General features: G+C 37.3%; 106 protein-coding genes and 1 other annotated feature (1 of these 107 cut by a window edge). Of the genes, 100 read left to right on the top strand and 6 right to left on the bottom strand.

The window, feature by feature from the left end; all coding sequences use genetic code 11:
• The first annotated feature begins 34 nt into the window (after nucleotides 1–34).
• From bshC to pyrE, 38 genes are all read left to right on the top strand, one after another.
• A complete protein-coding gene (bshC, locus tag K5S59_RS10680; protein WP_000403056.1) occupies nucleotides 35–1,651 on the top strand; it encodes a bacillithiol biosynthesis cysteine-adding enzyme BshC in 1,617 nt (538 codons plus the stop codon).
• 368 nt (nucleotides 1,652–2,019) lie between these two features.
• Complete coding sequence (gene rsmH / locus K5S59_RS10675; protein ID WP_000472511.1) at nucleotides 2,020–2,952, top strand: 16S rRNA (cytosine(1402)-N(4))-methyltransferase RsmH; 933 nt, start codon at nucleotides 2,020–2,022, stop codon at nucleotides 2,950–2,952.
• 15 nt (nucleotides 2,953–2,967) lie between these two features.
• On the top strand, nucleotides 2,968–3,330 hold the full coding sequence (gene ftsL, locus K5S59_RS10670; RefSeq protein WP_000067081.1) for a cell division protein FtsL: 363 nt from the start codon (nucleotides 2,968–2,970) through the stop codon (nucleotides 3,328–3,330).
• Between the two features lie 21 nt (nucleotides 3,331–3,351).
• Nucleotides 3,352–5,502 (top strand): penicillin-binding protein, encoded by a 2,151-nt coding sequence (locus K5S59_RS10665; RefSeq protein WP_438800614.1) that lies wholly within the window; start codon nucleotides 3,352–3,354, stop codon nucleotides 5,500–5,502.
• Nucleotides 5,503–5,583: 81 nt separating this feature from the next.
• Nucleotides 5,584–7,500 (top strand): stage V sporulation protein D, encoded by a 1,917-nt coding sequence (locus tag K5S59_RS10660; RefSeq protein WP_001266243.1) that lies wholly within the window; start codon nucleotides 5,584–5,586, stop codon nucleotides 7,498–7,500.
• Nucleotides 7,501–7,707: 207 nt separating this feature from the next.
• Nucleotides 7,708–9,183: a UDP-N-acetylmuramoyl-L-alanyl-D-glutamate--2,6-diaminopimelate ligase gene (murE, locus tag K5S59_RS10655; protein WP_000766284.1), complete on the top strand. Its 1,476-nt coding sequence runs from the start codon at nucleotides 7,708–7,710 to the stop codon at nucleotides 9,181–9,183.
• A gap of 22 nt (nucleotides 9,184–9,205) precedes the next feature.
• On the top strand, nucleotides 9,206–10,180 hold the full coding sequence (gene mraY / locus K5S59_RS10650; RefSeq protein WP_000893058.1) for a phospho-N-acetylmuramoyl-pentapeptide-transferase: 975 nt from the start codon (nucleotides 9,206–9,208) through the stop codon (nucleotides 10,178–10,180).
• A complete protein-coding gene (murD, locus tag K5S59_RS10645; RefSeq protein ID WP_000860095.1) occupies nucleotides 10,181–11,533 on the top strand; it encodes a UDP-N-acetylmuramoyl-L-alanine--D-glutamate ligase in 1,353 nt (450 codons plus the stop codon).
• A gap of 90 nt (nucleotides 11,534–11,623) precedes the next feature.
• A complete protein-coding gene (gene spoVE, locus K5S59_RS10640; RefSeq protein WP_000753515.1) occupies nucleotides 11,624–12,715 on the top strand; it encodes a stage V sporulation protein E in 1,092 nt (363 codons plus the stop codon).
• 104 nt (nucleotides 12,716–12,819) lie between these two features.
• Complete coding sequence (murG, locus tag K5S59_RS10635) at nucleotides 12,820–13,914, top strand: undecaprenyldiphospho-muramoylpentapeptide beta-N-acetylglucosaminyltransferase (protein WP_001265423.1); 1,095 nt, start codon at nucleotides 12,820–12,822, stop codon at nucleotides 13,912–13,914.
• Between the two features lie 61 nt (nucleotides 13,915–13,975).
• Nucleotides 13,976–14,881 carry a UDP-N-acetylmuramate dehydrogenase gene (murB, locus tag K5S59_RS10630; RefSeq protein WP_000437035.1) on the top strand — a complete coding sequence of 302 codons (906 nt, stop codon included), beginning with the start codon at nucleotides 13,976–13,978 and terminating at the stop codon, nucleotides 14,879–14,881.
• Nucleotides 14,882–14,979: 98 nt separating this feature from the next.
• Nucleotides 14,980–15,750: a cell division protein DivIB gene (gene divIB, locus K5S59_RS10625; RefSeq protein WP_000798231.1), complete on the top strand. Its 771-nt coding sequence runs from the start codon at nucleotides 14,980–14,982 to the stop codon at nucleotides 15,748–15,750.
• A 400-nt stretch (nucleotides 15,751–16,150) separates the two neighbouring features.
• On the top strand, nucleotides 16,151–17,458 hold the full coding sequence (ftsA, locus tag K5S59_RS10620; RefSeq protein WP_001087544.1) for a cell division protein FtsA: 1,308 nt from the start codon (nucleotides 16,151–16,153) through the stop codon (nucleotides 17,456–17,458).
• Nucleotides 17,459–17,497: 39 nt separating this feature from the next.
• Nucleotides 17,498–18,652 (top strand): cell division protein FtsZ, encoded by a 1,155-nt coding sequence (gene ftsZ / locus K5S59_RS10615; RefSeq protein WP_000888981.1) that lies wholly within the window; start codon nucleotides 17,498–17,500, stop codon nucleotides 18,650–18,652.
• 314 nt (nucleotides 18,653–18,966) lie between these two features.
• A complete protein-coding gene (spoIIGA, locus tag K5S59_RS10610) occupies nucleotides 18,967–19,884 on the top strand; it encodes a sigma-E processing peptidase SpoIIGA (RefSeq protein WP_000261977.1) in 918 nt (305 codons plus the stop codon).
• A 19-nt stretch (nucleotides 19,885–19,903) separates the two neighbouring features.
• Nucleotides 19,904–20,623, top strand: coding sequence for an RNA polymerase sporulation sigma factor SigE (gene sigE / locus K5S59_RS10605; protein WP_000976947.1), 720 nt, complete (start codon nucleotides 19,904–19,906; stop codon nucleotides 20,621–20,623).
• 157 nt (nucleotides 20,624–20,780) lie between these two features.
• The gene (sigG, locus tag K5S59_RS10600; RefSeq protein ID WP_000197753.1) at nucleotides 20,781–21,560 is read left to right on the top strand and encodes an RNA polymerase sporulation sigma factor SigG; all 780 of its coding nucleotides are present in this window, start codon (nucleotides 20,781–20,783) and stop codon (nucleotides 21,558–21,560) included.
• A 172-nt stretch (nucleotides 21,561–21,732) separates the two neighbouring features.
• Complete coding sequence (locus tag K5S59_RS10595; RefSeq protein ID WP_000619412.1) at nucleotides 21,733–22,011, top strand: YlmC/YmxH family sporulation protein; 279 nt, start codon at nucleotides 21,733–21,735, stop codon at nucleotides 22,009–22,011.
• A 120-nt stretch (nucleotides 22,012–22,131) separates the two neighbouring features.
• Nucleotides 22,132–22,950 (top strand): peptidoglycan editing factor PgeF, encoded by an 819-nt coding sequence (gene pgeF / locus K5S59_RS10590; protein WP_033656388.1) that lies wholly within the window; start codon nucleotides 22,132–22,134, stop codon nucleotides 22,948–22,950.
• The gene (locus tag K5S59_RS10585; RefSeq protein ID WP_000218032.1) at nucleotides 22,947–23,621 is read left to right on the top strand and encodes a YggS family pyridoxal phosphate-dependent enzyme; all 675 of its coding nucleotides are present in this window, start codon (nucleotides 22,947–22,949) and stop codon (nucleotides 23,619–23,621) included. The genes pgeF and K5S59_RS10585 overlap by 4 nt, the downstream gene beginning before the upstream one ends.
• A gap of 19 nt (nucleotides 23,622–23,640) precedes the next feature.
• A complete protein-coding gene (locus tag K5S59_RS10580) occupies nucleotides 23,641–24,111 on the top strand; it encodes a cell division protein SepF (protein ID WP_000119136.1) in 471 nt (156 codons plus the stop codon).
• Nucleotides 24,112–24,117: 6 nt separating this feature from the next.
• Entirely contained in the window at nucleotides 24,118–24,381 is a 264-nt protein-coding gene (locus tag K5S59_RS10575) for a YggT family protein (RefSeq protein ID WP_000633797.1), read from the top strand.
• A gap of 15 nt (nucleotides 24,382–24,396) precedes the next feature.
• Nucleotides 24,397–25,164, top strand: a complete 768-nt coding sequence (locus K5S59_RS10570; RefSeq protein ID WP_000029716.1) for a YlmH family RNA-binding protein — start codon at nucleotides 24,397–24,399, stop codon at nucleotides 25,162–25,164.
• 89 nt (nucleotides 25,165–25,253) lie between these two features.
• Entirely contained in the window at nucleotides 25,254–25,760 is a 507-nt protein-coding gene (divIVA, locus tag K5S59_RS10565) for a septum site-determining protein DivIVA (protein ID WP_001131611.1), read from the top strand.
• Between the two features lie 51 nt (nucleotides 25,761–25,811).
• Nucleotides 25,812–26,036: a binding site (T-box leader), on the top strand.
• Nucleotides 26,037–26,107: 71 nt separating this feature from the next.
• Nucleotides 26,108–28,873 carry an isoleucine--tRNA ligase gene (ileS2, locus tag K5S59_RS10560; RefSeq protein ID WP_000455967.1) on the top strand — a complete coding sequence of 922 codons (2,766 nt, stop codon included), beginning with the start codon at nucleotides 26,108–26,110 and terminating at the stop codon, nucleotides 28,871–28,873.
• A 156-nt stretch (nucleotides 28,874–29,029) separates the two neighbouring features.
• The gene (locus K5S59_RS10555; protein ID WP_001004659.1) at nucleotides 29,030–29,359 is read left to right on the top strand and encodes a TraR/DksA C4-type zinc finger protein; all 330 of its coding nucleotides are present in this window, start codon (nucleotides 29,030–29,032) and stop codon (nucleotides 29,357–29,359) included.
• Nucleotides 29,360–29,483: 124 nt separating this feature from the next.
• The gene (lspA, locus tag K5S59_RS10550; RefSeq protein WP_000642179.1) at nucleotides 29,484–29,942 is read left to right on the top strand and encodes a lipoprotein signal peptidase LspA; all 459 of its coding nucleotides are present in this window, start codon (nucleotides 29,484–29,486) and stop codon (nucleotides 29,940–29,942) included.
• 4 nt (nucleotides 29,943–29,946) lie between these two features.
• On the top strand, nucleotides 29,947–30,855 hold the full coding sequence (locus tag K5S59_RS10545; RefSeq protein ID WP_000005851.1) for an RluA family pseudouridine synthase: 909 nt from the start codon (nucleotides 29,947–29,949) through the stop codon (nucleotides 30,853–30,855).
• Between the two features lie 204 nt (nucleotides 30,856–31,059).
• Entirely contained in the window at nucleotides 31,060–31,602 is a 543-nt protein-coding gene (pyrR, locus tag K5S59_RS10540; RefSeq protein ID WP_001156490.1) for a bifunctional pyrimidine operon transcriptional regulator/uracil phosphoribosyltransferase, read from the top strand.
• A gap of 146 nt (nucleotides 31,603–31,748) precedes the next feature.
• Nucleotides 31,749–33,032 carry a uracil permease gene (gene uraA / locus K5S59_RS10535; RefSeq protein WP_000435930.1) on the top strand — a complete coding sequence of 428 codons (1,284 nt, stop codon included), beginning with the start codon at nucleotides 31,749–31,751 and terminating at the stop codon, nucleotides 33,030–33,032.
• Between the two features lie 148 nt (nucleotides 33,033–33,180).
• Nucleotides 33,181–34,095, top strand: coding sequence for an aspartate carbamoyltransferase (gene pyrB, locus K5S59_RS10530; protein WP_000018864.1), 915 nt, complete (start codon nucleotides 33,181–33,183; stop codon nucleotides 34,093–34,095).
• Entirely contained in the window at nucleotides 34,079–35,365 is a 1,287-nt protein-coding gene (gene pyrC / locus K5S59_RS10525; protein ID WP_001108379.1) for a dihydroorotase, read from the top strand. Before pyrB ends, pyrC begins: the two co-directional genes overlap by 17 nt.
• Complete coding sequence (locus K5S59_RS10520) at nucleotides 35,362–36,459, top strand: carbamoyl phosphate synthase small subunit (RefSeq protein WP_000828667.1); 1,098 nt, start codon at nucleotides 35,362–35,364, stop codon at nucleotides 36,457–36,459. The genes pyrC and K5S59_RS10520 overlap by 4 nt, the downstream gene beginning before the upstream one ends.
• Nucleotides 36,444–39,662 (top strand): carbamoyl-phosphate synthase large subunit, encoded by a 3,219-nt coding sequence (gene carB, locus K5S59_RS10515; protein WP_001126137.1) that lies wholly within the window; start codon nucleotides 36,444–36,446, stop codon nucleotides 39,660–39,662. Before K5S59_RS10520 ends, carB begins: the two co-directional genes overlap by 16 nt.
• The gene (gene pyrK / locus K5S59_RS10510; RefSeq protein WP_000983351.1) at nucleotides 39,659–40,438 is read left to right on the top strand and encodes a dihydroorotate oxidase B electron transfer subunit; all 780 of its coding nucleotides are present in this window, start codon (nucleotides 39,659–39,661) and stop codon (nucleotides 40,436–40,438) included. Before carB ends, pyrK begins: the two co-directional genes overlap by 4 nt.
• On the top strand, nucleotides 40,435–41,364 hold the full coding sequence (pyrD, locus tag K5S59_RS10505; RefSeq protein ID WP_001081057.1) for a dihydroorotate oxidase B catalytic subunit: 930 nt from the start codon (nucleotides 40,435–40,437) through the stop codon (nucleotides 41,362–41,364). The genes pyrK and pyrD overlap by 4 nt, the downstream gene beginning before the upstream one ends.
• The gene (gene pyrF, locus K5S59_RS10500) at nucleotides 41,349–42,065 is read left to right on the top strand and encodes an orotidine-5'-phosphate decarboxylase (RefSeq protein ID WP_000083508.1); all 717 of its coding nucleotides are present in this window, start codon (nucleotides 41,349–41,351) and stop codon (nucleotides 42,063–42,065) included. Before pyrD ends, pyrF begins: the two co-directional genes overlap by 16 nt.
• Nucleotides 42,062–42,694, top strand: coding sequence for an orotate phosphoribosyltransferase (gene pyrE / locus K5S59_RS10495; RefSeq protein ID WP_000711458.1), 633 nt, complete (start codon nucleotides 42,062–42,064; stop codon nucleotides 42,692–42,694). The genes pyrF and pyrE overlap by 4 nt, the downstream gene beginning before the upstream one ends.
• Before the next feature lie 114 nt (nucleotides 42,695–42,808).
• Here pyrE and K5S59_RS10490 read toward each other — a convergent pair whose 3' ends face one another.
• Nucleotides 42,809–43,063 (bottom strand): YbeF family protein, encoded by a 255-nt coding sequence (locus K5S59_RS10490; RefSeq protein ID WP_001003939.1) that lies wholly within the window; start codon nucleotides 43,061–43,063, stop codon nucleotides 42,809–42,811.
• 165 nt (nucleotides 43,064–43,228) lie between these two features.
• Nucleotides 43,229–44,614, bottom strand: coding sequence for a hypothetical protein (locus K5S59_RS10485; protein WP_000537893.1), 1,386 nt, complete (start codon nucleotides 44,612–44,614; stop codon nucleotides 43,229–43,231).
• A 166-nt stretch (nucleotides 44,615–44,780) separates the two neighbouring features.
• Between K5S59_RS10485 and K5S59_RS10480 the strand changes: the two genes are divergently transcribed.
• A complete protein-coding gene (locus K5S59_RS10480) occupies nucleotides 44,781–45,146 on the top strand; it encodes a YoqO family protein (protein ID WP_001227564.1) in 366 nt (121 codons plus the stop codon).
• A 15-nt stretch (nucleotides 45,147–45,161) separates the two neighbouring features.
• Nucleotides 45,162–45,530, top strand: a complete 369-nt coding sequence (locus K5S59_RS10475; protein ID WP_001208275.1) for a YoqO family protein — start codon at nucleotides 45,162–45,164, stop codon at nucleotides 45,528–45,530.
• Between the two features lie 36 nt (nucleotides 45,531–45,566).
• Here the strand turns inward: K5S59_RS10475 and K5S59_RS10470 are convergent, their stop codons facing one another.
• Together K5S59_RS10470 and K5S59_RS10465 are read right to left on the bottom strand one after the other, a co-directional pair.
• Nucleotides 45,567–46,091, bottom strand: a complete 525-nt coding sequence (locus K5S59_RS10470) for a DinB family protein (protein ID WP_001012041.1) — start codon at nucleotides 46,089–46,091, stop codon at nucleotides 45,567–45,569.
• Between the two features lie 84 nt (nucleotides 46,092–46,175).
• Nucleotides 46,176–47,246 (bottom strand): M24 family metallopeptidase, encoded by a 1,071-nt coding sequence (locus K5S59_RS10465; protein ID WP_098257923.1) that lies wholly within the window; start codon nucleotides 47,244–47,246, stop codon nucleotides 46,176–46,178.
• Nucleotides 47,247–47,687: 441 nt separating this feature from the next.
• Between K5S59_RS10465 and K5S59_RS10460 the strand changes: the two genes are divergently transcribed.
• A complete protein-coding gene (locus tag K5S59_RS10460) occupies nucleotides 47,688–48,851 on the top strand; it encodes a lysozyme inhibitor LprI family protein (RefSeq protein WP_212981805.1) in 1,164 nt (387 codons plus the stop codon).
• 49 nt (nucleotides 48,852–48,900) lie between these two features.
• Here K5S59_RS10460 and K5S59_RS10455 read toward each other — a convergent pair whose 3' ends face one another.
• On the bottom strand, nucleotides 48,901–50,610 hold the full coding sequence (locus K5S59_RS10455) for an Rqc2 family fibronectin-binding protein (RefSeq protein WP_120450827.1): 1,710 nt from the start codon (nucleotides 50,608–50,610) through the stop codon (nucleotides 48,901–48,903).
• A 104-nt stretch (nucleotides 50,611–50,714) separates the two neighbouring features.
• Between K5S59_RS10455 and K5S59_RS10450 the strand changes: the two genes are divergently transcribed.
• From K5S59_RS10450 to spoVM, 17 genes are all read left to right on the top strand, one after another.
• Entirely contained in the window at nucleotides 50,715–53,438 is a 2,724-nt protein-coding gene (locus K5S59_RS10450; RefSeq protein WP_001104752.1) for a calcium-translocating P-type ATPase, SERCA-type, read from the top strand.
• 99 nt (nucleotides 53,439–53,537) lie between these two features.
• On the top strand, nucleotides 53,538–54,413 hold the full coding sequence (locus K5S59_RS10445; RefSeq protein ID WP_000564116.1) for a YicC/YloC family endoribonuclease: 876 nt from the start codon (nucleotides 53,538–53,540) through the stop codon (nucleotides 54,411–54,413).
• A gap of 67 nt (nucleotides 54,414–54,480) precedes the next feature.
• Nucleotides 54,481–54,744 (top strand): extracellular matrix/biofilm regulator RemA, encoded by a 264-nt coding sequence (remA, locus tag K5S59_RS10440; protein WP_001251456.1) that lies wholly within the window; start codon nucleotides 54,481–54,483, stop codon nucleotides 54,742–54,744.
• A gap of 13 nt (nucleotides 54,745–54,757) precedes the next feature.
• The gene (gene gmk / locus K5S59_RS10435) at nucleotides 54,758–55,375 is read left to right on the top strand and encodes a guanylate kinase (RefSeq protein WP_001257740.1); all 618 of its coding nucleotides are present in this window, start codon (nucleotides 54,758–54,760) and stop codon (nucleotides 55,373–55,375) included.
• A 2-nt stretch (nucleotides 55,376–55,377) separates the two neighbouring features.
• Nucleotides 55,378–55,590 (top strand): DNA-directed RNA polymerase subunit omega, encoded by a 213-nt coding sequence (gene rpoZ / locus K5S59_RS10430; protein WP_000933965.1) that lies wholly within the window; start codon nucleotides 55,378–55,380, stop codon nucleotides 55,588–55,590.
• Between the two features lie 172 nt (nucleotides 55,591–55,762).
• Nucleotides 55,763–56,968 (top strand): bifunctional phosphopantothenoylcysteine decarboxylase/phosphopantothenate--cysteine ligase CoaBC, encoded by a 1,206-nt coding sequence (coaBC, locus tag K5S59_RS10425; protein ID WP_000911720.1) that lies wholly within the window; start codon nucleotides 55,763–55,765, stop codon nucleotides 56,966–56,968.
• Nucleotides 56,965–59,370: a primosomal protein N' gene (gene priA, locus K5S59_RS10420; RefSeq protein WP_098237922.1), complete on the top strand. Its 2,406-nt coding sequence runs from the start codon at nucleotides 56,965–56,967 to the stop codon at nucleotides 59,368–59,370. Before coaBC ends, priA begins: the two co-directional genes overlap by 4 nt.
• Nucleotides 59,371–59,381: 11 nt before the next feature.
• Complete coding sequence (gene def, locus K5S59_RS10415; RefSeq protein ID WP_061678221.1) at nucleotides 59,382–59,852, top strand: peptide deformylase; 471 nt, start codon at nucleotides 59,382–59,384, stop codon at nucleotides 59,850–59,852.
• A gap of 23 nt (nucleotides 59,853–59,875) precedes the next feature.
• Complete coding sequence (fmt, locus tag K5S59_RS10410; protein WP_000598786.1) at nucleotides 59,876–60,820, top strand: methionyl-tRNA formyltransferase; 945 nt, start codon at nucleotides 59,876–59,878, stop codon at nucleotides 60,818–60,820.
• On the top strand, nucleotides 60,817–62,151 hold the full coding sequence (gene rsmB / locus K5S59_RS10405) for a 16S rRNA (cytosine(967)-C(5))-methyltransferase RsmB (protein WP_001249654.1): 1,335 nt from the start codon (nucleotides 60,817–60,819) through the stop codon (nucleotides 62,149–62,151). Before fmt ends, rsmB begins: the two co-directional genes overlap by 4 nt.
• A gap of 4 nt (nucleotides 62,152–62,155) precedes the next feature.
• Nucleotides 62,156–63,244 (top strand): dual-specificity RNA methyltransferase RlmN, encoded by a 1,089-nt coding sequence (rlmN, locus tag K5S59_RS10400; RefSeq protein ID WP_000450538.1) that lies wholly within the window; start codon nucleotides 62,156–62,158, stop codon nucleotides 63,242–63,244.
• A 4-nt stretch (nucleotides 63,245–63,248) separates the two neighbouring features.
• On the top strand, nucleotides 63,249–64,001 hold the full coding sequence (locus tag K5S59_RS10395; protein WP_000648710.1) for a Stp1/IreP family PP2C-type Ser/Thr phosphatase: 753 nt from the start codon (nucleotides 63,249–63,251) through the stop codon (nucleotides 63,999–64,001).
• A gap of 8 nt (nucleotides 64,002–64,009) precedes the next feature.
• A complete protein-coding gene (gene prkC, locus K5S59_RS10390) occupies nucleotides 64,010–65,983 on the top strand; it encodes a serine/threonine protein kinase PrkC (RefSeq protein ID WP_000904762.1) in 1,974 nt (657 codons plus the stop codon).
• A 268-nt stretch (nucleotides 65,984–66,251) separates the two neighbouring features.
• Entirely contained in the window at nucleotides 66,252–67,133 is an 882-nt protein-coding gene (gene rsgA / locus K5S59_RS10385; RefSeq protein ID WP_001113938.1) for a ribosome small subunit-dependent GTPase A, read from the top strand.
• A gap of 2 nt (nucleotides 67,134–67,135) precedes the next feature.
• On the top strand, nucleotides 67,136–67,780 hold the full coding sequence (gene rpe / locus K5S59_RS10380) for a ribulose-phosphate 3-epimerase (protein ID WP_000589961.1): 645 nt from the start codon (nucleotides 67,136–67,138) through the stop codon (nucleotides 67,778–67,780).
• A gap of 99 nt (nucleotides 67,781–67,879) precedes the next feature.
• Nucleotides 67,880–68,560: a thiamine diphosphokinase gene (locus tag K5S59_RS10375; protein ID WP_002072839.1), complete on the top strand. Its 681-nt coding sequence runs from the start codon at nucleotides 67,880–67,882 to the stop codon at nucleotides 68,558–68,560.
• A 66-nt stretch (nucleotides 68,561–68,626) separates the two neighbouring features.
• A complete protein-coding gene (spoVM, locus tag K5S59_RS10370) occupies nucleotides 68,627–68,707 on the top strand; it encodes a stage V sporulation protein SpoVM (RefSeq protein ID WP_001213599.1) in 81 nt (26 codons plus the stop codon).
• Between the two features lie 73 nt (nucleotides 68,708–68,780).
• Here spoVM and rpmB read toward each other — a convergent pair whose 3' ends face one another.
• Entirely contained in the window at nucleotides 68,781–68,969 is a 189-nt protein-coding gene (gene rpmB / locus K5S59_RS10365; RefSeq protein ID WP_000124776.1) for a 50S ribosomal protein L28, read from the bottom strand.
• Nucleotides 68,970–69,344: 375 nt separating this feature from the next.
• Here rpmB and K5S59_RS10360 point away from each other — a divergent pair, with 375 nt between their 5' ends.
• From K5S59_RS10360 to nusA, 42 genes are all read left to right on the top strand, one after another.
• Nucleotides 69,345–69,707 carry an Asp23/Gls24 family envelope stress response protein gene (locus tag K5S59_RS10360; RefSeq protein ID WP_000021109.1) on the top strand — a complete coding sequence of 121 codons (363 nt, stop codon included), beginning with the start codon at nucleotides 69,345–69,347 and terminating at the stop codon, nucleotides 69,705–69,707.
• Nucleotides 69,708–69,729: 22 nt separating this feature from the next.
• Nucleotides 69,730–71,406, top strand: a complete 1,677-nt coding sequence (locus K5S59_RS10355; protein ID WP_000027124.1) for a DAK2 domain-containing protein — start codon at nucleotides 69,730–69,732, stop codon at nucleotides 71,404–71,406.
• Between the two features lie 288 nt (nucleotides 71,407–71,694).
• Nucleotides 71,695–73,743, top strand: a complete 2,049-nt coding sequence (gene recG, locus K5S59_RS10350) for an ATP-dependent DNA helicase RecG (protein ID WP_001006877.1) — start codon at nucleotides 71,695–71,697, stop codon at nucleotides 73,741–73,743.
• Between the two features lie 89 nt (nucleotides 73,744–73,832).
• Nucleotides 73,833–74,426: a transcription factor FapR gene (gene fapR, locus K5S59_RS10345; RefSeq protein WP_000747352.1), complete on the top strand. Its 594-nt coding sequence runs from the start codon at nucleotides 73,833–73,835 to the stop codon at nucleotides 74,424–74,426.
• Nucleotides 74,423–75,415, top strand: coding sequence for a phosphate acyltransferase PlsX (plsX, locus tag K5S59_RS10340; RefSeq protein WP_000684108.1), 993 nt, complete (start codon nucleotides 74,423–74,425; stop codon nucleotides 75,413–75,415). The genes fapR and plsX overlap by 4 nt, the downstream gene beginning before the upstream one ends.
• A 14-nt stretch (nucleotides 75,416–75,429) precedes the next feature.
• Nucleotides 75,430–76,374: an ACP S-malonyltransferase gene (gene fabD, locus K5S59_RS10335; protein WP_000516945.1), complete on the top strand. Its 945-nt coding sequence runs from the start codon at nucleotides 75,430–75,432 to the stop codon at nucleotides 76,372–76,374.
• The gene (gene fabG / locus K5S59_RS10330) at nucleotides 76,374–77,114 is read left to right on the top strand and encodes a 3-oxoacyl-[acyl-carrier-protein] reductase (RefSeq protein WP_000911781.1); all 741 of its coding nucleotides are present in this window, start codon (nucleotides 76,374–76,376) and stop codon (nucleotides 77,112–77,114) included. Before fabD ends, fabG begins: the two co-directional genes overlap by 1 nt.
• 69 nt (nucleotides 77,115–77,183) lie before the next feature.
• Nucleotides 77,184–77,417 (top strand): acyl carrier protein, encoded by a 234-nt coding sequence (acpP, locus tag K5S59_RS10325; protein WP_000786062.1) that lies wholly within the window; start codon nucleotides 77,184–77,186, stop codon nucleotides 77,415–77,417.
• Between the two features lie 58 nt (nucleotides 77,418–77,475).
• A complete protein-coding gene (gene rncS / locus K5S59_RS10320) occupies nucleotides 77,476–78,213 on the top strand; it encodes a ribonuclease III (RefSeq protein WP_001146868.1) in 738 nt (245 codons plus the stop codon).
• A gap of 147 nt (nucleotides 78,214–78,360) precedes the next feature.
• Nucleotides 78,361–81,930 carry a chromosome segregation protein SMC gene (gene smc, locus K5S59_RS10315; RefSeq protein WP_000478999.1) on the top strand — a complete coding sequence of 1,190 codons (3,570 nt, stop codon included), beginning with the start codon at nucleotides 78,361–78,363 and terminating at the stop codon, nucleotides 81,928–81,930.
• Between the two features lie 15 nt (nucleotides 81,931–81,945).
• Nucleotides 81,946–82,935: a signal recognition particle-docking protein FtsY gene (gene ftsY / locus K5S59_RS10310; RefSeq protein WP_000007660.1), complete on the top strand. Its 990-nt coding sequence runs from the start codon at nucleotides 81,946–81,948 to the stop codon at nucleotides 82,933–82,935.
• A 133-nt stretch (nucleotides 82,936–83,068) separates the two neighbouring features.
• Complete coding sequence (locus K5S59_RS10305) at nucleotides 83,069–83,401, top strand: putative DNA-binding protein (RefSeq protein ID WP_000891061.1); 333 nt, start codon at nucleotides 83,069–83,071, stop codon at nucleotides 83,399–83,401.
• Between the two features lie 12 nt (nucleotides 83,402–83,413).
• Nucleotides 83,414–84,763, top strand: coding sequence for a signal recognition particle protein (gene ffh, locus K5S59_RS10300; protein ID WP_000863466.1), 1,350 nt, complete (start codon nucleotides 83,414–83,416; stop codon nucleotides 84,761–84,763).
• 100 nt (nucleotides 84,764–84,863) lie between these two features.
• A complete protein-coding gene (rpsP, locus tag K5S59_RS10295) occupies nucleotides 84,864–85,136 on the top strand; it encodes a 30S ribosomal protein S16 (protein WP_000268750.1) in 273 nt (90 codons plus the stop codon).
• Between the two features lie 14 nt (nucleotides 85,137–85,150).
• Nucleotides 85,151–85,378: a KH domain-containing protein gene (locus tag K5S59_RS10290; RefSeq protein ID WP_000737399.1), complete on the top strand. Its 228-nt coding sequence runs from the start codon at nucleotides 85,151–85,153 to the stop codon at nucleotides 85,376–85,378.
• 121 nt (nucleotides 85,379–85,499) lie between these two features.
• Nucleotides 85,500–86,015, top strand: coding sequence for a ribosome maturation factor RimM (gene rimM / locus K5S59_RS10285; RefSeq protein ID WP_000170281.1), 516 nt, complete (start codon nucleotides 85,500–85,502; stop codon nucleotides 86,013–86,015).
• Nucleotides 86,015–86,749, top strand: coding sequence for a tRNA (guanosine(37)-N1)-methyltransferase TrmD (trmD, locus tag K5S59_RS10280; protein ID WP_000686890.1), 735 nt, complete (start codon nucleotides 86,015–86,017; stop codon nucleotides 86,747–86,749). Before rimM ends, trmD begins: the two co-directional genes overlap by 1 nt.
• Before the next feature lie 146 nt (nucleotides 86,750–86,895).
• Entirely contained in the window at nucleotides 86,896–87,240 is a 345-nt protein-coding gene (gene rplS, locus K5S59_RS10275; RefSeq protein WP_001186518.1) for a 50S ribosomal protein L19, read from the top strand.
• A 101-nt stretch (nucleotides 87,241–87,341) separates the two neighbouring features.
• A complete protein-coding gene (gene lepB, locus K5S59_RS10270) occupies nucleotides 87,342–87,893 on the top strand; it encodes a signal peptidase I (protein ID WP_000711857.1) in 552 nt (183 codons plus the stop codon).
• A 20-nt stretch (nucleotides 87,894–87,913) separates the two neighbouring features.
• The gene (gene ylqF, locus K5S59_RS10265) at nucleotides 87,914–88,804 is read left to right on the top strand and encodes a ribosome biogenesis GTPase YlqF (protein WP_000236692.1); all 891 of its coding nucleotides are present in this window, start codon (nucleotides 87,914–87,916) and stop codon (nucleotides 88,802–88,804) included.
• A 51-nt stretch (nucleotides 88,805–88,855) separates the two neighbouring features.
• Nucleotides 88,856–89,629 (top strand): ribonuclease HII, encoded by a 774-nt coding sequence (locus K5S59_RS10260; protein WP_088097494.1) that lies wholly within the window; start codon nucleotides 88,856–88,858, stop codon nucleotides 89,627–89,629.
• A gap of 194 nt (nucleotides 89,630–89,823) precedes the next feature.
• Nucleotides 89,824–90,984 carry an ADP-forming succinate--CoA ligase subunit beta gene (gene sucC, locus K5S59_RS10255; protein ID WP_001020792.1) on the top strand — a complete coding sequence of 387 codons (1,161 nt, stop codon included), beginning with the start codon at nucleotides 89,824–89,826 and terminating at the stop codon, nucleotides 90,982–90,984.
• Nucleotides 90,985–91,003: 19 nt separating this feature from the next.
• The gene (gene sucD, locus K5S59_RS10250) at nucleotides 91,004–91,906 is read left to right on the top strand and encodes a succinate--CoA ligase subunit alpha (protein WP_000115178.1); all 903 of its coding nucleotides are present in this window, start codon (nucleotides 91,004–91,006) and stop codon (nucleotides 91,904–91,906) included.
• 87 nt (nucleotides 91,907–91,993) lie between these two features.
• Entirely contained in the window at nucleotides 91,994–92,863 is an 870-nt protein-coding gene (gene dprA, locus K5S59_RS10245; RefSeq protein ID WP_000818021.1) for a DNA-processing protein DprA, read from the top strand.
• A 144-nt stretch (nucleotides 92,864–93,007) separates the two neighbouring features.
• Complete coding sequence (gene topA, locus K5S59_RS10240) at nucleotides 93,008–95,086, top strand: type I DNA topoisomerase (protein WP_001286954.1); 2,079 nt, start codon at nucleotides 93,008–93,010, stop codon at nucleotides 95,084–95,086.
• Between the two features lie 48 nt (nucleotides 95,087–95,134).
• On the top strand, nucleotides 95,135–96,439 hold the full coding sequence (gene trmFO / locus K5S59_RS10235) for an FADH(2)-oxidizing methylenetetrahydrofolate--tRNA-(uracil(54)-C(5))-methyltransferase TrmFO (protein WP_000211998.1): 1,305 nt from the start codon (nucleotides 95,135–95,137) through the stop codon (nucleotides 96,437–96,439).
• 65 nt (nucleotides 96,440–96,504) lie between these two features.
• Entirely contained in the window at nucleotides 96,505–97,404 is a 900-nt protein-coding gene (xerC, locus tag K5S59_RS10230; protein ID WP_001101238.1) for a tyrosine recombinase XerC, read from the top strand.
• A 42-nt stretch (nucleotides 97,405–97,446) separates the two neighbouring features.
• Entirely contained in the window at nucleotides 97,447–97,989 is a 543-nt protein-coding gene (gene hslV / locus K5S59_RS10225) for an ATP-dependent protease proteolytic subunit HslV (protein WP_000526271.1), read from the top strand.
• Nucleotides 97,990–98,011: 22 nt separating this feature from the next.
• Nucleotides 98,012–99,403, top strand: coding sequence for an ATP-dependent protease ATPase subunit HslU (hslU, locus tag K5S59_RS10220; RefSeq protein ID WP_000550070.1), 1,392 nt, complete (start codon nucleotides 98,012–98,014; stop codon nucleotides 99,401–99,403).
• Nucleotides 99,404–99,480: 77 nt separating this feature from the next.
• Nucleotides 99,481–100,260, top strand: a complete 780-nt coding sequence (gene codY, locus K5S59_RS10215) for a GTP-sensing pleiotropic transcriptional regulator CodY (RefSeq protein WP_000421290.1) — start codon at nucleotides 99,481–99,483, stop codon at nucleotides 100,258–100,260.
• A 350-nt stretch (nucleotides 100,261–100,610) separates the two neighbouring features.
• Complete coding sequence (rpsB, locus tag K5S59_RS10210) at nucleotides 100,611–101,312, top strand: 30S ribosomal protein S2 (protein ID WP_000111485.1); 702 nt, start codon at nucleotides 100,611–100,613, stop codon at nucleotides 101,310–101,312.
• Between the two features lie 103 nt (nucleotides 101,313–101,415).
• On the top strand, nucleotides 101,416–102,303 hold the full coding sequence (gene tsf, locus K5S59_RS10205; RefSeq protein ID WP_001018583.1) for a translation elongation factor Ts: 888 nt from the start codon (nucleotides 101,416–101,418) through the stop codon (nucleotides 102,301–102,303).
• A 66-nt stretch (nucleotides 102,304–102,369) separates the two neighbouring features.
• Nucleotides 102,370–103,092, top strand: a complete 723-nt coding sequence (pyrH, locus tag K5S59_RS10200; protein ID WP_000042667.1) for a UMP kinase — start codon at nucleotides 102,370–102,372, stop codon at nucleotides 103,090–103,092.
• Between the two features lie 2 nt (nucleotides 103,093–103,094).
• Nucleotides 103,095–103,652 (top strand): ribosome recycling factor, encoded by a 558-nt coding sequence (frr, locus tag K5S59_RS10195; protein ID WP_000531505.1) that lies wholly within the window; start codon nucleotides 103,095–103,097, stop codon nucleotides 103,650–103,652.
• Between the two features lie 85 nt (nucleotides 103,653–103,737).
• The gene (gene uppS, locus K5S59_RS10190; RefSeq protein WP_000971309.1) at nucleotides 103,738–104,514 is read left to right on the top strand and encodes an undecaprenyl pyrophosphate synthase; all 777 of its coding nucleotides are present in this window, start codon (nucleotides 103,738–103,740) and stop codon (nucleotides 104,512–104,514) included.
• A gap of 17 nt (nucleotides 104,515–104,531) precedes the next feature.
• Complete coding sequence (gene cdsA, locus K5S59_RS10185; RefSeq protein ID WP_000813582.1) at nucleotides 104,532–105,323, top strand: phosphatidate cytidylyltransferase; 792 nt, start codon at nucleotides 104,532–104,534, stop codon at nucleotides 105,321–105,323.
• Between the two features lie 23 nt (nucleotides 105,324–105,346).
• Nucleotides 105,347–106,489, top strand: coding sequence for a 1-deoxy-D-xylulose-5-phosphate reductoisomerase (dxr, locus tag K5S59_RS10180; RefSeq protein ID WP_000790371.1), 1,143 nt, complete (start codon nucleotides 105,347–105,349; stop codon nucleotides 106,487–106,489).
• 17 nt (nucleotides 106,490–106,506) lie between these two features.
• Nucleotides 106,507–107,763: an RIP metalloprotease RseP gene (gene rseP, locus K5S59_RS10175; protein WP_001090236.1), complete on the top strand. Its 1,257-nt coding sequence runs from the start codon at nucleotides 106,507–106,509 to the stop codon at nucleotides 107,761–107,763.
• 109 nt (nucleotides 107,764–107,872) lie between these two features.
• On the top strand, nucleotides 107,873–109,573 hold the full coding sequence (locus K5S59_RS10170; protein ID WP_000814321.1) for a proline--tRNA ligase: 1,701 nt from the start codon (nucleotides 107,873–107,875) through the stop codon (nucleotides 109,571–109,573).
• Nucleotides 109,574–109,697: 124 nt separating this feature from the next.
• On the top strand, nucleotides 109,698–113,999 hold the full coding sequence (locus K5S59_RS10165) for a PolC-type DNA polymerase III (RefSeq protein ID WP_120450826.1): 4,302 nt from the start codon (nucleotides 109,698–109,700) through the stop codon (nucleotides 113,997–113,999).
• Nucleotides 114,000–114,331: 332 nt separating this feature from the next.
• Complete coding sequence (rimP, locus tag K5S59_RS10160) at nucleotides 114,332–114,802, top strand: ribosome maturation factor RimP (RefSeq protein WP_000359099.1); 471 nt, start codon at nucleotides 114,332–114,334, stop codon at nucleotides 114,800–114,802.
• Nucleotides 114,803–114,819: 17 nt separating this feature from the next.
• Nucleotides 114,820–115,343 carry the start of a transcription termination factor NusA gene (gene nusA / locus K5S59_RS10155; protein WP_000102596.1) on the top strand. Its footprint extends 583 nt past the window's final position, so 524 of the gene's 1,107 nt are visible here — the first part of the coding sequence; it begins with the start codon at nucleotides 114,820–114,822; the stop codon falls past the right edge of the window.

Raw genomic sequence — 115,343 nt, 5'->3', positions numbered from 1 at the left:
TGGTGAGAGAACAGGATACGAAAGGAAGAATTATATGGAGATAAAAGAAATCTCTGTTCCGCAACAAGGTGTTGTAGCGGACTATATGAACGGTAAAAAAGAGATACAGTCGTGTTTTGATTATATGTTAACAGAAGATGCTTTTAAACAGCGTGTACAAGATTTGCGTGAGAGGGAGTTTTTCCGCCAAGATTTAGTAGCGCATTTATTAGAATATAATACAAAATTACAAGCGGGCGAAGCTACGATTCAAAATGTAAAAGCGCTTGGAGATGAAAATACATATGTTGTTATAGCTGGACAACAAGCTGGGTTATTAACTGGGCCACTTTATACAATTCATAAAATCATTTCAGTTTTACAGCTTGCGAGGGAAAAGGAAGAAAGTTTAGGTGTTAAAGTTGTTCCTGTTTTCTGGATTGCTGGTGAAGACCATGATATGGATGAAATTAATCATACTTTTGTAACGAAGAATAAAAAAATAAAAAAGACTATTTTTCATGATCGTAATCCGAAAAGGGCGAGTGCTTCAGAGTCTGAGCTTTCTTTGGAAGACTGTAGAAAGTGGGTTGAAGAAATTTTCAAAACATACCCTGAAACGAATTTTACAAAGGATGTACTACAATTTATTGATGATTCTTTGGGGAAATCGAATACGTATGTAGATTTCTTTGGCCATCTTATTATGAAAATGTTCGTGAATTCTGGTTTAATTCTTGTTGATTCGCATCATCCTGAATTAAGAAAATTAGAAGTGCCGTTTTTCAAGCAAATTATAGGTAAGTATAAAGAAGTGCAAGAGGGGCTTCATAATCAACAGGAAGTAATTAAAGAATTAGGATATAAACCGATTATTGAAACAAAGTATAATGCAGTACATATATTCATGGAAATTGATAACGAGCGAGTATTACTTGAAGATGATCAAGGAAAGTTTGTTGGGAAGGATGGCGCGTATTCCTTTTCGTATGAGGAATTGATGGAAGAGATGGAGAGAAGCCCGGAACGCTTTAGTAATAATGTTGTAACGCGCCCTCTTATGCAAGAGTATGTATTTCCTACACTGGCGTTTATTGGAGGACCAGGGGAATTAGCTTACTGGAGTGAATTGCAACAAGTCTTCCATACTATCGGTTTCCGAATGCCGCCTGTCGTTCCGCGTATTACAATCACTTATATAGAGAGGGATATAGCGACAGATTTACGCGATTTACAATTGCAAGAGAGTGACCCGTTTTTAAATAACGTAGATACGCTGCGTGAAAACTGGTTATCTAATCAAATAGAGGAACCGATAGATGATCGATTTGTAGAGGCGAAAAAAGAAATAATTGATATTCATACGTCATTACAACAATTTGTGAAGAAAATAGATCCAGGATTAAGTGCGTTTGCAGGGAAAAATGAATTCAAAATTAATGAACAAATTGAACTGTTGGAAAGAATGTTGAAAAGAAATGTTGAGAAAAAACATGAAGTACAGCTAAATAAATTCCGTCGCATACAATTTGCGCTTCGTCCATTAGGGGCGCCGCAAGAGCGTGTGTGGAATGTTTGTTACTATTTAAATCAGTTCGGTTTGGATTTCGTTGATCGTGTAATGGAAAACCCGTTTTCTTGGGACGGAAAACATCATGTTATAAAACTATAGAATCTTGCTCTTAGGAGCAGGATTTTATTTTTGTCCCGTTGAATTTACTGTGAAGTGAAATTTTTCTGAATTATTAATTTTAAAATAATGGATATCGTAATTATGCAGGATACTTAAATATATGACAAAATAGCACAAAATGTAAACGTATTATTATCTTTTTCGACAGTTTTTTATTTAAATTCCCGCAAAAGATGATAAAATTTAGTATATAATAAAAGAAAATAGCGATTTGTATAGTATGCTGCCTTTGTAGGCAAGTTAAATGAGTCGTTCTTTCATAGTATTTCGTTCTCTAATCGTGAAATGTACGATTAGGGGAGGAGATGCATTCAACATAATTAATTGGAAAAAGAGTAGGTGCAACAATGTTTAAACACGTAACAGTGCTTTTAAAGGAAACAGTAGACGGCTTAGATATAAAGCCAGGTGGTACATATGTAGATTGTACACTGGGGGGAGGAGGACATAGTTCTTATTTATTGTCCCAATTAACTGAAGGTGGAAAGTTAATCGCGTTTGATCAAGATGAGATAGCGATTCAAAATGCGAAAGAAAAATTCTCTTCATACGGTGAGCAGTTCATAACAGTAAAAAGTAATTTCCGTTATTTATCTGAAAAACTACAGGAATTAGGCATAACAGAAGTAGACGGTATTTTATTTGATTTAGGTGTTTCATCCCCGCAATTAGATACACCAGAGCGTGGCTTTAGTTATCATCATGATGCACCGTTAGATATGCGGATGGATCAAGACGCCCCTTTAACAGCATATGATGTTGTGAATAGCTGGTCATATGAACAACTTGTAAGGATTTTCTTCCAGTATGGTGAAGAGAAATTTTCAAAACAAATAGCTAGGAAAATTGAAGCGTATCGTGAGAATAAAGCTATTGAAACGACAGCAGAATTAGTAGAACTAATTAAAGAGGGTATTCCAGCTCCTGCTCGTAGAACGGGTGGACATCCTGCGAAGCGAGTGTTCCAAGCAATCCGTATTGCCGTAAATGATGAATTGAAAGTATTTGAAGAAGCGTTGGAATCTGCAATTGAGATGGTCAAGCCAGGCGGAAGAGTTAGTGTTATAACATTTCATTCTTTAGAAGACCGTATTTGTAAAACGACGTTTAAGCGAAATAGTACAACGCCACAATTGCCGCAAGGATTACCAATTATTCCTGATGAATTTAAGCCGAAATTAAAGCTTATTACAAGAAAACCGATTTTACCTTCTGATATAGAGTTAGAAGAAAATAATCGAGCGCGTTCTGCGAAATTGAGAATCGCTGAAAAACGATAAAAAGGGGAGAGAGGTATGAGTAACTTAGCTGTAAAGTACAAACAACAAGCGCAAGAAGAGGTACAGATTCAAACGCCCCCACAGCAGATGGTTCAGCCAAAAGCTAAAGCGAAGATTACAAGAATCGAAAAACTGTTGTATGTAGCATTTATTGGCTTTTTATTGTATGCCTGTGTAGCGTTTATTGGAAATAAAGCAGGCCTTTATCAAGTTAATGTAGAAGCAGCGACGATAGAACAAAAAATTGTACAGCAGCAAAAAGAAAATCAAGAGTTACAGGCTGAAGTAGAGAAGTTGAGTCGTTATGAACGAATTGCTGAAGTTGCAAAAAAACACGGGCTAGAAATTAATGCGAATAATGTGAAGGGCCTAAAATAAGGCAATAGGTGTGAATGGAAAATGAAGAGAAATATGACTAAATTTCATACCAATAAGGGAGCAGGGTATTTTATGATTTTATTCCTCCTGCTCTTTTTGTTATTGTTAGCCCGATTTTTTTACATACAAGCAACTGGATCAGTTCATAATCATGATTTGGATGCACTTGCTAAGCAAAAACACAGTAAAACAGGAGTTCTGGAAGCAAATCGCGGGACGATTTATGATCAAAATGGTCATGTATTAGCGCAAGATGCAAACTCTTATAAACTTGTAGCGGAATTAAAAGGTGCGAATCATGTTGAAAATAAAGAGGATACTGCAAAGAAAATTGCGGGAGTACTCGGAAAAGACGAAGAGAAGATTTTAGCCACGTTAAATAAAGAAGGTAAAAGTCAAGTCGAATTTGGAACGCTAGGTAAAGATTTGACGAAAGAACAGAAGGAACAAATAGAAGCATTAAAATTGCCAGGCATATCTTTTATTACTGAAAATGCAAGAGTGTATCCGAACGGTGATTTTGCATCTTACGTTATAGGTCATGCTAAACCGAATGAAGAGGGGATTTCGGTAGGGCAATTTGGTTTAGAAAAAAGTTTGGATAAGTATTTAAGTGCTTCTAACGGAAAAGTAGCTTATACAGGTGATCGTAAAGGTGTGTCTCTTGACGGGGGGAAAGTGAACGTAGAGGCACCTAAAAACGGAGATAACGCGTATTTAACGATAGATCAACGTATTCAAAGTTATTTAGAAGACGCAATGAAAGAAGCGAGTAAACATTATGAACCAGAAAGTTTAATAGGGATTGTTGCGGATCCAAAAACAGGGAAAATATTAGCAACGTCTAGTAAACCTAGTTATGATCCAAATGATCGTCAAATTAAATATTTCTTCAATGACGCAATTGCAAATGCATTTGAACCTGGATCAACAATGAAAATATTCACGCTAGCAGCAGCTATTAATGAAGGTGTGTATAAAGGACAAGATTATTATCAGTCTGGTACATATCAAGTCGGAAACCGAAAAATAAAAGATCATAACGGCGGCGCTGGATGGGGATCTATCACATTTGATGAAGGGGTAGAGCGCTCTTCAAACGTAGCGTTTGCGATTTTAGGGGATCAAAAACTTGGTCCAGAACGTTTCCGAAAGTATATTCATAGCTTTGGATTAGATGAAAAAACGAACATTGATTTACCTGGTGAAGGTTCAAATACAATTATATTCGATCAGCAAATACAGCAAGTAACAACAGCATTTGGACAAGGTTCTACTGTAACACCAATTCAGCTTGTGCAAGCTGCAACTGCTATTGCAAATGATGGAAAAATGATGAAACCTTATACAGTTGATAAAATTGTAAATCCAATAACAGGGGAAGTAAAATTAGAACATAAGCCAGAAGAAGTGGGAAAACCTGTTACAAAAGAAACAGCAGCGCAAGTAAGACAGTTATTAGAGCGTGTTGTTACATCGCCGAAAGGAACAGGAACTGCTTATAAAGTCGATGGTTATTCAGTTGGTGGTAAAACAGGAACAGCGCAAATTCCGGATGGAAAAGGTGGTTATATGACAGGAAGAGAGAATTATATATTCTCGTTCTTAGGTATGGCACCTATGGATGATCCGCAGCTTGTTGTATATGTAGCTGTTAAACAACCGAAATTGAAAGATGATGAGAGTGGCGCGCAACCTTTAGCTGATATTTTTAAATATGTAACGAAGAATAGTTTAGAGTATTTAAAGATTAAGCCTAATGAAGTGAAAGATCCGAAGAAATATGTGAAAGAGCAGCAAACTGCTGTTCCAGATGTAACCGGAAAAACGATGGAAGAAGCGAAAAAAGCTATTGATAAAGCAAAACTTCGTCCAATCGTATTAGGTGAAGGGAAAGTGCAGCAGCAAGTGCCGAAAGCGACTGAGCAAACATTGAAGGGTGACCGAGTCTTCTTAGTAGGAGATAAACCTACAATGCCAAATATACAAGGCTGGGCACTGCGTGATGTTATGAATTTAGCGAAAACATTAAAGCTTAACCTAAAACCTACTGGTACCGGATACGTAACTGAACAAAGTGTGGCAGAAGGAACATTCTTGCAACCTGGTACAGAGTTAGGTGTAACACTTGTACCGCCACTTGAACCACAACAAGAAGCAGAAAAACCGTAATGGTAAAAGAGAAGAAGTTCTAATTAAATAAGTACAAGCATATATTGGAACAAGCTAGGCGTAAGGGAGGCTTGTTCCAATATGCGTGTATCAAATGTAACGGTTAGAAAACGACTTATTTTTATACTCATATCAGGTATACTTATTTTCACTATCATCGATATTCGTCTTGGATATGTGCAATTTTTTCTTGGCAATATGTTAACGGATCGTGCGAAGGATTCATGGAGTCGTAATATTACTTTTGAACCTGAACGTGGGAAAATTTTAGACCGAAATGGTGTGGAACTTGCTACGAATAAAAGTGCCCCAACTGTCTTTGTTGTACCGAGGCAAATTGAAAAACCAGCAGAGACTGCAGAGAAGTTAGCTGCAGTATTAGGTGTGGAAAAAGATGAGGTTTATAAGAGAATTACAAAAAAAGAATCAATTGTAAGGTTAGATAAAGGCGGAAGGAAAATATCACATGATAAAGCGAAAGAGGTACGAGGATTAAGTTTGAAAGGTGTTTATATCGCAGAGGACTCTATCCGGTACTATCCATTTGGCAACTTTTTATCACACGTATTAGGGTTTGCAGGTAGTGATAACCAAGGTCTTATGGGACTAGAAAAATATTATGATAAAGAGCTAAATGGTGATGACGGTCATGTGCGTTTTTTTGCAGATGCAAAAGGACAAAGGATGCCTAATGTTGGCGATGATTTCAAAAAACCAGAAGCTGGTTTGAATTTAGGTTTAACAATTGATGCACGTATTAATAGAATTATGGAAAGAGAAATGAATATTGCAGAGTCGACTTATAATCCAGATGGTATGATTGCGATTGCAATGAATCCGAAAAATGGTGAAATTTTAGGCATGTCGAGTCGGCCGAGCTTTGATCCAGCAGATTTTCAAAGTGTTTCTCCAGAAGTGTATAATAGAAATTTACCAGTATGGAGCACGTATGAGCCTGGTTCAACATTTAAGATCATTACGTTAGCCTCAGCCTTGAATGAAAATTTAGTAGACTTAGAGAAAGATACGTTTTATGATGATGGAGCAGCTGAAGTGGGTGGAGCTAGATTGAAATGCTGGAAAGCAGGAGGCCATGGTAGCCAAACGTTTTTAGAAGTAGTTCAAAACTCTTGTAACCCAGGATTTATCGAACTTGGTGATCGTCTTGGTAAAGACCGATTGTTTAAATATATTCGTAATTTCGGCTTTGGACAGAAAACCGGAATTGATTTGCAAGGTGAAGGTAGTGGGATTTTATTTAATCTAGATAAAGTCGGTCCAGTGGAGCAAGCAACAACTTCATTCGGTCAAGGTGTTTCTGTTACGCCAATCCAACAAGTAGCGGCAGTAGCAGCAGCTGTAAATGGTGGGACATTGTATCAACCGTATATAGCTAAGGAATTTATTGATCCGAAAAATAATCAAGTTGTAAGTAAAAAGACACCTGTGGAAAAAAGAAAAGTTATTTCCAAGGAAACTTCAGAAAAAGTTCGGTATGCACTAGAGAATGTTGTAGCAAAGGGATCTGGTAAAGGTGCTTTCATTGATGGGTATCGTGTAGGTGGAAAAACAGGTACGGCTCAAAAGGTGAAAGATGGTAAATATTTAGAGAATAATTATATAGTATCTTTTATCGGCTTTGCTCCAGCAGACGATCCGGAAATTGTTGTCTATGTTGCTGTTGATAATCCGAAAGGTGTAACTCAATTTGGTGGAGTAGTAGCAGCACCAATTGTTGGGAATATTCTTCGGGATGCACTTCCAGTTATGGGCGTGAAACCGAGAACAGAACAAGTTGAGAGAGAATATAAATGGGGCGATACACCAACTGTGGAAGTTCCGAATTTAATTGGTATGAAAAAGAAAGACTTACAGACACAGCTCGTCGATTTGAAGCTTGATATAAGTGGAGACGGAGAGAAAGTAATTAAACAATCCCCAGAAGCAGGAGCTAAAGTGAAAGAAGGCTCAAAAATTAGAATTTACTTCGGGAATTAAAGGTAACCTAGTACGATTTATGGTACAATTGGTGGAAGTGAGTTCTTTATAGAAGAGTTACTTAATTTGAGGCTGTAAGAGCCTCAATTATAAATAGGTCTATTTATTAGACACTGTAGCACTTACCTCCTACTTTACATAATTAGGAGGTAACGTGTTGCTTATTAAAAAAGAGATAAATACACAATGTAGAGAGGGTTTAGTGAAATGAAGTTGCATACACTTTTATCATGTTTGCATGATTTTCCAGTTGTTCCAAAAGAAAATCCAGAAATCACATCTATAGAAGCTGATTCACGTAAAGTGAAAGAGGGAAGCTTATTTGTATGTATGAAAGGATATACGGTTGATAGCCATGATTTTGCTAAGCAAGCAGCGGCACAAGGAGCGGCTGCTATTGTTGCGGAAAGACCAATTGATGTTGACGTTCCAGTTGTACTTGTGAAAAACACTTTTCGTTCGTTAGCGATTTTAGCTGATTATTTTTATGGTCAACCAACACACAAGTTACATTTAATCGGAATTACAGGTACAAATGGAAAGACAACAACATCGCATATTATGGATGAGATTATGCGCGCACATGGTCATAAAACGGGGTTAATTGGAACGATTAATATGAAAATCGGTGATGAAACATTTGAGGTGAAAAATACAACACCAGATGCACTAACACTTCAACAGACATTTTCAAAAATGGTTGAGCACGGTGTAGATAGTACAGTAATGGAAGTTTCGTCACATGCTTTAGATCTTGGTCGTGTACACGGATGTGATTACGATGTAGCAGTGTTTACAAATTTAACACAAGATCATTTAGACTATCATAAAACGATGGAAGAATATAAACATGCAAAAGGGTTGCTATTTGCACAACTTGGCAATAGTTATAATCATGATCGTGAAAAGTACGCGGTACTGAATAACGATGATGCTGTAACTCCGGAATATATGAGAAGTACTGCGGCGACTGTTGTAACGTATGGAATTGATACAACTAGTGATATTATGGCCAAAGATATCGTTATGACGAGTGGTGGAACTACATTTACGCTTGTAACACCGTATGAAAGTGTAAATGTTACGATGAAATTGATTGGGAAATTTAATGTATATAACGTACTAGCAGCAACAGCGGCAGGACTTGTTTCTGGTGTAAGTTTAGAAACGGTTATTGATGTAATAAAGCAACTAGCTGGAGTTCCAGGACGTTTTGAAGTAGTTGATGGTGGACAAAATTATACAGTTATTGTTGATTATGCACATACACCAGATAGCTTAGAGAATGTATTAAAAACAGCAAAACAGTTTGCAAAAGGCGATGTATATTGTATCGTCGGTTGTGGCGGAGATAGAGATCGAACAAAGAGACCAATCATGGCAAGTGTTGCAACAAAATATGCAACTCACGCAATTTACACTTCAGATAACCCAAGAAGTGAAGAGCCAGGGGCTATTTTAGATGATATGGTGCAGGGTGCAAATGGGAATAATTATGAAGTAATTATTGATAGAAAAGAAGCGATATACCATGCAATTGCTAACGCGAAAGCTGAAGATATCATCATTATTGCTGGTAAGGGTCATGAAACGTATCAAATTATTGGTAAAGACGTTCATCATTTTGACGATCGTGAAGTCGCTAAAGAAGCAATTACAGAGCGTTTAAACAGCGAAGAGTAACAACGTGAGAGGAGGACTACATGTGCTTGAGCAAGGTTTATTAGTAACGGCTGGGGTAGCATTCTTAATTTCGGTTGCCCTTTCGCCATTGTTTATTCCATTTTTAAGGAAATTAAAGTTCGGACAGAGTATTCGTGATGAGGGACCAAAGTCACATCAAAAAAAATCAGGGACACCGACAATGGGTGGTATTGTCATATATGTATCTATGATGGTAACTTCACTTATTATGGCAATTAAATTTAATCATTTAGGTGCAGAGGTTTCGTTATTATTATTAGTGACATTTGGCTACGGATTAATTGGATTTTTAGATGACTACATAAAGGTAGTTAAGAAGAGAAATCTTGGTTTAACATCAAAACAAAAATTAGTAGGTCAGCTTGTTATTGCTATTGCGTTCTTTTTAATTGGAAAAGGGCAAGCGTTCCACACATACATCATGATTCCGGGAACAGATGTTAAGTTTGAACTAGGTTGGGCGTATTTTGTACTTGTATTATTTATGCTTATTGGTGGATCAAATGCAGTTAACTTAACTGACGGTTTAGATGGTTTATTATCAGGAACAGCTGCTATTGCATTTGGGGCGTTTAGTATTATTGCAGTCGCACAAGAGCAATTTGGAGTAGCGATATTCTGTATGGCAGTTGTAGGAGCTGTACTTGGATTTTTAGTATTTAATGCAAATCCAGCGAAAGTGTTTATGGGAGATACAGGTTCTTTAGCTTTAGGTGGAGCCATTGCAGCTGTAGCGATTTTATTAAAACAAGAATTACTACTTGTAATCATTGGTGGAGTATTCGTAATGGAAACTTTATCTGTTATTATTCAGGTCATTTCTTTTAAAACAACAGGAAAACGTGTCTTTAAAATGAGTCCATTACACCATCATTATGAATTATGTGGTTGGTCAGAGTGGCGTGTTGTTGTGACGTTTTGGTCTGTAGGATTTTTATTAGCTGTGTTAGGAATTTATATCGGGGTGTGGATGTAATTGAAAACTGTAACTGAATTTCAAAATAAAAATATTCTTGTATTAGGCATTGCAAAAAGTGGTTATGCAGCAGCTACGCTGTTACAAAAAATAGGGGCAAATGTTATTGTAAATGACGGAAAGCCTTTAGCGGATAATGTACTTGCTGCAGAATTACAAGCAAAAGGAATGGACGTTGTATGCGGTGGTCATCCTTTAGAATTGTTAGAGAGAAATATTTCTCTTGTGGTAAAAAATCCAGGAATCCCGTATTCTAATCCAATATTAGTAGCTGCGAAAGAAAAGCAAATTCCGATTGTTACGGAAGTTGAATTAGCATATCGTATTTCAGAAGCTCCATTTGTTGGGATTACAGGGTCTAACGGTAAAACGACGACGACAATGCTTACATTTGAAATGCTAAAAGAAGGACAAAAGCATCCTGTAATTGCAGGGAACATTGGAACTGTAGCGTGTGAAGTAGCACAGGATGCAAAAGAAAATGAAGTTGTAGTTACAGAACTTTCATCTTTCCAATTGATGGGAGTAGAATTGTTCCAACCTAAAATTGCTGCGTTTTTAAATTTATTTGAGGCCCACTTAGATTATCACGGGACGAAAAAGGAATATGGTTTAGCAAAAGCAAATATTTTTAAAAACCAAACAGAAAATGATTATAGTGTAATAAATGCAGATGATGCAGATGTGATGGCTTTATCTGCTTATAGTAAAGGGCAAAAAGTACTATTCTCGACAACGAAAGAAATTGAAGATGGTGCGTGTATAAAAGAGAATGCTCTTTGCTTTAAAGGTGAAAAAGTTGTTGAAGTAGGCGATATCGTTTTACCTGGTCAACATAATTTAGAAAATATTTTAGCAGCGATGAGTATCGCAAAATTATTGGGTGTTTCTAATGAAGCGATTACGGCGGTGTTAAAACGTTTTACAGGTGTAAAACATCGTTTAGAATATGTAACAACTATTAACAATCGTAAGGTTTATAATGACTCAAAAGCAACGAATATGTTAGCGACTGAGAAAGCTTTAGCTGCGTTTACACAACCGATTGTGTTATTAGCGGGTGGGCTTGATCGTGGAAATGAATTCGATGATTTAATTCCGTATTTCAAAAATGTAAAAGCAATTGTGACATTTGGACAAACAGCTCCAAAATTAGTAAGAGCTGCAGAAAAAGCGGGATTAGATACAATTGAAAGTGTCGATACTTTAGATGAAGCTGTAGTGAAAGCTTATGCTCATTCTACAGATGGCGATGTAATTCTTCTTTCTCCAGCATGTGCAAGCTGGGATCAATTTAAAACATTTGAAGAAAGAGGAGACATTTTTATACAAGCTGTGCATAAACTTATATAAAGTAAATCAAAACATCAGTAGGCTAACACCTACTGATGTTTTGTTACATAGGGCAAAAGTTTCTGCCTAAAGAGGTGGTGTTTATGGGTAATGAAGAAAACGCCTGATTTTATTCTCATCATCGTTACACTTGCGTTGTTAACAATCGGAATGATTATGGTGTATAGTGCGAGTGCGGTTTGGGCCTCTTATAAAATGGGGGACTCATTCTTTTTTGCAAAAAGGCAATTGCTATTTGCAAGTCTAGGTGTAGTGGCTATGTTTTTTATTATGAAAATTGATTATTGGGTGTGGCGTACGTATTCAAAAGTAATTTTGCTAGTTTGCTTCATTCTTCTTATTCTTGTTCTTATTCCTGGAGTAGGACTTGTTCGAGGAGGAGCGCGAAGTTGGATTGGAATCGGGGCATTTTCCATTCAACCGTCAGAATTTATGAAGTTTGCGATGATTATTTTTTTAGCGAAATTTTTAGCGGAACGACAAAAATTAATTACCTCTTTTAAACGTGGTTTACTACCAGCACTAGGTTTTGTATTTCTTGCTTTTGGCATGATTATGTTACAGCCAGATCTTGGTACAGGAACGGTAATGGTTGGAACATGTATCATTATGATATTTGTCTCGGGAGCAAGGGTCTTTCACTTTGCAATGTTTGGTTTGCTTGGTGTAGCAGGATTTGTAGGGCTAATTGCATCAGCACCGTATCGAATGAAACGTATTACATCATATTTAGATCCGTGGTCAGATCCACTTGGAAGTGGATTTCAAATTATTCAATCGTTACTCGCAATTGGACCTGGTGGATTATTCGGGCTCGGACTTGGACAAAGTAGACAAAAATTTCTTTATTTACCTGAACCACAAACAGACTTTATATTTGCAATCTTATCTGAGGAATTAGGTTTTATTGGTGGTTCATTTGTGTTATTATTATTTAGTCTGTTATTATGGCGTGGGATTCGTATAGCTTTAGGAGCGCCAGATTTATATGGTACGTTTTTAGCAGTAGGTATTGTGGCGATGATTGCGATTCAAGTAATGATTAATGTTGGTGTTGTAACAGGATTGATGCCTGTTACGGGTATTACTTTGCCGTTTTTAAGTTATGGTGGATCAAGTTTGACATTAATGTTAATGGCAGTAGGTGTATTATTAAATATAAGTCGCCATTCTCGCTACTAAACCCTGTTTTATAAGACAGGGTTTTTCGTATGTGTGTGAAGAAACATGATGTATATAGAAATAAATACGACTGAAATCAGAAAAGAGAAGCGGAGGAGTTAGTAGTGCGTGTATTAGTAAGTGGTGGGGGCACTGGAGGTCATATTTATCCGGCTCTTGCTTTAATAAGAGAAATAAAAAAATTAAATCCGGAAGCAAGGTTTTTATATATTGGTACGGAGAGTGGATTAGAGAGCACAATCGTTCCAAAAGCAGGTATACCGTTTCAATCTATTGTTATAAGTGGATTTAAGCGTAAAATATCGTTAGATAATGTGAAAACGGTGATGCGTTTCTTAAAGGGTGTACAAGATAGTAAACGATATATTCGTCGTTTTAATCCGGATATTGTGATTGGAACGGGTGGGTATGTATGTGGACCAGTTGTATATGCTGCGGCAAAATTAGGTATTCCAACTATTGTACATGAACAAAATAGTGTACCTGGTGTAACGAACAAATTTTTAAGCCGCTATGTTGATAAAGTTGCAGTTTGTTTTGAAGCGGCTGCAGAACATTTTCCACAGTCAAAAGTGGTAATGACAGGAAATCCACGAGCATCAGAAGTAATGGATCAGAATGGAATGAAAGGAAAACGTTCCGTAGGTTTATCTCTTCCTAAAAAGTCCGTACTTATTTTTGGTGGAAGTCGTGGGGCTAGACCGATTAACGATGCTTTCGTAGAGGCAATTGAACAGTTTGGAAATAAAAGTTACGAAATATTGTATGTAACCGGTGAAGTTCATTATGACAAAGTGATGGAGGCTGTAAAGCAAAAAGGGAATCCGAATAATGTTATTATTAAACCTTTCATTCATAATATGCCAGAGGTACTTACAGGTGTAGATCTTGTTGTTTCAAGAGCGGGGGCAACAACACTTGCAGAATTAACAGCGTTAGGCAAGCCAAGTGTGTTAATTCCGAGTCCTTACGTAACAAATAACCATCAGGAAAAAAATGCGCGTTCTGTTGTCGATAAAGGAGCAGCAAAAATGTTACTTGAAAAAGATTTAACAGCAGAAACGCTTATTCGTGATATTGATGAAATTTTATTAGATGCACAAACATTACAAAATATGAAGCTGGCTGCTGAACAATTAGGTATTCCAGATGCAGCAAATAAGCTGTATGAAGTAATGAATAAGCTTGTAAAAAAATAACGTTAGGTGAACGCCCTGCATACTACTGTAATAAGGATAATTAGTATGGGGGAGATTGTTTATGGAGCAATTAGTAAATGAGCTTATAGAAGCAAATGTTGGTCGCGTGTTAGTGGATGAAGCGTTAGCACGTTATACCACTATGAAAATAGGTGGACCAGCTGATATTTTAATTGTGCCAAAGCATGTTGCCGGTATTGAAAAAACGTTGCAGTTAGTAAAAAAATATAAAACAAAGTGGACTGTAATTGGTCGTGGTTCGAACCTTCTTGTATCTGATCTAGGTATAGAAGGTGTCGTTATTCGTTTAGGAGAAGGATTAGACCACTTAGAAGTCGAAAAACATAGAGTAAGAGTTGGTGGTGGGTATCCCCTTATTAAATTATCAACTTTACTTAGTCGTCAAGGGTTATCCGGCCTGGAATTTGCCAGTGGTATTCCAGGAAGTGTTGGTGGTGCGGTGTATATGAATGCAGGAGCACATCAATCGGATATATCAAACATATTATCAAAAGCTCTTATTTTGTTTGAAAACGGAACAATTGATTGGTTAACGCATGAAGAAATGGAGTTTTCCTATCGTACTTCTGTATTGCAAACGAAACATCCTGGTATTGTTTTGGAAGCTGAGTTTCAATTGCAGGTAGGAGAGCGTGAGGGAATCGTAAGCGTCATGCAAAAGAATAAAGACTACCGCCGTGAAACACAGCCATGGAATTATCCTTGTGCAGGAAGTATATTTCGGAATCCAATCCCATATTTTGCAGGAAACTTAATAGAAAAGGCGGGGCTTCGTGGTTATCAAATAGGCGGAGCTCAAATTTCTGAAATGCATGGGAATTTTATTATTAATACTGGGGGAGCCAGTGCGCAAGATGTCTTATCTTTAATTGCATTCATAAAACAAACAATCAAGGATAAATTTGGCGTAGAAATGCATACAGAAGTAGAAATCATTGGAAGATAACGGTTATTCGTTCCGCTCATTATCATTTATGTTATAATAAGAAGATAAGAACGGCATGAGGAACATGCCGTTTTTTATGTTACGTAGGGGGATCGTACATGAAAAATAGTAAAGTGATTAAACTACAGGATCGTGTACCAAAGTTAAAAAATCAACAGAAGAAAAACAAGAAAAATGTTAATCATCGGTTGATTTTATACATATCAATTTTATTTTTATTAGTACTCTTTTTAATTTACTTTCGGTCTCCACTAAGCAATATCAAAAAGATAAGTGTGTTTGGAAATCATTATATGACAGATGAACAAGTGATGAAGGAATCAGGTGTGACGTATGATACAAGTTATTTCCGAGTGACAGCACATAAAGCAGAAGAAAACCTAACGAAACGAAAAGAAATTAAAGCGGTAAATGTAAAAAAACGTTTTCCAAATAAAATTGATGTTCATATTGAAGAATATTTAACGATTGGTTATATAAACAAAGATGGGAAACTACAACCGTTATTAGAGAACGGGAAAACACTCGATGTACTTCCGAACGGAAAACTCCCTGTTGCAGCGCCAATTTTTGAACCTTTTAAAGAGGAGAAAATGAAGGAGTTAATTGCTGAGCTTGAAAAATTAACACCAACTATTTTAAGGTCTATTTCTGAAATTCGTTATTCACCGACGAATGCGAATGAAGATCATCTTACTTTATATATGAACGAAGGATACGAAGTGAGCACTACGATTCAAAATTTCGCAAAGCGTATGGAAGCTTATCCGCTTATCTTAAAAACAATTGAGCCGGGTAAAAAGGTATTAATTGACTTAGAAGTAGGGGCATATACGAAAGAAATAGGAGCGGAAGAAAAAAAAGAATAGAAAGATAGTTTTCACTACGTCGTGGTAGAAAAAACGAAACGAATGTTCTGCTTGGTGCATCTGAATTTACAAGAATGGTTCATTTGATGAAAAAGATGTAAAAATTCTTAGATTCATACTAGGATTGGTACAAGTTTCACTTTTCTATGAGTACATCTTAGTGTAGACTTATACTTGGCGGTAATCTTTACACTTGAAATAGAATTATTTCAAGATAAGCAGTTATTCACAGTTTACTGCGATATTCTTAAATGAATGTTAAATAAAAATAAGAAAAATATAGGGTTAAAAAAGGGAAACGTATAAAGACGTTGAATATTTTTCTTATAAATAGTAAAGTTGCGATTGTTGTTCCATATATTGAGTTGTATGGTATAAATAAAGAAGGAGGTGCCAAAGAATGAACAGCAATGAAATATATGTTAGTCTTGACATCGGTACATCCAATGTTAAAGTCATCATTGGTGAAATGGTTAATGACAGCTTAAACATTATTGGTGTTGGAAATGTAAAATCAAATGGTTTAAAGAAGGGATCGATAGTTGATATAGACGAGACTGTTCGATCAATTAAAAAAGCAATTGAACAAGCTGAGCGCATGGTGGGAATCCACATTGAGCAAGTTGTAGTAGGTGTCAATGCAAACCAGGTACAGCTACTTCCTTGTCACGGAGTAGTCGCTGTTTCAAATGAAGATCGTGAAATCGGGAATGAAGATGTCTTACGCGTTCTAGATGCAGCACAAGTTGTGTCAATTGCTCCAGAACGTGAGTTTATTGATGTGGTACCTCGACAGTTCATTGTAGACGGTCTTGACGAGATTAACGATCCACGCGGGATGATCGGTGTAAGATTAGAAATGGAAGGTACACTTATAACAGGCTCGAGAACTTTACTACATAACCTACTTCGTTGTGTAGAAAAAGCAGGTCTTGAAATAGTTGATATTTGTCTTCAACCTTTAGCGGCTGCAACAGTTGCTATATCTTCAGATGAAAAACATAGAGGAGTAGCCCTTGTTGATATGGGGGGAGGATCTACAACTTTATCTATTTTTAAAGATGGAGAGTTACAAGCAACGAGCGTATTACCGTTAGGTGGAGACCATATAACAAAGGATATTGCGATTGGGTTGAAAACTTCAACAGAAAATGCAGATCAAATTAAGCTGAAATATGGACATGCTTTTTATGATACAGCATCTGAAGAAGAGATGTTTACGGTTCCTATTATGGGAAGCGATCAAACAGAACAATATTCTCAGTTGGAATTATCGGATATAATAGAGGCTCGTGTAGAGGAAATTTTAATGTTTGTTCAAGATGAAGTGCGTAAGTTAGGAGTAAAGCAAGTAGCTTCTGGTTATGTACTAACTGGTGGAATTGCTTCTATGCCGGGTGTTCTTGATCTTGCATATGATATTTTACATGAAAATGTTCGTATAGCGACTCCTGATTATATTGGTGTGCGTGAGCCACAATATACAAGTGGAGTAGGATTAATTAAACATTCTTATCAAAAAGCTAAATTACGTGGAAAAAATGTGCAGGAAAAGCAAGAACATTTTGAACCAGTACCAGCACCAGCACCAACGCCGGTACAACAGCAACCTGCGAAACAAAAAACTCGTAATCAAAACAATAATAATCAAAATGATGACCGTATGATGTCAAAAGTAAAACGTGTATTCCGTTATTTATGGGATTAAAATTGGACACGAAAAATGAGGTTCTAGGGGGATTTCGACATGTTAGAGTTTGATACTACTCAAGATCAATTAGCGAATATAAAAGTTATCGGTGTCGGCGGTGGCGGAAACAATGCTGTAAACCGTATGATTGAACACGGTGTACAAGGTGTAGACTTTATCGCTGTGAATACTGATGCACAAGCATTAAATCTATCAAAAGCTGAAACAAAAATGCAAATTGGTGGGAAATTAACACGTGGACTTGGTGCAGGTGCAAACCCTGAAGTAGGGAAAAAAGCTGCAGAAGAAAGTAAAGAACAGATTCAAGAAGCACTTCGTGGTGCAGATATGGTCTTCGTAACTGCTGGTATGGGCGGCGGAACTGGAACTGGTGCAGCTCCAGTTGTTGCTCAAGTTGCCAAAGAATTAGGCGCATTAACAGTTGGTGTTGTAACACGTCCATTTACATTTGAAGGACGCAAGCGTGCAACACAAGCAGCATCTGGTATTGCGGCATTTAAAGAAAATGTAGATACACTTATTGTAATTCCAAATGATCGCTTATTAGAGATTGTTGATAAAAATACGCCGATGTTAGAAGCATTCCGTGAAGCAGATAACGTATTACGTCAAGGTGTTCAAGGTATTTCTGATTTAATTGCAACACCAGGTTTAATTAACTTAGACTTCGCAGACGTAAAGACAATTATGTCTAATAGAGGTTCTGCTTTAATGGGTATTGGTTCTGGTAATGGAGAAAATCGTGCTGCTGAAGCTGCGAAAAAAGCGATTTCTAGTCCATTATTAGAAACATCTATTGATGGAGCTCAAGGTGTTATCATGAACATTACGGGTGGAGCTAACTTAAGCTTATATGAAGTACAAGAAGCGGCAGACATTGTAGCTTCAGCTTCAGATCCAGAAGTAAATATGATTTTCGGTTCTGTTATTAATGAAGGATTAAAAGATGATATCGTTGTAACTGTAATTGCAACTGGTTTTGATGATAGTGCTGCGACGCAGCCACCAAAACCAATTATTCGTCCGACTGCGAATCACACGCAACAACAGCAACAGCAAGTAGCTCAACCTTCAAAACAACGTGAAGTTAAGCGTGAAATGAAACGTGAAGAGCCGGTTGTGCATGAGCGTCATACAGATTCAGATGACATCGATATTCCAGCATTCTTACGTAACCGTCGTAGACGATAAAAGAAAAGGAGCTTTCATGCTCCTTTTTTGTTTTATACAGGGAAAAGATCTGCTAAGCAGGTCTTTTTTTATTTTATATATTTCGATTTATCCGGCTGCTGCCCGTAAAGGCCCGATTCGTGAGGGCTGATTAAAGTTTCACTTTATATGTAAGCAAACAAGTATAGTATTCTATGAAACGTATACTTTTATTTTTTACCGACAGATTCTGTCTAGAAAGCACAAAATAACAAAAAAACACCTCCGCAAATTGACACACTTTCCTATTGGATATGCATTATACTAGTCTCAACTCAAAAAAAGAGGTGAATTGTTTGGTTGTTTACGCCGACGTTGTTTGGTTGTTAAACGCCTGCATTGATTTTCTTTTACTTTTATTAACAGCTACCGTGTTAAAAAAGAAGATCAAAAGATGGAGGCTTGTGTTAGGGGCATTTATAGGTTCAACCATTGTTATTTTTGCCTTTACTCCTTTTGCTTCTATGATGACACATCCAATTATGAAACTACTGTACTCGTTACTAATTGTGTATACAGCATTTGGGTTTACAACGTTTAGAAATTATGCACAAACTGTTTTTACTTTTTACTTTGTAACCTTTATGGTTGGCGGAGGGTTAATTGGCACTCATTTCTTTTTGCAAACGAATGAAATGGTAAATGGATTGGTTCAATCTCAATCCATTTCTTATGGTGACCCAATTAGCTGGTTGTTTGTTGTTTTTGGTTTTCCAGTAATTTATTATTTTTCTAAAAAGCGTATTGAAAGCGTAGAGGTTACAAAAATACACTATGATCAAATTGTAAAATTGAAAATTCAATTAGCTGAAGAGGAACTAGAACTCACAGGTTTAATTGATAGTGGGAACCAACTTTACGACCCGTTAACAAAAACACCCGTTATGATTATGCATATTTCATCATTAGAACATTGCTTGCCAGCGTGGTTAACAGAACAAATTTATTCCAAAACAGAGATTCCTCAAATACCAGAGAATGATTCTGGGTGGGCGACAAAATTACGATTAATTCCTTTTCGAGCAGTAGGAGTAGAGAGTCAATTTTTATGGGCCGTTAAGCCAGACAGTGTGCAAATTGATTATGAAGGTAGTTCTATTGTAGTCAGCAAAGTATTGATTGGATTAAATACACAACAGTTGTCAACCAATGGAGAGTATCAATGTATTGTGCATCCGAAAATGTTAATTTCGCAAAAAGTAGTAATTGCTTAATAATGGGAGGCGGGATAATATGATGAAATTAAAATTTTATTTAGTATACCTTTGGTATAAAGTATTGTTGAAATTAGGAATTAAGACCGATGAAATTTATTATATTGGTGGAAGTGAAGCGTTGCCACCACCGTTAACGAAAGAAGAAGAGGAAGTTCTTTTGAATAAATTGCCAAAAGGAGATCAGGCAGCAAGATCGTTACTGATTGAACGTAACTTACGGCTAGTTGTATATATAGCAAGAAAGTTTGAAAATACAGGGATAAATATTGAAGATTTGATTAGTATTGGAACAATCGGCCTTATTAAAGCGGTTAATACATTTAATCCAGAAAAGAAAATAAAATTAGCAACATATGCCTCACGTTGTATAGAAAATGAAATTTTAATGCATTTGCGCAGGAATAATAAGAACCGATCAGAAGTTTCTTTTGATGAACCGCTTAACATCGATTGGGACGGGAATGAACTTTTATTATCGGATGTATTAGGTACAGACGATGATATTATTACAAAAGATTTAGAAGCTACTGTAGATCGTCATCTTCTAATGAAAGCATTGCATCAATTAAATGATCGTGAAAAACAAATTATGGAACTCCGGTTTGGGCTTGCTGGAGAAGAGGAAAAGACGCAAAAAGATGTGGCGGATATGCTTGGGATTTCACAGTCATACATTTCACGTTTAGAAAAAAGAATCATAAAAAGATTACGAAAAGAATTTAATAAAATGGTGTAAAGAAGAAGACCAGCCGTTATCTAGGCTGGTCTTCTTCTCTTTCGTTGTATGAAAAAAGACAACGAAAATGAAAAATGAAGAGAAAACCGCATGCATAAAATCCCCTTCAAAGGAAATACTTTACACTGTACAGCAACTCCCGATAGGAGGGAACACTTTGACGAGAAACAAAGTAGAAATTTGCGGTGTTGATACAGCTAAACTTCCCGTACTAAAAAATGATGAAATGCGTAAATTATTTCGTGAAATGCAAAGTGGAGAGATAAGCGCAAGAGAGAAATTAGTGAATGGAAACTTACGTCTTGTACTGAGCGTCATCCAAAGATTTAATAACAGAGGAGAATATGTTGATGATTTATTTCAAGTTGGTTGCATCGGACTTATGAAATCCATTGATAATTTTGATTTAGGCCAAAATGTAAAATTCTCAACGTATGCTGTGCCAATGATTATTGGGGAAATACGCAGATATTTGCGTGATAACAATCCGATTCGCGTATCTCGATCATTACGAGATATTGCGTATAAAGCATTACAAGTAAGAGAGAAATTGATTGCAGAAAATTCAAAAGAACCAACAGCAATGGATATTGCAAAAGTGCTTGAAGTGACTCATGAAGAAATTGTTTTTGCTTTAGATGCGATTCAAGATCCAGTTTCATTATTTGAGCCGATTTATAACGATGGGGGAGATCCTATTTTTGTTATGGATCAGTTAAGTGATGAAAAACAAAAGGACGAGCAGTGGGTTGAAGAGTTAGCATTGAAAGAAGGAATGAAGCGTTTAAATGATCGTGAGAAAATGATTATTCGAAAACGTTTCTTCCAAGGAAAAACACAAATGGAAGTTGCAGAAGAAATTGGGATTTCTCAAGCGCAAGTGTCACGTTTAGAGAAATCAGCTATTAAACAAATGAATAAAACGATTCAAGGATAAGGTTTCACCATTTATGGTGAGACCTTTTTATATGCAATATAGTTTGTCTTCGCTCATAGTAGGGAAGCTGTATTCATATAATGAAAATCATATGGGGTTAGTTGAGAGTGCTTCCTGTAAATTTGAGAAACAGTGTTTTTTCAATTCGTCATATATAAGGGAGAGGATGAAAATGATAAGAATTTCGGAGTTGCAGATGAAAGAAATTATAAATGTTTCAGATGGAAAAAGGCTTGGGAATATTGGAGATATCGAAATCGATATGAACACAGGAAAGATTGGGGCTATTATTATTTCCAAACAGGCACGCATGTTAGGGATTTTTGGGAAAGATTTAGAAATTGTAATTCCTTGGAAGGAAATTGTGAAAATTGGAGAAGATGTCATACTTGTTAGAGTAAATCCTGTTAATTCTGTAACAGAATCAATACAAACACCGACAATTTCATAAAGAATATTACAAATTCCTCTTTTTTTTCTGTTGGGATTATGAAAAAATAAAAGTATGGTAAAATAGACAGGAAGTACCATGCTTTTTTATGTTATTTTAATTAAAAGGAGCCGCTTTATGATAATAGAACCATTTAAATATGTGGACGGTATACTGTATTTACAAGCGTGGAAAGAACTTGGAAACATTACTGCTGGATTTACGACAAAAGATGGTGGGATAAGTACGGGCTCCTTTCATGCGATGAATTTAGGATTACATGTGAATGATATCGTGGAGAACGTTCATGAAAACAGACGCATTTTAGCAAATAAGTTACAAAAACCATTAGAAAACTGGATTTGCTCTGAACAAGTTCATGATCATCATGTTGAAAAAGTAGGACAACAGGAAAAAGGAAGTGGCGTCTATTCATATGAAGACGGTATTTCAAAAACAGATGGCATTTATACGACTGATAATGATGTTCTTTTAACATCATGTTACGCGGATTGTGTTCCACTCTATTTTTATGCGCCATCACATGGTATGATAGGACTTGCGCATGCTGGATGGAAAGGGACTGTGAAAGAGATTGCAAAGGAAATGATTCAAAAATGGAATGCAGAAGGGATTTCAAGTGATGAAATTCATGTTGCAATTGGACCAGCAATTGGATCTTGTTGTTACGTTGTTGATGATAGAGTGTTAACAGCAGCAGAGCAAGTAGTAAACGGTTCTGTCCCTTATAAAAAAATTTCTGATGGGCAGTACGCAATTAATTTAAAAGAAATTAATCGTATATTATGTGTACAAGCAGGCATAAAAGAAGAGAATATTGTAATGTCATCTCTTTGTACAAGCTGTGAAGAGCAACTATTTTTCTCTCATCGTCGTGATCAAGGTAAGACAGGGAGAATGTTGAGTTTCATAGGTTTTAAGGAGGAAGAAAGCAAGTGACAGTACAAAAAAATTTAACAACTGTAAACGAAGCAATTAAACAATCTTGCGCACGAGCGGGACGTTCGTTGCAAGATATTAAACTCGTTGCAGTTACAAAAACGGTAGGAATTGAAAAGACAAACGAAGTAATTGAAGCTGGAATTATCGATTTAGGTGAAAATAGAAATGAAGGTTTCTTACAGAAGTACGAACATTTCGGTTCAAAAGTGAATTGGCATTTTATTGGATCATTACAAACGAGAAAAGTAAAAGAAATCATTAATGAAATTGATTATTTACATTCGTTAGATCGTCTTTCACTTGCAAAAGAAATTCAAAAACGTGCTGATAAGAAAGTGAAATGTTTTATTCAAGTGAAAACATCATCTGAAGAATCAAAGCAAGGATTGGCGATAGAAGAAACGATTTCTTTTATTCAAAGTTTGCAAGAACTGGATAAGGTTGAAGTGGTTGGACTAATGACAATGGCTCCGTTTACAGAAGAAGAGGAAGAAATCAGACGCTGTTTTAAGGAGTTACGTAAGCTACAAACAGAGGTGCAGGAGCTAGAATTATTACATGCGCCATGTAGAGAGTTATCAATGGGAATGTCTAATGATTACACGATTGCAATTGAAGAAGGTGCTACATATATTCGTTTGGGGACGATTTTAGTAGGAAAAGCGTAAAAGGAAGGAGAATCTTATTATGAGTTGGTCAAAAGTAAAATACTTCTTTTTTGATACACCGGAAGAAAAAGAAGCAGCTCAATATAGTTATGAAAAGGAGCAAACAGACATGAAGAAGCAGCAAGATCCGCCTGAACAACAAGATGTTACGTTTCCAAAAGCGCAACCGAAACAAAATGTTGTGAGCATTGAAACCGCAAAGCAATCTTCAAAAGTTGTTTTATTAGAACCACGCACGTATTCAGAAGCGCAAGGGATTGCGGACCATTTAAAAGGTAGACGAGCTGTTGTGATTAATTTACAACGAATGTCTACTGATCAAGCTGTACGTATCGTTGACTTTTTAAGTGGTACTGTATACGCTATAGGCGGGGACATTCAAAAAATAGGACCGAAAACATTTATGTGTACGCCTGAAAATGTAGATATTGTTGGTGCAATTTCAGAGTTATTCGGTGAAGAAGAAGACACAAATATAAAGAGGTGGTAATACGCCATGATAACAGTTTTAAACGTTTTAATTACTGCTATCGAGATTTACTCGTGGGCACTTATTATTTACATTCTCCTATCATGGTTCCCAGGTGCGAAGGAATCGACTTTTGGAGATATTCTTGCGCGTATTTGTGAACCGTATTTAGAACCATTTCGCAGATTTATCCCGCCGCTTGGTATGATTGATATCTCTCCACTCGTTGCGATTTTTACATTAAAGCTTGCTACGAAGGGTTTAGTAAGTATATTCGGCTATTTCTTATAGTAAGAGGTTAAATACATGAGCATCTATGAACATTTCAGACCCGATGAAGAGGTCTTTGTGGATAAGGTGTTAGAGTGGAAGCGAGTAGCGGAGTACCATCAAGTGAAGTTAACAGACTTCCTTGATCCAAGACAACAACAAATTGTCACTATGGTGATAGGTCAAGGGGATGTTTCTGTACAGTTTGATGGTGCAACGCCTCATGCAGAGCGCAAAAGAGCACTCATTTATCCGGACTATCTAGTAGTAAATGAAGAAGAATTTCAAGTAGAAGTATTGGAAATTGACTATCCTTCCAAGTTTTATACGCTAGAACATAGGCAAATATTAGGTACATTTATGTCTCTCGGTTTAACGAGAGAAAAGTGTGGTGATATTTTGCTTCAAGAAGATCGTGCCCAAATTGTAGTCGCAAAAGAAGTTGTATCTTATATTGAGATGAACTTACAAACTATAGGGAAAGCGAAAGTTTCCTTATCGCCAGTGCAAGGAGAAAAAATTCTACAGATGCAAGAAACGTGGGGAGAGAAATCTGGAACGGTTTCTTCACTTCGTTTAGATGTTATGTTAGCTGAAATGTTACATATATCCAGACAAAAAGTACAACCTTTCATAAAAAATGGTTTAGTAAAAGTGAATTGGAAAACAGTTGAGCAAACTTCTTATGAATGTTATCCAGGGGATGTTTTTTCAGTGAGAGGATATGGGCGAAGTAAATTGTTTTCTGTAGAAGGTAGAACAAAGCGCGACAAATGGAGAATTTTGTATGGTATACTAAAATGATTGGTTTTTTAGAAGGAAATCCTCCTATTTTGTCGAAGAAAAGATATAATTGAAAGAGGAAATTTAGATAATTACTTGGAGGTGGCGTTGTGCCGTTAACACCATTAGATATTCATAACAAAGAATTTGGTCGCGGATTCCGTGGCTATGATGAAGATCAAGTAAATGAGTTTCTTGATCAAATTATCAAAGATTATGAATTAGTCATTCGTGAGAAAAAAGCTTTAGAAGAAAAAGTTGCGCAATTAGAAGGAAAGTTAGATCATTTCTCTAATATTGAAGATACGTTAAACAAATCGATCGTTGTTGCACAAGAAGCAGCGGAAGAAGTAAAACGTAATGCGCAAAAAGAAGCAAAATTAATCGTACGTGAAGCTGAAAAGAATGCAGACCGTATTATTAACGAAGCGTTAGTAAAATCAAGAAAAGTTGCTTTTGATATTGAAGAGCTAAAGAAACAAGCGAAAGTATTCCGCACTCGTTTCCGTATGTTACTAGAAACACAGCTTGAAATGTTAAACAACGATGATTGGGATAAACTAATTGAGTTAGAAGACGAAGTAGATGAACTGTTGAAAAAAGAAGAAACAGTGTAAGCTTGACGTTTTTCTCATTATTACATATAATTTTAAACAACATATTTATTAAGAAAAACGAAGATAGGGATAAGTACCTTTTTCATACCTTATATAGCGAACTGAGGATGGTGTAAGCTCAGGATAAGGAGATAATGGGAATATCACCCTGGAGTTCCGCGCTGAACAAATAGAGTAAGCGTAGGCGTATATTCGCGTTAAGAATATAAAGAGGATTGTATACCTATGTATAGGATCTACTAGGGTGGTACCGCGGGAGACTTTCTCGTCCCTTTTTGGGATGAGAAGGTCTCTTTTTTATTCCGTTTTTTAAGTGTTTCTTTTATACATGTAAGGAGGAATTGAGCATGGAGTACAAAAATACATTACTAATGCCAAAAACAGAGTTCCCAATGCGTGGGAATTTACCAAAACGTGAGCCTGCAATGCAAGAACAGTGGGCTGAAATGAATATTTATGAAAAGGTACAAGAACATACGAAAGGTCGTCCTTTATTTGTATTGCATGATGGACCTCCATATGCGAATGGTGACATTCATATGGGACATGCGTTAAATAAAGTGTTAAAAGACTTTATTGTTCGTTATAAATCAATGACTGGTTACTGTGCACCATATGTACCAGGTTGGGATACACACGGTTTACCAATTGAGCAAGCTTTAACAAATAAAGGTGTAAAGCGTAAAGAAATGACAGTTGCGGAGTTCCGTAAGTTATGTGCAGAGTATGCATATGAGCAAGTAGAACGTCAACGTGAACAATTTAAGCGTTTAGGTGTACGTGCTGATTGGGATAACCCATACATTACTTTAGAGCCAGCTTATGAAGCGCAACAAATTAAAGTGTTTGGTGATATGGCGAAAAAAGGTTATATCTATAAAGGGCAAAAACCAGTTTACTGGTCTCCAACGAGTGAATCAGCTTTAGCAGAAGCTGAAATTGAATATCAAGATAAAAAATCAGCATCTATTTACGTAGCATTCCCTGTAAAAGACGGAAAGAACGTATTAGAAGGTGATGAGAAATTCATTATCTGGACAACAACACCTTGGACGTTACCTGCAAACTTAGGTATTTCTGTTCACCCAGAACTTGAATACGCTATTGTAAAAGTAAATAATGAGAAATATATTATTGCTTCTGAACTATTTGAGACAGTTGCAAAAACGTTAGAGTGGGAAAATACTGAAGTTGTGAAAACGGTAAAAGGTAGCGAACTTGAGTATACAGTTGCAAAACATCCATTCTACGATCGTGATTCATTAGTTATGCTAGGAGATCACGTAACAACAGATGCAGGTACAGGTTGTGTTCATACAGCACCAGGACACGGGGAAGATGACTTCGTTGTTGGTAAAAAGTATGGATTAGAAGTACTTTGTCCAGTTGATGATAAAGGTGTATTAACAAATGAAGCACCTGGATTTGAAGGCTTATTCTATGATAAAGCTAACAAGCCAATTACAGAGAAATTAGAAGAAGTAGGCGCGTTACTGAAACTAACATTCATTACGCATTCATACCCACATGATTGGAGAACGAAAAAACCAATTATTTTCCGTGCGACAGCACAGTGGTTTGCATCTATTGAAGCGTTCCGTAAAGAATTATTAGAAGCTGTTGCGGAAACAAAATGGGTACCAGCATGGGGAGAAACTCGTCTTCATAATATGGTTCGTGACCGTGGTGACTGGTGTATTTCTCGTCAGCGTGCATGGGGTGTGCCAATCCCTGTATTCTATGCAGAAAATGGCGATCCAATTATTACAGATGAAACAATTAACCATGTAGCAGATTTATTCCGTGAGCACGGTTCTAACGTATGGTTCGAGCGTGAAGCGAAAGATCTATTACCAGAAGGATTTACACATACAGGTAGCCCGAATGGTGAATTCCGTAAAGAAACAGACATCATGGATGTATGGTTCGATTCAGGTTCTTCTCACCAAGCGGTATTAGAAGAGCGCGATGACTTACAACGTCCAGCTGATTTATATTTAGAAGGATCTGACCAGTATCGTGGTTGGTTTAACTCTTCATTATCAACAGCAGTTGCTGTAACAGGTAAAGCTCCATATAAAGGCGTACTAAGCCATGGTTTCGTATTAGATGGTGAAGGACGTAAAATGAGTAAGTCGATTGGAAACATCGTCGTACCGAAGAAAATTATGGATCAATTAGGCGGAGACATTTTACGCTTATGGGTATCTTCTGTTGACTATCAATCTGATGTACGTATTTCAGATGATATTTTAAAACAAGTAGCAGAAGTGTATCGTAAAATCCGTAACACATTCCGTTTCTTATTAGGAAACTTAGATGACTTTAAGCCAAGTGAAAATACAGTAGCTGTAGCTGAACTTCGTGAAGTAGATCGTTACATGCTAGTGAAATTAAATGACTTAATTACAAAAGTAAAAGAAGCATATGAAACATACGACTTCGCTGCTGTATATCATGCAATTCATAACTTCTGTACAATTGATTTAAGTTCATTCTACTTAGACTTTGCAAAAGACATTTTATATATTGAAGGTGCAAACCATGAAGATCGTCGTGCAATTCAAACTGTATTATATGATGTTCTTGTTGCGTTGACGAAACTTGTAACACCAATCTTACCGCATACGGCCGATGAAGTATGGCCATATGTTCCAGGTGTAACAGAAGAAAGTGTACAATTAACTGATATGCCAGAAGCTGTACAATTAGATGGTGCGGAAGAATTAAAAACAAAATGGGATGCATTTATGACATTACGTGATGACGTATTAAAAGCGTTAGAAGTAGCTCGTAATGAAAAAGTAATCGGTAAGTCATTAAATGCAAGCATTACGTTATATCCAACTGCAGAAATGAAAGCTATGTTAGAGTCTATTAGCGAAGACTTAAAGCAATTATTCATCGTCTCTGAGTATAAACTTGGTGGCATGATGGAAGAAGCACCAGCAGATGCGCCGAAGTATGAGCATACAGCGGTTGTTGTTGCTCAAGCAACTGGTGAAACATGTGAACGTTGTTGGGTAGTTTCAGAAACAATTGGTAAAGATGCTGAACATGAAACATTATGTGAGCGTTGTGCAACAGTTGTTAAAGAAAACTATGTAAAGTAATAAAAAACTGACTGTGCCTAAGTGCAGTCAGTTTTTTTATTGAAGATATATTGAAATGACTTTCACTCTCTTTCCTATGAAGGAAAAATGTGTGTGAGGTAAGCATAGAAATTTCGGACACACTAATCGTACATTGCAGCTGGGAGGAATGTACACGTGAATGAAATGTATATGGAAATCAAAGAAGAATTGCAATTGATGCGAAAAGAGTTACAAGAAAGGCTAGCTAAAGAGGTCATGCACAAATATGATACAGAGTTTAGCGAAGAGCTTGGATATGAAATTAAGGAAGAGATAAAGAAAAAACTCCTATTACATGATATAAAAGAGGACTTAAAAGATGTAGAACGCGCATTATTTAAAATGGAAATAGATATGTATGGTATTTGTGAAGAGACAGGGAGAGTAATTTCGGTAAAACAAATGAAGACGATGCCGACTGCCCGTACCATTCATGAATTTTTCTATGAAAAAGTAAATGTATGAATGCGCACAACGATATTATATTACCTTTTTTTAATTTATTTTATTCTTCTATAAAGGTTCATTGTGAAAAGGTTGCAGCTATGCTAAAATTTTGAGGTACACTGTCTTTGTGGGGGAAATGAAAATGATATATTATGTAATAGCGTTATTTGTCATTGCCATCGATCAAATATCGAAATGGCTAATTGTAAAGAACATGGAATTGGGTACGAGCATTCCGATTATCGATAATGTATTATACATAACATCACATCGAAATAGAGGAGCTGCCTGGGGGATTTTAGAAAACAAAATGTGGTTTTTCTACATTATTACAGTCGTTTTTGTAGCATTTATCGTAATTTATATGAAAAAATATGCGAAAACAGACAAACTTCTAGGAATTTCATTAGGTCTAATATTAGGCGGAGCAATTGGTAATTTCATTGATCGTGTATTTAGACAAGAAGTAGTGGATTTCATTCACGTGTATATTTTCTCGTACAACTATCCAGTATTCAATATAGCTGATTCAGCATTATGTATTGGTGTTGTATTAATTATTATTCAAACATTATTAGAAGGCAAGAAAACGAAGGAGTAATTGAATGAGTGAAGTAGTACAGGTAACAGTTGCAGAAGAACAAAAAAGCGAGCGAATTGATAAATTCGTTGCAGAAATAAACAGTGAATGGTCACGTTCACAAGTTCAACAATGGATTAAAGAGGATGTTGTTACAGTTAATGGAAAATCGGTAAAAGTGAATTATAAAGTGAAAGAAAACGATGAAATTACAGTAACGATTCCTGATCCAGAAGAGTTAGATATTCAAGCAGAAGATATGAACTTAGAAATTTATTATGAAGATGCAGATGTACTCGTTGTTAATAAGCCGCGTGGTATGGTTGTACATCCAGCACCAGGTCATACAAGTGGTACGCTTGTGAACGGTCTTATGCATCACTGTACAGACTTATCAGGCATTAACGGTGTAATGCGTCCAGGTATCGTGCATCGTATTGATAAAGATACATCAGGCCTATTAATGGTTGCTAAAAATGATATGGCACACGAATCACTTGTAAATCAACTTGTAGCAAAAACAGTAACAAGACGTTACAAAGCCATTGTACACGGTGTTATTCCGCATGATAAGGGAACAATTGATGCTCCGATTGCTCGTGATAAGAAAGAGCGTCAAAGTATGACGGTTGATGAAAATGGTAAGCATGCTGTTACGCATTTCCAAGTGATAGAGCGATTCAAAGATTTCACACTTGTAGAATGTCGCTTAGAAACAGGACGTACACACCAAATTCGTGTTCATATGAAATATATTGGCTATCCACTTGCAGGAGATCCAAAGTATGGACCAAAGAAAACATTAGACATGAATGGGCAAGCACTTCACGCAGGTATTTTAGGATTCGACCATCCTCGCACGGGTGAGTATATTCAGTTTGAGGCACCGATTCCAGAAGTGTTTGAAGATGCATTAAATATTTTACGAAAATAGTATTGACAAATCATAAGAAAACTGAGATACTGACAACAGTTAAATAATGATCCTTTAACACAGCCCCGTGAGGTTGAGAAGGTAACGGTTTGAAATACATAGGGTATGCTGTACCCTTTTTTCAAAAGTCCTCTCGCACACGCTGAGAGGACTTTTTTTATACCATTACTCTCACGCAAGAAAAAAAGCTTGGAGGTGTAGAGCATGCAAGAGAAAGCAGTCGTTTTAGATGACCAAATGATTCGCCGCGCTTTAACACGAATTAGTCATGAAATCGTGGAACGAAATAAAGGTGTCGATAATTGTGTTCTTGTCGGAATTAAAACTCGTGGAATTTTTATTGCACAACGTTTGGCAGAACGAATTGGTCAAATTGAAGGAAAAGAAATGGAAGTTGGAGAGCTAGATATTACGTTATATCGTGATGATCTAACACTACAATCAAAAAATGAAGAACCACTTGTAAAAGGTTCTGATATCCCTGTAGATATTACGAAGAAAAAAGTTATCCTTGTAGATGATGTATTATATACAGGAAGAACAGTTCGAGCAGCAATGGATGCTCTTATGGATTTAGGTAGACCATCACAAATCCAACTGGCGGTTCTTGTTGATAGAGGTCATCGTGAACTACCAATTCGCGCTGATTATGTAGGAAAGAACATTCCAACATCAAGTGAAGAGCGTATCGAAGTTGATTTGCAAGAGACAGATCAACAAGATCGAGTAAGCATATACGATAAGTAAAGCCCTTTTAAATGTAGTCCTGTGAGGCTGCCAAAGGGTCTTGGCTTTCATATGTCAAATTTGGCATACGAAAGTGTAGGACTCTTTGTGCACAGGCACAAAGAGTTTTTTTATTGCAAAGAATTAAACTGAAGGAGGATGTAACAATGGAACAAAAGCCAGTGTTAGACGTTAATGAAGTACCGAAACCGGGAAAATGGTTATTTTTAAGTATACAACATTTGTTCGCGATGTTTGGATCAACAGTGCTTGTTCCGTTTTTAACAGGATTGAATCCGTCAGTAGCATTAATATCAAGTGGATTAGGAACGCTAGCGTTTCTTCTTATAACGAAAGGTCAAGTACCTGCCTATCTAGGATCATCATTCGCCTTTATCGCACCGATAATAACAGCGAAAACAGCAGGTGGACCTGGAGCAGCAATGCTCGGTGGGTTGCTAGCAGGACTTGTGTACATCTTAATTTCACTCGGAATTAAGAAGTCAGGATCAGAGTGGATTATGAAATTACTTCCACCAATCGTAGTTGGTCCAGTCGTAATGGTAATCGGTCTAGCTTTAGCGCATACAGCAGTTAACATGGCGATGAACGGTGCGGATGGCAAATATAGCTTTACACACTTTTCAGTAGCATTAGTAACGTTAGCAATTACAATTATCTGCTCTATATTCGGAAGAGGATTTTTCAGTATCATACCAGTGTTACTTGGCATTATCGGCGGATATATCTTCGCTTACTTCCAAGGGCTAGTAAACTTAAAGCCGATAGCTGAGGCAAAATGGTTTGTTGTACCAGATTTCACAGTACCATTTGTAACATATACTCCGGAGTTTTCGTGGAAGATTGTACTCTTGATGGTACCAGTTGCACTAGTAACAATTTCAGAGCATATCGGACATCAAATTGTACTTGGAAATGTTATTAAAAGAGATTTAATTGAAAAACCAGGTTTACACCGTTCGATCTTCGGTGATGGAGTAGCAACATTAATCGCATCACTTATCGGTGGACCACCGAATACAACGTACGGTGAAAACATCGGTGTGCTAGCAATTACGAGAGCATACAGTGTATACTTATTCATCGGTTCAGCAGTGTTCGCAATCATGTTTGGGTTTATCGGTAAGATTTCTGCACTGATTCATTCGATTCCAACACCGGTTATGGGTGGTGTATCAATCTTACTATTCGGTGTAATTGCATCAAGTGGATTACGCATGATGGTAGATGATAAAACAGACCTAAGTGACAAACGAAACTTAATGATTGCATCAGTAATACTAGTAATCGGTATTGGTGGAGCGGTACTTCACGTAGGAGAATCGTTCCAAGTAGAAGGAATGGCACTAGCAGCAATTGTAGGTGTCCTGTTAAATCTACTACTACCAGAAACGAAACAAATAAAACAATCTAAGCAGATTGCTTCATAATAATAACCTTTTAATTCAGTCCTGTGAGACCGGAAAGGGTGGCTTCTTCCTTGCACCCTAGTCTCACATGACTAGGGTATTTTTATGCAAAGGTTGTTATAAAAATACAAAAGTGGTAACATAAAAATCAGAAAGATGAGGGATGACGATGAGCCATTTGTTAACGATGAGTGAATTATCGGAAGTAGAAATTTCAGAAATCCTAAAAGACGCAGAAGATTTCGCGAATGGAAAAGAGAGCAAAACGACAGAGCAAACTTTTGTTGCGAACTTGTTCTTTGAGAATAGTACGAGAACGAGATTTAGCTTTGAAGTTGCTGAGAAGCGATTAGGACTTGAAGTTTTAAACTTTTCAGCTGATGCATCTAGCGTACAAAAAGGAGAAACTTTATACGATACGATAAGAACACTAGAATCAATCGGAACAAAAGCGGTAATCGTCCGCCATGAGCAAGATCGCTACTTCGATGAACTAAAGGATCAGGTAAATATCCCAATCTTAAATGCTGGAGATGGATGTGGAAACCACCCAACACAGTGCCTACTCGATCTTCTTACAATTAAACAAGAGTTTGGAAGATTTGAAGGATTAAAGATTGCGATAGTAGGAGATGTTCGTCATAGCCGAGTAGCACGTTCTAATGCAGAAGCATTAACGAAACTGGGTGCAACAATTTACTTTGCAAGTCCAGAAGAGTGGAAAGATGAAGACAGCACATTTGGAACATACAAACCATTAGATGAACTTGTTCCAGAAGTCGATGTAATGATGTTACTTCGTGTACAACATGAGCGTCATGATCATTATGAAACAGACATTATGAAAGAGTATCATGAGAAACACGGATTAACAGTGGAAAGAGAAAAGCGTATGAAAGAAGGAAGCATTATTATGCATCCAGCTCCTGTAAACCGTGATGTTGAAATTGCAAGTGAACTTGTTGAGTGTGAGCGTTCACGCATATTTAAACAAATGGAGAATGGAGTTTACGTAAGAATGGCTGTACTAAAACGCGCCTTACCAAATGTATTAGGAGGAATGAAACATGAATTACTTGTTTAAAAATGGTCGTTATATGAATGAAGAAGGAAAAATCGTAGCAACAGATCTTCTCGTACAAGACGGTAAAATCGCTAAGGTAGCAGAAAATATTACGGCAGATAATGCTGAAGTAATCGATGTGAACGGAAAGTTAATCGCACCTGGATTAGTAGATGTACACGTACATCTTCGTGAACCAGGTGGTGAACATAAAGAAACAATTGAAACAGGTACACTAGCAGCCGCAAAAGGTGGATTCACTACAATTTGTGCAATGCCAAATACACGCCCAGTACCAGATTGCAGAGAACATATGGAAGACTTGCAAAATCGTATTAAAGAAAAAGCGCATGTCAACGTACTACCATACGGAGCAATTACAGTACGCCAAGCGGGTTCTGAAATGACAGATTTCGAGACGTTAAAAGAACTTGGAGCATTTGCTTTCACTGATGACGGTGTAGGCGTACAAGATGCTAGCATGATGTTAGCTGCTATGAAGCGTGCAGCGAAATTAAATATGGCAGTGGTTGCGCACTGTGAAGAGAATACTCTTATTAATAAAGGTTGTGTACATGAAGGGAAGTTTTCTGAGAAACACGGATTAAACGGTATCCCATCAGTATGTGAATCTGTACATATTGCAAGGGATATACTGCTTGCTGAAGCGGCAGATTGTCACTATCACGTATGTCACGTAAGTACGAAAGGATCTGTACGTGTAATTCGTGATGCGAAACGTGCTGGAATTAAAGTAACAGCAGAAGTAACACCTCATCACCTAGTGTTATGTGAGGATGATATCCCATCAGCTGATCCGAACTTTAAAATGAACCCACCGCTTCGTGGAAAAGAAGATCACGAAGCACTAATTGAAGGTTTATTAGATGGAACAATCGATATGATCGCAACTGACCATGCACCGCATACAGCGGAAGAGAAAGCACAAGGAATTGAAAGAGCACCATTCGGAATTACTGGTTTTGAAACAGCATTCCCGCTTTTATACACAAACCTTGTGAAAAAAGGAATTATTACATTAGAACAGTTAATTCAATTCTTAACAGAAAAGCCAGCTGATACATTCGGCTTAGAAGCAGGTCGCCTGAAAGAAGGCAGAACAGCTGATATTACAATCATTGATTTAGAACAAGAAGAAGAGATTGACCCAACAACATTCTTATCAAAAGGAAAAAATACACCATTCGCAGGTTGGAAATGCCAAGGATGGCCGGTAATGACAATCGTTGGTGGTAAGATCGCATGGCAAAAGGAGAGTGCATTAGTATGAAAAGACAACTTATCTTAGAAGATGGAACAGTATTAATTGGAAAAGGTTTCGGAGGAGAAATCGAAAAGTCAGGTGAGGTTGTATTTACAACAGGAATGACTGGATATCAAGAAACATTATCTGATCCATCATATTGCGGTCAAATCGTAACATTCACGTACCCTTTAATCGGAAACTACGGCATCAACCGTGACGATTTTGAATCGATTCACCCATCTGTAAATGGTTTAATTGTAAACGAAATTTGTGATCACCCATCAAACTTCCGTAATGAAATTTCGTTAAATGATTACTTAAAAGAAAGAAACATCCCAGGCTTAGCAGGAATTGATACGAGAAAATTAACGAGAAAAATTCGTCAATACGGTACATTACGTGGACGTCTATGTAACATGGATGCAGATGTAGAATACATCGTGAGCCAATTAAAAGCGACAGTATTTACAGATCACGTGAAACGCGTATCAACGAAAGATCCATACCCAAGCCCAGGCCGTGGACACCGAGTTGTACTTGTAGACTTCGGAATGAAACATGGTATTTTAAGAGAATTAAATAAACGTGATTGTGATGTAATTGTTGTACCTTACAATACAACAGCAGAAGAGATTTTACGTCTTAGCCCAGATGGAATTATGTTAAGTAACGGACCTGGGGATCCAAAAGATGTACCAGAAGCAATTGAAATGTTAAAAGACATTATCGGTAAAGTTCCTTTATTCGGAATTTGCCTAGGACATCAATTGTTCGCTCTAGCATCTGGTGCGAATACAAGTAAGTTAAAATTCGGTCACCGCGGTTTAAATCATCCAGTAAAACATCTTGCAACTGGAAAAGTAGCAATTACATCTCAAAACCATGGTTATGCAGTAGAAGAAGAATCAGTTGGAAATACAGAACTTGAAATTACACATGTTGCTTTAAATGATGGAACAGTAGAAGGTCTTCGTCATACGAAGTTCCCAGCATTTACAGTACAATATCATCCAGAAGCTTCAGCAGGACCAGAAGATGCAAATGATTTATTCGAAGATTTCTTAGCAATGATTGAAAACTTCAAGAAAGAAGGGGAAGAGTTATGCCAAAACGCCTAGACATTAACACAATTTTAGTAATCGGATCAGGACCAATTGTAATTGGGCAAGCAGCAGAGTTTGACTACTCTGGTACACAAGCTTGTCAATCTCTTAGAGAAGAAGGTTACAAAGTAATCCTTGTTAACTCTAACCCAGCAACAATTATGACAGATACTGCAACAGCAGATAAAGTATACATTGAGCCTTTAACATTAGAATTCGTAAGCCGAATCATTCGTAAAGAACGTCCAGATGCAATCTTACCAACATTAGGTGGTCAAACAGGCCTGAATATGGCTGTTGAACTTGCAAAATCAGGCATACTTGAAGAGTGTGGAGTTGAAATTTTAGGAACAAAATTATCAGCAATCGAGCAAGCGGAGGATCGTGATTTATTCCGTACATTAATGCAGGAATTAAATGAACCAATTCCATCTAGTACCATTATTCATACGCTAGAAGAAGCACATGAATTTGTAAAAGAAATTGGATATCCAGTTATTGTTCGCCCAGCATTTACAATGGGCGGAACAGGTGGCGGAATCTGTAGTAATGAAGAAGAACTAATTGAAATCGTATCAGGTGGATTAAAACATAGTCCAGTAACACAATGTTTATTAGAAAAGAGCATTGCTGGTTGTAAGGAAATTGAATATGAAGTAATGCGTGATTCGAATGATAACGCGATTGTAGTATGTAACATGGAAAATATCGATCCAGTTGGAGTTCACACAGGTGATTCTATCGTTGTAGCACCGAGCCAAACATTAAGTGACCGTGAATATCAAATGTTACGAAACACTTCATTACGAATTATTCGTGCATTAGGAATTGAAGGTGGATGTAACGTTCAGCTTGCACTTGATCCACATAGCTTCCAATACTATGTAATCGAAGTAAACCCACGTGTAAGTCGTTCATCTGCACTAGCATCTAAAGCAACTGGATATCCAATTGCGAAGCTAGCGGCAAAAATTGCAGTCGGTTTAACATTAGATGAAATTATAAATCCAGTAACACAAAAAACATACGCTTGTTTCGAACCAGCATTAGACTATGTTGTTTCAAAAATTCCACGCTGGCCATTTGATAAGTTTGAATCAGCGAACAGAACACTAGGTACACAAATGAAGGCAACTGGTGAAGTTATGTCAATCGGACGTAACTTAGAGCAATCATTATTAAAAGCGGTTCGTTCTTTAGAACTGGGCGTTTATCACTTAGAGTTAGCGCATTTAAAAGAGCTTGATAAAGGGACAATGAAAAAACGCATTATAAAAGCTGATGATGAGCGACTGTTTATTGTAGCAGAAGCAATTCGTCAAGGGGTAACGAAAGAAGAGATCAACGATTGGTGTGAAATGGACTTCTTCTTCTTACAAAAAGTTGAAAATATCGTAAACATGGAACGCGAAGTAAAAGCACATGTAGGAAATATGGAAGTATTACAATCAGCGAAAGAAATGGGCTTCAGTGATCACTACATTGCAGCAGCTTGGAACAAAACAGAGCGTGAAATTTACGATATGCGTAAAGAAAGCAATATAACTCCTGTTTATAAAATGGTAGATACTTGTGCGGCAGAGTTTGAATCTGCAACACCATACTATTACAGCACATATGGTGACGAGAATGAATCGGTTAGAACAGATCGCAAGAGTGTTGTCGTACTAGGGTCTGGTCCAATCCGTATCGGTCAAGGTGTTGAGTTTGACTATGCAACAGTTCACTCTGTATGGGCAATTAAAGAAGCTGGATATGAGGCAATCATTGTTAATAACAATCCAGAAACAGTTTCAACAGACTTCAGTATTTCTGACAAATTATACTTTGAACCATTAACAATCGAAGATGTAATGCACATTATCGATTTAGAAAAGCCAGAAGGTGTTATCGTCCAATTCGGTGGACAAACGGCAATTAACTTAGCTGCTAAATTAGAAGCTCACGGTGTGAAAATCTTAGGAACATCACTTGAAGATTTAGACCGTGCAGAAGATCGTGATAAGTTTGAAGCAGCTCTAACACAGCTTGGTATCCCGCAACCAGTTGGTAAAACAGCAACGACTGTAGAGCAAGCGGTAGCAATCGCTGACAAAATTGGTTACCCAGTATTAGTAAGACCATCTTACGTACTAGGTGGACGCGCGATGGAAATCGTATATCGTCAAGAAGAACTGCTGCACTACATGAAAAATGCGGTTAAAGTTCACGCAGATCACCCAGTATTAATCGACCGTTACATGGTTGGTAAAGAAATTGAAGTAGATGCAATTTCAGACGGTGAGAATGTATTCATTCCAGGTATTATGGAACATATTGAACGCGCTGGAGTTCACTCTGGTGACTCAATCGGAGTATATCCACCACAAAGCTTATCTGCAAAACTGAAAGAACAAATTATTGAACATACAATTGCACTTGGAAAAGGTTTAAATATTGTTGGATTACTAAATATCCAGTTTGTAGTATTTGAAGATCAAGTGTATGTAATTGAAGTAAACCCACGTGCGAGCCGTACAGTACCATTCTTAAGTAAAATTACAGGTGTACCGATGGCGAATGTTGCAACGAAAGTTATTTTAGGTCAAAATCTTGTAGAGCAAGGATACGGAACGGGTTATCACCCAGAAGAGAAAGAAGTGTATGTAAAAGCACCAGTATTCTCATTTGCGAAACTACGTTCAGTTGATACAACATTAGGACCTGAAATGAAGTCAACAGGGGAAGTAATGGGGAAAGACTTAACACTTGAAAAAGCATTATATAAAGGATTAGTAGCTTCTGGAATTAACATCCCAACGCACGGATCAGTAATCATTACTGTAGCCGATAAAGATAAAGAAGAGGCGTTGGAAATTGCAAAACGTTTCCATGAAATCGGTTATAACTTATTAGCAACAGCTGGAACAGCACAATCGTTAGCAGAGCAAAATATCCCAGTACAAGTTGTAAACAAAATTGATTCTGAAGACTACAACTTACTAGATATTATCCGTCAAGGAAAAGCACAGTTTGTAATCAATACATTAACAAAAGGCAAACAACCAGCGCGTGATGGTTTCCGCATTCGCCGTGAATCAGTAGAAAATGGTGTGGCTTGCTTAACATCACTTGATACAACGAGAGCAATCTTACGAGTACTAGAATCTATGACATTCTCAGCTCATTCAATGAAAGAAATTACGCAAACAAAGCGTCACGAGGTGGTACATGCATGATGCAAAAGCAAAATATGATCGTCGTTAATCAAAAAGAAATCGCAAAAAACATTTACGAATTAGTGCTTCAAGGAACGTTAGTACAGCAAATGAACGAACCAGGGCAGTTTGTACACATTAAGGTAGCAGAGGGCATTGCGCCCCTTCTGCGCCGCCCGATTAGTATTTGTAATGTAGATCAAGAGAAGAACGAATTTACAATGCTATATCGTGCAGAAGGACAAGGGACAAAAATATTAGCAACTAGAAAACAAGGTGAAATGGTAGACGTACTAGGACCGCTAGGACATGGTTTTCCTGTAGAAGAAGCAGAAGCTGGTCAAACAGCTTTACTAGTAGGCGGGGGAATTGGTGTACCACCACTTTATGAATTATCACAGCGCCTTGTTGCAAAAGGTGTACGCGTAATTCACATCTTAGGTTTTCAAACGAAAGATGTCGTTTTCTATGAAGAGAAATTTGCAGAACTTGGTGATACGTACGTTGCGACAGTAGACGGTACACACGGAACAAAAGGATTTGTCACAGATGTAATTGATAATTACGGAATTAACTTTGATATTCTTTATTCATGTGGTCCGTTAGCGATGCTTCGTGCATTAGAAGGACGTTACAAAGAGAAAAAAGCTTATATTTCTTTAGAAGAACGTATGGGCTGTGGTATTGGAGCTTGTTTCGCATGTGTATGCCACTTACAAGAAGATCCAAGTGGACATTCTTACAAGAAGGTGTGTAGCGACGGACCAGTATTTCCAATCGGGGAGGTTGTACTATGAACAGATTGCAAGTTGAATTACCGGGATTATCATTAAAAAATCCAATTATACCGGCATCTGGATGCTTTGGATTTGGTCGTGAATATGCACAGTTTTACGATTTAAGTGTACTAGGATCAATCATGATTAAAGCGACGACAGAACAACCACGCTATGGAAATCCGACGCCTCGTGTTGCTGAAACACCGGGCGGCATGTTAAATGCAATCGGACTTCAAAACCCAGGGTTAGAAAAAGTAATGAATTCTGAATTACCATGGTTAGAACAATTTGATCTTCCAATCATTGCGAACGTTGCAGGCTCACAAGCTGAGGATTACGTAGCGGTTGCAAAGGAAATTTCTAAAGCGCCTAATGTCCACGCACTAGAATTAAATATTTCTTGTCCGAACGTAAAAACAGGTGGTATCGCCTTTGGTACAAATCCTGAAATTGCTGCTGATTTAACGAAGCGAGTAAAAGAGGTTTCTGAAGTACCTGTATACGTGAAGTTGTCACCGAACGTGGCAAACATTGTGGAAATTGCAAAAGCGATTGAAAATGCAGGTGCAGATGGTTTAACGATGATTAATACATTGCTTGGTATGCGTCTAGATTTAAAAACAGCTAAACCAATTTTAGCAAACCGTACAGGCGGATTATCAGGTCCTGCGATTAAGCCAGTAGCGATTCGCATGGTACATGAAGTAAGCCAAGCGGTTAACATTCCAATTATCGGAATGGGTGGTATTGAAACAGCGGAAGATGTAATTGAATTCTTCTACGCTGGTGCAAGCGCAGTTGCAGTAGGTACAGCGAACTTTATCGATCCGTTCGTATGTCCGACAATTATTGAAGAGTTACCAGCACTATTAGATGAATTAGGATTTGATCACATTTCGGAATGTCAAGGAAGGAGCTGGAAGCAAACATGTCACAGTCGTTAATCGTTGCACTAGATTTTCCAGGGAAACAAGATGTAGAACAATTCTTGCGCTACTTTGAAGGGGAAGAGTTATTTGTCAAAGTAGGTATGGAGTTATTCTACAAAGAAGGCCCTGCGATTATTACGTACTTAAAAGAAAAAGGACATAAGATCTTTCTAGATTTAAAACTTCATGATATTCCGAATACAGTAAAAAGCGCTATGCGTAGCCTAGCTAGTCTAGATGTTGATATGGTAAATGTTCATGCTGCTGGGGGAAGCAGTATGATGAAAGCTGCGATTGAGGGATTAGAGGAAGGTAAGCAAGAAGGAAAAGAGAGACCGATTTGTATTGCAGTTACACAACTAACAAGCACTTCGGAAGCTATGATGAAAAAAGAGATCGGCATTGAGAAAACGTTAGAAGAAGCGGTTGCTCATTATGCAAAACTAACGAAAGAAAGTGGACTTGATGGCGTTGTTTGTTCAACACTTGAAGTTCCAAAATTACGTGAAGTATGCGGAAATGAATTTGTAACAGTAACGCCGGGGATTCGTCTTGCAAGCGATGATGTAAATGACCAGGTGCGCGTAGCAACACCGAAACGTGCGAGGGAACTTGGCTCAAGCTACATCGTAGTTGGACGTAGTATTACAAAAGCAGAAAATCCGCTTGAAGCGTATAAAACAGTAAAACAACAGTGGGAAGGTGTAACAGTATGAAAAAAGAAATCGCATCGCATTTATTAGAAATTGGAGCAGTATTTTTACAACCGAATGATCCATTCACTTGGTCTTCAGGTATGAAATCACCAATTTATTGTGATAACCGTTTAACTTTATCTTATCCAAAAGTACGTCAAGCAATTGCAGCTGGATTAGAAGAGTTAATTAAAGAGCACTTCCCAACTGTAGAAGTTATTGCAGGAACAGCAACTGCTGGTATTGCGCACGCTGCATGGGTAAGCGATCGTATGGAATTACCAATGTGCTACGTACGTAGTAAAGCAAAAGGTCACGGTAAAGGGAACCAAATCGAAGGAAAAGCTGAAAAAGGTCAAAAAGTAGTAGTAGTAGAGGACCTAATTTCAACTGGCGGTAGTGCAATTACATGTGTAGAAGCACTTCGCGAAGCTGGCTGTGAAGTATTAGGAATCGTATCAATCTTCACATACGAGCTTGAAGCAGGGAAAGAAAAACTAGAAGCAGCTAATGTAGCATCATACTCTTTAAGCGACTACAGTGCATTAACTGAAGTAGCAGCAGAAAAAGGTATGATCGGACAAGCTGAAACGAAAAAATTACAAGAGTGGCGTAAAAATCCATCTAACGAAGCTTGGATCACAGCGTAATACGAAAAAAACGACCGCGGGGGAACGCGGTCGTTTTTTTATATCATTGTTATAATTTTATGTAAAGTTCCAGCGACATCAAAGAAAATCATATTACAATCTCCTCGTTAATAACTATTTAGCGTTTTCCGCAACATCATATCCTCTCACAAACAATAGCGTCATATAAGAAACAATAAATGAGAAGATGCTGTACATGCCAACCCAAAAGAAAAATTTTGGAGTAAAGGCGATAACACCTATTATTAAAAAACTTGAAAACGTTACAATCGGCATGACGTAATACGTTTTCGTCTTGCGTGTTCCAATAACAGAAACGATAAAGATAAGTAACGGACAAATTAATAAGACGAAAATCAATTCATTCATAGTTATGTCCCCTTTTCGAATGGAAATAATCTGTTTCTCGTAAACGTTTTGAAATAAATACTCTCCTAATATAACTTCGCTAACATATACATAATCCCTTTTGAAAGTCCGTAATAAATGATTGATTTCACAATAAAAAAGTAAGCAAGAGAACACTTGCTTACTTTATAGAATAAACATCGCAACGATGGTAGTGACGATTAAGCCAATCACAACTGGTAAAAAGTTTCGGCGTGCGAGTTCAAATGGATCCACTTTACAAATGGCAGCGGCAGGAATAAGTGCCCAAGGAATTAAAGTTCCGCCTCCGGTCCAGATGGCAGCAATTTGCCCGAGTGCTGTTAATGTAGCTGTTCCATGCCCAAGTGCTGTTCCGAAAAGATTGGCAATCGAACCAGCAAGTGATATACCAGAAAAGCCAGATCCATCTAATCCTGTTATGACACCAACGATAGTTAATGTTCCCGCTGATACATATTGGTTTAAAGGAACTGTTTGAGACAAAGCAATTCCTAAGTCGTTAATGATTCCGTGTGAACCTTTCGGTAAATAGTCTCCGATAATTTTTACAAAACCGCTATCTCCTAAATAAAAGAGTGCAGCAATTGGGATAACTGGACCAAAGATTTTAAATCCAAACTGGAGCCCTTCTATAAAATAATCGGTCGTTTTATTTAGTCCATTTCCTTTGTAGGAGATGAGAGAAATGATGATAATCATAATAACAGTCGTCCCGCCGATAAGTGCAGTTGCGTCACTTCCTTGTAGTTTAAATTGAATCATGCAAAGGATATCGATGACATATACGATCGGAATACAAATAGCGAGCCATTTTTTTGTCCGAAGAGATAATGAAGTAATCGTTTTAGAAGACGCAGTTGATGGAATAGATTCTTGTATAGATAATCCTGTATGAAATTCTTTCCGTAAGAAGAAAAATGCTACGGAAGTTGTCACAATGCCCATAACAATTACGAGAGGAACACTGGCAGAAACAACGCTAGAAACAGGAAGACCAGCAGCGTCTGCAGTTAATTTTGGTGCACCTTGAATAACGAAGTCACCAGATAAGGCGATGCCGTGTCCGAATAAATTCATAGCGACGGCAACTCCAATTGGAGGAAGGCCGACGCGTACAGCGACGGGTAATAAGATAGCCCCCATTAAGGCGACAGCTGGAGAAGGCCAAAAGAAGAAAGAAATTGTCATCATTAAAAGGCCGATAATCCAGTAGGCGAGGGTAGGTGTACGAATCATCTTTGTAAATGGTGAAATCATCGTATCATTTATGCCGGTATGAACGAGTAGATTGCTCATTGATACGATAATAGAGATGATTAATATAGTTGGTAAAAGTTCAGTAATAGCGTAAATGAAACTTTGAAAAATACCGCTAATGGCAAGAGGGATAGAACTTGTAGCGGTTAATGCTAATAAAAAGATAAAAACGATACAAATAACCGTCGTATCTTTCCGGAGAATAAAGAAGGTAATAATAGTGAGTAAACAAAGAATATAGAGAGCATGTAACAGCGTTAATTCAACTCCCATAACATTCACATCCTTTAGGCATTCGTGTAGTTTATTGTATGAAGGCAGTGAAAGTATGTGAGTATAGGAAAAAGAAAAAAGTGAAATTTCATGTACTGTAATAGTAAGAACGATAAATGGATGTTACAATACAATTAATCCTAAAAATGGAATTAAAGGAGGGCTTATGCGTAAAAAAATTGGGTTTTGGGGATTTATCATATCTTGTAGTCTATTAATCACTTTAAATTTGTTTACAAACAATGAATGGATCAGTATCATACCTGTTCTCGGATTTGTTTTTGTACTTTTATATAACTGGGATGATATGAAACAATATAGTAAGAAAAGTATCGGAATTATGATAGGTATCATTGTTATTTGCTCATTTTTCGTAGGGTTTATTTTAATAGAAGGACAGAAGCAAATGGAGAAAATATCTATTTTTCAAGAATGGATGTCGTCTGCAAAAGCTCTTTATATTGTAATTGTAGTAGTTATTTTTCTGAAGATTTTTATAAGCATAGCAAGTTACATATTAAAGAAGAAGTAGAATGGGGGAGTACGATTGAGAGAGAAAATAGGTTATTATGGCGTGCTCGTTTGTTTACTATTATCAGTTGTTTCAGGGCAATTTCTTAAAAGTGAATGGGTGCCAGTTATATTATGTATAGGAGTATTGATTTTTGCACCTATGTATCGCTGGAAAGAATGGGAGGCATATAGCCGAAAAAAGAAAATTGTTTTCAGCATCGAGTTTGTCATTATAATTAGTACAATTCCATTTTTGTTATTGAAAGGAAATGAGATAATAGATGGAATTGTAATGTTTCAAGGGTGGTTATTTATTGCGAAATTGATATATTTAATATGCATTTTAATGTTGGTAGCGGTAGTCGCCAAAAAAGTAAATGAAAAGCTATTCGCTAATGAATAAAAGAAAATGCCACCTTATTCGGTGGCATTTTCTTTCTTACTTTACTGAATGAGCTTTTTGCATCTTTTTAATTAAACGAATTTGTCCGCGATGATTGATTTCATCTTCAAAAACGTGAAACCATTTAAAGTAGTTGTTTGCAGGTTTGTCATACCAAAATTCTGTCGTTTTAAATAGCCACTCATCAGGTAATGATTGAAAAGTCTCGATCGTTTTGGCACGTACTTCTTGTAATGTATTTATGTAAAATTCTATCGGGTTTCCTTTTATTTTCTCACGTCCAAGATCCCCTAACTCAATAGCAGGTAACCACTGTTCTAATTCAGCTTCCGTTGGTTCACGGTCTTCAAAAGTATGAATTTGGTAGTAAAATTCAATCGCGGCCATATGGTACAAAAGCATGCCAATTGAATTTGCTTCCTCATCATATAAGTAATCAAGTTCTTCAATTGTTAAACCTTCCACCGCTTGCATTGTTGTATAGCGAGCGTAATTCATCATGGAAACAAGTTTGGAAAATTCAGGCTGTAAACCATCTATTTTATCAATTACAAAATTCAAGTTTAATTCCCCCTCTTTAAACGATGACTCCAGAGAAAGAATTCTATGTGCAGAGAAAAACTCCTTTTAAAAAAGGTCATGATTTTAGCAAGGAATAACAATTAGTTCCCGATTTGATTTTGTAATAACTTCATATCCGTCTTTTGTAATGACGATATCGTCTTCAATTCTACAACCGCCCCAGTTCGGAATGTAAATACCAGGTTCAACTGTAACAACCATACCTTCTTCTAAAGTAGCCTTACTTTCTTGGGATAGGCGAAGAGGTTCATGTATTTCTAACCCAAGACCATGACCAGTAGAGTGTCCAAAATATTGGCCGTATCCATGCTCAGTAATGTAATCTCTCGTTATATCATCGATACTTTTCGCAGTTTCCCCAGGTTTAATTGCTTCCGTTCCACGCTTTAATGCCTCTAATACAACGTTATATATTTTTTTGAATTCTTCTGATGGCTCTCCGATGGCTACAGTCCGTGTTATATCAGAGCAATATCCATCGTAAAGTGCACCGAAATCTAATGTAACGACGTCGCCTCGTTCGATTATTTTATTTGATGCAACGCCATGAGGAAGTGAAGAACGAACGCCAGAAGCTACAATGATTTGGAATGAAGAGGATGTAGCCCCTTTTTTTCGCATGAAAAATTCTAACTCATCTCGTACATCATTTTCACTAATTCCTGGTTTTAGAAACGTAAGGATGTGGTGAAATGCTTCATCAGCAATATTAGCTGCGATTTTCATTGTTGCTATTTCAGGCGTGTCTTTAATAATACGAATATTTTCGATGATTTCGCACACTTGAACCATTTCCGCATGTACGTATTTTTGTAAGTTTTTATATTGTTGCAATGTCATGTTATTTTCTTCAATTCCAAGTTTTTGAATGTTTAATTTCGATACTTGATGTGCAATTTCTTGTTCTAAATTTCCTTTATGCATAATAATTTCAGCATCTTTTATTTGTGATTTCGCTTGATCTACATAGCGAAAATCAGTTATAAAAACAGCTTTATCCGCAGAGATTAAGACGACGCCAGCGCTACCTGTAAAGCCTGTTGCATATTGGCGATTTTCTTTTTTTGTAATCAGTAATCCGTCAATTTCATAGTTTTGTAGTTGATTTTGGATTTTATTAATTTTTAAAGTCATGTTAATTCCCCCTGTTCACAGTATTGAATAAAGCAAATAGCGTGCCAAAAAAATATTTTTAGAGAAAAAATAGCAGAAGTTGCATATATTTTAGGTAGGCAGGCAATTTTGCCCGCTATTTGTGGGTGGTGGGCTGCTCGTGAAATACAGATTATTTCAATTATCAGTGGGAGAATGAGAAAAATATCGATCCAAATTTCACTTTCTTCACAAGGTGTCAAAAAATTTATACAAATTCGAAATAGCAATGTCAATTTTTTTGACAATATGGAAGAAAAGGATAAGAGATTTTTTAGTATATATTTTGAAAGTATGTCCTTTGTTTTAATGTAAAATTAAATATATGAATATACAGTTGTTATTGATATAATAGGTAATTGTTGGATTTCTCTCGAAAATAGGGAAACGTAACGAATATGAAGGAATAAGGATTGTGAGTACATGAAGAAATTAAGTAAAGTAATGTCATTTTGCTTGGTGGCTAGTATGCTAGTTGTAGCAGGTTGTGAAAAAAGTGAAAACAAAGTTCAAGTAAATGAAACGATTGAACAGCTTGATGAAGCGCCAGAAGTGACAGAAAAAGAAGCGAAAAAGATTGTAAGAAAGAGTGTAGATGCAATAGCAAATGCATTTAGTGAGATGGAAAAAGAAAATGGATGGAGCCGAAATAATCCTGGAGATTTAGGTACAGCTAAAAAAGGCGTTAAGGGGCTAGTTTCAGATAGGTTTGTAGAGAAGGAGCTTCCAGGATTGCTTGATACATTTAATAGATCAAGGGAAACTGATATGTTACCATTTCCGATTCATATTGAGCCGGACGTGAGGACAACTTATTCACAGAAAAATGATGTTTTAAAGATTGAGACGCTTACTCTTGCAAATGATATGGGGAATGAAGCGGAGATGTGGGAATTTATTTTCGTATATACCGATGGAAGATGGTTAATGGATAGATGGTCATCAAATACGTCAGTAGATTTAAAGTTAACTAAAGAAGAAGCTAAAGAACTTCTTAGAGTACAAGGTTTCAAGAATGTCTCTTTTGTTAGAGAAGAGAATAGGGGAAATAAAAAATATGTTTTTAAAGAAAGTAACGGAGTAGTTGCTGTCGACGCCAAAAACTCGGTTATTACTCACAATGTAGATGATGAAGAGCAAGAAAAGGTTACGAAAAAAGATTTTGTTCAAGAGCAAGAAACAGTTAAAGGGAATGATTCTAGTACGTCTACTAGTTCAAAAAAAGAAACGTCGTCAGCAATAGGTAAAACTAAGGTTTTAAATGAGTTAGCTGCTTTAGAAAATCAAGAAAAACATACAAATGTTACGTCAACAAATGACATAGTAAATGAAATAGAAGGAAATTATCAACTGTGGGATAATAAACTAAATGAACTCTACAGTACATTGAAAAATACGATGTCAGCTGATGCGTTTCAGTCGTTGAAAACAAAACAAGTTGCATGGATTAAAGAAAAGGAAAGTAAGGTAAAAGCCATTGCTACGGATGAAAATAATGGGACGATGAAATATCTTGAAGCTGCTGATGAAAAATATAAGATGACAAAAGCAAGGTGTTATGAATTAGTAAATGGGTATATGAACTAGTGAGAACGAATATAAAAATGCGTTGCTTATAAGCAACGCATTTTTTTATTTATGCTTTTAATTTCATTACCGTATCAGCATCTGGTGTTACATATACAGTTTGCTGATTGTCGTACGTAACAAAACCAAGTTTTGCACCACTCGGTTTTTTGACATGGCGTATTTTGGTGAAATCTACAGGAACAGAACTAGAATCTTTTGCTTTACTGAAATAGGCAGCGATTTTAGCTGCTTCTAACACAGTGTCTTCGGTAGGTTCAAGAGAACGAATGACAACATGAGACCCAGGGATATCTTTCGTATGTAACCAAATTTCATCACGACGGGCAAATTTCGTTGTTAAATAATCATTTTGTTTATTGTTTTTACCAACGAAAATCTCTGTGCCATCACTTGCTACATATTTATCTAATACTGGTTTAGTAGGCTTTTTCTTTGCGTTTTTCGTTTTACGATTGCGCATATAACCTTCTTCAGCTAATTCTTCACGAATTTCTTCAATATCTTTTGAAGAAGCAGCTTCCATTTGTTGAAGTAAGCTATCAAAATAAAGAATTTCTTCATTTGTTTTTTCGATTTGTTCTTCTACAACAACAACTGAATTTTTCGCCTTTTGATACTTTTGGAAATAGCGTTGCGCATTGTCAGAAGGCGTTTTTAAAGGATCTAATGTGATCTTTACAGTTCCACCATTTTCATCGTAATAGTTAACGACTTCAATATCTTTATCACCTTTTTTCAAGGCGTACATATTGGCTGTAAGTAGTTCGCCAAATAGTTGATATTTATCTGCTTTTCCAGCATCTTGTAATGTTTTTTCTAGTTTAATGAGTTTTTTCTCATTTTTATTTTTTTCGTTTTGCATAAAGCGCTCTAAATCATAAGCTTGTTGTTTTACACGGTCGCGCTCTGCTTTTCCGAAAAAGAAACGGTCTAGCAATTCACTAACAGATGAGAATGCTTTGTCCTCTCCTTGCAAGTGTGCAAGAGGGAAAAGATAGAAGAATTCTTTCCCATTTGAAGTGGTCATCGTTGGTGAATATGTATGAGTTAGTAATGGTCGTTGTATGGAGAAAAAAGCGTCCGCTAATGCTTTTTCATTTACCATACCTGCTTTTTTCACTACTTCTTTTGCGAATAACGGCGATATCCCAGTAAAGGTGCCGACAAGCTGTTTATCCATGTTTCCAGATAGAAAGTCTAGTGGTCTAATAAATTCCTCATTTGTTTCAATCTGAAGTGGGTTAATTTTATGTTGTGCTGGTGGCGCAACATATTCAGCTCCAGCGTATACCGTTCGATGTCGGTTCACTGCTAAAGAAACGTGTTTTAAGCTATCTAAAATATTGTTTGTTTTTGTGTCTACCAAAATGATGTTACTATGTCGTCCCATTATTTCAATTACTAATGTTTTTAGCGATTCGTCACCAATTTCATTTCTGCTGCGAACTGTAATTTGAATAATGCGCTCTAAATCAATTTGTTCAATTTTTTCAATGAAACCACCTTCTAGATGCTTACGAAGAAGCATACAAAACATTGGCGGAAGTGCAGGTGAATCGTAATTTTGATTTGTTAAGTGTAAACGTGCATATGTCGGATGAGCGGAAAGAATTAGTTTTTGATTTTTTCCGTTTGCTCGAATATGTAATAAAATCTCATATTTTGAAGGTTGATATATTTTTGAAATTCTCCCCGTGTAAAGAGAATTTGCAATTTCATGTGTAATTGCTCTTGTAAATAATCCATCGAATGCCATAAAAAACACTCCTTTCTAACTAAAAGTTAATTATAGCATTTTTTTGGACGAGGCTGAATAAGCTTTCAATAGAGTATGTCTGGAATCAGGAGGTCGATAGCGGGATGAATTGGTATGGAATGCGCGCACACGAAGTGGAAGAAAGAACGAATACGAATGTGAAGGTTGGACTTACAGAGAAGGAAGCAGAAGGGCGAATAAAAAAATTTGGTACAAATGAATTAGATGAAGCCAAAAGGCCTTCTGCACTGATGGTATTTTTGGCGCAGTTTAAAGATTTTATGGTACTTGTTTTATTTGGTGCAACAATAGTTTCGGCTTTTTTAGGTGAATACATTGATTCTATTGCGATTGTTGCGATTGTTATTATCAATGGTATTCTTGGCTTTTTTCAAGAAAGAAAGGCTGAAAAGTCACTGGAAGCTTTAAAAGAGCTAGCCGCCCCGCAAGTTACTGTAATGCGGAATGGAAAGTGGGTAAAAGCACCGTCTAAAGCACTTGTTTTAGGTGATGTCATTAAATTTTCTAGTGGTGATCGTATTGGGGCGGATGTACGTCTTGTTGAGGCATCAAGTTTATATATCGAAGAATCAGCTTTGACAGGAGAATCAGTACCGGTGCAGAAGAAGGTAGAAGCTCTGCAGGGGCAAGATGTTTCAATTGGTGATCAAAAAAATATGGCTTTTATGGGTACAATGATTACACGAGGAGCTGGCACAGGGGTCGTTGTAGCAACTGGTATGAATACAGCGATGGGCCAAATTGCAAATATGTTACAAAATGCAGAGCAAATGGAAACACCACTGCAAAGAAGATTAGAGCAACTCGGGAAAATATTAATTATTGTGGCTCTTATTTTGACAGCGCTTGTCGTATTAGCCGGTGTGTATCAAGGGAATGAAGTGTATCATATGTTTTTAGCAGGAGTGTCGCTAGCCGTTGCTGCTATTCCTGAAGGATTACCAGCAATCGTTACAGTAGCTTTATCGCTTGGTGTACAGCGTATGATTAAAAAGAGAGCAATTGTAAGGAAGTTACCAGCGGTAGAAACGTTAGGATGCGCTTCTGTTATATGCTCTGATAAAACAGGAACAATGACGCAAAACAAAATGATGGTAACACATATGTGGTCAGGTGGAGAGTTATGGAAAGTGACGGGTCAAGGGTATGAACCTAATGGCTCTTTTTTGAAAGGTGAAAAAGAATGCGATCCAGCAAAAACAAAAGCATTGTATCAACTACTCACATTTGGTTCACTATGTAATAACGCAAATATTATTCAAAAGAAAAAGGCATATGTATTAGATGGAGATCCAACTGAGGGAGCACTAGTAGCTGCAGCAATGAAAGCGGGGATAACGCGTGAGGCACTGAAAGGGAAATTTGAAATTATTCGTGAATTTCCATTCGATTCAACTCGAAAAATGATGAGTGTTATTGTGCGAGATAGAGAGGGGAAAAAGTTTCTTGTTACGAAGGGAGCACCAGATGTCCTCCTGCAAATGAGTCAAACGATTTTATGGGGGGATAAGCAACAACCGATAAGTGAGTTGTATAGAAAAGAAGTACAGGCGGCTATTCATAGTTTAGGTAGTCAAGCGCTTCGAACAATTGCAGTTGCATTTAAGCCATTAAAAGTAACAGATTCTATTGAACATGAAAGAGACGTTGAAAAAGATTTTATGTTGGTCGGGATACAGGGAATGATTGATCCGCCAAGACCAGAGGTAGAACAGGCTGTAAAAGAGTGCAGAGAAGCTGGTATTCGAACAGTGATGATTACAGGAGATCATAAAGTGACAGCAATGGCAATTGCGGAACAATTAGGGGTTTTACCACCTGGTGGACGTGTTGTTGAAGGAGTAGAACTCGCGAATATGGATGTAGAGGAACTAGAAAGTGTTGTAGAAGATACGTATGTATTTGCTCGAGTATCACCTGAACATAAATTGAAAATTGTTAAGGCGTTGCAAAATAAAGGGCATATAGTAGCGATGACAGGTGATGGAGTAAACGACGCTCCGGCTATAAAAACAGCGGATATTGGGATAGCGATGGGAATTACAGGGACAGACGTTGCGAAAGAAGCTTCTTCTCTTGTTTTGCTAGATGATAATTTTGCTACGATTAAATCAGCAATTAAAGAAGGTAGAAATATATACGAGAATATACGTAAGTTTATTCGTTATTTATTAGCATCGAACGTAGGAGAAATTTTAGTCATGCTATTTGCAATGTTACTTGCATTACCGCTGCCGATGGTTCCTATTCAAATTTTATGGGTGAACTTAGTTACTGACGGTTTACCGGCGATGGCATTAGGATTGGATAAGGCGGAAGGGGACGTGATGAAGAGAACGCCGCGTCACCCGAAAGAAGGGGTATTTGCTAGAGGGCTTGCCTGGAAAATTATAAGTCGTGGCTTTCTAATTGGAGCAGTGACGTTAGTGGCGTTTATTATTGCATATAATCAACACCCAAATGAGCTGAAATATGCACAAACTGTGGCGTTTGCGACGTTGGTACTTGCACAACTTATTCATGTATTTGATTGCCGAAGTGAACATTCTATCTTCCACCGTAATCCGTTTGGGAACGTGTATTTAGTAGGAGCGGTTATCATTTCTTTACTGTTAATGTTAGTGGTTATATATTACCCACCGCTACAACCGATCTTTAGTACAATGCCAATACAAGCGAGAGATTGGTTGTTAATTGGAGGTTTGTCATCAATTCCGACCTTCTTACTTGTAGGTTCTTTATTAACAGGGAAAAAGGGGAAGAAGGAAAAGCCAGTATTATATAAGAAGGGATTAAACTTGAAATAGTCAATGATATGAAAATGTGATATAATTTACAGAAGGTAGTAGAGCCTTGTCTCTATTACCTTTTTCATTGAGTTATTTCATGGCTTGGATGTGATAAAAATGATTTGTAGTATGACAGGATTCGGAAGGTCAAAAGTAGAAAATGATACTTTTCAAATTACAGTAGAAATGAAATCGGTGAACCACCGTTTTCTAGAGATGAGTATTCGACTACCGAAGCAAATGATGGTATTTGAAGACAAAATTCGTAAAATAATTGCAGAACAAGTTCGGCGTGGACGCATTGAAGTGTCTATTAGTATAACGGGTGAAGGGCTTGTTGAAAGAAAATTAAGTGTGAATTGGTCGCTTCTTGAGCAGTACCAATCGATTATGGAAGATATAAAAGGGAAATTTCAATTACAAGATTCTAGTACACTTCAGCAATTAATGGCAATGCCAGAAGTAACAGCGATTGAAGAAGTAGAAAATGTAAATGAACAATTTGAGAACAGTTTATATGAGGCTGTTCGCCAAGCTGCTCATATGTTAAAAACGATGAGAGATGGCGAAGGAGAACGATTACATAAAGATATAGCGTATCGTTTACAAGAGATTCACAATTGTGTAAATGCAATTATTCCGCATGCACCGATTGTTACGCAAAAATATCGTGAACGATTAGAAAATCGCTTAAAAGAATTACATAATCAAGAACTAGATGAACAAAGATTGTTAACAGAAGTCGCAATTTTTGCAGAGCGTTGTGATATTCACGAAGAGTTAGTTCGTTTGCAAAGTCATTTAGAGCAATTTCGTGAAACACTGCAGATTGAAGAGCCTGTTGGAAGGAAAATGGATTTCATCGTGCAGGAGATGCATAGAGAAATTAATACGATTGGTTCTAAGGCAAATGACTTAACAATTTCAAAATATGTTGTAGAAATGAAAAATAACCTTGAAAAAATTCGTGAACAAGTACAAAATATTGAGTAGCTTTCAAAAAATATATAAAGTTATACGTGGTGGAGAAATCGGATAGACTTACTAGGAGGCGCAAACTATGGCCATGCGGTTTTTAAATATTGGATACGGAAATATTGTATCTGCTCATCGAATTATTGCTATTGTAAGTCCGGAGTCAGCTCCTATTAAACGAACAGTACAGGAAGCACGCGAACATAATGCTTTGCTTGATGCTACGTATGGGAGAAAAACAAGGGCGGTTATTGTTATGGATGATGGGCATGTGGTATTAAGTCCAATTCAGCCAGAGACGATTGCACATCGTTTGAATAATAAAGAAGATTTAAGTGAGGAAGGGTAGGTTTTACATATTTATGAGAAGTAGAAGAGGATTGCTCATCGTTCTTTCAGGGCCTTCTGGGGTTGGTAAAGGAACGGTTCGAAAAGAGCTGTTTAGTCATGAGGATACACGTTTTCAGTACTCCATTTCAGTAACGACACGTAAGCCACGTGAAGGTGAAGTAGATGGTGTGGATTATTTCTTTAAAGAGAGAGAAGAATTTGAGGAAATGATTCGTAATGAAAAATTACTTGAGTGGGCTGAGTTTGTAGGTAATTATTACGGAACACCGATTGACTATGTTGAAAAAACATTACAAGAAGGAAAAGATGTATTCTTAGAAATTGAAGTGCAAGGAGCAATTCAAGTTAAGAAAGCATTCCCAGAAGGTGTATTTATTTTCTTAGCACCTCCAAGTTTATCTGAACTAAAGAACCGCATTGTCGGCCGTGGTACAGAAACTGAAGATGTTATTGAAAATCGTTTAACGGTAGCGAAAGAAGAAATCGAAATGATGGACGCTTACGACTATGTTGTAGAAAACGATCAAGTTGAATTAGCTTGTGAAAGAATTAAAGCAATTGTGGTTGGTGAACATTGCCGCCGCGAAAGAGTAGCAAAATATTATAAAGAAATGACGGAGGGTCTATAATTATGTTAAATCCATCAATTGATTCATTATTAACAAAAATCGATTCTAAATATACACTTGTAACAGTAGCTGCAAAACGTGCGCGTGAAATGCAACTTGCTGATAACTGTGTTATCGAGCAACCTGTTTCTCATAAATGTGTAGGTAAATCACTAGAAGAAATCGATGCAGAAGTATTAAAATATGTACCAAGCGAAGGCAAAATCATCGATTAAGACATTCTTTTCGACAAATTAAAACATAGACTTTATAATTTTCTATGTAACGGTAACAACCTATTTACAAGTAGGTTGTTATTTTTTTACGATAGGGAAGAAATATTGGAACTGACGAGCTGGGAATTCTGTTTCAGTATTATAAGTTTGAAAAAGAAAGAGGACGAGCCATATGCTAAAAGGGAAAAAGATACTTCTATGTGTAACAGGAGGCATTGCGGTCTTTAAAGCGGCTGCGTTAACTAGTAAATTGACACAAGCTGGTGCTATTGTAAAAGTAATGATGAGTGAGTCGGCAATGAAGTTTGTTACGCCTCTTACATTTCAAGCACTTTCTCGCCATGACGTATATACAGATACATTCGATGAGAAAGACTCAGCTGTTATTGCACATATCGATTTAGCAGATTGGGCAGATATAGTACTTGTTGCACCTGCTACTGCCAATTGTATTGGGAAGTTAGCTGGTGGTATTGCAGACGATATGATTACAACTACTTTGTTAGCTACTACAGCCCCAGTGTGGATTGCACCTGCTATGAATGTGCATATGTATGAAAATAAAATTGTACAAAAAAATATGATGACGTTAAAAACGTTAGGATATACATTTATTGAGCCTGGAGAAGGTTTTTTAGCGTGTGGTTATGTAGCGAAGGGAAGACTAGAAGAACCGGAAGCAATTATTGCACGGTTAGAAGAGGCTTTTTCAGAACAAAAACCATTGCAAGGGAAAAAAATATTAATAACTGCTGGACCAACTCGTGAAAAGATTGATCCAGTGCGTTTTATGACTAATTTTTCTTCTGGAAAAATGGGATATGCAATTGCGGAAGTGGCAGCGAAATTAGGTGCTGATGTCATACTTGTTTCCGGACCAACAGCATTAAACCCACCATTACATGTAAATACGGTACAAGTGGAATCTGCACAAGATATGTTAGAAGTAGTTCTGCAACAGTATCAAAACGTAGATGTTGTCATTAAAACAGCAGCAGTTGCAGATTATCGCCCGAAATATGTTCATGATAATAAAATGAAAAAGAAAAATGGTGATGCTGTAATCGAACTTGAGAGAACAGTAGATATTTTAAAAACGTTAGGTGAGATGAAGGACAAACAGTTACTTATCGGTTTTGCGGCTGAAACGACAAACGTAGAGGAATACGCAACAAAAAAATTACGTGAGAAAAATGCGAATATGATTGTTGCGAACGATGTAAAGGCGCAAGGAGCTGGATTTGGTACAGATACGAACATTGTAACAATGTATAGAAAAGATGGAGAAGTTATAGAGTTGCCACTTTTAACGAAGAAAGAGGTTGCTCGTGAAATATTAAAGCAAATTGAAATGATGTTAGAAGATGATCGTCTATGAAATTTGCAAGTGTAATTGTTGATGTACCTGCACGTCAGACAGATCGACCATTTGATTATATTATCCCTAAAAAGTGGGAAGATATTGTCCAGACAGGCATGCGTGTAGTAGTTCCGTTTGGCCCAAGGAAATTGCAAGGATTTATTATTGGGATCAAAGATTCGGTTGAAGTAGAAAGTAAGAAGTTAAAGACAATCCATGAAATATTAGATGTAACACCAGTTTTAAACGAGGAATTATTAAAGCTTGGATATTGGCTTACAAGTGAAACGTTATGTTATATGATTTCAGCCTTTCAAGTCATGCTTCCAACGGCGATAAAAGCGACGTATAAAAAGCGTCTACAACTTCGTAAACAAGAAGAAGTAGCACCTGAACTACTGTTTTTATTTCAGGACAAAGAAGCGATAGATTGGGAAGTTATTGAGACGCAGCCACATCTATACCGCACGATTCAACAAGAAATTAAAAATGGCACGATTGAAGTTGTTTATCAAGTAAAAGATAAAGTGCAAAAGAAGAAACAAAGAGTCGTCCAACCGGAGTTGCCAGAAGATAAATTAGAATTAGCAGCATTTGAACTGAAAAGTAAAAAACAACAAGATGTACTCTATTATTTTGTGGAAAATTATAAAAGTGTGCCGTTGAAAGTGATAACAGAAGAGTTGCAAATAACAGATGCTCCGATTAAAGCACTTGTTAAAAAAGGGCTCATCTCAGAAAAGTATGTGGAAGTATATCGGAATCCGTATGACGATGATGATTTTGAACAAACGAAACCATTCCCGCTTACGGAGGAACAAAAGCAAGTTATTACACCGATTTTATCATCAATTACAAATGAAACTTACAATCCATTTTTACTATATGGTGTTACAGGAAGCGGAAAAACAGAAGTATATTTACAATCTATAGCAGCGGTGCTTGCGAAAGGGAAAGAAGCTATTGTGCTTGTTCCTGAAATTGCACTAACGCCTCAAATGGTAGATCGTTTTAAAGGTAGATTTGGCTCGCAAGTTGCGGTTCTTCATAGTGCTCTGTCTGTTGGAGAAAAATATGATGAATGGCGTAAGATTTTAAGAAAAGAAGTGAAAGTTGTAGTTGGTGCACGTTCAGCCGTATTTGCACCTTTTGAAAATTTAGGGATTATTATTATTGATGAGGAGCACGAATCGAGCTATAAGCAAGAAGATAATCCGAGGTATCATGCAAGGGATGTAGCTGTGTGGAGGGGACAATATCATAAATGTCCTATCGTTCTTGGTAGTGCAACACCGACACTTGAATCGTTTGCAAGAGCGAAAAAAGGTGTGTATGAATTACTAACGATGGAAAAGCGTATGAATGAACAAGCTTTACCGACAGTAGAGATTGTTGATATGCGTGAGGAACTTCGTGACGGGAATCGTTCGATGTTTTCGAAGGCACTGCATGAAAAAATAGCAGATCGATTAGAAAAGAAAGAACAGATGGTGCTCTTTTTAAATAGAAGAGGTCATTCTACATTTGTTATGTGCCGCGATTGCGGGTATGTTGTACAATGTCCGCATTGTGATATATCGCTGACATATCATAAAATGAACCATCGTTTAAAATGTCATTATTGCAGTTACGAAGAGAATATGCCGACTGCCTGTCCTGCTTGTCAAAGTACATATATTCGTTTCTTTGGTACAGGTACACAAAAGGTAGAAGAAGAAATTACAAAACTATTTCCAGAGGCACGAGTCATTCGAATGGATGTAGATACGACAAGTCGCAAAGGAATGCATGAAAAATTATTAAAGGCATTCGGGGAAGAAAAAGCGGATATACTACTTGGAACACAAATGATTGCGAAAGGATTAGATTTTCCTAAAGTAACGCTTGTTGGGGTTTTAACTGCAGATACGATGCTTCATTTACCTGATTTTCGAGCGAGTGAAAAGACGTATCAGTTATTGACGCAAGTAAGTGGGCGAGCAGGCAGACATGAATTGCCAGGGGAAGTTATAATTCAAACGTATACGCCAGAACATTACAGTATAGAGTTAGCAAAGAACCAACATTATGATGTGTTTTTTGATCAAGAAATGCAAATGAGACGAACAAGACAATATCCACCTTATTACTATGTTGTACTTGTAACAGTATCTCATCCAGAATTATTAAAGGCAGTGCAAGTGACGGAAAAAATTGTCGGTCATTTACGGGCGCACTGCACGCAGCAAACGATGGTGTTAGGACCGGTTGCTTCAGCAATTCCAAGGATAAAAGATAGATATCGTTATCAATGCATGATAAAATACAAACGGGAACCAAACTTAAAGAACGTGCTCAAAATGGTAAATGAACATTATCAAGCAGAAATGCAAAAAGAGCTACAAATCTCAATTGATTTTAATCCAACAATGTTAATGTAGCGGAGGGAAATATGGCAGTTTTAGAAATAGTAAAGCATCCAAATGAAGTGTTAGAAACACCATGCGAAAGAGTAATTAACTTTGATAAAAAGTTAGTGAAATTGTTGAAAGATATGCATGAAACAATGTTAATTGCGGACGGAGTCGGTTTAGCTGCGCCTCAAGTAGGTGTAAGCTTGCAAGTAGCGGTAGTTGATATCGATGATGATACGGGGAAAATCGAGTTAATCAATCCATCGATACTAGAAAAACGTGGTGAACAAGTAGGTCCCGAAGGTTGTCTAAGCTTCCCGGGACTTTATGGTGAAGTGGAACGTGCGGATTATATTAAAGTACGTGCGCAAAATCGCAGAGGTAAAGTATTTTTACTAGAAGCAGAAGGATTTTTAGCACGTGCCATTCAACATGAAATCGATCATTTACACGGTGTGTTATTTACATCGAAAGTGACAAGATATTATGAGGAAAACGAATTAGAATAGGTATTAAAAGGAGCGGTTTTTTAATGATAAAAGTAGTATTTATGGGAACACCGGACTTTTCAGTGCCGGTGCTTCGTCGTCTTATCGAAGATGGCTATGATGTAATAGGTGTTGTGACGCAGCCTGATCGTCCGGTAGGTAGAAAAAAAGTATTAACACCTACACCTGTTAAAGTTGAAGCAGAAAAACATGGTATTCCGGTGTTACAACCGTTAAGAATTCGTGAAAAAGCCGAATATGAACAAGTCTTGGCATTAGAGCCAGATTTGATTGTAACAGCTGCTTTCGGTCAGATTGTACCAAATGAAATTTTAGAAGCACCGAAGTATGGATGTATTAACGTCCACGCGTCTTTACTACCTGAACTTCGTGGTGGTGCACCAATCCATTATGCAATTATGGAAGGTAAAGAAAAAACGGGTATTACAATTATGTATATGGTAGAGAAATTGGATGCGGGTGATATCTTAACGCAAGTAGAAGTGGAGATTGAAGAGCGTGAAACGACCGGCTCTTTATTCGATAAGTTAAGTGAAGCAGGGGCACACCTACTATCTAAAACAGTACCTTTATTAATTCAAGGTAAGTTAGAACCAATTAAACAAAACGAAGAAGAAGTAACGTTTGCATATAATATAAAACGTGAGCAAGAGAAAATTGATTGGACAAAAACAGGTGAAGAAGTATACAATCACATTCGCGGATTGAATCCATGGCCAGTTGCTTATACGACTTTGGCAGGACAAGTTATTAAAGTATGGTGGGGAGAGAAGGTCTCTATTACAGAGAAAGCTGAACCAGGTACAATAGTAGCTCTTGAAGAAGATGGATTTGTTGTTGCAACAGGGAATGAGACAGGTGTTAAAATCACTGAATTGCAACCTTCTGGTAAAAAACGTATGAGTTGTTCGCAATTTTTACGTGGCACAAAACCTGAAATTGGAACGAAGTTAGGAGAAAATGCATGAGACAAAATGTTCGTGAGTTAGCTCTTGATGGCTTAATTCAAGTAGAAAAAAGTGGTGCATACAGTAACTTACTTCTAAATAATCTAATTGAAAAAAATGCAATTGATAGAAAAGATATTGGTTTGTTAACTGAAATTGTATATGGAACGATTCAACGTCGTGACACATTAGATTATTATTTACAGCCTTTTTTAAAAAAGAAGGTTGAGGCGTGGGTAAGAGTATTACTTCGCTTATCTTTATATCAAATGATTTATTTAGATCGAGTGCCCGAGAGAGCGGCTATCCATGAAGCAGTGGAGATTGCAAAGCGTCGCGGACATAAAGGGATTGCCGGTATGGTAAACGGGGTATTACGTTCGATTCAGAGAGAAGGGGTACCTTCTGTAGATGAAATCAAGGATCCAGTAGAACGTTTGGCAATTGCAACAAGTCATCCAATGTGGCTTGTTCAAGATTGGGCTTCTGAATATGGTTTAGAGACAGCGGAGAAAATGTGTGAAGTGAACATGTTACCTCCAGTACCAACAGCGCGTGTAAATGTTGATAAAATAACAGTAGACGAAGCAATTGAGTTGTTGGCTAGTGAAGGTATAGAAGCGAAGCACGGCGATTTATCAGAGGATGCAATTCAAATTGAAAGAGGGAATGTAGCCCATACAGATGCGTTTAAAAAAGGTTTTCTTTCTATTCAAGATGAAAGTTCTATGCTCGTAGCGCGCGCTTTAGATCCGAATGAGGGAGATGTAGTTCTTGATAGTTGTGCTGCTCCGGGCGGAAAAACAACGCACATTGCAGAGCGATTAAAAGGAACAGGTCAAGTTATGTCTCTTGATTTACATGCACACAAAGTACGTTTAATTAAACAACAAGCAGAGCGACTTGGTCTAGAAAATGTCGAAACAAAAGCACTAGATGCTAGAAAAGTGCAAGAACACTTTGCGAATGAAACATTTGATAAAATATTAGTAGATGCACCGTGTTCTGGATTTGGTGTGATTAGACGTAAACCTGATATTAAGTTAGGTAAAAATAAAGGCGATAGTGAAAGATTATCGACGATTCAACTTGCAATACTAGAAAAAATAGCACCATTGTTAAAACAAGGTGGTCGCCTTGTTTATAGTACGTGCACAATAGAAAAAATAGAGAATGAACAAGTAATAAAGCAATTTTTACAAGAGCATCCTGAATTTGAATGGGATACTACGATAAAAAATCGCATGCCAGAAAAGTTAAATCCGTATATTGATGAAGGTCAAGTACGAATTTTACCGCATTATTTTGCAACAGATGGCTTTTATATTGCTTGTTTAAGGAAGAAGGTGTAGCATCGTGGAAACGACTGTGAGAAAACAAAAGAAAAATCTAGAAACGAAGAAACCATCAATTTATTCTTTACAACTTCATGAAATGCAAGATTGGTTAAAGGAACAAGGAGAACCAAAGTTCCGTGCAGGACAAATCTTTGATTGGCTATATAAAAAACGTGTAAAAAATTATGACGACATGTCGAATCTTTCTAAAGGATTACGCGATAAATTGTCGAATTCCTTTGATATTACTACTTTAAATACATTGGTAAAACAAACGTCTTCTGATGGAACAATTAAATTCTTATTCCAATTATATGATGGTTATTCTATTGAAACAGTGTTAATGCGACATGAATATGGAAATTCTATTTGTGTAACAACACAGGTCGGATGCCGTATTGGTTGTACGTTCTGTGCATCTACACTTGGTGGATTAAAACGAAACTTAGAAGCTGGAGAGATTGTAGCGCAAGTAGTAGAAGTACAACGTGCACTTGATGAAACAGAAGAACGTGTAAGTTCGCTTGTTGTTATGGGAATTGGAGAGCCGTTTGATAATTACGACAACTTAATGTCATTCTTACGCATTATAAACCATGAAAAAGGAATTCATATTGGCGCAAGACATATGACAGTTTCAACAAGTGGAATTGTTCCAAAAATTTATAAGTTCGCTGAAGAAGATATGCAAATTAATTTTGCGATTTCATTGCATTCTGCAAATACAGAGTTACGTTCAAAATTAATGCCGATTAACCGTGCTTATAAGCTACCAGACCTAATGGAAGCTGTTAAATACTATGTAAATAAAACAGGGCGTCGTATTACGTTTGAATATGGCTTATTTGGAGGAGAAAATGACCAAGTTGAGCAAGCTGAAGAACTTGCTGCGCTTTTAAAAGGTGTAAAATGTCATGTAAACTTAATTCCGGTAAACTACGTACCTGAACGTGATTATGTACGTACACCACGTGAACAAATTTTCTTATTTGAAAAAACGTTAAAAGATCGTGGAGTGAATGTAACAATTCGCCGTGAACAAGGTCATGATATTGATGCAGCCTGCGGTCAGTTACGTGCGAAGGAGCGTAAAGAAGAGACGAGGTGACGAGATGAAAGCCGTGTTTCTATCGGATAAAGGAAAAGTTCGTCAACATAATGAAGATAGTGCAGGAGTTTTTCACAATTTAGATGGAAATGTTTTAGCGGTAGTAGCAGATGGAATGGGAGGTCATCGAGCTGGTGATGTAGCTAGTTCGATGACCATTCAATTATTCCATGATTATTGGAAGCAAACGCATAATATGAATGAACCAAAAAAAGTAGAAGAGTGGTTACATACGAGTGTTGGGATTATTAATGAGCGTATATATGAGTACTCTAAACAACATGTAGAATGTAATGGTATGGGAACAACACTTATAATAGCGATTTGTACGCAAAACTTTGTGACAATAGGTCATATAGGAGATAGTCGTTGTTATATGGTATCAGAGGGAGAAATCTCGCTTGTAACGGAAGATCATTCCCTTGTAAATGAACTTGTGAGACATGGTGAAATTTCAAAAGAAGACGCAGAATATCACCCGAAAAAGAATGTTTTGTTAAGGGCATTAGGAACAGAAGAAAAAGTCGGATTAGATGTGAAAACATTGGTGCTTGAGGAAGATGATCAGTTACTTCTTTGCTCTGATGGTTTATCTAACAAAGTTTCTATTGCTGATATGCAACAAATTTTACAGCTAAATGAACAGCTTGAAACGAAGGGACAACGTCTCATTCAATTGGCGAATGATCGTGGCGGGGAAGATAATATCACCCTTGTTCTTATTGATTATGCGGGTTCGACAAACGAAAGTAGGTGAAGTGCAACGTGCTGATTGGAAAACGCTTAAATGACCGTTATAAGCTACTGAAAATGATTGGTGGCGGTGGAATGGCCAATGTGTATTTAGCTCATGATGATATACTTGGCCGAGATGTAGCGGTAAAAATATTAAGACTCGACTATTCAAATAACGAAGAGTTTATTAAACGTTTCCATCGAGAAGCGCAGTCTGTTACAACGTTGTCGCATCCAAATATTGTGAATATGTATGATGTCGGAGAAGAAGATGGTATATATTATCTTGTAATGGAGTATGTACCAGGACAAACATTGAAGCAATACATAATTGAGCGAGGGATGTTACCTATAGGAGAAGCTCTTGATATTATGGAGCAGTTAACATCCGCCATGGCACACGCCCATCATTTTGAAATTGTGCACCGTGATATTAAACCGCACAATATTTTAATTCGAGCTGATGGAGTAATAAAAGTAACAGATTTTGGAATTGCGACAGCTACAAGTGCAACAACAATTACACATACAAATTCGGTACTCGGTTCGGTGCATTACTTATCACCAGAACAAGCACGCGGCGGGATAGCAAATAAACAATCAGATATTTATTCTCTAGGAATCGTTATGTTTGAGTTGTTAACAGGAAGACAACCGTTTTCTGGCGAATCTGCTGTTGCTATAGCTTTAAAACATTTACAAAGTGAAATTCCGTCTCCAAAGAGATGGAATGAAAATATTCCGCAAAGTGTCGAAAATATTATATTAAAGGCAACTGCGAAAGATCCGTTTCACCGATATCAATCTGCCAATGCGATGAAACGAGATATTGAAACTGCGCTATATCCAGAGAGGATAAATGAGCAGCCATTTTACATACCGGAAGATATGGAAGCGACAAAAGCGATTCCTATTATTCAACAAGAACAATTATTCGAAAATGTAACTGATGAAACAATTGTTTTAAAAGGAAGTAAAGTGGATGAACAGAAAAGAAAAGAAGAAACGGAATTAAATAAGAAGAAAAAACGAAGTAATAAATGGATCAAAGTTTTAATAACGACATTTTTACTTTTAGCAATTGGAATAACGTTAGCGCTTACTGTTATTCCAGGATTCTTTATTCCAAAAGATGTAAAAGTCCCTGATGTGGCTGGTATGAAGTATGCGACAGCAGTAAATAAATTAGTTGAAAAGGGTTTTGAGGTTACGGAACCTAATATTGTATATACAGATGATGTTGAAGCCGGTGATGTGATAAAAACAGACCCTGTGGCAGGAAGAGTCGTGAAAGAAAACTCTAAAATTACTATCTATCAATCAGGCGGAAAAAAGAAAAGTAAGATGAGTGATCTCACAGGAAAAGATTTTGAGAGTATAAGGGCTGAATTAGAAGAAAAATATAAGCAAGTTACAATAAATTATATTGAAAATGATAGGCCAAAAGGTGAAATCGTAGAGCAAATTCCTACGCCGGATCAAATGGTAGTAGAGGCGGAACAAGAACTGAAAATTTGGGTAAGTAAAGGTCCGTATCAAATTAGACCAGGTGATTTTTCAGGATGGACTGAAAATAGCGTAAATGGTTATTTGAATGAGAGAAAACTAACTCCAGATATAAAACGAGAGTATTCCGATACTGTTGATAAAGGACTTGTAATTTCGCAATCTCCAAAACCAGGAACGCCGTTAAAAGAAGGAGATAAAGTGACGATTGTCATCTCAGAGGGTCCTAAGCCGAAAGTAACGAAAACAGTGAAAGTGGATAATATTTCTATTCCGTATGAGTCTTCTATAATTGGTGAGAAAAAACCGCAAACAATAGAAATTTATAAAGAAGATATGCAACAAAAAATGGATAGACCAATTGAAACTAGAACAATTTCAGAGTCGGCAACTATTTCTTTAGAATTTGTAATTCAAGAAGGTACAAAAGGACACTATAAAATTGTACGAGATGGTGTAACGATTATCGACAAAGAAGTACCATACCCAACTCAATAATAATGACTTCCATTTTCTTTCTAGAGGGGATGGAATGTATTACTCTTGCCTGTTATGCTGTCTACTTATAGTGGACTGTATAACAGGCAAAAATATATGATTCAAAAAGTTATAAAAGTGATACTGTTATAAATAATATGTTGAATTTGATGGTAGATTAAATATATTAACTTGTATATATAACGGGTTTTGAAATAAGTATTTAAAGAATTCTAATCCATTCAATATGAATTACAGCTTCACTTTATACAAAATAAAGGAGAATTATATGCCAGAAGGAAAAATTGTAAAAGCTCTAAGTGGGTTTTATTATGTGCAGCATGAAGAAGGGATTACACAATGCCGCGGGCGTGGTGTGTTCAGAAAGAATAAAATTACACCACTAGTAGGAGACCAAGTTGTTTTTCAAGCAGATAATCCAAGTGAAGGATACGTGCTTGAAGTATTTGATCGAAAAAATGAACTTGTTAGGCCTCCTATTGCTAATGTTGATCAAGCAATTCTCGTTTTCTCAGCAGTAGAACCAGATTTTAATCCGGGACTATTAGATCGATTTTTAGTGCTAATTGAATATCATAATATTAAGCCGATTATTTGCATTAGTAAGATGGATTTAGTGGATGAAAGAATGAGAGAGACTGTTGAATCTTATGCGAATGACTATCGCGAGATGGGATATGATGTATTATTTACTTCTATAAATACATCGGAAAGTATTGATATTTTAAAACCATTCTTAGAAGGCTGTGTTTCTGTTGTAGCAGGGCAATCTGGTGTTGGGAAATCTTCTATGCTTAACGTTTTACGCCCAGATTTAGAACTGAAAACGAATGATATTTCCTCGCATTTAGGACGCGGGAAACATACGACAAGACACGTGGAATTAATTGCGGTTGGAAGCGGACTAGTTGCAGATACACCTGGTTTTAGTTCACTTGATTTCATAGATATAGAAGTAGAAGATCTTACATATTGTTTTCCAGAGTTGAAAGAAGCGAGCCAATACTGTAAATTTAGAGGGTGTACACATCTTTCCGAACCGAAATGTGCTGTGAAGGCTGCGGTTGAAGAAGGAAAAATTACAGAATATCGTTATAAGAATTACAAACAATTCGTAGAAGAAATTAGAGAGAGAAAGCCGAGGTATTAGTTATGATTAAAATTGCACCATCGATCTTATCAGCAGATTTTTCAAAATTAGGGGAAGAGATTAAAGATGTAGAAAAAGGCGGAGCGGATTACATTCACGTCGATGTAATGGATGGACATTTCGTACCAAATATTACGATTGGACCATTAATTGTAGAAGCTATCCGTCCGATTACATCGTTACCATTAGATGTACATTTAATGATTGAAAATCCTGATAACTATATCCCGACTTTCGCAAAAGCGGGAGCGGATATTATTACTGTTCATGTAGAGGCGTGCCCTCATCTACATCGTACAATTCAGTTAATTAAATCTCATGGCATTAAAGCGGGAGTTGTATTAAATCCGCATACGCCAGTTTCAACGATTGAGCATGTATTAGAAGATATAGATATGGTATTACTTATGACAGTAAACCCAGGATTCGGTGGGCAGAAATTTATCCATTCTGTATTACCGAAAATTAAACAAGTTGCAGAAATGGTTAAAGAGCGCAATCTAGAAGTAGAAATTGAAGTTGATGGTGGTGTAAATGCTGAAACAGCAAGACTTTGTATTGAAGCAGGAGCAAATGTACTTGTAGCTGGATCAGCAGTATACAATCAAAAAGACCGCGGTGAAGCAATTCGTATCATTCGTGGATAATGAATGAACGAGTCTTTATCCCAGTGAAACTTCTAGTGTAGTAAGTTTTCACTATTTATAAAGGATAGAGAAAAAATATGTAAAAAGGCAATCTACCGAATGGCAGATTGCCTTTTTACAATAGAAGGGGAAGGAAACATGATTATTCATATTTTAGCGGGCGGACCTGCGGAATATTGTGCAGATTTTTCTCGATATGAAAGTGAGAAAGTAGTGTGGGCGGCAGTTGATAGAGGCGTATATCGTTTATTAAAAGGAGGAATTACTCCAGCTGTTGCGTTTGGAGATTACGATTCAGTTACTGAAGAAGAATTAGTATGGATGGGCCAGCAAACAAATGACTTACATATTGTTCCTCGTGAAAAAGATCAAACAGATTTAGAAATTGCGATTAACTGGGCGTTAGAACAAAATCCGACATTGATTCGTATTTTTGGCGCCACTGGTGGAAGGCTGGATCACGGTTTAGCGAATATACAGATGCTTTTAAGAGGGTTAGAAGTAGGGATAGAAATGTGTATTGTAGACAATAAAAATGAAATAAGCGTGAAAAAAGTGGGTACACATATAATTGAAGACAATAAAAATTTCCCTTATGTATCTTTTGTGCCGGTTACTGAAATAGTGGAAGGGATTACGTTGCTTGGGTTTAAGTATCCTCTAATTAATAAAACAATAGAATGGGGATCAACACTTTGTATTAGTAATGAACTCGTTGAGGAAAAAGGTACTTTTTCATTTACTTCTGGCATATTAATGGTGATAAGAAGCACTGATTAAAGAAACAATTTTGCTCCTTACATCATATAGTGAACAAGTGGAGTAATGGGGATTAGGAGGGAAACCATGAGATTTTATACAATTAAGTTACCTAAATTTCTTGGTGGAATTGTTCGTGCCATGTTAAATACCTTCAAAAAAGATTAAAAAAAGCACCTATTACCGGTGCTTTTTCCATTGTCATAGTAAAAAAAGAGCCTAGCGGCTCTTTTTTTTATTATTAAACACGTTCGATTTTGCCAGATTTTAATGCTCTAGCAGAAACGTAAACACGTTGAACTTTTCCGTCGATGCGTACGCGAACTTTTTGAAGGTTAGCGCCCCATTTACGTTTTGTAGCGTTCATTGCGTGAGAACGAGAGTTACCAGAACGAGCTTTTCTTCCAGTGATAGCACAAACACGAGCCATTTATATTTCCCTCCCTTGATACCTTACCATACGTAATTTTTCAATGTTAGTCTTTTTTGCGATGCTAAAAACACTACTATAATTTAACACAACTAAAAAGAGAATGCAACACCGTAGAAAAAAGAAATCAAGAAAAATTACTTGACATCATATGTCGATGATGAAAAGTTGAAATCAAGAAAAATTGCTTGACATATTATAGTGGTACATGTTGTATAATAACAATGGACTATTTTGCTCATCATAAAAAATGTGATTTAAAACATAAAATATGAGAGTGAAAAGAAAGAACGATGGAATTTTCTTTAAAAAGATTATATGATAGTAACTAAAGTAGTCTAGCTCACTTTCACCATTTATGAAGGGGGAAACGAGATGTCAATTGAAATTAAAACTAAGTATGGTCAAATTGATATTAGTACAGATGTAATTGCAACAATTGCTGGAGGTGCCGCAGTAGATTGCTACGGTATCGTAGGTATGGCATCAAAAAATCAGTTAAAAGATGGTTTAACAGACATTTTACGAAAAGAAAACTTCACTAGAGGCGTTATTGTTCGTAAAGATGAAGATGAAGTACATATTGATATGTATATTATTGTGAGCTATGGTACGAAAATTTCAGAAGTAGCACATAACGTGCAGACGAAAGTGAAATATACATTAGATCAAACTGTAGGACTAGCAGTAGATTCTGTAAACATCTACGTACAAGGAGTTAAAGTAATAAACTTGTAATGTGCATTAAGGAGGAAAATCTGTGTCAATTCAAAAAATTGATGGGAAACGTTTATCACAAATGATCATGCAAGGAGCGAATAATTTAACAAACAATGTTCAGCTTGTTGATGCATTAAACGTATTTCCAGTTCCAGATGGCGATACCGGTACAAACATGAACTTATCAATGACTTCAGGCGCACGTGAAGTGAAAGCAAATCCTTCACAGCACGCTGGTAAAGTCGGTGTAAGTTTAGCCAAAGGATTATTAATGGGAGCTCGTGGTAACTCTGGTGTTATTTTATCTCAGTTATTCCGTGGTTTCTCTAAATCCATTGAACAAAAAGAAGAATTAACAACAGTTGATTTTGCTGCAGCTTTAGATGCTGGGGTAGAAGCGGCTTACAAAGCGGTTATGAAACCGATTGAAGGAACGATTTTAACGGTTGCAAGAGAAACGGGTAAATATGCAGTGACAGTTGCGAAAAAACAGCGCGACTTTGTTTTGTTTATGGAAGACGTTGTGAAAGAAGCGAATGCATCGTTAAATCGTACGCCAGATTTATTACCTGTATTAAAACAAGTTGGCGTTGTAGATAGCGGTGGTAAAGGTCTTGTTGTTGTATATGAAGGATTTTTAGCAGACTTAAAAGGAGAAACGATTTCTTCTAATGTGTCTGCCCAACCATCTATGAATGACATGGTACGCGCAGAACATCACCGTAGTGTACAAAGCCAATTGAGTACAGAAGATATAAAGTATGGATATTGTACGGAATTCATGGTGAAATTAGAGCCTGAAAAAATGAAAGAACATAATTTCTCTGAACAAAAATTCCGTGAAGATATTAGTGTATACGGAGATTCACTACTTGTTGTATCAGATGATGAGGTTGTTAAGGTTCATATTCATGCGGAACATCCTGGAGATCCTATGAATTATGGACAACGCTATGGTAGTTTAATTAAGATTAAAGTAGAAAATATGCGTGAACAGCATACTGCTTTATTAGATGAGCCTACTATGATGCCTGAGCCGACTAGCCAGTCTAAAGAGAAACAACCGTACGGTATCGTAACTGTTGCTATGGGATCTGGTATCAAAACTTTATTTGAGAGCATTGGCGCGACGAAAGTGATCGAAGGTGGCCAAACGATGAATCCAAGTACGGAGGATATTGTGAAGGCGATTGAAGAAGCGAACGCTGAAAAAATCATTATTTTACCGAACAACGGAAATATCGTGATGGCAGCAGAACAAGCAGCGTCAGTTGTTGATCAAGAAGTGATTGTGATTCGTTCAAAAACAGTTCCTCAAGGTATGGCTGCAATGTTAGCATTTAATCCAGTTGGAACGTTAGAAGAGAATGAAGAAAACATGAAAGAAGCTTTATCTCATGTGAAAACCGGTCAAATTACGTATGCGGTACGTGATACGGAAATTGATGGTGTAGCAATTCAAAAAGATGATTTCATGTGTATCGCAGATGGAAAAATCGTATCAACAAATGCTGCAAAAGTAGGAGCTGCAAAGCAATTACTAGAAGCACTTATTGATGAAGATTCTGAAATCGTAACGATTCTACAAGGTGAAGATGCAACTGACGAAGAAGTAGCTGAGTTAGTTGAATTTGTAGAAGAGAATTTTGAAGATGCAGAAGTAGAGGTACATGCTGGAAACCAACCGGTGTATTCTTTCATCTTCTCTGTAGAATAAGAAAAAATTCGTTTTGAAAATAAATGGATTACTTACTTGCTAATGGATAAAAACTAGTAATATGAAGTTTATTACTAGTTTTTATTCAAAAGGCTAGCATATTGAATAAAAAAGAGCCTTGCTGCTAATAGTGAGGCTCTTTTCTTTCGTGTTGCTTATGATGGATTTGAGTAGTTTCTCTTAGAATGCCTATGATAGAATATATAAGGTGAAATAGAGCGATTACAGATGTCAATCGTGTTAATGGATAATGAATCAAAGAAAATAATGTGACGGAGCGTGAGAATCTTGAATGAAGTTGTACAAGTTCCTGTTACGGATGTAAAGGGAATCGGAGGAGAAACATCTGAATTACTACACGAGATGGGAATTTATACAGTTTCTCATCTATTAGAACATTTTCCGTACCGTTATGAAGACTATGCGATGAAAGATCTTGCTGAAGTAAAGCATGATGAACGGGTAACAGTTGAGGGGAAAGTTCATAGTGCCCCTTTACTGCAATATTATGGGAAGAAAAAGTCGCGTCTTACGGTTCGTGTCCTCGTCGGTCGTTATTTAATTACAGCTGTATGTTTTAATAGGCCGTACTATAAGCAGAAGTTAAATTTAGATGAAACGGTAACGATTACTGGTAAATGGGATCAGCATCGTCAAACGATTGCGGTATCAGAGCTTCATTTTGGACCAGTTGCACGTCAACAAGAAGTAGAGCCTGTATACTCAGTGAAAGGGAAACTTACAGTAAAACAGATGCGCCGTTTTATTGCCCAAGCATTCAAGGAGTACGGAAAATCTATAGTTGAAGTGTTGCCTGATGGATTGCTAAGTCGATATAAATTATTGCCGCGTTATGAAGCATTGCGGGCGTTGCATTTTCCAGCAGGGCAGGAAGATTTAAAACAAGCCCGTCGCCGTTTTGTATATGAGGAGTTTTTCTTATTTCAGCTGAAAATGCAAACATTACGGAAAATGGAGAGGGAAAATTCGAAAGGGACGAAAAAAGAAATTCCTTCAGCAGAATTGCAAGAGTTTATCGATGCACTCCCGTTTCCGTTAACTGGTGCGCAGAGCCGGGTAGTAGATGAAATTATGAAAGATATGACATCTCCTTATCGGATGAATCGTCTGTTGCAAGGTGATGTAGGTTCTGGGAAAACAGTCGTAGCAGCTATTGGCCTTTATGCAGCGAAATTAGCACATTATCAAGGTGCTTTAATGGTTCCTACAGAAATTTTAGCGGAGCAACATTATCAATCGCTCGCAGAGACGTTCTCACACTTTGGTATGAAGGTTGAATTGCTAACAAGTTCTGTTAAAGGTGTAAGGCGTCGAGAGATTTTGGCGAAATTAGAACAAGGAGAAATAGATATCCTTGTCGGAACACATGCTTTAATTCAAGATGAAGTTATCTTTCATAGGTTAGGTCTCGTTATTACTGATGAACAACATCGATTTGGTGTAGCGCAGCGACGAGTTTTAAGGGAGAAAGGTGAAAGTCCAGATGTATTATTTATGACAGCGACCCCAATTCCGCGTACGTTAGCAATTACTGCATTTGGAGAGATGGATGTTTCTATAATCGATGAGATGCCAGCTGGTAGAAAGGTAATTGAAACATACTGGGCAAAACATGATATGTTAGATCGAGTTCTCGGTTTTGTGGAGAAGGAGATAAAAAAAGGAAGACAAGCATATGTAATTTGTCCCCTTATTGAAGAATCGGAGAAACTTGATGTACAAAATGCGATTGATTTACATAGTATGCTGACTCATCATTATCAAGGGAAATGTCAAGTCGGATTAATGCATGGAAGATTATCATCTCAAGAAAAAGAAGAGATAATGGGACAATTTAGTGAAAATAAAGTGCAAATTCTTGTGTCGACAACGGTTGTTGAAGTAGGTGTGAACGTACCGAATGCGACTGTAATGGTTATTTATGATGCAGAGCGTTTCGGTTTATCGCAGCTCCATCAGCTCAGGGGACGTGTTGGGCGTGGTAGTGAACAATCATATTGTTTATTAATAGCGGATCCAAAATCGGAAACGGGAAAAGAGCGAATGCGTATTATGACCGAAACGAACGATGGATTTGTGTTGTCAGAAAAAGATTTAGAGTTAAGAGGTCCTGGAGATTTCTTTGGAAGTAAGCAAAGTGGTTTACCAGAATTCAAGGTTGCTGATATGGTACATGATTATCGAGCGTTAGAAACTGCGAGACAAGATGCGGCGTTATTAGTAGATTCCGAAGCATTTTGGCATAATGATCAATATGCTTCGTTGCGTACTTATCTTGACGGGACAGGTGTGTTCCAAGGAGAGAAGCTCGATTAAAGTGAGGCAGCAAAAGTTTTTGTTGCATTCTACTTTTAATGATTATATACTACTGTTAGTACCTAGTCATAAAAAATGGATGGTGCGGTATGAAAAAAAGAAGAAGTAAAAAAGAAAGACAAGAACTATTACAACAAACAATAGAAACGAATCCTTTTATTACGGATGAAGATTTAGCAGAAAAATTTCAAGTGAGTATACAAACCGTACGTCTTGATCGTATGGAATTATCTATTCCTGAATTAAGAGAAAGAATTAAACATGTAGCTACAAAGCAACATGAAGAAGATGTGAAATCTTTACCGTTAGAAGAGGTTGTCGGAGAAATTATCGATATAGAATTAGATAGACATGCGATTTCTATCTTTGAAGTGAAGGTAGAACACGTATTTAAAAGAAATCAGATTGCCCGTGGACATCATTTGTTTGCACAAGCAAACTCACTAGCTGTTGCAGTTATTGATGAAGAATTAGCTTTAACTGCAAAGTCTACCATTCGATACATTCGTCCTGTAAAATTAGGAGAGCGTGTTGTTGCAAAAGCACGTGTTGAAGATGTAGAGAATGATAAAGGACGGACCGTTGTCAAAGTGCGTAGCTTTGTTGGAGAAGAACTTGTTTTTACAGGCACTTTTGAAATGTATCGATCTAGTAATTATAGTGAGGAAGGTAACAACTTATGAAAATCGCAATAGATGCAATGGGCGGCGATCATGCTCCAAAAGCTGTCGTATTAGGAGCAATGAAAGCTATTAAGGAATATTCTGATTTACATATTACGTTAGTAGGGAAAGAAGAGGAAATTCGTCAATACTTAACGAGTGAAGAACGAATTACTATACTTCATACAGATGAAAAAATCGAATCGACAGATGAACCAGTAAGAGCGGTTCGTCGAAAAAAACAAGCTTCAATGGTACTAGCAGCGCAGCAAGTGAAGGACGGCGTAGCGGATGCTTGTATATCAGCTGGTAGTACAGGAGCTTTAATGGCGGCTGGATTGTTTGTTGTAGGTCGTATGGAAGGAATTGAGCGACCAGCTTTATCCCCTACAATGCCAACTGTTGATGGAGAAGGTTTTGTTATGTTAGATGTTGGAGCGAACGTTGATGCAAAACCAATTCATTTATATCAATATGCAGTAATGGGATCTGTATACGCTGAGAAAGTAAGAGGGATTAAAAATCCTCGTGTTGGACTTTTGAACGTTGGAACAGAGGATGGCAAAGGGAACGAGCTTTCAAAACAAGTATTTGCAATGCTAAAGGATGCCCCAATTAATTTCGTTGGGAACGTTGAATCAAGAGATTTATTGCAAGGTGTAGCAGATGTTGTTGTATGTGATGGTTTTACAGGGAATGTAGCGCTAAAATCATTAGAAGGAACGGCACTTGCATTATTCTCTATGTTAAAAGAGCAGTTAATGAGTTCGTTTACGAGTAAATTAGCAGCAGCGGTATTAAAGCCAAAACTTATGGTATTAAAAGATAAAATGGATTATTCGGAGTATGGAGGAGCGGCATTATTTGGATTGAAAGCTCCTGTCATTAAGGCTCACGGTTCTTCCAATGACCAATCAATATTTAGTGCGATTCGTCAAACGAGAGAAATGGTAGCGAAAGAAGTGATTCCTACTATTTCAAGCGTAATGGAGAAAGAGCCACTCCAATAAGAGGAGGATTTGAAATGGGAAAACTAGCATTTCTTTTTCCGGGCCAAGGTTCACAGGCAGTTGGAATGGGTAAACAGTTAGCGGAGAATAATAAAGAGGTTGCAAATGTATTTGCAAAAGCAGATGAGGTGTTGCAAGATTCACTTTCAGAAGTGATTTTTGAAGGGCCGCAGGAAAAGCTTACGTTAACGACGAATGCGCAGCCTGCCTTATTAACAACGAGTTTTGCTATTTTGACAGCTTTGAAAGAGTATGATATTACACCAGACTTTGTTGCAGGACATAGTTTAGGTGAATATAGCGCTCTTGTAGCAGCGGGTGCAATAACTTTTGAAGACGCTGTATATGCTGTAAGGAAACGTGGGGAATATATGGAAGAAGCTGTTCCTGGCGGAGAAGGTGCAATGGCGGCTATTCTAGGTGCTGATCCACATATGCTGAAACAAGTTACAGAAGAAGTAACAAGTGAAGGATATGCAGTACAAATCGCTAATATGAATAGTACGAAGCAAATTGTGATTTCTGGAACAAAGCAAGGAGTCGAGATTGCTTCTCAAAGAGCGAAAGAAAATGGTGCAAAGAGAGCAATTCCGCTTAAGGTAAGTGGACCGTTCCACTCTTCGCTTATGAAGCCGGCAGCGGAGAAGTTCCAAAGCGTCCTAAATGAAATTACAATTCAAGATACGAATATTCCTGTTATCGCAAATGTAACAGCAGACGTTATTACAAGTGGTGCACATATTCAAGAAAAGCTAATTGAACAGCTCTATTCGCCTGTCTTATGGTACCCGTCCATTGAAAACATGGTGAATCAAGGGGTAGATACATTTATTGAGATTGGACCTGGGAAAGTACTTGCTGGACTTATGAAGTCAATTGATTCATCAGTGAAAGCATATGCGATATATGATGAAGAGACATTAAAAGATACCATTTCTAATTTGAGAGGAGAAAACTGATGTTAAAAGGGAAAGTAGCATTAGTAACTGGCGCTTCACGTGGAATTGGTCGTGCGATTGCGATTGATTTAGCGAAACAAGGGGCAAATGTTGTAGTAAATTATGCTGGTAATGAGCAAAAGGCAAATGAAGTAGTTGATGAAATAAAGAAATTAGGTTCGGATGCAATTGCTGTAAGAGCAGATGTTGCAAATGCTGAAGATGTTACAAATATGGTGAAACAAACTGTAGATACATTTGGACAAGTTGATATTCTTGTAAATAACGCAGGTGTAACAAAAGATAATTTATTAATGCGTATGAAAGAAGAAGAATGGGATACAGTTATTAATACAAACCTAAAAGGTGTATTCTTATGTACGAAGGCAGTATCTCGATATATGATGCGTCAACGTAATGGACGTATTATTAATATCGCTTCTGTTGTTGGAGTAACAGGTAATCCAGGACAAGCAAACTATGTTGCTGCTAAAGCGGGTGTAATTGGATTAACAAAAACATCCGCAAAAGAGTTAGCGAGCCGTAATATTACTGTAAATGCAATTGCTCCTGGGTTTATTGCCACAGATATGACAGACGTATTAGATGAAAATATAAAAGCTGAAATGTTAAAATTAATTCCTATAGCTCAGTTTGGTGAAGCGGAGGATATCGCAAATGCTGTAACGTTCTTTGCTTCTGATCAAAGCAAATATGTTACAGGTCAAACGTTAAATGTTGATGGCGGTATGGTAATGTAATAAAAGAATTGATTTCAGCTAGTTTTTTTGGCCAATATTTAATATAATATTTGAGGGGAGGTGAATGGAATGGCAGATGTTTTAGAGCGTGTAACAAAAATCATCGTTGATCGTTTAGGTGTAGAAGAAACTGAAGTAGTACCAGCTGCGAGCTTTAAAGAAGATTTAGGCGCAGACTCCCTAGATGTAGTAGAACTTGTAATGCAATTGGAAGATGAATTCGAAATGGAAATTTCTGATGAAGATGCTGAAAAGATTGCTACTGTTGGCGATGCTGTGACTTACATAGAGAGTCATCTATAATGCTTAAGTGAAGTCCCGTTTTTTAGCGGGGCTTCTCGGCTTATATCTGGAGGGACTTATGCCGTACCGAAAACATAGAGAAAAAAAATACGAAACAAAATATCGTGAAGCGTTTAAAGTATTTCAAGAAGAGATAGGTATTACGTTTTCAGATGAAAAATTATTGATTCAAGCATTTACGCATTCATCGTATGTGAATGAGCATCGAAAAAAACCGCATGAGGACAATGAGCGTCTTGAATTTCTTGGTGATGCTGTATTGGAACTCACTGTATCGCAGTATCTGTTTCAAAAATATCCGACAATGAGCGAAGGAGAGTTAACAAAACTACGTGCAGCTATTGTATGTGAACCATCTCTTGTTCGTTTTGCAAACGAATTGTCATTTGGTAGCCTTGTTTTATTAGGGAAAGGTGAAGAAATGACGGGTGGACGTGAACGACCAGCTTTATTAGCGGATGTCTTTGAAGCGTTTATTGGTGCCCTTTATCTGGATCAAGGGCTTGAAACAGTTTGGGGATTTTTAAAAGAAGTTGTATATCCGAAAATTAATGAGGGTGCTTTTTCTCATGTGATGGATTATAAGAGTCAATTACAAGAGTTGATTCAGCGTGATGGTAGTGGCAATATTGAGTATCAAATTTTGCAAGAAAAAGGACCGGCTCATAACCGAGAATTTGTGTCACGTGTTACGTTAAATAACGTGGCTTTAGGTCTTGGTAGTGGCAAGTCGAAAAAAGAAGCAGAGCAACAAGCTGCTGCAGAAGCATTGAAAAAATTAAAAGAACAACTATAAGGAATCCCCCTTTGAATGAGGGGGATTCCTTATGCATAGAATGAAACTTTCTTTTTGTTTGTGAATAAAGGAAAGGGAAATCCGTCTAATAGCTTGTTTTTGTATAGACAACAGTTATAACAACGGAGAATAGGAGGAAGGCCTTTCGTGTTTTTAAAAAGATTAGAAATAGCAGGATTTAAGTCGTTTGCTGAGCGTGTATCTGTTGATTTTGTCCCAGGTGTAACTTCTGTAGTAGGACCTAATGGAAGTGGGAAAAGTAATATTACTGATGCGATCCGCTGGGTACTTGGTGAACAATCTGCAAAATCATTACGTGGTGCAAAGATGGAGGATATTATTTTTGCGGGCAGTGATACGAGAAGAGCAGTTAATGTTGCTGAAGTAACATTAACTTTAAATAATGAAGATCAACGTTTACCGATTGAATATAATGAGGTGTGTGTAACGCGTCGTGTATCTCGTTCTGGTGATAGTGATTTTTATATTAATAAACAATCATGTAGATTGAAAGATATTATCGATTTATTTATGGACTCTGGTATGGGAAGAGAAGCTTTTTCGATTATTAGCCAGGGGAAAGTTGAAGAGATTTTAAGTAGTAAATCAGAAGAACGTCGTGGTGTATTTGAAGAAGCTGCTGGAGTGCTGAAATACAAACTTCGTAAAAAGAAAGCTGAAGCAAAATTAGCAGATACACAAGAAAACTTAAATCGTGTACAAGATATCATTCACGAATTAAGTAGTCAAGTAGAACCTTTAGAAAGACAAGCTTCTATTGCGAAAGATTATCTTGAGAAAAAAGAAGAATTAGAGAAAGTAGAAGCGGCGCTTATTGTACATGAAATTGAAGAATTACATGAGAAATGGGAAGCGCTTCGAAATCAGTTTGGGCATAATAAAAACGAAGAAGCTAAAATGTCAACGCATTTACAAAAAGGTGAAGAAGAGCTAGAGGAATTACGAGGACAATTACAAGCGGTAGATGAGTCTGTAGATTCCCTGCAAGAAGTACTTCTTCTTTCTAGTAAAGAGCTAGAAAAGTTAGAAGGACAGCGTGAGTTATTAAAAGAGAGAAAACAAAATGCAACGACGCATTGTGCGCAACTCGAGCAGTTAATTGTTGAATTAACAGAGAAAGCTACAAGTTATGATGGTGAAATTGAATCCAGTACAGAAGTGATGATGCAATTTGTAAATCAAGTCAAAGAATTGGAGACAAGATTGCATGATAATGAGTTACTGCTTGCAACTTTTGCTGACAATTTAGAGGAACAAATTGAGAATTTAAAGGGTGACTATATTGAACTTTTAAATCAACAAGCTAGTCATCGCAATGAGTTATCTATGATTGAAGAACAATCTAAACAACAAAACTCTAAAAATGAACGCCTCGATGAAGAAAATGCGAAATATGTAGAAATGCGTATGGAAATTACCGCGAAAAAGACGAAGCTTGTGGAAAGTTATGAACAAGTGAAAGAAAAAGTAGCTGGTATCCTTTCGGATATACAAAAGACAGAAGCAGCACTTGGGAAATGCAAGACGCAATATAGTGAAAATGAAACAAAGTTGTATCAAGCGTATCAATTTGTACAACAGGCACGTTCTCGAAAAGAAATGCTAGAAGAGATGCAAGAAGATTACTCTGGTTTCTATCAAGGAGTACGTGAAGTGTTAAAAGCTAGAGAAAATAGGTTGCAAGGTATCGAGGGTGCTGTTGCAGAACTGCTAACGGTACCGAAAGAATATGAAATTGCAATGGAAATTGCTCTAGGTGCAGCAATGCAGCATATTGTCGTACAAAAAGAAGAACATGCTCGTAACGCAATTGCGTTTTTAAAACAAAATAAACATGGGCGAGCAACGTTTTTACCGCAAGCTGTTATTAAAAGTAGATCGTTATCATTTGAACAATTACGTATTGTAAATCAACACCCATCGTTTGTAGGTGTGGCGGCAGAACTTGTGCAATATAACAATAAATATGAAAATGTAGTTTCGAATTTATTAGGGACAGTTATTGTTGCAAAAGATTTACGCGGGGCAAATGAGTTAGCGAAACAACTGCAATACCGTTATCGTATTGTAACAATCGAAGGTGATGTAGTGAACCCTGGTGGTTCTATGACAGGTGGAGCGGTAAAACAGGCGAAATCTTCTTTATTAGGACGTCAACGTGAACTAGAAGAGTGGACGAGCAAGTTAACTGATATGGAAGAGAAAACAACGAAGTTAGAAAACTTTGTTAAAGCAGTAAAGCAAGAGATTCAAGAAAGAGAAGTGCAAATACGCGAACTAAGGCAAAGTGTAGAAGTAGAGCGTGTAGATGAACAGAAATTAAGAGAAGAAATTAATCGCTTAGAATTAGAAGAACATCGTATTAATGATCGTTTATCTATTTACGATTTAGAGATTGAAGGATTCTTACAAGATCAAGTAAAGATACAAGGGCGTAAAGAAGAGCTAGAAAAGATTTTAGCGACTCTTCAAGCTGAGATTACGGGATTAGATAGCAAAATTGTCGCTTTAACAAAACAAAAAAGTGAGCAGCATTCTTCGAAAGAAAAAGTTCAAAAAGAAATGACTGAGTTGAAAGTGTTGGCGGCTGAAAAGCAACAACGTTTATCTAATCAAAAAGAAAAAGTTGAACGTTTGACGAAGGAAAAAGAAGAAACGGATGCAACGCTTGTCAAAACGAAAGAGGATTTAGCATTCTTAAAACAAGAAATGACATCGAATTCAAGTGGTGAAGAGCAAATTACGAATATGATTGAGAAGAAAGCATATGATCGTAATCAAACTTCAGATTTAATTCGCTCTCGTCGCGAACAACGTGTATCGTTACAAGAGAGAGTAGAACAGTTAGAGCGTAATCTGAAAGAAACAACAGGTAAACATAAATACATTCTTGAGATGTTGAAAGATCAAGAAGTAAAAATAAACCGACTTGATGTAGAGTTAGAAAATAGATTACAACATTTACGTGAAACATATACAATTTCATTTGAAGCAGCAAAACTGAAGTATACAATGATAATGCCTGCTGAGGATGCACGTAAAAAGGTGAAACTAATTAAACTATCCATCGAAGAGCTAGGCACAGTAAACTTAGGGGCAATTGAAGAGTATGAGCGTGTAGCAGAGCGTCATACATTCTTACTAGAGCAAAAAGATGACCTAGAAGAAGCGAAAACAACATTGCACCAACTTATTACTGAAATGGATGAAGAAATGAAAAAACGCTTTTCTACTACGTTTGAAGGAATTCGAATGGAGTTTCAATCGGTATTCTCTGAATTATTTGGAGGCGGTAGAGCGGATTTAGTCATGACGAATCCAGAGGACTTATTAAATACGGGTATTGATATTGTAGCGCAGCCGCCAGGGAAGAAGCTGCAAAACTTAGGTTTACTTTCTGGTGGAGAGCGTGCTTTAACAGCAATTGCGCTTTTATTTGGTATTTTAAAAGTGCGCCCAGTTCCATTCTGTGTGCTAGATGAGGTAGAGGCGGCTCTTGATGAGGCGAATGTTGCCCGTTTTGCGCAGTATTTAAAGAAATTTAGTGATGAGACACAGTTTATTGTCATTACACATAGAAAAGGTACAATGGAAGAGTCTGACGTATTGTACGGTGTAACAATGCAAGAGTCAGGGGTATCTAAACTTGTTTCGGTTCGTTTAGATGATGGAGAAGAACTAGTTGCAAGTAATTAGGAAGGATGGGACAGTATGAGCTTTTTTAAAAAATTAAAAGAAAAAATTTCAAAACAAACAGATACGGTAACAGAGAAATTTAAACAAGGGTTAGAAAAGACGAGAAATTCGTTTGCAGATAAAGTAAATGATTTAGTTTATCGTTATCGTAAAGTAGATGAAGATTTCTTTGAGGAACTAGAAGAAATTTTAATTGGTGCAGATGTCGGAGTTTCGACGGTAATGGAATTAATTGATCAATTGAAAGAAGAAGTGCAACGTCGTAACATCCAGGATCCAAAAGAAGTACAAGCTGTTATTTCAGAAAAGTTAGTAGGAATTTACAAAGGTGACAGTGAATTTAGCAACGAAATTAATATGCAAGAGGATCAATTAACAGTTGTTTTATTTGTCGGTGTTAATGGCGTAGGAAAAACGACGACGATTGGTAAATTAGCACATAAATTCAAAACAGAAGGTAAGTCTGTCCTATTGGCGGCGGGAGATACATTCCGCGCGGGAGCGATTGAACAATTAGAAGTATGGGGCGATCGCGTTGGTGTAGAAGTGATTAAACAAGGATCAGGATCTGATCCAGCGGCGGTTATGTATGACGCTGTACAAGCTGCGAAAGCACGTAAAGTAGACGTATTACTATGTGACACAGCAGGACGCTTACAAAATAAAGTAAACTTAATGAAAGAGTTAGAGAAAGTGAAGCGTGTAATTGAGCGTGAAGTACCGGGGGCTCCTCACGAAGTATTACTTGTTATTGATGCAACAACAGGACAAAACGGTTTAAGTCAAGCGAAAACATTCCGTGAAGCAACGAATGTTACTGGTATTGTTTTAACGAAGTTAGATGGAACTGCTAAAGGTGGTATTGTATTAGCGATTCGTAACGAAATGGATGTACCGGTGAAATTTGTTGGATTAGGGGAGCAAATGGATGACTTGCAGCAGTTTGATCCAGAACAATATGTGTATGGTTTATTTGCGAACTTAGTAGAAACAGAAGAAGTGTAAGTGAAAGAAGCGGTATTTTCCGCTTCTTTTTCTATAAAAATATGTGATGTTAAGAAAAAAACTTGACACTCTTTTGTACTCCATGTAAACTAATTCATGTAAAGGGAAATCACTTAACAAAGGATGATCCAACATGCTCGAAAAAACAACGAGAATGAACTATTTATTTGATTTTTATCAATCGTTGTTAACGCAAAAACAAAGAAGTTATATGTCGCTTTATTATCTAGATGATTTATCTCTTGGTGAAATTGCGGAAGAATTTGATGTAAGTCGCCAAGCCGTGTATGATAACATTAAACGGACTGAAGCGATGCTTGAAGAATATGAAGATAAATTAGTATTACTTCAAAAGTTTCAAGAGCGACAGCGACTTGTTGCAAAGCTAAAACAGCTAATCAGCGAAGAAGAGCATGTGAATGAAGAAATGAAACAAGTTGTTGAAGCTATCGAAAAATTAGATTAGGAGGGCGGCAATATGGCATTTGAAGGATTAGCCGACCGACTTCAACAGACAATGCAAAAAATCCGCGGCAAAGGAAAAGTTTCTGAAGCCGATGTGAAAGAAATGATGAGAGAAGTTCGTCTAGCTCTTTTAGAAGCGGACGTTAACTTTAAAGTAGTAAAAGATTTTGTAAAGCGTGTGTCTGAACGTGCTGTCGGACAAGATGTAATGACAAGTTTGACACCTGGACAACAAGTAATTAAAGTCGTACAGGAAGAACTTACAGAACTTATGGGCGGAGAGCAAAGCAAAATTGCTGTTGCTAATAGGCCACCGACTGTTATAATGATGGTTGGTCTGCAAGGTGCGGGTAAAACAACGACGACAGGTAAGCTTGCGAATTTGCTTCGTAAAAAGCATAATCGTAAACCGATGCTTGTTGCGGCGGATATTTACCGTCCAGCAGCGATTAAACAGCTTGAAACATTAGGGAAGCAATTGGACATGCCTGTATTCTCTTTAGGAGATCAAGTAAGTCCTGTTGAAATTGCGAAACAAGCGATTGCAAAAGCAAAAGAAGATCATCACGATTATGTTTTAATCGATACAGCAGGTCGTCTGCATATTGATGAAGAACTAATGGATGAATTAGCGAAAGTGAAAGAAGTTGCGAAACCGGATGAAATTTTCCTTGTTGTCGATGCGATGACGGGTCAAGACGCGGTGAATGTTGCACAAAGTTTCCATGAACAGTTAGGTTTAACAGGTGTTGTATTAACGAAATTAGATGGTGATACGCGCGGTGGTGCGGCATTATCTATTAAAGCTGTAACAAATACACCGATTAAATTTGCTGGTATGGGTGAAAAACTAGATGCGATTGAAGCGTTCCATCCAGAGCGTATGGCATCCCGTATTTTAGGGATGGGAGACGTCTTAACATTAATTGAAAAAGCGCAAGCTACAGTTGATGAAGAGAAAGCAAAAGAACTTGAGCAAAAAATGCGTACGCTTTCGTTTACGCTTGACGATTTCCTAGAACAACTTGGACAAGTGCGTCAACTTGGACCGCTTGATGAATTGTTAGGAATGCTTCCTGGTGCAAATAAAATTAAAGGGCTGAAAAATGCGCAAGTTGATGAAAAACAAATTGGGCATATTGAGGCAATTATTCGTTCTATGACTAAATTAGAGCGAGAACAACCGGAAATAATCAATGCTAGTCGCAAAAAGCGCATTGCCAAAGGTAGCGGTACAACGGTACAAGAGATCAATCGTTTAATCAAGCAATTTGATGATATGAAAAAGATGATGAAAACGATGACTGGAATGCAAAAAGGTAAGAAAAAAGGACTAGGTGGATTGAAGTTTCCATTCATGTAAGGAAAAAAGATAGCTCTGTTAAGAAAAAATACTTTACAAAGCAATAGTCTTTTTGCTAATATAATTATCTGTGTGAAATAAATTCGGAGGTGCTTTATAAATGGCAGTTAAAATTCGTTTAAAACGTATGGGAGCTAAAAAAACTCCTTTCTATCGTGTAGTTGTTGCAGATTCTCGTTCTCCTCGTGACGGACGTTTCATTGAGGAAATCGGTACTTACAATCCGGTTGCTCAACCAGCTGAAGTTAAGATCAACGAAGAAGCAGCATTAAAATGGTTAGGAAATGGTGCTAAACCATCTGATACAGTTCGTAACTTATTCTCTAACCAAGGTATCATGGAGAAATTCCACTTATCTAAACAAGGTAAGTAATTGAGGCAATGACTATGAAGAAGTTAGTCGAGACGATTGTCAAGCCTCTTGTCGATCATCCTGAAGATGTAAAAGTTACACAGGAACTTTACAACGGAGAGATAAAGTATCGATTAACTGTACATCCTGAGGATGTTGGAAAAGTCATTGGAAAGCAAGGGAGAGTTGCGAAAGCAATTCGAATGCTCTTGTATTCAGTGGGACATCATAATGATGAAAAAGTAACACTGGAAATTCAATAAACGTAAAAAGGGCGAGGAGTTATTTCCTCTCCCTTTTTTAACATTTAAAGAGAAGTTGCATGTTCCATATATGAAATGGAAATGCTTAATTTATATAGAAACCAGGGGTGACATACTATTTATGACAAAGTGGTTTAACGTAGGGAAAATTGTAAATACTCATGGCGTAAGAGGAGAAATTCGTGTTATTTCTCGTACTGATTTTCCAGAAGAGCGATATAAAGTAGGAAACACATTATACATAAGTAATGAGAAAAGTACAGACTACCTTCCGGTGAAAGTAACTTCTCATCGTCAACATAAGACATTTGATTTATTAACATTTGAAGGATGCAACAATGTAGATGAAGCAGAGAAGTTTAAAGGTTCTTTAATAAAAGTACCAGAAGAGCAGTTAGGCGAACTAGCTGAAGGCGAATACTACTACCATGAAATTATTGGTTGCAGTGTTGTAACGGAAGAAGGAGAAGCGTTAGGAACAATAAAAGAAATTTTATCTCCTGGTGCAAATGATGTTTGGGTAATTAAACGTCCAAAAGGTCAAGACCTATTAATTCCTTATATTGATGATGTTGTACTTCAAGTTAACATTGAGAATAAATTAGTAACCATTCATGTAATGGAAGGATTGCTATAATGAAAATTGACATTTTAACATTGTTTCCAGATATGTTTACGGGTGTGTTTGGATCTTCAATTTTAAAGAAAGCACAAGAAAAAGAGGCGGTAGAGCTTCGTGTTGTCAATTTCCGCGATTTTACAACGAGTAAGCATAATAGCGTAGATGATTATCCGTATGGTGGTGGAGCTGGGATGGTATTAACTCCCCAGCCTATCTTCGATGCAGTGGAAGAGTTAACGAAGGAAACAGACCGTAAACCGAGAGTTGTTTTAATGTGTCCACAAGGAGAGCGTTTTACGCAGAAGAAGGCAGAAGAGCTTGCTGAAGAAGAGCATGTTATTTTTGTGTGTGGTCATTATGAAGGGTACGATGAAAGAATTCGTGAGCATCTCGTAACAGATGAGATTTCTATTGGTGACTACGTATTAACCGGCGGAGAGTTAGCCTCTATGGTTATTACTGATAGTGTCGTGCGTCTTCTGCCAGGAGTGTTAGGAAATCATGCCTCACAAGTTGAGGATTCGTTTAGTACAGGTTTATTAGAACATCCTCATTATACACGTCCAGCTGATTTTCGTGGTATGAAGGTACCGAATGTATTAATGTCAGGAAATCATAAAAATATTGATGAATGGCGACACAAAGAATCACTACGTCGTACGTACACGCGTAGACCAGATTTACTGGAAGAACGAGAATTATCTAAGCAAGAAGTGAAATGGCTAGAGCAGATTAAAGAAGACAAGTAAGGGCTAGATATATTTTCTATTGCAACAGTCCTAGCAATATGCTATTATAACACTTGTGCTACTGAAATCAGTGGCCGTATTAACGATGTTCCGCTGTAATTTATTAAGACTTTATAAGAGCATCTGTTTAAAGGAGAGAATTTAATATGCAACAATTAATCGCAGAAATTACTCAAGGCCAATTAAAAACTGACCTTCCTTCATTCCGTCCTGGAGACACTTTACGTGTACACGTAAAAGTAGTTGAGGGAACTCGTGAAAGAATTCAGCTTTTCGAAGGTGTTGTAATTAAACGTCGTGGTGGCGGAATCAGTGAAACATTCACAGTTCGTAAGATTTCTTACGGTGTAGGTGTTGAGCGTACATTCCCAGTTCACACGCCAAGAATCGCGAAACTTGAAGTACTTCGTCGTGGTAAAGTACGTCGTGCTAAGTTATACTACTTACGTAACCTTCGCGGTAAAAAAGCACGTATTAAAGAAATTCGATAAGACATGTATGGGAGCTTGTAAATGCACAAGCTCCCTTTTTCCAATCTATATAAAATTTTGATATAATACGAGCAGCTTACATAATCGTGGAGGGGAAATGCATGAAGAAAGAAAAGAGTTCACTTTGGGAATGGATCAAGGCAATTTTGATTGCTGTTGTATTAGCGGGTGTTATTAGACAGTTTTTCTTTGCGCCAATTCTCGTAGATGGAGTGTCGATGGCGTCTACTTTACATGATCGCGATCGAATGATTGTCAATAAAATTGGTTATCACATAGGAGATCCGAAACGATTTGATATTATCGTATTCCGAGCTACGGAAGATAAGGATTATATTAAGCGCATTATCGGTCTGCCAGGCGATGAAATAGAGTATCGTAATGATAAACTATATGTTAACGGAAAGGCTTATGAGGAGCCGTATTTAGACAAGCAGAAAAAACAAATTGCTGACGGACCGCTTACATATGATTTTACTCTTGAAGAAATGACAGGGAAGAAAACTGTTCCAGAGGGTCAATTATTTGTTTTAGGCGATAATCGTCGTTTTAGTAAAGATAGTCGCTCGATTGGTACAATTTCAATGGACCAAGTGATTGGAAAAGCAAATATACTATATTGGCCGTTAAAAGATGCTCGTATTGTGAAATAAAAGAAAAAGAAGGTGGCAACATGGTAATTCAATGGTTCCCGGGACATATGGCAAAGGCTAGACGCCAAGTAACAGAAAAATTAAAGTTAATTGATGTTGTAATTGAGCTTGTAGATGCTCGATTACCTTTATCTTCTCGAAATCCAATGATCGATGAGATCATTACACATAAACCGAGGCTTGTTGTTTTAAATAAAGCGGATATGGCAGATGATCGTTTAACAAAGCAATGGATCGCATATTTTAAAGAAAAAGACCAAATGGCAATTTCAATTAACGCACAAGCTGGACAAGGTATGAAGGAAATTGCAGCGGCTTGTAAAGTGTTGGTGAAAGAAAAATTTGATAAAATGGCTGCAAAAGGTATTAGACCGAGAGCGATTCGTGCATTAATTGTAGGTATACCGAATGTTGGTAAATCTACGTTAATTAATAAGTTAGCGAAGAAAAATATTGCTAAAACAGGAGATCGCCCTGGTGTGACAACGGCTCAACAATGGATTAAAGTTGGGAAGGAAATGGAACTGTTAGATACACCTGGTATTTTATGGCCTAAATTTGAAGATCAACTAGTGGGTCTTCGTTTAGCGACAACAGGCGCAATTAAAGATTCAATTTTAAATTTACAAGATGTTGCTGTTTACGCACTACGTTTTATGGAGAAACATTATCCAGAACGTCTGAAAGAGCGATATAATTTAAATGAAATTCCAGAAGATATTGTAGAGTTATTCGATGCAATTGGAAAAAATAGAGGCTGTTTAATGGGCGGCGGAATGATTGATTATGATAAAACATCTGAGCTTGTACTTCGTGAGCTTCGCGGTGGAAAACTTGGGAAAATGACGTTTGAAACACCGGAAGAGTTTGCAGAGCAGACAGAAGATGTAGAAAAAATAGAAGAAGTATAAGACGTGCGTTAGTGCGTCTTTTCTTTTTTGTATATAAAGGGAGTGGCATGAATGCAAAAAGTGACTATTCAAGAAGCGGAACGTTTACTGCATGAAATAATGAGTGAAGAAGATGATCGCTTTCAACTATTAATGAAAGACGAGCGAAAAGGGATACAAAAGCTCATTTTGAAGTGGCATAAACAAAAAGAGCTAGCGCAGAAAGAAAAAGAAAAGTTTTTCGAAATGTCTAGGTACGAGATTGCATTACGTGAAAAAGGGCTCACACTTATCGCGGGTATAGATGAAGTAGGGCGTGGGCCACTAGCTGGGCCTGTCGTGACGGCAGCTGTTGTCCTTCCGGAAGATTTTTATATTCCAGGGTTAAATGACTCGAAAAAACTGAGTGAGGCGAAGCGAGAGCGTTTTTATGATGAAATCAAAGCACAAGCAATTGCGATTGGAGTTGGAATCGTATCACCACAAATTATTGATGAGATAAATATTTATCAAGCGACGAAACAAGCGATGTTAGATGCTGTTGCGAATTTATCTTGTGCACCAGAATATTTATTAATTGATGCGATGAAACTTCCTACACCAATTCCGCAAACATCCATTATTAAAGGTGATGCGAAAAGTATTTCTATTTCAGCTGCATCCATTATTGCGAAGGTAACGAGAGATCGTATGATGAAAGAACTTGGAGAAAAGTATCCTGCATATGGATTTGAACAACATATGGGATATGGTACAAAACAACATTTAGAAGCGATTGAAGCGCATGGAGTATTAGAAGAACATCGGAAATCGTTCGCACCAATTAAAGATATGATTCAAAAATAAGCTGCGAATATGCAGCTTATTTTTTTATTTTGGTATATGAACATTACTATTTTCAAAAAAGAATAAAGCGATTTCAGTTTTCTGACACTTTATTGTAGACAGCGTGCCAATCATCTTATACAATGGCAATGTAATGTTTTTTAAACATTAAAAAACTTTTCGAGTAAAACAGGAAAACAGGGGAGGATGGGACCATGAATATCCATGAGTACCAAGGTAAGGCAGTCCTTAGAAGCTATGGGGTTAGCGTTCCGAACGGGAAGGTTGCATTTACAGTAGAAGAAGCTGTAGAAGCAGCGAAAGAATTAGGAACGGATGTATGTGTAGTAAAAGCACAAATTCACGCTGGTGGACGCGGCAAAGCTGGCGGAGTAAAAGTTGCAAAAAATTTAGATGAAGTTCGTACATATGCAGAGAGCATTTTAGGAACTACACTTGTGACACATCAAACAGGTCCTGAAGGTAAGGAAGTAAAACGCTTACTTATCGAAGAAGGTTGCGATATTAAAAAAGAATATTATGTTGGTCTAGTTTTAGATCGTGCAACTTCTCAAGTTGTTTTAATGGCATCTGAAGAAGGTGGAACAGAAATTGAAGAAGTAGCAGAACAAACACCTGAAAAAATCTTTAAAGAATATATTGATCCAGCAGTAGGCTTACAAGGCTTCCAAGCGCGCCGAATCGCATTTAACATCAATATTCCAAAAGAGCTTGTAGGACAAGCTGTGAAGTTTATGATGGGCTTATACCGTGCGTTTATCGAAAAAGATTGCTCTATCGCGGAGATTAATCCACTTGTTACAACAGGTGACGGTAAAGTTATGGCATTAGATGCGAAATTAAACTTTGATTCTAATGCTTTATATCGCAATAAAGACATTTTAGAACTTCGTGATCTTGATGAAGAAGATTCAAAAGAAATTGAAGCTTCTAAATATGACTTAAACTACATTCCTTTAGATGGAAATATCGGTTGTATGGTTAATGGTGCAGGTTTAGCGATGGCTACAATGGATATCATTAAACATTACCATGGCGATCCAGCCAACTTCTTAGATGTTGGTGGCGGTGCAACAGCTGAAAAAGTTACAGAAGCATTCAAAATTATCCTTTCTGACAAAAATGTAAAAGGTATCTTCGTTAACATTTTTGGTGGCATTATGAAGTGTGATGTTATCGCAGAAGGTGTTATTGAAGCGACGAAACAAGTAGGTCTTGAATTGCCTTTAGTTGTACGTCTTGAAGGTACAAACGTAGAGTTAGGTAAGAAGATTTTAAATGAGTCTGGCTTAAATATTGTTGCAGCAGAATCTATGGCAGACGGTGCACAAAAAATTGTTTCACTAGTGGGCTAATAGAAAGCGGGGGAGAAAAATGAGCGTATTAGTTAATAAAGATACAAAAGTTATTGTTCAAGGTATTACAGGTTCTCAAGGATTATTCCACACAAAACAAATGATTGAATACGGTACGAAAATTGTCGGTGGTGTAACGCCAGGTAAAGGTGGCACTGATATTGAAGGTGTACCAGTATTTGATACTGTAGAAGATGCAGTGAAAGCAACAGGCGCAAATGCTTCAGTTGTATACGTTCCACCCGCTTTTGCGGCTGATGCAATTATGGAAGCAGTTGATGCAGAAATCGATTTAGTAGTATGTATTACTGAAGGAATTCCTGTATTAGATATGGTAAACGTAAAGAGATATATGGCAGGTAAACATACACGTTTACTTGGACCAAACTGTCCTGGTGTTATTACGCCTGATGAATGCAAAATTGGTATTATGCCAGGTTACATTCATAAAAAAGGCCATGTAGGTATCGTATCTCGCTCTGGTACATTAACGTATGAGGCTGTACACCAGTTAACACAAGAAGGTATTGGTCAATCTACTGCTGTAGGTATCGGTGGGGACCCAGTTAACGGTACGGACTTTATTGATGCGTTAAAAGCATTTAATGAAGATGAAGAAACGCATGCTGTAATTATGATTGGTGAAATCGGTGGTACAGCGGAAGAAGAGGCAGCTGAATGGGTGAAAGCTAATATGACAAAACCTGTTGTAGGCTTCATTGGTGGCCAAACAGCGCCTGCAGGCAAACGTATGGGCCATGCTGGTGCAATCATTTCTGGTGGTAAAGGAACTGCTGCTGAAAAGATTAAAACGATGGAAGCTTGTGGTATTAAAGTAGCGGAAACTCCAGCGGTTATGGGTGAAACGCTAATCTCTGTCTTAAAAGAAAAAGGTCTATTTGAGACTTGTAAAAACTACTAATCTGTTGAAAGACACCTTCTTGCTTGAAGGTGTCTTTTTACGTAATTCTTGTTTACATAATAAAAATTATGGGTAAGGAGAATTAAGATGAAAAGAGAACGATTATTACATCTTCATTATTTTTTAGCAGATCATTGGAAGGCGATGGAAAGACTACTATATCTCGATCCTGAATTGAAGGGAATATACACTTTTAATGCAACACAAATGGAATACTACACTGGAATATCCTCGAAAAAATCTTCAGAATTAGTACGTTTTCTTCAAAGTTCAAATCTCTCGCAATATATATCTTATTTAGAGAAAAATCGAATCTTTTATATGACTATCTGTGATGAAGATTATCCACAATTATTACGTGAAATACAAGATCCGCCCTTTGTGTTATATGGGAAAGGTGAGAAGGATTTTCTCAATAAGGCGAATAAATTAGCGGTTATTGGAACGAGAGAACCGACTTTATATGGGCATGAGAGTTTACAATTTATTTTACATCCATTATTAGAAAGAGAATGGCTTATTGTCAGTGGGTTTGCAAGAGGGATAGATACAATGGCTCATGAAATTACAGTAAGACGGCATTGTCCGACTATTGCAATACTAGGACATGGATTATCGTATATGTATCCAAAAGAGAATAGACATTTATATGAAACATGGAATGAATATATATTGTTATTAACAGAGTATCCGCCGCACTATGCACCGAAAAAATGGTATTTTCCAAAAAGGAACCGAATCATTAGTGGTATAAGTAAGGGTGTTTTAGTTGTAGAAGCGAAATCAAGAAGTGGAACACTTATTACTGCGGACCTTGCTTTAGAGCAAAATAGAGAGGTATTTGCACTTCCTGGACCTATATTTATAGATAGTGCATCAGGAACGAATCATCTAATTCAACAAGGAGCAAAACTAGTAAGAAATGCAGAAGATATCTTGGAAGAGATTTTAAATTAACCTTATATTTTCATGTTTTTATTAAACAATTATTGACAAATGGTAGAAAGGCACTGTATGGTATATTCATTCTTGATTGACAAAAACAAGAGAAATCAATAAGATTGATGAAGACTTGAATCCACCTCTTAAGGAGGCACTAGCATGTCAGATTACCTCGTAATCGTGGAGTCGCCTTCTAAGGCGAAGACCATTGAGAAATATTTAGGGAAAAAATACAAAGTTGTCGCGTCTATGGGACACGTTCGCGATTTACCTAAAAGCCAAATGGGGATAGAAGTAAAGAACAACTTCACCCCGAAGTATATTACCATTCGTGGTAAAGGTCCCGTCTTAAAAGATTTAAAATCAGCGGCAAAAAAAGCAAAGAAAGTCTATCTCGCGGCCGATCCAGACCGCGAAGGGGAAGCAATTGCTTGGCATTTAGCCAATACGTTAAATGTGGACGTTGAATCAGATTGCCGAGTTGTGTTTAATGAGATTACAAAAGATGCAATAAAAGAATCATTTAAACATCCTCGTGCGATTAATATGGATTTAGTAGATGCACAACAAGCAAGACGTATACTAGATCGTCTTGTGGGTTACAATATTAGTCCTTTATTATGGAAGAAAGTAAAAAAAGGATTAAGTGCAGGACGCGTACAATCTGTAGCAGTTCGTTTAATTATCGAACGTGAAAAAGAAATTCAAATCTTTGAGCCTGAAGAATTCTGGACAATCAAGACAGAATTTGTGAAGGGGAAAGACACATTTGAAGCAAGTTTTTACGGTGTAGATGGTGAAAAAGTTCAATTAACGAATGAAACGCAAGTGAATGAAATAATTGAACAGATGAAAGATAATGCGTTTTCAGTTGAAAATGTAACACGAAAAGAGCGAAAACGTAATCCTGCATTACCGTTTACAACATCTTCCTTGCAACAAGAGGCAGCTCGTAAGTTAAACATGCGAGCAAAGAAAACAATGATGCTCGCGCAGCAATTGTATGAAGGGATAGATCTTGGCAAGCAAGGAACTGTAGGTCTTATTACGTATATGAGAACTGACTCAACACGTATCTCAGAAACAGCTCAAACAGAGGCGCGTACTTACATTACTGAGGCGTTTGGTGCGGAATACATAGGAACAGAAAAGAAGAAAGAAACGAAAAAGTCGAACGCACAAGATGCGCATGAGGCAATTCGTCCTACTTCGGTAATGAGAAGGCCAGAGGAACTAAAGAGTTTCTTAAGTCGTGATCAACTTCGGTTGTATAAACTGATTTGGGAGCGATTTGTTGCAAGTCAAATGGCGTCTGCTATAATGGATACTGTGACAGCTAGACTCATTAATAACAATGTTCAGTTCCGTGCAAGTGGATCGGTTGTAAAGTTTCCAGGATTTATGAAAGTGTATGTAGAGTCGAAAGATGACGGGGCTGAAGAAAAGGATAAAATGTTGCCACCTTTAGAAGTAGGGGAAACGGTATTTTCGAAGGATTTAGAACCGAAGCAACACTTTACACAACCTCCGCCGCGCTATACAGAGGCTCGTCTAGTAAGAACACTTGAAGAGCTTGGAATTGGAAGACCGTCGACTTACGTACCGACACTTGAAACGATTCAAAAACGTGGATACGTAGGTTTGGATAATAAACGCTTTGTTCCAACTGAACTTGGTGAAATAGTAATTGAACTTATTTTAGAGTTTTTCCCAGAAATTATTAACATTGAATTTACTGCTAACATGGAGCAAAGTCTTGATGAAGTAGAAGAAGGAAATGCGAATTGGGTAAAAATTGTTGATGATTTCTACGTAGGCTTTGAACCGCGTTTAGAAAAAGCGGAAAAAGAAATGCGTGAAGTGGAAATTAAAGATGAACCAGCTGGGGAAGACTGTGAATTGTGTGATCACCCAATGGTCTTTAAAATGGGTAAATACGGGAAATTTATGGCTTGTTCGAATTTCCCAGATTGTCGTAATACAAAACCGATTGTGAAAGAAATCGGTGTTACTTGTCCGAAGTGTGATAAAGGTCAAATTATTGAACGCCGTAGTAATAAAAAGAAACGTCTTTTCTATGGATGCGGTACGTATCCAGAGTGTGACTTTGTATCTTGGGATAAACCAATTGGTCGTAAATGTCCGAAGTGCGAAGGTATGCTTGTAGAGAAGAAGTTGAAAAAAGGCGTGCAAGTACAATGTATTTCGTGTGATTATGAAGAACAACAACAAATGTGAGCGTAACTGCTCACATTTTTTTCGGGAAGAAAAGGAAAGGTGATTAATATGACAACACAAGTAGTAAACGTCATTGGCGCAGGTCTTGCAGGAAGTGAAGCAGCTTACCAAATTGCAAAACGTGGTGTCCAAGTAAAATTATATGAAATGAGACCAGTAAGGCAAACACCAGCTCATCACACAGATAAATTTGCAGAGTTAGTATGCAGTAACTCGCTTCGCGCAAACACATTAACAAACGCTGTTGGTGTTATTAAAGAAGAAATGCGTCTAATGGACTCTGTTATTATTCGTGCAGCTGATGAGTGCTCTGTACCAGCAGGAGGGGCTTTAGCTGTAGATCGTCATGAATTTGCGGCAAAGGTAACGGAGTATGTGAAAAACCATCCGAACGTAACTGTGATGAATGAAGAAATTACTGAAATTCCAGAAGGGCCTACTGTTATCGCGACAGGTCCACTTACGTCTCCTGATCTTGCTGCACAATTAAAAGAATTAACAGGTGAAGATTATTTTTATTTCTATGATGCTGCAGCACCGATTGTTGAGAAAGACAGCATTGATATGAATAAAGTATATTTAAAATCTCGTTACGATAAAGGTGAAGCTGCATATTTAAACTGCCCAATGACGGAAGAGGAATTTGACCGTTTTTACGAGGCTTTAATTGCTGCTGAAACAGTACCTTTAAAAGAATTTGAAAAAGAAATTTTCTTTGAAGGTTGTATGCCAGTAGAAGTTATGGCAAGTAGAGGAAGACAGACACTAGTATTTGGACCGATGAAACCTGTTGGATTAGAAGATCCGAAAACAGGGAAAACGCCATATGCTGTTGTTCAGTTACGTCAAGATGATGCAGCAGGAACGTTATACAATATCGTAGGTTTCCAAACGCATTTAAAGTGGGGACCACAAAAAGAAGTGTTACAGTTGATTCCAGGACTGGAAAACGCAGAGATTGTACGTTATGGTGTAATGCATCGTAATACGTTTATTAATTCACCTAACTTGCTTCGTCCAACATATCAATATAAACAACGTGATGATTTATTCTTCGCTGGCCAAATGACTGGAGTAGAGGGATATGTTGAATCGGCAGCATCAGGGTTACTAGCAGGTATTAACGCTGCTCGACTTGTGAAAGGTGAAGAGCCAGTTGTATTACCATCTGTAACTGCAATGGGAAGTATGGCGAATTATATTACTGCGACAAATGCGAAAAACTTCCAACCAATGAATGCAAACTTCGGTCTGTTTGCACCATTAGAGAAGAAAATCAAGAAAAAAGCAGAACGAAATGAAGCCTATGCAACACGCGCTTTAGAAACAATTCAAAATTTTGTAAATATTTAGTTAAATTTCTTGCAAAGGCTACTAAGTTGTGATACGATTTAGTAGCCTTTATTGAGGTGAATTGTGTGAATGTGAAGAAATTGTTACAATTATTCGTTGGATATTTACAAATTGAAAGAAATTATTCAAAATATACAATTGCAAGTTATCAAAATGATTTAGAACATTTTGTGCAATTTATGGAGCGAGAAGGCATATCCTCTTTTTTAGATGTTACATACGCGGATGTTCGTTTGTACTTAACGACGTTGCACGATGAAAAGTTAGCCCGTAAATCTGTCGCAAGAAAAGTATCAAGTTTACGAAGTTTATATCGTTTTTTGATGCGTGAAGGTTATCGGAAAGATAATCCGTTTGCACTTGCGTCACTCCCCAAAAAAGAATTGTCAATCCCAAAGTTTTTATATGCTGAAGAATTAGAGGAATTATTTGAAGTTTCTGATACGGAAACACCGCTAGGTCAAAGGAATCAAGCTTTATTAGAATTGATGTATGCGACTGGAATCCGTGTGAGTGAATGTGTCAATTTACAACTTACCGATATTGACTTCGCGGTGGGAACAATTTTAGTAATGGGAAAAGGAAAAAAACAAAGGTATATTCCGTTCGGAAGCTATGCGCAAGATGCTTTAATTACTTATATAGAGAACGGGAGAAAACAGTTAGCTCACAAAACTGAAGAACACTCTCATATGGTATTTTTAAATGCGAAAGGCACGCCGCTAACAAGTCGAGGGGTACGCTATGTATTAAACGAACTCATTAAGAAAGCTTCGCTGACAATGCGGATAAGTCCCCATATGTTAAGGCATACATTTGCTACACACATGTTAGATGAAGGGGCAGATTTACGTACAGTACAGGAGCTACTCGGTCATGAGAATTTGTCGACGACACAAATTTATACGCATGTCTCTAAAGAAAGATTGCGTTCGGTCTACATGAAGCATCACCCACGGGCATAAATTGCTTTTAAAGCTATAAAAACATATAAAGGAGTTTTTTCTATGGGAAATTTCCACGCTACAACGATATTTGCAGTTCATCATAATGGAGAATGTGCAATGGCTGGAGATGGCCAGGTGACGATGGGAAATGCAGTTGTAATGAAACATACAGCTCGTAAAGTCCGTAAACTTTTCCAAGGAAAAGTTTTAGCTGGTTTTGCAGGTTCCGTTGCTGACGCATTTACTCTTTTTGAAATGTTTGAAGGGAAATTAGAAGAGTACAATGGAAACTTGCAGCGTGCTGCAGTTGAGATGGCAAAACAATGGCGTGGCGACAAAATGTTACGTCAACTAGAAGCGATGCTCATTGTCATGGATAAAACAACTATGCTTCTTGTTTCAGGTACAGGAGAAGTAATCGAACCGGATGATGGTATTTTAGCGATTGGATCTGGTGGGAATTATGCGCTTTCTGCAGGTCGTGCTTTAAAGCAATATGCAAGTGAACATTTAACAGCGAAGCAAATTGCGAAAGCGAGTTTAGACATTGCTGGCGATATTTGTGTTTATACAAACCACAATATAATTGTGGAAGAATTGTAGAATCGTAAGGGAGGCATTTTATATGCATTTACATTTTACTCCGCGTCAAATTGTGGAAAAATTAGATCAATACATTATCGGTCAAAAAGATGCGAAGAAAGCGGTTGCTGTAGCTTTAAGAAATCGATATCGTCGAAGTAAATTAGCTGAAAATCTACGTGATGAAATTGCGCCTAAAAATATTTTAATGATTGGACCAACAGGTGTTGGTAAAACAGAGGTAGCACGACGAATGGCGAAACTCGTTGGAGCACCTTTTATTAAGGTTGAAGCTACCAAATTTACAGAAGTTGGATATGTAGGTAGAGATGTAGAATCGATGGTACGTGACCTTGTGGAAACGTCAGTTCGTATCGTGAAAGAAGAAATGGTAATTAAAGTACAAGACAAAGCGGAAGAACAAGCGAATCAACGTCTTGTGGAAATTTTAGTGCCGAGTCCGGAGAAACAATCTGGATTTAAAAACCCATTAGAAATGCTATTTGGCGGTGCTCAAAATTCGAATCAAACATCTGACGCACAGGAAGATGTTGAAATCGAAAAGAAACGTCAAGATGTGGAAAGAAAGCTTGCTGCAGGACTTCTTGAAGATGAAATTGTATCGATTGAAGTGACTGAGCAACAGTCTTCTATGTTCGATATGCTACAAGGAACTGGTATGGAACAAATGGGAATGAATTTCCAAGATGCGTTAGGAAGTTTTATGCCGAAAAAAACAAAAAAACGTAAACTTTCTGTGAAAGAAGCAAGAAAACTCTTGACAAATGAGGAAGCACAGCGCTTAATTGATATGGATGAAGTTACACAAGAGGCTGTTTATCGTGCTGAACAGCTCGGGATTATTTTTATCGATGAAATTGACAAAATTGCTGGTAAGCAGTCGAATAGCGTAGATGTATCACGTGAAGGTGTGCAACGTGACATTCTGCCGATTGTAGAAGGATCGAATGTTGCGACAAAATACGGATCAGTAAAAACGGATTATATTTTATTCGTTGCAGCTGGAGCGTTTCATATGTCTAAACCGTCGGATTTAATTCCGGAACTGCAAGGGAGATTTCCGATTCGGGTAGAATTAACAAAATTATCTACAGATGATTTTGTTAAAATATTAATCGAGCCTGACAATGCGTTAATTAAACAATATATGGCTTTATTAGCGACTGAAGGTATAGAAATTGAATTTTCAGACGAAGCTATTCGTAAGATTGCTGAGATTGCTTATCAAGTTAATCAGGATACAGATAATATTGGAGCAAGAAGACTTCATACGATTATGGAGAAACTCCTTGAAGATTTATCGTTTGAAGCATCTGAAATTACGTTAGAGAAAATAACGATAACACCTCAGTACGTTGAGGAGAAATTAGCAACGATTGCTAAAAATAAAGATGTGAGCCAGTTTATTTTGTAATAGTGTCATCAGGTGACTCGCCCTAGTTTCCAAGTGATGAAAAAATATGTGAGTAATATGTAGGAGGAACTTTTGAAATGGAATTATTAGCAAAAACAAGAAAATTAAATGCGTTATTACAGAGCGCAGCAGGAAAGCCTGTAAACTTTAGAGAAATGTCTGACACAATGTGTGAAGTAATCGAAGCGAACGTATTCGTAGTAAGTCGTCGTGGTAAATTACTAGGTTATGCAATTCACCAACAAATTGAGAATGAGCGTATGAAACAAATGCTTGCAGAGCGTCAATTCCCGGAAGAATACACGCAAAGCTTATTCAACATTACAGAAACATCTTCAAACTTAGATGTAAACAGTGCTTACACAGCGTTCCCAGTAGAAAATAGAGAATTATTCGGTCAAGGTTTAACTACAATCGTACCAATCGTTGGTGGCGGTGAGCGTCTAGGTACATTAGTGTTAGCTCGTCTTGGTCAAGAGTTCTTAGACGATGATTTAATCCTTGCTGAATACAGTTCAACTGTAGTAGGTATGGAAATCTTACGTGAAAAAGCGGAAGAAATCGAAGAGGAAGCACGTAGTAAAGCTGTTGTTCAAATGGCGATTAGCTCATTATCTTACAGTGAGTTAGAAGCAATTGAGCATATCTTCGAAGAATTAAATGGAACAGAAGGTTTACTAGTTGCAAGTAAAATTGCTGATCGCGTAGGAATTACTCGTTCTGTAATCGTAAATGCACTACGTAAATTAGAAAGTGCTGGTGTTATTGAGTCTCGCTCTTTAGGTATGAAAGGAACATACATTAAAGTGCTAAACGACAAGTTTCTACAGGAACTTGCTAAATTAAAAACAAACTAATTTATAAAACTCTTCTCATTTTTTGAGGAGAGTTTTTTGTGTATAAAAGATTGATGTTGTTTGCAAATAGCGTCATAATCATGTTTTTCTGAAAAGCTATGAATTGAATTTCATTTTTTCGCTTAAAAGAAATGCAGGTTGGTAATACTAGAATTCGAGTGTGAACAAAGAAAGTTTTACATTGTTCGCATTTTCGACTTGATTGTAATATTTCAGTATGATATAGTAAGCAGTGGTGTCAGTACAAAGTACACACGTTTACTGATTTAAGTGTTGGTGCTACGTTTGTAGTTTCGCTTAGAGATGAAGTAAACGGAGGATATCAAAAACCATTTAGGAGGAACTATATTATGTCAGTAATTTCTATGAAGCAATTGCTTGAAGCTGGTGTTCATTTCGGACATCAAACTCGTCGTTGGAACCCAAAAATGAAGCGTTACATTTTCACAGAGCGTAACGGTATCTACATCATCGACTTACAAAAAACTGTGAAAAAAGTTGAGGAAGCTTACAGAACGATGCGCGACATCGCTGCTGAAGGTGGAGACATCTTATTCGTAGGTACTAAAAAACAAGCACAAGAAGCTATTAAAGAAGAAGCAACTCGTGCTGGTATGTACTTCGTTAACCAACGTTGGTTAGGTGGAACTTTAACAAACTTCCAAACAATCCAAAAACGTATCAAGCGTCTTAAAGACATCGAAAGAATGCAAGAAGATGGTACTTTCGAAGTACTTCCTAAGAAAGAAGTTGTTCAACTTAAAAAAGAGTTAGAGCGTCTTGAGAAATTCTTAGGCGGTATTAAAGATATGAAAGGTCTTCCAAGTGCATTATTCGTAGTAGACCCTCGTAAAGAGCGTATTGCAGTTGCTGAAGCACGCAAATTACACATTCCAATCATCGGTATCGTTGATACAAACTGTGATCCAGACGAAATCGATCACGTTATCCCAGCAAACGATGATGCAATTCGTGCTGTAAAACTTCTTACATCTAAAATGGCAGACGCGATCCTTGAAGCAAAACAAGGTGAAGAAACTGTTACTGCGTAACAAAGTTGGAAAGGTGATAAGGGGTTCGGCCTTTTATCACCTTTTTTAAGGTATAAACACCTTTATAAAAGGTATAAATACATATTTTAGGAGGATGAATAGTATGGCAATCACTGCACAAATGGTAAAAGAATTACGTGAAAAAACTGGCGCAGGTATGATGGACTGCAAAAAAGCTTTAACAGAAACTAATGGCGACATGGAGAAGGCAATTGACTTCTTACGTGAAAAAGGTATCGCGAAAGCTGCTAAAAAAGCAGACCGCATCGCTGCTGAAGGTTTAACTTTCATCGAAACAAACGGTAATGAAGCTTTAATCTTAGAATTAAACTCTGAAACTGATTTCGTTGCGAAAAACGAAGGTTTCCAAGCGTTAATTAAAGAATTAGCTGCTCACTTATTAGCTAACAAACCAGCTAACATTGAAGAAGCTATGGCTCAAACAATCGAAGGCGGCAAAACAGTAGAAGAGCACATCAACGAAGCAATCGCTAAAATTGGTGAAAAACTTACACTTCGTCGTTTCGAAATCGTATCAAAAACTGATGCTGATGCATTCGGCGCTTACCTACACATGGGTGGACGTATTGGTGTATTAACAGTTCTTGAAGGTTCTACTGACGAAGCTGCTGCTAAAGATGTAGCAATGCACATCGCAGCAGTTAACCCTAAATACATCGACCGCGATGCTGTAACAGCTGAAGAAGTTGAGCATGAGCGTCAAGTATTAACACAACAAGCTTTAAACGAAGGCAAGCCTGAAAAAATCGTTGCAAAAATGGTTGAAGGCCGTCTAGGCAAATTCTTCGAAGAAATTTGCTTACTTGACCAAGCATTCGTTAAAAACCCTGATATGAAAGTTCGTCAATTCGTTGAGTCTAAAGGTGGAACATTAAAAGGATTCGTTCGCTACGCTGTTGGTGAAGGTATCGAAAAACGCGAAGACAACTTTGCTGAAGAAGTAATGAACCAAGTAAAAGGTAGTAACTAATAAAGATTAGGGAACACATTGTGTTCCCTTTTTTAAAATAAAGATGTAAGCAATTGGAGGTTCATTATGAGTAAACCGAAATATAATCGTGTCGTATTAAAGCTAAGCGGAGAAGCGTTAGCTGGCGAACAAGGATTTGGAATTAACCCATCTGTAATTAAATCAGTTGCGGAACAAGTGAAAGAAATTGCAGAACTTGATGTAGAAGTTGCTGTTGTTGTTGGTGGCGGAAACATTTGGCGCGGAAAAATTGGAAGTGAAATGGGAATGGATCGTGCTGGAGCAGATTACATGGGTATGTTAGCAACAGTTATGAACTCATTAGCTCTTCAAGATAGCCTAGAGAACATTGGAATTCAAACTCGTGTTCAAACTTCAATTGAAATGCGTCAAGTAGCAGAGCCTTACATTCGTCGTAAAGCAGTTCGTCATCTAGAGAAAAAACGTGTTGTAATCTTTGCAGCAGGTACAGGTAACCCGTATTTCTCTACAGATACAACGGCAGCACTACGTGCAGCGGAAATCGAAGCAGACGTTATCTTAATGGCGAAAAACAATGTAGATGGCGTATATAATGCAGATCCATCTCTTGACCCAACAGCTACGAAATACGAAACACTTACTTACTTAGATGTATTAAAAGAAGGTTTAGGTGTAATGGATTCAACAGCTTCTTCTTTATGTATGGACAATGATATTCCATTAATTGTATTCTCTGTTATGGAAAAAGGTAACATTAAACGTGCCGTTTTAGGCGAAAATATCGGAACAGTTGTAAGGGGGAAATAAAGATGGGACAACAAGTATTGAAGTCTTCAAATGAAAAAATGGAAAAAGCAGTTGCTGCTTACTCTCGTGAATTGGCAACAGTTCGCGCAGGTCGTGCAAGCTCGTCTGTATTAGATAAGGTACAAGTTGATTACTATGGTGCACCAACACCTGTTGTGCAATTAGCGAACATTACAGTTCCAGAAGCACGTTTACTTGTAATTCAACCTTATGATAAAACTTCTATCGGTGATATCGAAAAAGCAATTTTAAAAGCAGATTTAGGCTTAAACCCTTCTAATGATGGAACTGTAATTCGTATTGCATTCCCTGCATTAACAGAAGAGCGTCGTCGTGATCTTGTTAAAGTTGTGAAAAAATATGCTGAAGAAGCGAAAGTTGCTGTTCGTAACGTACGTCGTGACGGTAACGATGATCTTAAGAAGCTTGAAAAAGCTGGCGAGATTACAGAAGATGATTTAAGAGGATATACTGAAGATATCCAAAAAGAAACAGATAAATATATTGCAAAAGTTGACGAAATCGCAAAAAACAAAGAAAAAGAAATCATGGAAGTGTAATAGCGATACCTTCGCAAATATGACCCTCTTCTTAAGGGGGTCTTTTTACACTTTTAGGCATATGTCTGCTTGCTGGAGGGTATGAATGATGTTTAAAAACTTTCCTTTTTTTAAAAGTAAAAAGGACGCATCGTTTGATCATCTCGTTGAAAAAGTGAAAAAAGGATACATCCCAGAACATATTGCCATCATTATGGATGGTAATGGTAGATGGGCAAAGAGGAGAGCGATGCCTCGTATTGCGGGACATCATGAGGGCATGCAAGTTGTAAAGAAAATCACAAAATTTGCAAGCAAACTTAATGTGAAAGTATTAACTCTTTATGCTTTTTCGACTGAGAACTGGAAAAGACCGAAAAAGGAAGTTGACTATTTAATGAGGCTTCCAGAAGAATTTCTAGGTACATTTTTACCAGAATTGATTGAAGAGAACGTACAAGTCCGAGTAATAGGACAACAAGATCGTCTTCCTACGCATACACGCAGAGCGATGGAAAAGGCCATGGAAGATACGAAAGAGAATACGGGATTAATTCTTAATTTCGCGTTAAACTATGGAAGTCGAGATGAAATCGTTTCTGCTGTGCAACATATGGTGAAAGATAGTGAGGAAGGAAAAATTCGTGTTGAAGATGTAAGTGAAGAAATGCTTTCTTCCTATTTAATGACGAGTTCTTTACCTGACCCAGAGTTGTTAATCCGTACGAGCGGAGAGCTACGTATTAGTAATTTCATGTTATGGCAAATTGCATATTCGGAATTTTGGTTTACAGATGTGTATTGGCCAGATTTTACCGAGGAACATTTGCTAAATGCGATTACAGACTTTCAGCATAGAGGGCGCAGATTCGGAGGCGTGTAGAAAGAGAGGGTTTGGTAGTGAAACAGAGAATTATTACTGGAGTGGTTGCTGCCGCGCTATTCATTCCCATCGTAATTTACGGTGGCGTGCCTTTTACGGTTTTAGTGTATGCACTTGCTTCTATAGGTTTATATGAATTAATTCGTATGAATAAGCTTACGCTTATTTCAGTACCAACAGTTTTAGCTGCAGTATTATTATGGATTATTTTAATTCCAAGTAGTGCATCAGAACTGTTTACGCAGATTGGATTAGGTAAATTAGAAATCACATTTGTGATTGTTTTATTACTTTTATCATATACAGTCCTTTCTAAGAATACATTTACTTTTGACAATGCTTCATTTTTACTAATGGCAACAGCATATGTTGGAATGGGATTCCTATATTTGAATGAAACGAGAATATTAGGAATTAAATATGTGTTTTGTGCATTATTTGTTATATGGGCTACTGATTCAGGCGCATATTTTGTAGGAAAAGCATTAGGAAAAAGAAAATTATGGCCAGAAATTAGTCCTAATAAAACGATTGAAGGTTCATTAGGCGGCATCGTTTGTGGAATTGTTGTGGCAGTTGTTTATAATATGTTCTTCCCAGTTGAGGCTAATGTAGGGATTTTAATTGTGTTGACAATTATCATTTCTATTTTTGGACAAATTGGCGATTTAGTACAATCTGCATTTAAACGTCATTATGGCGTAAAGGATTCAGGTACGATTTTACCTGGGCATGGTGGTATATTAGATCGAACAGATAGTTGGTTATTTGTTTTACCAATTCTCTACTTCTTATTACAATATAATTAATAAATGAACGAGGGGTTGGAGTCATGAAAAACATTAGTTTATTAGGTGCAAGCGGATCAATTGGTACACAAACTTTAGATGTATTGCGCTCGCACCCAGACCAATTCCGTCTCGTTGCTTTTTCTGTAGGGAAAAATATTGACTACGCAGTAAAGGTAATTCAAGAATTTTCTCCGCAAATCGTCTCTGTGCAAAGAGAGGAAGATGTTTTAAAATTACAAGCTGTTTCTGGTAATACAAAAGTTGTATATGGTAGTGAAGGGCTTTTAGAAGTAGCATTACATCCAGATGCGGAGATTGTAGTAAATGCTGTTGTAGGTAGCGTAGGGTTGTTACCAACACTTCGTGCAATTGAGGCGAAAAAAACAATTGGAATTGCAAATAAAGAAACGTTAGTAACTGCAGGGCATCTTGTAATGGAAGCAGCGCGAAAACATAATGTTTCGTTACTTCCAGTAGATAGTGAACATTCAGCTATTTTTCAATGTTTGAATGGTGAAAATGAAAAAAGAATTTCTCGACTAGTTATTACGGCTTCTGGTGGAAGTTTCCGTGATAAAACGAGAGATGAATTGCATCATGTGACCGTAGAAGATGCGCTTCGACATCCAAACTGGTCAATGGGTTCGAAAATTACAATTGATTCTGCTACAATGATGAATAAGGGGCTAGAAGTAATTGAAGCACATTGGCTTTTTGGTATCCCTTATGAGCAAATCGATGTTGTTTTACATAAAGAAAGTATTATCCATTCTATGGTTGAATTTGAAGATCGTAGTGTAATGGCACAGCTTGGCTCACCTGATATGCGAGTACCAATTCAATACGCACTTACATATCCTGATCGATTGCCTCTTTCAGACACAAAACAGTTAAACTTATGGGAAATAGGAACGTTGCATTTTGAGAAAATGAACCAAGAACGATTCCGTTGCCTACGTTTTGCGTATGAAGCTGGAAAAGCAGGTGGAAGTATGCCAGCTGTAATGAATGCAGCGAATGAAGTAGCTGTTGAAGCTTTTTTACAAAAGAGAATTGGTTTCTTAACAGTGGAAGACCTCATTGAAAAAGCAATGAACCATCACAATGTCATTGCACGTCCGAGCTTAGAGGAAATTCTGGAAATTGATGCGGCCACAAGACGGTTTGTGATGGAACAAATTTAGCAAAGGTGGTTATGGAATTGAATACAGCGATTGCCTTTATATTAATTTTCGGTGCACTCGTATTTTTCCATGAGCTAGGGCATCTATATTTCGCAAAAAGAGCAGGTATTTTATGCCGTGAGTTTGCGATTGGTTTTGGTCCGAAAATATTCTCATTTGAAAAGAATGAAACGGTGTATACGATTCGATTACTGCCCCTTGGTGGCTATGTAAGAATGGCTGGCGAGGATGCAGACACAGTTGAGTTAAAGCCTGGTAAAAAGGTTGGCCTTGTATTAAATGAAAAAGACGAAGTTGCGAAATTAGTTTTTGATGGATATGAAAAGTATCCAAATGTTCGTGTCATTGAAGTCGAACAAGCTGATTTAGAGCATAATTTAACAATTTCGGGCTATGAAGAGTACGAGGAAGATCTTCAAACATTCCGAGTGAATGAAAAGGCTCGTATCATTACTGCTGGTGAAGAAATTCAAATTGCTCCGTATAATAGGCAGTTCGGCTCCAAGAAATTGGGTCAACGTGCTTTAACAATCTTTGCGGGTCCTGCGATGAACTTCATTTTAGCATTTGTTATTTTTGTGATTCTTGGATTTGTACAAGGTGTTCCCGTTGACAAGCCAATGGTCGGAAAAGTGATGGAGAAAAGTGCAGCACAGCAAGCTGGATTAAAAGAAAATGATACAATTCAAGCAATCGATGGGAAAAACACAAGTACATGGAAAGATGTTGTTTCTATTGTACGTGAAAACCCAAATAAAGAAATTACGTTACAAGTAAAGCGTGATAGTGAACAGTTTAATGTGAAAGTAACGCCAACGCTCGATAAAGAAGGTAAAGAAGAAGTTGGTAGAATTGGTGTTTACTCTCCAGTAGAGAAAACAGTAATGGGTTCTATTAAATCAGGTTTTGAACAAACATACCAATGGACGAAACTAATTTTTGAGTCTCTTGTGAAATTAGTAACTGGTCAATTCTCTATTAATGAGTTGTCAGGTCCAGTAGGAATTTATAATCTAACAGATCAAGTTGTAGATTATGGATTTACACGTGTATTAAGTTTAGCAGCAGTTTTAAGTATTAACCTTGGTTTATTTAATTTACTACCAGTCCCTGCTTTAGACGGTGGACGTTTGTTCTTCTTCTTAATTGAAGCGTTACGAGGGAAACCAATTGACCGCCAAAAAGAAGGCATGGTTCACTTTATTGGTTTTGCATTATTAATGTTACTAATGTTAGTTGTAACTTGGAATGACATTCGTAAGTTTTTCTTGTAAAATAAAGTGAAACTTATAATGAAATAGAGATCGTAGAATAAAATCCCTCACCTAACTCGAGGTGAGGGGTTTTACTGCGTATAAGAGTAAAATGAAGAGGTGCGAATAAATGAAACAAAGTATGGTATTCAGTCCTACATTACGTGAAGTTCCAGCTGATGCGGAGATTAAGAGTCATCAGTTATTACTTCGTGCAGGTTTTATGCGTCAAAATGCTTCTGGTATTTATAGTTTTCTACCATTTGGTTTAAAAGTATTACACAAAGTAGAACGTATCGTTCGAGAAGAAATGGAGCGCGCAGGTGCTGTAGAATTATTAATGCCAGCGATGCAAGCTGCAGAATTATGGCAAGAGTCAGGACGTTGGTATTCTTACGGATCTGAATTAATGCGTATGAAAGATCGTAACGCTCGTGAATTCGCATTAGGGGCGACACATGAAGAAGTAATTACGGATCTTGTACGTGATGAAGTGAAGTCATATAAAAAATTACCGTTAACATTATACCAAATTCAAACAAAATTCCGTGATGAACAAAGACCTCGTTTCGGTTTATTACGTGGAAGAGAGTTTCTAATGAAAGATGCATACTCTTTCCATGCTACACAAGAGAGCTTAGATGAGGTGTATGATCGTTTATACAAAGCATACTCTAACATTTTTGCTCGTTGTGGCTTGAACTTCCGTGCGGTTATTGCTGATTCTGGAGCAATGGGCGGAAAAGATACACATGAATTTATGGTATTATCTGATGTTGGTGAAGATACAATTGCATACTCTGATACATCTAATTATGCAGCGAACATCGAAATGGCTCCTGTTGTAGCTACGTATACGAAGAGTGACGAAGCAGAAAAGGCACTTGAAAAAGTAGCAACACCAGATCAAAAAGCAATTGAAGAAGTATCTGCATTCTTAAACATTGAAGCTGACAAGTGTATTAAGTCTATGGTATTTAAAGTAGATGAGAAATTAGTGGTTGTACTTGTTCGTGGTGATCATGAAGTAAACGATGTAAAAGTGAAAAATGTATACGGTGCTTCAGTTGTTGAGCTTGCTTCTCATGAAGAAGTGAAAGAACTATTACATTGTGAAGTTGGTTCATTAGGACCGATTGGTGTAACAGGTGACATCGAAATTATCGCTGACCATGCTGTAGCATCAATTGTTAACGGATGTTCAGGGGCGAACGAAGAAGGATTCCATTATGTAAATGTAAATCCAGAACGTGACTTTAAAGTAAGTCAATATACAGATTTACGTTTCATTCAAGAAGGAGACCAATCTCCAGACGGAAACGGAACAATTCTTTTCGCACGCGGAATTGAAGTTGGTCATGTATTCAAATTAGGAACTCGTTATAGTGAAGCAATGAACGCAACATTCCTAGATGAAAACGGAAAAACACAACCACTTATTATGGGTTGTTACGGTATCGGTGTATCTCGTACAGTGGCAGCAATCGCAGAGCAGTTTAATGATGAGAACGGTTTAGTTTGGCCAAAAGCTGTTGCACCATTCCATGTGCATGTAATTCCAGTAAATATGAAATCTGATGCGCAACGTGAAATGGGTGAAAACATCTACAACTCATTACAAGAGCAAGGATATGAAGTATTACTAGATGATCGTGCAGAACGTGCAGGTGTTAAATTTGCAGATGCAGATTTATTCGGCCTTCCAGTCCGTGTGACAGTTGGTAAAAAAGCAGACGAAGGTATTGTAGAAGTAAAAGTACGTGCTACAGGTGAGTCTGAAGAAGTGAAAGTAGAAGAACTTCAAACATATATTGCAAATATTTTAAAATAAGAAGAGGTACCTCGCAATGAGGTACCTTCTCTTTCTTTGTAAACGTATTTTGTAAAAGAAGAAGGGAGAAATCTTTCTTTGTAGTACGTTTCAATTTATAATAGCAAATGGAAGGAGAGTGCTTATGTCTTTAACAAATGAACAACAAGAGCGATTTCAAATTTTGCTCCAGCAGTTGCAAATACCAGATGACCTTATAAATCAATATTTACAAGGCGGTGGTATTGAAAGGCTCGTTATTGATAAAGTGAATAAAAGTTGGCATTTTGATTTACAAGTGCCACGTATTTTGCCTACAGAATTATATGAATTGCTAGAAACAAAGCTTAAGCAATCATTTTCTCATATTGCAAGAACAACATTTGCATTAGAAACAGAGAATAAACAATTTACAGAAGAAGAAGTGAGGGCGTATTGGCCGCTTTGTACGGAACGAATTACATTTTCACCTATGTTTGCTTACTTAAAGAAGCAGCTTCCGCAGGTGAATGGAGTGAAGTTGCTAATAAATGTGAATAACGAGCTGGAATCTACTGCTTTAAAGAAAAACGTTGCGAAACCAGTAGGGGATCAATACGAAGCTTTTGGATTCCCGCGTTTTCAGTTAGACACACATATACAACAAAATACAGAAGAAATGCAAAAGTTTCGTGAACAAACGCAGCAAGAAGACCGTGAACGTGTTATACAAGCTATGGAAGAAATGGCGAAGAAGCAAGCTGAAGAAAGTAGCGTTGTGCATGAAGGACCGGTTGTGCTTGGGTATCTTATTAAGCCAGACGAAGAGATTACACCGATGCGAGAAATTCAAGATGAAGAAAGAAGAAAAACAGTTCAAGGGTATGTCTTCCATGTAGAAACGAAAGAGCTTCGTAGTGGCCGTACGTTATTAACGCTAAAAATAACAGATTATACGGATTCAATTATGATTAAAATGTTCTCACGTGATAAAGAAGATATTCCTATGCTGCAATCCTTGAAAAAAGGAATGTGGGTGAAAGCGCGTGGTTCTGTTCAAAATGATACGTTTGTTCGAGATTTAGTAATGATTGCAAATGATATTAATGAAATAACAGGACCGTCGCGTAAAGATAAAGCGCCAGAAGGTGAAAAACGTGTAGAGCTGCATCTTCACACACCGATGAGCCAAATGGACGCTGTTACTCCTGTTTCTAGACTTGTTGCTCAAGCAGGTAAATGGGGACATGAGGCAATTGCTGTTACAGACCATGCTGTTGCGCAGTCTTTCCCAGAGGCATATTCTGCGGGTAAAAAGGCTGGGGTTAAAGTTATATATGGTGTAGAAGCGAATTTAGTTAATGATGGTGTACCGATTGCATATAACGAAGCGCATCGTTTACTTGCAGAGGAAACGTATGTTGTTTTCGACGTTGAGACGACAGGTTTATCAGCTGTATATGATACTGTTATCGAGTTAGCAGCTGTAAAAGTAAAAGGCGGTGAAATTATTGATCGCTTTGAATCTTTCGCAAATCCACATCAACCATTATCTGCGACGATTATTGAATTAACAGGTATTACAGATGATATGTTAACGGATGCACCAGAAGTGGACGAAGTGTTTAAAAAGTTTGAAGAATGGATGGGCGACCATACACTTGTTGCTCATAACGCAAGTTTTGATATGGGCTTTATTAACGTAGGTTTTAAAAAGGCTGGACTAGAAAAAACGAATAATCCTGTTATTGATACGTTAGAACTTGCAAGATTCTTATTCCCAGAAATGAAAAACCATCGATTAAATACGATGTGTAAAAAGCTTGATATTGAATTAACGCAACATCACCGTGCGATTTATGATACAGAAGCAACGGGATACTTACTTGTGAAAATGTTAAAAGATGTGATTGAAAAGGGATTTGAATATCACGATCAATTAAATGATAGCATGGGGCAAGGGGATGCGTATAAGCGTGGACGTCCAAGTCATATGACGTTACTTGCCACATCAGATGTAGGATTGAAAAATTTATATAAACTTGTTTCCTATTCTCACCTAAATTACTTTTACCGAGTACCACGAGTACCAAGGTCACTATTAAAAAAATATCGTGAAGGAATTTTAGTAGGAACGGCTTGTGATAAAGGTGAAGTGTTTGAGGCGATGATGCAAAAAGCTCCTGAAGAGGTAGAAGAAATTGCGCAGTTCTATGATTACATTGAAGTAATGCCTCCAGAGGTGTTACGTCATTTAGTAGAGCGTGAACTTGTTCGAGATGAGGGGCAATTAAAAACAATTATTTCTAATTTAGTAAAACTTGGTGAGACGTTAGATAAACCAGTTGTTGCTACAGGAAACGTGCATTATTTAGATCCAGAGGATGGAATGTATCGCAAAATTTTAGTTAGTTCGCAGGGCGGAGCCAATCCGTTAAACCGACATTCATTACCGCCTGTACATTTCCGTACAACGGATGAAATGTTAGAGTGTTTTTCATTCTTAGGTGAAGACGTTGCGAAAGAAATTGTTGTAACGAATACACAAAAGGTTGCATCATTAATTGGTGATGTTCATCCAGTAAAAGATGATCTATATACACCGAAAATTGAGGGTGCAGATGATGAAACGCGTGATATGAGTTATAAAATGGCGCGTAGCATTTATGGTGAAGAGTTACCTGAAATTGTAGAAGCGCGTTTAGAAAAAGAATTAAAAAGTATTATTGGGCATGGATTCGCCGTAATTTATTTAATTTCACATAAGCTTGTGAAAAAATCGTTAGTAGACGGATATCTAGTAGGTTCACGTGGATCGGTAGGTTCTTCATTCGTTGCAACGATGATGGAAATTACAGAAGTAAACCCATTACCACCACACTATGTATGTCCGAAGTGTAAGCAATCAGAATTCTTTAATGATGGTTCTGTAGGTTCTGGTTTTGACTTACCGGATAAAGAATGTCCCGCATGTAATGTTCCATACGTGAAAGATGGACATGATATTCCGTTCGAAACGTTCCTTGGATTTAAAGGAGATAAGGTACCCGATATCGATTTGAACTTCTCCGGGGAATACCAACCACGTGCCCATAACTATACGAAAGTACTGTTCGGTGAAGATTATGTATACCGTGCGGGTACAATAGGTACAGTTGCGGAAAAAACTGCTTATGGGTATGTAAAAGGCTATGCAAATGATCATAACTTAACGATTCGAAATGCAGAGATTGACCGCTTAGTATCAGGATGTACCGGTGTAAAACGTACGACTGGACAGCACCCAGGTGGTATTATCGTTGTGCCAGATTACATGGATATTTTTGATTTCTCACCAATCCAGTTCCCGGCAGATTCAATAGGTGCTGAGTGGAGAACGACACACTTTGATTTCCACTCGATTCATGATAATTTATTGAAACTTGATATACTAGGACACGATGATCCAACTGTTATTCGTATGTTACAAGATTTAAGTGGTATTGATCCGAAAACAATCCCAACAGACGATCCGGAAGTAATGAAAATTTTCTCAGGACCTGAATCGTTAGGTGTAACGGAAGAACAAATTAACTGTAAAACAGGTACACTTGGTATACCAGAGTTTGGTACGAAATTCGTAAGGCAGATGTTAGAAGAGACGAAGCCTACGACATTCTCTGAGTTAGTCCAAATTTCAGGACTATCGCATGGTACGGATGTATGGCTTGGTAATGCAAACGAGTTAATTTATAACGGTACATGTACGCTGAGTGAAGTTATCGGTTGTCGTGATGACATCATGGTATATTTAATCTATCAAGGTTTAGACCCATCATTAGCCTTTAAAATCATGGAGTCGGTTCGTAAAGGTAAAGGTGTACCAGAAGAATGGGAAGAGGACATGAAAAGTAATAATGTACCGGGTTGGTATATTGATTCATGTAAGAAGATCAAGTACATGTTCCCTAAAGCCCATGCGGCTGCTTACGTACTTATGGCTGTACGTATTGCATATTTTAAAGTGCATTTCGCGCTTCTATTCTATGCGGCATACTTTACAGTTCGTGCAGATGACTTTGACGTAGAGGCGATGGCGAAAGGCTCAGCATCTATACGTGTAAAAATTGATGAAATTGCACAAAAAGGTTTGGATGCAGCACCGAAAGAGAAAAGTTTATTAACAGTACTAGAAATGACACTTGAAATGTGTGAGCGTGGATACTCATTCCAAAAGGTTGATTTATACCGTTCGCATGCAACAGAATTTATTATTGATGGGGATTCTTTAATTCCTCCATTTAATGCAGTGCCTGGACTTGGTACAAACGCCGCTTTAAGTATTGTAGAAGCACGCAAAAATGGAGATTTCTTATCAAAAGAAGATTTACAGCAGCGCAGTAAGGTTTCGAAAACAATTATTGAGTATTTAGATAGTCAAGGTTGCTTAGGCGATCTACCTGATCAAAACCAGTTATCACTGTTCTAATAGGTAGGAAAAGTCTTTGCAAATCAACATTTGCTATGGTATACTATTAACCGAGATAACCATGTCAAGTATATTGTGTAAAAAAAAGAGTGGGGAAACCCACTCTTTCGTGTTACTATCTACGTTTTATTGATGTGGAGAGGTAAGAAATTTCTGTCGTATATACATATTTTGTTACAAGTTTTACTTCTTAAATTTGGTAATACTAAGACAGATATTCCCTGCTTAACGGCAGGGGCTTTTGTTAGCTAACGAGAAAGAATAAGATAGACCGTTTTATGGACGGAGTCTTTTCTTGTAAATGGTACATGGCGGCAGGAAGGAGGCTGTTTATGGATAAGAAAGTCACAGAAGTTGTAGAAGCATTTGCGCAGCCAATCGTTGAAGAGTTAAATCTTGAACTTGTAGATGTAGAGTATGTGCAAGAAGGACAAGACTGGTTCTTACGCGTATTCATCGACTCTGAAAAGGGAGTCGACATTGAAGAATGCGGTGCGGTAAGTGAACGTTTAAGCGAAGCTTTAGATAAAGAGGATCCAATTCCTCATCTTTACTTTTTGGATGTATCATCTCCTGGAGCGGAACGCCCATTAAAGAAAGAGAAAGACTTCCAGCAAGCGGTAGGAAAACAAGTGGCAATTAAAACATATGAGCCGATTGATGGTGAAAAAATGTTTGAAGGAAAACTACTTTCCTACGATGGTACTACAATTACACTATTATTAACAATTAAAACACGTAAAAAAGAAATCCAAATTTCAATGGACAAAGTTGCAAATGCGCGACTTGCTGTTACGTTTTAGTTAGAAGGGGGATCTTCATGAGCACTGAGTTGTTAGATGCCTTGCTCGTATTAGAGTCAGAAAAAGGAATTAGCAAAGATATTATTATTGATGCGATTGAAGCAGCGTTAATCTCTGCTTATAAACGCAATTTTAACCAAGCACAAAACGTTCGTGTGAGCTTTAACCCAGAAGTGGGAACAATTCAAGTATTAGCACGAAAAGACGTTGTTGATAATGTGTTTGATCCACGTCTTGAAATTTCTGTTGAAGAAGCAAGACAAATTAATCCAAACTATCAAGATGGTGACGTACTAGAAATTGAAGTAACACCAAAAGATTTCGGTCGTATTGCAGCACAAACTGCAAAACAGGTTGTAACACAACGAGTGCGTGAAGCAGAGCGTGGTGTTATTTACTCTGAGTTTAGTGACCGTGAAGAAGATATTATGGTGGGTATCGTACAACGTCAAGATGCTCGTTTCATCTATGTAAGCTTAGGGAAAGTAGAAGCTTTATTACCTGTAAGTGAGCAAATGCCAAACGAACAGTACAAACCACA

Origin of the sequence: Bacillus sp. BML-BC051 (genome assembly GCF_019656175.1) — a bacterium.
GTDB classification, from domain to species: domain Bacteria; phylum Bacillota; class Bacilli; order Bacillales; family Bacillaceae_G; genus Bacillus_A; species Bacillus_A mobilis.
This window is presented reverse-complemented; position numbering and strand designations above follow the sequence as displayed.

Coding starts and splice junctions, on each gene's coding strand:
- rplS (WP_001186518.1), top strand. CDS start 86,896: ATGCAACAATTAATCGCAGAAATTACTCAAGGCCAATTAAAAACTGAC.
- K5S59_RS10570 (WP_000029716.1), top strand. CDS start 24,397: ATGAGCATCTATGAACATTTCAGACCCGATGAAGAGGTCTTTGTGGAT.
- priA (WP_098237922.1), top strand. CDS start 56,965: ATGAAATTTGCAAGTGTAATTGTTGATGTACCTGCACGTCAGACAGAT.
- gmk (WP_001257740.1), top strand. CDS start 54,758: ATGAGAAGTAGAAGAGGATTGCTCATCGTTCTTTCAGGGCCTTCTGGG.
- pyrH (WP_000042667.1), top strand. CDS start 102,370: ATGAGTAAACCGAAATATAATCGTGTCGTATTAAAGCTAAGCGGAGAA.
- rsgA (WP_001113938.1), top strand. CDS start 66,252: ATGCCAGAAGGAAAAATTGTAAAAGCTCTAAGTGGGTTTTATTATGTG.
- K5S59_RS10545 (WP_000005851.1), top strand. CDS start 29,947: ATGAGTGAAGTAGTACAGGTAACAGTTGCAGAAGAACAAAAAAGCGAG.
- K5S59_RS10305 (WP_000891061.1), top strand. CDS start 83,069: ATGCTCGAAAAAACAACGAGAATGAACTATTTATTTGATTTTTATCAA.
- topA (WP_001286954.1), top strand. CDS start 93,008: ATGTCAGATTACCTCGTAATCGTGGAGTCGCCTTCTAAGGCGAAGACC.
- K5S59_RS10165 (WP_120450826.1), top strand. CDS start 109,698: ATGTCTTTAACAAATGAACAACAAGAGCGATTTCAAATTTTGCTCCAG.
- murB (WP_000437035.1), top strand. CDS start 13,976: ATGGAGCAATTAGTAAATGAGCTTATAGAAGCAAATGTTGGTCGCGTG.
- ylqF (WP_000236692.1), top strand. CDS start 87,914: ATGGTAATTCAATGGTTCCCGGGACATATGGCAAAGGCTAGACGCCAA.
- carB (WP_001126137.1), top strand. CDS start 36,444: ATGCCAAAACGCCTAGACATTAACACAATTTTAGTAATCGGATCAGGA.
- rimM (WP_000170281.1), top strand. CDS start 85,500: ATGACAAAGTGGTTTAACGTAGGGAAAATTGTAAATACTCATGGCGTA.
- pyrB (WP_000018864.1), top strand. CDS start 33,181: ATGAGCCATTTGTTAACGATGAGTGAATTATCGGAAGTAGAAATTTCA.
- K5S59_RS10595 (WP_000619412.1), top strand. CDS start 21,733: ATGATAAGAATTTCGGAGTTGCAGATGAAAGAAATTATAAATGTTTCA.
- dprA (WP_000818021.1), top strand. CDS start 91,994: ATGAAAAGAGAACGATTATTACATCTTCATTATTTTTTAGCAGATCAT.
- pyrK (WP_000983351.1), top strand. CDS start 39,659: ATGATGCAAAAGCAAAATATGATCGTCGTTAATCAAAAAGAAATCGCA.
- pyrF (WP_000083508.1), top strand. CDS start 41,349: ATGTCACAGTCGTTAATCGTTGCACTAGATTTTCCAGGGAAACAAGAT.
- remA (WP_001251456.1), top strand. CDS start 54,481: ATGGCCATGCGGTTTTTAAATATTGGATACGGAAATATTGTATCTGCT.
- K5S59_RS10490 (WP_001003939.1), bottom strand. CDS start 43,063: ATGAATGAATTGATTTTCGTCTTATTAATTTGTCCGTTACTTATCTTT.
- sigE (WP_000976947.1), top strand. CDS start 19,904: ATGATGAAATTAAAATTTTATTTAGTATACCTTTGGTATAAAGTATTG.
- ftsY (WP_000007660.1), top strand. CDS start 81,946: ATGAGCTTTTTTAAAAAATTAAAAGAAAAAATTTCAAAACAAACAGAT.
- K5S59_RS10170 (WP_000814321.1), top strand. CDS start 107,873: ATGAAACAAAGTATGGTATTCAGTCCTACATTACGTGAAGTTCCAGCT.
- K5S59_RS10450 (WP_001104752.1), top strand. CDS start 50,715: ATGAATTGGTATGGAATGCGCGCACACGAAGTGGAAGAAAGAACGAAT.
- tsf (WP_001018583.1), top strand. CDS start 101,416: ATGGCAATCACTGCACAAATGGTAAAAGAATTACGTGAAAAAACTGGC.
- K5S59_RS10290 (WP_000737399.1), top strand. CDS start 85,151: ATGAAGAAGTTAGTCGAGACGATTGTCAAGCCTCTTGTCGATCATCCT.
- rncS (WP_001146868.1), top strand. CDS start 77,476: ATGCCGTACCGAAAACATAGAGAAAAAAAATACGAAACAAAATATCGT.
- rimP (WP_000359099.1), top strand. CDS start 114,332: ATGGATAAGAAAGTCACAGAAGTTGTAGAAGCATTTGCGCAGCCAATC.
- K5S59_RS10375 (WP_002072839.1), top strand. CDS start 67,880: ATGGCAGATTGCCTTTTTACAATAGAAGGGGAAGGAAACATGATTATT.
- trmFO (WP_000211998.1), top strand. CDS start 95,135: ATGACAACACAAGTAGTAAACGTCATTGGCGCAGGTCTTGCAGGAAGT.
- pyrC (WP_001108379.1), top strand. CDS start 34,079: ATGAATTACTTGTTTAAAAATGGTCGTTATATGAATGAAGAAGGAAAA.
- coaBC (WP_000911720.1), top strand. CDS start 55,763: ATGCTAAAAGGGAAAAAGATACTTCTATGTGTAACAGGAGGCATTGCG.
- lspA (WP_000642179.1), top strand. CDS start 29,484: ATGATATATTATGTAATAGCGTTATTTGTCATTGCCATCGATCAAATA.
- plsX (WP_000684108.1), top strand. CDS start 74,423: ATGAAAATCGCAATAGATGCAATGGGCGGCGATCATGCTCCAAAAGCT.
- fabG (WP_000911781.1), top strand. CDS start 76,374: ATGTTAAAAGGGAAAGTAGCATTAGTAACTGGCGCTTCACGTGGAATT.
- pyrR (WP_001156490.1), top strand. CDS start 31,060: ATGCAAGAGAAAGCAGTCGTTTTAGATGACCAAATGATTCGCCGCGCT.
- spoVE (WP_000753515.1), top strand. CDS start 11,624: ATGAAGAAAACGCCTGATTTTATTCTCATCATCGTTACACTTGCGTTG.
- pyrE (WP_000711458.1), top strand. CDS start 42,062: ATGAAAAAAGAAATCGCATCGCATTTATTAGAAATTGGAGCAGTATTT.
- rpmB (WP_000124776.1), bottom strand. CDS start 68,969: ATGGCTCGTGTTTGTGCTATCACTGGAAGAAAAGCTCGTTCTGGTAAC.
- codY (WP_000421290.1), top strand. CDS start 99,481: ATGGAATTATTAGCAAAAACAAGAAAATTAAATGCGTTATTACAGAGC.
- fabD (WP_000516945.1), top strand. CDS start 75,430: ATGGGAAAACTAGCATTTCTTTTTCCGGGCCAAGGTTCACAGGCAGTT.
- K5S59_RS10580 (WP_000119136.1), top strand. CDS start 23,641: ATGAGTTGGTCAAAAGTAAAATACTTCTTTTTTGATACACCGGAAGAA.
- pyrD (WP_001081057.1), top strand. CDS start 40,435: ATGAACAGATTGCAAGTTGAATTACCGGGATTATCATTAAAAAATCCA.
- spoVM (WP_001213599.1), top strand. CDS start 68,627: ATGAGATTTTATACAATTAAGTTACCTAAATTTCTTGGTGGAATTGTT.
- ftsL (WP_000067081.1), top strand. CDS start 2,968: ATGAGTAACTTAGCTGTAAAGTACAAACAACAAGCGCAAGAAGAGGTA.
- K5S59_RS10520 (WP_000828667.1), top strand. CDS start 35,362: ATGAAAAGACAACTTATCTTAGAAGATGGAACAGTATTAATTGGAAAA.
- K5S59_RS10260 (WP_088097494.1), top strand. CDS start 88,856: ATGCAAAAAGTGACTATTCAAGAAGCGGAACGTTTACTGCATGAAATA.
- K5S59_RS10485 (WP_000537893.1), bottom strand. CDS start 44,614: ATGGGAGTTGAATTAACGCTGTTACATGCTCTCTATATTCTTTGTTTA.
- K5S59_RS10480 (WP_001227564.1), top strand. CDS start 44,781: ATGCGTAAAAAAATTGGGTTTTGGGGATTTATCATATCTTGTAGTCTA.
- K5S59_RS10575 (WP_000633797.1), top strand. CDS start 24,118: ATGATAACAGTTTTAAACGTTTTAATTACTGCTATCGAGATTTACTCG.
- lepB (WP_000711857.1), top strand. CDS start 87,342: ATGAAGAAAGAAAAGAGTTCACTTTGGGAATGGATCAAGGCAATTTTG.
- frr (WP_000531505.1), top strand. CDS start 103,095: ATGGGACAACAAGTATTGAAGTCTTCAAATGAAAAAATGGAAAAAGCA.
- def (WP_061678221.1), top strand. CDS start 59,382: ATGGCAGTTTTAGAAATAGTAAAGCATCCAAATGAAGTGTTAGAAACA.
- trmD (WP_000686890.1), top strand. CDS start 86,015: ATGAAAATTGACATTTTAACATTGTTTCCAGATATGTTTACGGGTGTG.
- rpsB (WP_000111485.1), top strand. CDS start 100,611: ATGTCAGTAATTTCTATGAAGCAATTGCTTGAAGCTGGTGTTCATTTC.
- K5S59_RS10665 (WP_438800614.1), top strand. CDS start 3,352: ATGAAGAGAAATATGACTAAATTTCATACCAATAAGGGAGCAGGGTAT.
- K5S59_RS10460 (WP_212981805.1), top strand. CDS start 47,688: ATGAAGAAATTAAGTAAAGTAATGTCATTTTGCTTGGTGGCTAGTATG.
- K5S59_RS10360 (WP_000021109.1), top strand. CDS start 69,345: ATGTCAATTGAAATTAAAACTAAGTATGGTCAAATTGATATTAGTACA.
- sucC (WP_001020792.1), top strand. CDS start 89,824: ATGAATATCCATGAGTACCAAGGTAAGGCAGTCCTTAGAAGCTATGGG.
- uraA (WP_000435930.1), top strand. CDS start 31,749: ATGGAACAAAAGCCAGTGTTAGACGTTAATGAAGTACCGAAACCGGGA.
- K5S59_RS10455 (WP_120450827.1), bottom strand. CDS start 50,610: ATGGCATTCGATGGATTATTTACAAGAGCAATTACACATGAAATTGCA.
- K5S59_RS10660 (WP_001266243.1), top strand. CDS start 5,584: ATGCGTGTATCAAATGTAACGGTTAGAAAACGACTTATTTTTATACTC.
- ftsZ (WP_000888981.1), top strand. CDS start 17,498: ATGTTAGAGTTTGATACTACTCAAGATCAATTAGCGAATATAAAAGTT.
- dxr (WP_000790371.1), top strand. CDS start 105,347: ATGAAAAACATTAGTTTATTAGGTGCAAGCGGATCAATTGGTACACAA.
- divIB (WP_000798231.1), top strand. CDS start 14,980: ATGAAAAATAGTAAAGTGATTAAACTACAGGATCGTGTACCAAAGTTA.
- fapR (WP_000747352.1), top strand. CDS start 73,833: ATGAAAAAAAGAAGAAGTAAAAAAGAAAGACAAGAACTATTACAACAA.
- K5S59_RS10465 (WP_098257923.1), bottom strand. CDS start 47,246: ATGACTTTAAAAATTAATAAAATCCAAAATCAACTACAAAACTATGAA.
- fmt (WP_000598786.1), top strand. CDS start 59,876: ATGATAAAAGTAGTATTTATGGGAACACCGGACTTTTCAGTGCCGGTG.
- ftsA (WP_001087544.1), top strand. CDS start 16,151: ATGAACAGCAATGAAATATATGTTAGTCTTGACATCGGTACATCCAAT.
- rpe (WP_000589961.1), top strand. CDS start 67,136: ATGATTAAAATTGCACCATCGATCTTATCAGCAGATTTTTCAAAATTA.
- K5S59_RS10445 (WP_000564116.1), top strand. CDS start 53,538: ATGATTTGTAGTATGACAGGATTCGGAAGGTCAAAAGTAGAAAATGAT.
- uppS (WP_000971309.1), top strand. CDS start 103,738: ATGATGTTTAAAAACTTTCCTTTTTTTAAAAGTAAAAAGGACGCATCG.
- ffh (WP_000863466.1), top strand. CDS start 83,414: ATGGCATTTGAAGGATTAGCCGACCGACTTCAACAGACAATGCAAAAA.
- murE (WP_000766284.1), top strand. CDS start 7,708: ATGAAGTTGCATACACTTTTATCATGTTTGCATGATTTTCCAGTTGTT.
- rpoZ (WP_000933965.1), top strand. CDS start 55,378: ATGTTAAATCCATCAATTGATTCATTATTAACAAAAATCGATTCTAAA.
- rsmH (WP_000472511.1), top strand. CDS start 2,020: ATGTTTAAACACGTAACAGTGCTTTTAAAGGAAACAGTAGACGGCTTA.
- rpsP (WP_000268750.1), top strand. CDS start 84,864: ATGGCAGTTAAAATTCGTTTAAAACGTATGGGAGCTAAAAAAACTCCT.
- rsmB (WP_001249654.1), top strand. CDS start 60,817: ATGAGACAAAATGTTCGTGAGTTAGCTCTTGATGGCTTAATTCAAGTA.
- hslV (WP_000526271.1), top strand. CDS start 97,447: ATGGGAAATTTCCACGCTACAACGATATTTGCAGTTCATCATAATGGA.
- sucD (WP_000115178.1), top strand. CDS start 91,004: ATGAGCGTATTAGTTAATAAAGATACAAAAGTTATTGTTCAAGGTATT.
- acpP (WP_000786062.1), top strand. CDS start 77,184: ATGGCAGATGTTTTAGAGCGTGTAACAAAAATCATCGTTGATCGTTTA.
- bshC (WP_000403056.1), top strand. CDS start 35: ATGGAGATAAAAGAAATCTCTGTTCCGCAACAAGGTGTTGTAGCGGAC.
- hslU (WP_000550070.1), top strand. CDS start 98,012: ATGCATTTACATTTTACTCCGCGTCAAATTGTGGAAAAATTAGATCAA.
- ileS2 (WP_000455967.1), top strand. CDS start 26,108: ATGGAGTACAAAAATACATTACTAATGCCAAAAACAGAGTTCCCAATG.
- K5S59_RS10395 (WP_000648710.1), top strand. CDS start 63,249: ATGAAAGCCGTGTTTCTATCGGATAAAGGAAAAGTTCGTCAACATAAT.